Origin of the sequence: Paenibacillus sp. FSL P4-0184 (assembly GCF_038004625.1) — a bacterium.
Classification (GTDB): domain Bacteria; phylum Bacillota; class Bacilli; order Paenibacillales; family Paenibacillaceae; genus Paenibacillus_AQ.
Map to the genome: position 1 here is coordinate 346,029 of NZ_JBBORN010000001.1, position 115,343 is coordinate 461,371.

99 protein-coding genes, 1 pseudogene and 1 riboswitch (2 of these 101 cut by a window edge) are annotated in these 115,343 nt (G+C 44.7%); of the genes and pseudogenes, 32 read left to right on the forward strand and 68 right to left on the reverse strand.

What is annotated here, in order from left to right:
• Positions 1-769, reverse strand: partial view of an alanine--tRNA ligase gene (alaS, locus tag MKY52_RS01415; protein WP_341049405.1) — the start only. 1,865 nt of this gene lie to the left of the window's left edge; the window shows 769 of its 2,634 coding nt (coding positions 1-769); it begins with the start codon at positions 767-769; its stop codon lies beyond the left edge, outside the window.
• A gap of 566 nt (positions 770-1,335) precedes the next feature.
• Between alaS and MKY52_RS01420 the strand changes: the two genes are divergently transcribed.
• Positions 1,336-2,181 (forward strand): CPBP family intramembrane glutamic endopeptidase, encoded by an 846-nt coding sequence (locus MKY52_RS01420; protein ID WP_341049407.1) that lies wholly within the window; start codon positions 1,336-1,338, stop codon positions 2,179-2,181.
• Between the two features lie 210 nt (positions 2,182-2,391).
• On the opposite strand, the gene MKY52_RS01425 is transcribed toward MKY52_RS01420, so the two are convergent.
• The 6 genes from MKY52_RS01425 to MKY52_RS01450 form a co-directional block, all read right to left on the reverse strand.
• On the reverse strand, positions 2,392-3,777 hold the full coding sequence (locus MKY52_RS01425) for an MATE family efflux transporter (protein WP_076284273.1): 1,386 nt from the start codon (positions 3,775-3,777) through the stop codon (positions 2,392-2,394).
• Between the two features lie 1,441 nt (positions 3,778-5,218).
• Positions 5,219-6,136: a DUF5692 family protein gene (locus tag MKY52_RS01430; protein ID WP_042186069.1), complete on the reverse strand. Its 918-nt coding sequence runs from the start codon at positions 6,134-6,136 to the stop codon at positions 5,219-5,221.
• A 378-nt stretch (positions 6,137-6,514) separates the two neighbouring features.
• Entirely contained in the window at positions 6,515-7,777 is a 1,263-nt protein-coding gene (locus MKY52_RS01435) for an FAD-dependent oxidoreductase (RefSeq protein WP_341049409.1), read from the reverse strand.
• A gap of 3 nt (positions 7,778-7,780) precedes the next feature.
• Entirely contained in the window at positions 7,781-8,818 is a 1,038-nt protein-coding gene (locus tag MKY52_RS01440) for a helix-turn-helix domain-containing protein (RefSeq protein WP_341049410.1), read from the reverse strand.
• Between the two features lie 131 nt (positions 8,819-8,949).
• Positions 8,950-9,717: a metallophosphoesterase family protein gene (locus MKY52_RS01445; RefSeq protein ID WP_262495799.1), complete on the reverse strand. Its 768-nt coding sequence runs from the start codon at positions 9,715-9,717 to the stop codon at positions 8,950-8,952.
• A 149-nt stretch (positions 9,718-9,866) separates the two neighbouring features.
• Positions 9,867-10,388: a MarR family winged helix-turn-helix transcriptional regulator gene (locus tag MKY52_RS01450; protein ID WP_052404196.1), complete on the reverse strand. Its 522-nt coding sequence runs from the start codon at positions 10,386-10,388 to the stop codon at positions 9,867-9,869.
• A gap of 217 nt (positions 10,389-10,605) precedes the next feature.
• Here MKY52_RS01450 and MKY52_RS01455 point away from each other — a divergent pair, with 217 nt between their 5' ends.
• On the forward strand, positions 10,606-12,237 hold the full coding sequence (locus MKY52_RS01455; protein ID WP_445671005.1) for an MDR family MFS transporter: 1,632 nt from the start codon (positions 10,606-10,608) through the stop codon (positions 12,235-12,237).
• Positions 12,238-12,312: 75 nt separating this feature from the next.
• Here the strand turns inward: MKY52_RS01455 and MKY52_RS01460 are convergent, their stop codons facing one another.
• Positions 12,313-12,780 carry a MarR family winged helix-turn-helix transcriptional regulator gene (locus MKY52_RS01460; protein ID WP_042186061.1) on the reverse strand — a complete coding sequence of 156 codons (468 nt, stop codon included), beginning with the start codon at positions 12,778-12,780 and terminating at the stop codon, positions 12,313-12,315.
• A gap of 216 nt (positions 12,781-12,996) precedes the next feature.
• Here MKY52_RS01460 and MKY52_RS01465 point away from each other — a divergent pair, with 216 nt between their 5' ends.
• A complete protein-coding gene (locus MKY52_RS01465; RefSeq protein WP_042186059.1) occupies positions 12,997-14,493 on the forward strand; it encodes an amidase in 1,497 nt (498 codons plus the stop codon).
• A gap of 32 nt (positions 14,494-14,525) precedes the next feature.
• Here the strand turns inward: MKY52_RS01465 and MKY52_RS01470 are convergent, their stop codons facing one another.
• Positions 14,526-15,125 carry a TetR/AcrR family transcriptional regulator gene (locus MKY52_RS01470; RefSeq protein ID WP_341049415.1) on the reverse strand — a complete coding sequence of 200 codons (600 nt, stop codon included), beginning with the start codon at positions 15,123-15,125 and terminating at the stop codon, positions 14,526-14,528.
• Positions 15,126-15,291: 166 nt separating this feature from the next.
• Between MKY52_RS01470 and MKY52_RS01475 the strand changes: the two genes are divergently transcribed.
• A complete protein-coding gene (locus MKY52_RS01475; RefSeq protein ID WP_341049417.1) occupies positions 15,292-16,179 on the forward strand; it encodes an ABC transporter ATP-binding protein in 888 nt (295 codons plus the stop codon).
• Complete coding sequence (locus MKY52_RS01480; protein ID WP_341049420.1) at positions 16,176-16,988, forward strand: ABC transporter permease subunit; 813 nt, start codon at positions 16,176-16,178, stop codon at positions 16,986-16,988. The genes MKY52_RS01475 and MKY52_RS01480 overlap by 4 nt, the downstream gene beginning before the upstream one ends.
• Positions 16,989-17,083: 95 nt before the next feature.
• On the opposite strand, the gene MKY52_RS01485 is transcribed toward MKY52_RS01480, so the two are convergent.
• The 4 genes from MKY52_RS01485 to MKY52_RS01500 all read right to left on the reverse strand — a co-directional run bounded on the left by MKY52_RS01485 (position 17,084) and on the right by MKY52_RS01500 (position 21,318).
• Positions 17,084-18,046 carry a glycoside hydrolase family 43 protein gene (locus tag MKY52_RS01485; RefSeq protein ID WP_341049421.1) on the reverse strand — a complete coding sequence of 321 codons (963 nt, stop codon included), beginning with the start codon at positions 18,044-18,046 and terminating at the stop codon, positions 17,084-17,086.
• Between the two features lie 103 nt (positions 18,047-18,149).
• Positions 18,150-19,061, reverse strand: a complete 912-nt coding sequence (locus tag MKY52_RS01490; protein WP_042186041.1) for a carbohydrate ABC transporter permease — start codon at positions 19,059-19,061, stop codon at positions 18,150-18,152.
• Positions 19,062-19,115: 54 nt separating this feature from the next.
• On the reverse strand, positions 19,116-19,994 hold the full coding sequence (locus MKY52_RS01495; RefSeq protein WP_341049422.1) for a carbohydrate ABC transporter permease: 879 nt from the start codon (positions 19,992-19,994) through the stop codon (positions 19,116-19,118).
• Positions 19,995-20,073: 79 nt separating this feature from the next.
• Positions 20,074-21,318, reverse strand: a complete 1,245-nt coding sequence (locus MKY52_RS01500) for an extracellular solute-binding protein (protein ID WP_341049423.1) — start codon at positions 21,316-21,318, stop codon at positions 20,074-20,076.
• Positions 21,319-21,593: 275 nt separating this feature from the next.
• On the opposite strand from MKY52_RS01500, the gene MKY52_RS01505 reads away from it, so the two are divergent.
• The 3 genes from MKY52_RS01505 to MKY52_RS01515 all read left to right on the forward strand — a co-directional run bounded on the left by MKY52_RS01505 (position 21,594) and on the right by MKY52_RS01515 (position 28,797).
• Positions 21,594-22,499: an ArsR/SmtB family transcription factor gene (locus tag MKY52_RS01505; protein ID WP_042186035.1), complete on the forward strand. Its 906-nt coding sequence runs from the start codon at positions 21,594-21,596 to the stop codon at positions 22,497-22,499.
• Between the two features lie 462 nt (positions 22,500-22,961).
• The gene (locus MKY52_RS01510) at positions 22,962-27,710 is read left to right on the forward strand and encodes a LamG-like jellyroll fold domain-containing protein (RefSeq protein WP_341049425.1); all 4,749 of its coding nucleotides are present in this window, start codon (positions 22,962-22,964) and stop codon (positions 27,708-27,710) included.
• A gap of 172 nt (positions 27,711-27,882) precedes the next feature.
• Positions 27,883-28,797, forward strand: a complete 915-nt coding sequence (locus MKY52_RS01515; RefSeq protein WP_042186033.1) for an ArsR/SmtB family transcription factor — start codon at positions 27,883-27,885, stop codon at positions 28,795-28,797.
• 44 nt (positions 28,798-28,841) lie between these two features.
• Here the strand turns inward: MKY52_RS01515 and MKY52_RS01520 are convergent, their stop codons facing one another.
• From MKY52_RS01520 to MKY52_RS01595, 16 genes and pseudogenes are all read right to left on the reverse strand, one after another.
• Complete coding sequence (locus MKY52_RS01520) at positions 28,842-29,129, reverse strand: hypothetical protein (RefSeq protein WP_042186032.1); 288 nt, start codon at positions 29,127-29,129, stop codon at positions 28,842-28,844.
• A 12-nt stretch (positions 29,130-29,141) separates the two neighbouring features.
• Positions 29,142-30,638 carry an alpha-N-arabinofuranosidase gene (locus MKY52_RS01525; RefSeq protein WP_341049427.1) on the reverse strand — a complete coding sequence of 499 codons (1,497 nt, stop codon included), beginning with the start codon at positions 30,636-30,638 and terminating at the stop codon, positions 29,142-29,144.
• A gap of 245 nt (positions 30,639-30,883) precedes the next feature.
• Positions 30,884-31,453: pseudogene (locus MKY52_RS01530) on the reverse strand (DUF421 domain-containing protein); the annotation flags it as partial.
• Positions 31,454-31,977: 524 nt separating this feature from the next.
• A complete protein-coding gene (locus tag MKY52_RS01535; protein ID WP_341049430.1) occupies positions 31,978-33,495 on the reverse strand; it encodes a sensor histidine kinase in 1,518 nt (505 codons plus the stop codon).
• A complete protein-coding gene (locus tag MKY52_RS01540; protein ID WP_076284294.1) occupies positions 33,426-34,112 on the reverse strand; it encodes a response regulator transcription factor in 687 nt (228 codons plus the stop codon). Before MKY52_RS01540 ends, MKY52_RS01535 begins: the two co-directional genes overlap by 70 nt.
• Before the next feature lie 138 nt (positions 34,113-34,250).
• Entirely contained in the window at positions 34,251-35,606 is a 1,356-nt protein-coding gene (locus MKY52_RS01545) for an erythromycin esterase family protein (protein WP_076284295.1), read from the reverse strand.
• Positions 35,607-35,714: 108 nt separating this feature from the next.
• On the reverse strand, positions 35,715-36,158 hold the full coding sequence (lspA, locus tag MKY52_RS01550) for a signal peptidase II (protein WP_341049432.1): 444 nt from the start codon (positions 36,156-36,158) through the stop codon (positions 35,715-35,717).
• Between the two features lie 253 nt (positions 36,159-36,411).
• Positions 36,412-38,244 (reverse strand): glycoside hydrolase family 35 protein, encoded by a 1,833-nt coding sequence (locus MKY52_RS01555; RefSeq protein ID WP_341049434.1) that lies wholly within the window; start codon positions 38,242-38,244, stop codon positions 36,412-36,414.
• A 24-nt stretch (positions 38,245-38,268) separates the two neighbouring features.
• A complete protein-coding gene (locus MKY52_RS01560; RefSeq protein WP_341049436.1) occupies positions 38,269-39,546 on the reverse strand; it encodes an alpha-L-fucosidase in 1,278 nt (425 codons plus the stop codon).
• Between the two features lie 116 nt (positions 39,547-39,662).
• Positions 39,663-41,060 (reverse strand): ABC transporter substrate-binding protein, encoded by a 1,398-nt coding sequence (locus MKY52_RS01565; RefSeq protein WP_341049438.1) that lies wholly within the window; start codon positions 41,058-41,060, stop codon positions 39,663-39,665.
• A gap of 141 nt (positions 41,061-41,201) precedes the next feature.
• Positions 41,202-42,038 carry a carbohydrate ABC transporter permease gene (locus MKY52_RS01570; RefSeq protein ID WP_042186014.1) on the reverse strand — a complete coding sequence of 279 codons (837 nt, stop codon included), beginning with the start codon at positions 42,036-42,038 and terminating at the stop codon, positions 41,202-41,204.
• A gap of 15 nt (positions 42,039-42,053) precedes the next feature.
• On the reverse strand, positions 42,054-42,983 hold the full coding sequence (locus MKY52_RS01575) for a carbohydrate ABC transporter permease (RefSeq protein WP_042125419.1): 930 nt from the start codon (positions 42,981-42,983) through the stop codon (positions 42,054-42,056).
• A 169-nt stretch (positions 42,984-43,152) separates the two neighbouring features.
• Positions 43,153-44,736: a response regulator transcription factor gene (locus MKY52_RS01580; RefSeq protein ID WP_341049441.1), complete on the reverse strand. Its 1,584-nt coding sequence runs from the start codon at positions 44,734-44,736 to the stop codon at positions 43,153-43,155.
• Positions 44,736-46,457: a sensor histidine kinase gene (locus MKY52_RS01585; RefSeq protein WP_341049443.1), complete on the reverse strand. Its 1,722-nt coding sequence runs from the start codon at positions 46,455-46,457 to the stop codon at positions 44,736-44,738. The genes MKY52_RS01580 and MKY52_RS01585 overlap by 1 nt, the downstream gene beginning before the upstream one ends.
• Before the next feature lie 67 nt (positions 46,458-46,524).
• Positions 46,525-48,687: an alginate lyase family protein gene (locus MKY52_RS01590; RefSeq protein WP_341049446.1), complete on the reverse strand. Its 2,163-nt coding sequence runs from the start codon at positions 48,685-48,687 to the stop codon at positions 46,525-46,527.
• Positions 48,677-49,798: a glycoside hydrolase family 88 protein gene (locus MKY52_RS01595; RefSeq protein ID WP_341049448.1), complete on the reverse strand. Its 1,122-nt coding sequence runs from the start codon at positions 49,796-49,798 to the stop codon at positions 48,677-48,679. The genes MKY52_RS01590 and MKY52_RS01595 overlap by 11 nt, the downstream gene beginning before the upstream one ends.
• Positions 49,799-50,007: 209 nt before the next feature.
• Here MKY52_RS01595 and MKY52_RS01600 point away from each other — a divergent pair, with 209 nt between their 5' ends.
• Positions 50,008-51,270, forward strand: a complete 1,263-nt coding sequence (locus MKY52_RS01600) for a TraB/GumN family protein (protein WP_341049450.1) — start codon at positions 50,008-50,010, stop codon at positions 51,268-51,270.
• Between the two features lie 199 nt (positions 51,271-51,469).
• Here MKY52_RS01600 and MKY52_RS01605 read toward each other — a convergent pair whose 3' ends face one another.
• Positions 51,470-52,756 (reverse strand): Gfo/Idh/MocA family protein, encoded by a 1,287-nt coding sequence (locus MKY52_RS01605; protein WP_341049452.1) that lies wholly within the window; start codon positions 52,754-52,756, stop codon positions 51,470-51,472.
• A gap of 146 nt (positions 52,757-52,902) precedes the next feature.
• Here MKY52_RS01605 and MKY52_RS01610 point away from each other — a divergent pair, with 146 nt between their 5' ends.
• Positions 52,903-53,730: a helix-turn-helix transcriptional regulator gene (locus MKY52_RS01610; RefSeq protein ID WP_341049454.1), complete on the forward strand. Its 828-nt coding sequence runs from the start codon at positions 52,903-52,905 to the stop codon at positions 53,728-53,730.
• 3 nt (positions 53,731-53,733) lie between these two features.
• On the opposite strand, the gene fucU is transcribed toward MKY52_RS01610, so the two are convergent.
• Genes fucU through MKY52_RS01630 form a run of 4 tightly spaced genes read right to left on the reverse strand, consistent with a single transcriptional unit; the run spans position 53,734 to position 58,086 of the window.
• Positions 53,734-54,162, reverse strand: coding sequence for an L-fucose mutarotase (gene fucU, locus MKY52_RS01615; RefSeq protein WP_341049455.1), 429 nt, complete (start codon positions 54,160-54,162; stop codon positions 53,734-53,736).
• 12 nt (positions 54,163-54,174) lie between these two features.
• The gene (locus MKY52_RS01620) at positions 54,175-54,825 is read right to left on the reverse strand and encodes a class II aldolase/adducin family protein (protein ID WP_341049456.1); all 651 of its coding nucleotides are present in this window, start codon (positions 54,823-54,825) and stop codon (positions 54,175-54,177) included.
• Positions 54,826-54,843: 18 nt separating this feature from the next.
• On the reverse strand, positions 54,844-56,289 hold the full coding sequence (locus MKY52_RS01625; RefSeq protein ID WP_341049458.1) for a rhamnulokinase: 1,446 nt from the start codon (positions 56,287-56,289) through the stop codon (positions 54,844-54,846).
• Positions 56,290-56,319: 30 nt separating this feature from the next.
• A complete protein-coding gene (locus MKY52_RS01630; RefSeq protein ID WP_339801738.1) occupies positions 56,320-58,086 on the reverse strand; it encodes an L-fucose isomerase in 1,767 nt (588 codons plus the stop codon).
• A gap of 238 nt (positions 58,087-58,324) precedes the next feature.
• On the opposite strand from MKY52_RS01630, the gene MKY52_RS01635 reads away from it, so the two are divergent.
• Positions 58,325-59,095, forward strand: a complete 771-nt coding sequence (locus MKY52_RS01635; RefSeq protein ID WP_042193458.1) for a DeoR/GlpR family DNA-binding transcription regulator — start codon at positions 58,325-58,327, stop codon at positions 59,093-59,095.
• A gap of 43 nt (positions 59,096-59,138) precedes the next feature.
• Here the strand turns inward: MKY52_RS01635 and MKY52_RS01640 are convergent, their stop codons facing one another.
• The gene (locus MKY52_RS01640; protein WP_341049459.1) at positions 59,139-59,807 is read right to left on the reverse strand and encodes an SGNH/GDSL hydrolase family protein; all 669 of its coding nucleotides are present in this window, start codon (positions 59,805-59,807) and stop codon (positions 59,139-59,141) included.
• A gap of 109 nt (positions 59,808-59,916) precedes the next feature.
• Between MKY52_RS01640 and MKY52_RS01645 the strand changes: the two genes are divergently transcribed.
• Positions 59,917-60,891: an aldo/keto reductase family protein gene (locus MKY52_RS01645; RefSeq protein WP_341049461.1), complete on the forward strand. Its 975-nt coding sequence runs from the start codon at positions 59,917-59,919 to the stop codon at positions 60,889-60,891.
• Between the two features lie 59 nt (positions 60,892-60,950).
• Here the strand turns inward: MKY52_RS01645 and MKY52_RS01650 are convergent, their stop codons facing one another.
• Complete coding sequence (locus MKY52_RS01650; protein ID WP_341049464.1) at positions 60,951-63,626, reverse strand: YhgE/Pip domain-containing protein; 2,676 nt, start codon at positions 63,624-63,626, stop codon at positions 60,951-60,953.
• Positions 63,627-63,861: 235 nt separating this feature from the next.
• Between MKY52_RS01650 and MKY52_RS01655 the strand changes: the two genes are divergently transcribed.
• Positions 63,862-64,389: a hypothetical protein gene (locus MKY52_RS01655; protein WP_042185981.1), complete on the forward strand. Its 528-nt coding sequence runs from the start codon at positions 63,862-63,864 to the stop codon at positions 64,387-64,389.
• Positions 64,390-64,481: 92 nt separating this feature from the next.
• Here MKY52_RS01655 and MKY52_RS01660 read toward each other — a convergent pair whose 3' ends face one another.
• The gene (locus MKY52_RS01660) at positions 64,482-65,441 is read right to left on the reverse strand and encodes a glycoside hydrolase family 43 protein (protein WP_341049466.1); all 960 of its coding nucleotides are present in this window, start codon (positions 65,439-65,441) and stop codon (positions 64,482-64,484) included.
• A 12-nt stretch (positions 65,442-65,453) separates the two neighbouring features.
• On the reverse strand, positions 65,454-66,719 hold the full coding sequence (locus MKY52_RS01665) for a glycoside hydrolase family 27 protein (protein ID WP_445670973.1): 1,266 nt from the start codon (positions 66,717-66,719) through the stop codon (positions 65,454-65,456).
• Between the two features lie 326 nt (positions 66,720-67,045).
• On the opposite strand from MKY52_RS01665, the gene MKY52_RS01670 reads away from it, so the two are divergent.
• Positions 67,046-68,002 carry an ArsR/SmtB family transcription factor gene (locus MKY52_RS01670; RefSeq protein ID WP_341049470.1) on the forward strand — a complete coding sequence of 319 codons (957 nt, stop codon included), beginning with the start codon at positions 67,046-67,048 and terminating at the stop codon, positions 68,000-68,002.
• A 130-nt stretch (positions 68,003-68,132) separates the two neighbouring features.
• Positions 68,133-68,291, forward strand: coding sequence for a hypothetical protein (locus MKY52_RS01675; protein WP_036675694.1), 159 nt, complete (start codon positions 68,133-68,135; stop codon positions 68,289-68,291).
• 263 nt (positions 68,292-68,554) lie between these two features.
• Here MKY52_RS01675 and MKY52_RS01680 read toward each other — a convergent pair whose 3' ends face one another.
• The 15 genes from MKY52_RS01680 to spoVAC all read right to left on the reverse strand — a co-directional run bounded on the left by MKY52_RS01680 (position 68,555) and on the right by spoVAC (position 81,427).
• Positions 68,555-69,325 (reverse strand): class I SAM-dependent DNA methyltransferase, encoded by a 771-nt coding sequence (locus tag MKY52_RS01680; RefSeq protein WP_341049472.1) that lies wholly within the window; start codon positions 69,323-69,325, stop codon positions 68,555-68,557.
• Positions 69,326-69,479: 154 nt separating this feature from the next.
• Positions 69,480-70,400 (reverse strand): CvfB family protein, encoded by a 921-nt coding sequence (locus tag MKY52_RS01685; protein WP_341049474.1) that lies wholly within the window; start codon positions 70,398-70,400, stop codon positions 69,480-69,482.
• Positions 70,397-70,744, reverse strand: a complete 348-nt coding sequence (gene rsfS, locus MKY52_RS01690) for a ribosome silencing factor (protein WP_042185972.1) — start codon at positions 70,742-70,744, stop codon at positions 70,397-70,399. The genes MKY52_RS01685 and rsfS overlap by 4 nt, the downstream gene beginning before the upstream one ends.
• A complete protein-coding gene (gene yqeK, locus MKY52_RS01695) occupies positions 70,741-71,319 on the reverse strand; it encodes a bis(5'-nucleosyl)-tetraphosphatase (symmetrical) YqeK (RefSeq protein WP_042185970.1) in 579 nt (192 codons plus the stop codon). Before yqeK ends, rsfS begins: the two co-directional genes overlap by 4 nt.
• Complete coding sequence (locus MKY52_RS01700; RefSeq protein ID WP_341049475.1) at positions 71,291-71,893, reverse strand: nicotinate-nucleotide adenylyltransferase; 603 nt, start codon at positions 71,891-71,893, stop codon at positions 71,291-71,293. The genes yqeK and MKY52_RS01700 overlap by 29 nt, the downstream gene beginning before the upstream one ends.
• A 34-nt stretch (positions 71,894-71,927) precedes the next feature.
• On the reverse strand, positions 71,928-72,221 hold the full coding sequence (gene yhbY, locus MKY52_RS01705) for a ribosome assembly RNA-binding protein YhbY (RefSeq protein WP_076284314.1): 294 nt from the start codon (positions 72,219-72,221) through the stop codon (positions 71,928-71,930).
• A gap of 57 nt (positions 72,222-72,278) precedes the next feature.
• On the reverse strand, positions 72,279-73,154 hold the full coding sequence (gene aroE, locus MKY52_RS01710; RefSeq protein WP_341049476.1) for a shikimate dehydrogenase: 876 nt from the start codon (positions 73,152-73,154) through the stop codon (positions 72,279-72,281).
• 15 nt (positions 73,155-73,169) lie between these two features.
• The gene (yqeH, locus tag MKY52_RS01715; RefSeq protein ID WP_042185965.1) at positions 73,170-74,297 is read right to left on the reverse strand and encodes a ribosome biogenesis GTPase YqeH; all 1,128 of its coding nucleotides are present in this window, start codon (positions 74,295-74,297) and stop codon (positions 73,170-73,172) included.
• A 2-nt stretch (positions 74,298-74,299) separates the two neighbouring features.
• On the reverse strand, positions 74,300-74,821 hold the full coding sequence (locus MKY52_RS01720) for a YqeG family HAD IIIA-type phosphatase (protein WP_341053318.1): 522 nt from the start codon (positions 74,819-74,821) through the stop codon (positions 74,300-74,302).
• Positions 74,822-74,909: 88 nt separating this feature from the next.
• Complete coding sequence (locus MKY52_RS01725) at positions 74,910-77,147, reverse strand: DUF4129 domain-containing transglutaminase family protein (RefSeq protein ID WP_341049478.1); 2,238 nt, start codon at positions 77,145-77,147, stop codon at positions 74,910-74,912.
• A gap of 1 nt (position 77,148) precedes the next feature.
• Complete coding sequence (locus MKY52_RS01730) at positions 77,149-78,393, reverse strand: DUF58 domain-containing protein (protein ID WP_341049480.1); 1,245 nt, start codon at positions 78,391-78,393, stop codon at positions 77,149-77,151.
• 1 nt (position 78,394) lies between these two features.
• Complete coding sequence (locus MKY52_RS01735) at positions 78,395-79,351, reverse strand: AAA family ATPase (RefSeq protein WP_076284318.1); 957 nt, start codon at positions 79,349-79,351, stop codon at positions 78,395-78,397.
• Between the two features lie 191 nt (positions 79,352-79,542).
• Positions 79,543-79,893 carry a stage V sporulation protein AE gene (gene spoVAE, locus MKY52_RS01740; RefSeq protein ID WP_036675923.1) on the reverse strand — a complete coding sequence of 117 codons (351 nt, stop codon included), beginning with the start codon at positions 79,891-79,893 and terminating at the stop codon, positions 79,543-79,545.
• Positions 79,894-79,895: 2 nt separating this feature from the next.
• Positions 79,896-80,927: a stage V sporulation protein AD gene (spoVAD, locus tag MKY52_RS01745; protein WP_076284319.1), complete on the reverse strand. Its 1,032-nt coding sequence runs from the start codon at positions 80,925-80,927 to the stop codon at positions 79,896-79,898.
• Complete coding sequence (spoVAC, locus tag MKY52_RS01750) at positions 80,924-81,427, reverse strand: stage V sporulation protein AC (RefSeq protein WP_076284320.1); 504 nt, start codon at positions 81,425-81,427, stop codon at positions 80,924-80,926. The genes spoVAD and spoVAC overlap by 4 nt, the downstream gene beginning before the upstream one ends.
• A 548-nt stretch (positions 81,428-81,975) precedes the next feature.
• Between spoVAC and MKY52_RS01755 the strand changes: the two genes are divergently transcribed.
• Positions 81,976-83,049 (forward strand): M42 family metallopeptidase, encoded by a 1,074-nt coding sequence (locus MKY52_RS01755; RefSeq protein WP_042185952.1) that lies wholly within the window; start codon positions 81,976-81,978, stop codon positions 83,047-83,049.
• Positions 83,050-83,128: 79 nt separating this feature from the next.
• Here MKY52_RS01755 and MKY52_RS01760 read toward each other — a convergent pair whose 3' ends face one another.
• From MKY52_RS01760 to MKY52_RS01770, 3 genes are all read right to left on the reverse strand, one after another.
• Positions 83,129-84,028 carry an aldo/keto reductase gene (locus MKY52_RS01760; RefSeq protein ID WP_341049482.1) on the reverse strand — a complete coding sequence of 300 codons (900 nt, stop codon included), beginning with the start codon at positions 84,026-84,028 and terminating at the stop codon, positions 83,129-83,131.
• A 134-nt stretch (positions 84,029-84,162) separates the two neighbouring features.
• Positions 84,163-84,477: a DMT family transporter gene (locus MKY52_RS01765; RefSeq protein WP_042125359.1), complete on the reverse strand. Its 315-nt coding sequence runs from the start codon at positions 84,475-84,477 to the stop codon at positions 84,163-84,165.
• Positions 84,478-84,822 carry a DMT family transporter gene (locus tag MKY52_RS01770; protein ID WP_042125357.1) on the reverse strand — a complete coding sequence of 115 codons (345 nt, stop codon included), beginning with the start codon at positions 84,820-84,822 and terminating at the stop codon, positions 84,478-84,480.
• 86 nt (positions 84,823-84,908) lie between these two features.
• Positions 84,909-85,017, reverse strand: a riboswitch (guanidine-I (ykkC/yxkD leader).
• A 150-nt stretch (positions 85,018-85,167) separates the two neighbouring features.
• Between MKY52_RS01770 and MKY52_RS01775 the strand changes: the two genes are divergently transcribed.
• Both MKY52_RS01775 and MKY52_RS01780 read left to right on the forward strand, forming a co-directional pair.
• Complete coding sequence (locus MKY52_RS01775) at positions 85,168-86,106, forward strand: MBL fold metallo-hydrolase (RefSeq protein ID WP_341049484.1); 939 nt, start codon at positions 85,168-85,170, stop codon at positions 86,104-86,106.
• Between the two features lie 88 nt (positions 86,107-86,194).
• Positions 86,195-86,533 (forward strand): hypothetical protein, encoded by a 339-nt coding sequence (locus MKY52_RS01780; RefSeq protein ID WP_341049486.1) that lies wholly within the window; start codon positions 86,195-86,197, stop codon positions 86,531-86,533.
• 69 nt (positions 86,534-86,602) lie between these two features.
• On the opposite strand, the gene MKY52_RS01785 is transcribed toward MKY52_RS01780, so the two are convergent.
• The 6 genes from MKY52_RS01785 to MKY52_RS01810 form a co-directional block, all read right to left on the reverse strand.
• A complete protein-coding gene (locus tag MKY52_RS01785) occupies positions 86,603-87,016 on the reverse strand; it encodes an HIT family protein (protein ID WP_341049487.1) in 414 nt (137 codons plus the stop codon).
• Positions 87,017-87,053: 37 nt separating this feature from the next.
• Positions 87,054-89,885 carry a glycoside hydrolase family 3 protein gene (locus tag MKY52_RS01790; RefSeq protein WP_341053320.1) on the reverse strand — a complete coding sequence of 944 codons (2,832 nt, stop codon included), beginning with the start codon at positions 89,883-89,885 and terminating at the stop codon, positions 87,054-87,056.
• Between the two features lie 688 nt (positions 89,886-90,573).
• A complete protein-coding gene (locus MKY52_RS01795; RefSeq protein WP_341049488.1) occupies positions 90,574-90,879 on the reverse strand; it encodes a hypothetical protein in 306 nt (101 codons plus the stop codon).
• Between the two features lie 336 nt (positions 90,880-91,215).
• Positions 91,216-91,578, reverse strand: a complete 363-nt coding sequence (locus MKY52_RS01800) for a rhodanese-like domain-containing protein (RefSeq protein ID WP_341049490.1) — start codon at positions 91,576-91,578, stop codon at positions 91,216-91,218.
• Positions 91,578-91,997 (reverse strand): rhodanese-like domain-containing protein, encoded by a 420-nt coding sequence (locus MKY52_RS01805; RefSeq protein WP_341049491.1) that lies wholly within the window; start codon positions 91,995-91,997, stop codon positions 91,578-91,580. The genes MKY52_RS01800 and MKY52_RS01805 overlap by 1 nt, the downstream gene beginning before the upstream one ends.
• Before the next feature lie 4 nt (positions 91,998-92,001).
• Positions 92,002-92,322: a rhodanese-like domain-containing protein gene (locus tag MKY52_RS01810; RefSeq protein ID WP_341049494.1), complete on the reverse strand. Its 321-nt coding sequence runs from the start codon at positions 92,320-92,322 to the stop codon at positions 92,002-92,004.
• Positions 92,323-92,423: 101 nt separating this feature from the next.
• Here MKY52_RS01810 and MKY52_RS01815 point away from each other — a divergent pair, with 101 nt between their 5' ends.
• The 6 genes from MKY52_RS01815 (at position 92,424) to MKY52_RS01840 (ending at position 98,894) form a co-directional block, all read left to right on the forward strand.
• Positions 92,424-92,708, forward strand: coding sequence for an ArsR/SmtB family transcription factor (locus MKY52_RS01815; RefSeq protein WP_042185935.1), 285 nt, complete (start codon positions 92,424-92,426; stop codon positions 92,706-92,708).
• A gap of 6 nt (positions 92,709-92,714) precedes the next feature.
• On the forward strand, positions 92,715-95,285 hold the full coding sequence (locus MKY52_RS01820; RefSeq protein WP_341049497.1) for an FAD-dependent oxidoreductase: 2,571 nt from the start codon (positions 92,715-92,717) through the stop codon (positions 95,283-95,285).
• Positions 95,286-95,494: 209 nt separating this feature from the next.
• Entirely contained in the window at positions 95,495-96,187 is a 693-nt protein-coding gene (locus tag MKY52_RS01825) for a response regulator transcription factor (RefSeq protein WP_076284332.1), read from the forward strand.
• A gap of 82 nt (positions 96,188-96,269) precedes the next feature.
• Complete coding sequence (locus MKY52_RS01830; protein ID WP_234536587.1) at positions 96,270-97,193, forward strand: ABC transporter ATP-binding protein; 924 nt, start codon at positions 96,270-96,272, stop codon at positions 97,191-97,193.
• Entirely contained in the window at positions 97,186-97,947 is a 762-nt protein-coding gene (locus tag MKY52_RS01835; RefSeq protein WP_341049501.1) for an ABC transporter permease, read from the forward strand. Before MKY52_RS01830 ends, MKY52_RS01835 begins: the two co-directional genes overlap by 8 nt.
• 23 nt (positions 97,948-97,970) lie before the next feature.
• Positions 97,971-98,894, forward strand: a complete 924-nt coding sequence (locus MKY52_RS01840; protein WP_341049502.1) for a sensor histidine kinase — start codon at positions 97,971-97,973, stop codon at positions 98,892-98,894.
• A 158-nt stretch (positions 98,895-99,052) separates the two neighbouring features.
• On the opposite strand, the gene MKY52_RS01845 is transcribed toward MKY52_RS01840, so the two are convergent.
• Positions 99,053-99,511 carry an Lrp/AsnC family transcriptional regulator gene (locus MKY52_RS01845; protein ID WP_076298160.1) on the reverse strand — a complete coding sequence of 153 codons (459 nt, stop codon included), beginning with the start codon at positions 99,509-99,511 and terminating at the stop codon, positions 99,053-99,055.
• Positions 99,512-99,680: 169 nt separating this feature from the next.
• Between MKY52_RS01845 and MKY52_RS01850 the strand changes: the two genes are divergently transcribed.
• Both MKY52_RS01850 and MKY52_RS01855 read left to right on the forward strand, forming a co-directional pair.
• The gene (locus MKY52_RS01850; protein ID WP_341049503.1) at positions 99,681-100,859 is read left to right on the forward strand and encodes a serine hydrolase domain-containing protein; all 1,179 of its coding nucleotides are present in this window, start codon (positions 99,681-99,683) and stop codon (positions 100,857-100,859) included.
• Positions 100,860-100,979: 120 nt separating this feature from the next.
• The gene (locus MKY52_RS01855) at positions 100,980-102,188 is read left to right on the forward strand and encodes an MFS transporter (RefSeq protein WP_341049504.1); all 1,209 of its coding nucleotides are present in this window, start codon (positions 100,980-100,982) and stop codon (positions 102,186-102,188) included.
• A 181-nt stretch (positions 102,189-102,369) separates the two neighbouring features.
• Here MKY52_RS01855 and MKY52_RS01860 read toward each other — a convergent pair whose 3' ends face one another.
• A complete protein-coding gene (locus tag MKY52_RS01860; protein ID WP_341049505.1) occupies positions 102,370-104,634 on the reverse strand; it encodes a beta-glucosidase family protein in 2,265 nt (754 codons plus the stop codon).
• Between the two features lie 111 nt (positions 104,635-104,745).
• Here MKY52_RS01860 and MKY52_RS01865 point away from each other — a divergent pair, with 111 nt between their 5' ends.
• A complete protein-coding gene (locus MKY52_RS01865) occupies positions 104,746-106,023 on the forward strand; it encodes a helix-turn-helix domain-containing protein (protein WP_341049507.1) in 1,278 nt (425 codons plus the stop codon).
• A 35-nt stretch (positions 106,024-106,058) separates the two neighbouring features.
• On the opposite strand, the gene MKY52_RS01870 is transcribed toward MKY52_RS01865, so the two are convergent.
• Positions 106,059-107,219: a serine hydrolase domain-containing protein gene (locus MKY52_RS01870; protein WP_341049508.1), complete on the reverse strand. Its 1,161-nt coding sequence runs from the start codon at positions 107,217-107,219 to the stop codon at positions 106,059-106,061.
• A gap of 189 nt (positions 107,220-107,408) precedes the next feature.
• On the reverse strand, positions 107,409-108,242 hold the full coding sequence (locus MKY52_RS01875; RefSeq protein ID WP_341049509.1) for a metallophosphoesterase: 834 nt from the start codon (positions 108,240-108,242) through the stop codon (positions 107,409-107,411).
• A 228-nt stretch (positions 108,243-108,470) separates the two neighbouring features.
• On the opposite strand from MKY52_RS01875, the gene MKY52_RS01880 reads away from it, so the two are divergent.
• The 4 genes from MKY52_RS01880 to MKY52_RS01895 all read left to right on the forward strand — a co-directional run bounded on the left by MKY52_RS01880 (position 108,471) and on the right by MKY52_RS01895 (position 113,263).
• Positions 108,471-110,123, forward strand: a complete 1,653-nt coding sequence (locus tag MKY52_RS01880) for a helix-turn-helix domain-containing protein (protein WP_341049510.1) — start codon at positions 108,471-108,473, stop codon at positions 110,121-110,123.
• Between the two features lie 175 nt (positions 110,124-110,298).
• The gene (locus tag MKY52_RS01885) at positions 110,299-111,246 is read left to right on the forward strand and encodes an iron-hydroxamate ABC transporter substrate-binding protein (protein ID WP_341049511.1); all 948 of its coding nucleotides are present in this window, start codon (positions 110,299-110,301) and stop codon (positions 111,244-111,246) included.
• Between the two features lie 5 nt (positions 111,247-111,251).
• A complete protein-coding gene (locus MKY52_RS01890; protein ID WP_149647855.1) occupies positions 111,252-112,259 on the forward strand; it encodes a FecCD family ABC transporter permease in 1,008 nt (335 codons plus the stop codon).
• Positions 112,256-113,263 carry a FecCD family ABC transporter permease gene (locus MKY52_RS01895; protein ID WP_341049512.1) on the forward strand — a complete coding sequence of 336 codons (1,008 nt, stop codon included), beginning with the start codon at positions 112,256-112,258 and terminating at the stop codon, positions 113,261-113,263. Before MKY52_RS01890 ends, MKY52_RS01895 begins: the two co-directional genes overlap by 4 nt.
• 282 nt (positions 113,264-113,545) lie before the next feature.
• Here MKY52_RS01895 and MKY52_RS01900 read toward each other — a convergent pair whose 3' ends face one another.
• Positions 113,546-114,244, reverse strand: coding sequence for an SDR family oxidoreductase (locus MKY52_RS01900; protein WP_341049514.1), 699 nt, complete (start codon positions 114,242-114,244; stop codon positions 113,546-113,548).
• A gap of 2 nt (positions 114,245-114,246) precedes the next feature.
• Positions 114,247-114,714 carry a VOC family protein gene (locus MKY52_RS01905; RefSeq protein WP_341049515.1) on the reverse strand — a complete coding sequence of 156 codons (468 nt, stop codon included), beginning with the start codon at positions 114,712-114,714 and terminating at the stop codon, positions 114,247-114,249.
• Between the two features lie 173 nt (positions 114,715-114,887).
• Here MKY52_RS01905 and MKY52_RS01910 point away from each other — a divergent pair, with 173 nt between their 5' ends.
• On the forward strand, positions 114,888-115,343 hold the 5' portion of the coding sequence (locus tag MKY52_RS01910; RefSeq protein ID WP_149647851.1) for a carbohydrate ABC transporter permease. 426 nt of this gene lie beyond the right edge of the window; the window shows 456 of its 882 coding nt (coding positions 1-456); its start codon is at positions 114,888-114,890; its stop codon lies beyond the right edge, outside the window.

Consider the following 115,343-nt stretch of genomic DNA (forward strand, 5'->3'; position numbering starts at 1 on the left):
CAGCTGTTTTTTGAATAATCGGTTGGAACAAATCGGTATCGAAGTTGGAATCTACATCTTGAAGAATGGATGCAAAACGCTCCAGTCCAGCACCGGTATCAATGTTCTTGTTCGGAAGCGGCGTATAGCTGCCATCCTTGTTATGGTTGAATTGTGAGAACACAAGGTTCCATACTTCAAGCCAACGTTCGTTTTCTCCACCTGGATACATTTCTGGATCACTCATGTCGCTGCCGTAAGCTTCGCCGCGGTCATAAAAGATTTCCGAACAAGGACCACAAGGGCCTTCGCCGATATCCCAGAAGTTCTCATCACCCAGCTTAATGATGCGTTCTGCTGGCAAGCCCACTTTTTCATTCCACAGCTTGAATGCCTCTTCATCCTCAGCATACACAGTGACGGAGATACGTTCTGGATCGAAGCCGATCCACTCCTTGCCAGTCAAGAATTCCCAAGCCCATGTGATAGCTTCTTCTTTGAAATAATCGCCGATAGAGAAGTTACCTAACATTTCGAAGAATGTATGGTGACGGCGTGTCTTCCCTACATTCTCGATATCATTGGTACGAATACATTTCTGCGAGTTCGTCAGGCGCGGATTCTCAGGAATCTCACGGCCATCGAAGTATGCTTTCAGCGGTGCCATACCTGCGTTGATCCACAATAGCGAAGGATCGTTATGCGGTACGAGAGATGCACTAGGTTCAATCTTGTGACCTTTACTTTCAAAAAACTTAAGCCATTTGGAACGAATTTCACTTGCTTTCATTGTTTACAGCTCCCGTCTCATCTTTTTAATTCGGCTCATGCGCCAGATTGTACAAATTTTCTAAAAAATAAAAACAAAAAAACGCCCCTGAATAATTCAGGGACGATTAATATCGCGGTACCACCCTGGTTATCGCCTTGACCCAATTTACGGGAAAGTTAAAGGGCGATCGCCTTGTCGCGGCTGATAACGGGTGCCCCCGGTGAGTTTGTGATCTCACACTCCGAAATTAGCTTTCCACCGGCCTGTCTTCAAGGTTCTCACAGCCATTACGAAATGCTTTCGTAAAGGAACCTGTTCTCTGATCAAGCCATCCTCCGGCGTACTTCATTTTCATCAACGTTTTATCCGATTTACATTTTAACATTTCAAGTATAGCCAGTGCCCCTTCATCTGTCAATCTGAGGAGGATTTAAGGATAACGTGAGAATATATGATTTTTGTAATGGTGAACTCGGGCACTTAAAGAATATAGTAAATCTCAGATAGTATTTGGAAAATTATGTATTATAAATAATGCTCTAGAATACGCAATGCTCGGGTAAACCTAAGGAGGATTACAAATCATGCTGCGCAATAAAGTAACTGAGGAGCTATCGATTGTTAAAGTTAAGCCTACATCAATACGCTTTATCGTCAGTCTCATTTTTATTCATATTCTCTTCACTCTAACGGTTAACCTTGTCCTTTTTGCAAATGGAACTTTAAGCGTTATTGCCAAAAGCACAAACGGATGGATCAACGAAACGTTAGCTGCAAATCTGTTCGGTCTTATGTTAGAAGTGGTTATTTTCTTATGTATAATAGCTAAATTATCACCTAAGGATTTGGGGTTAACAAAAAATAAGTTATTAGCAGGACTTTTCGGTACTTTATTATTTTGGCTCGCTATAAACATTGTTGATTTAGGTATGACATTACTAACTCACACAAGTTTAACATTCAATAATGATATCTTTACGAATTCGAACGTCGTCTTTGGTGAATTCCTGGGTCAGATTTTCGGAAATGCTTTACTGGAAGAAGTTTTGTTTCGGGGCTTTCTGCTAGTTCAAATCTATCTCTTATTAAAAAAAGTCAATAACAATACTTCACGCATTGGTTATGCAATGCTTATCTCACAATCTATCTTTGCCGCTATACATATCCCAAATCGGATCTATTCAGGATTAGTCGGAATGGATTTTGTTTATGATTTTATCGTACTAGTAATTCTAGGGGTCATATTCTCATTACTCTATGTCTTAACCAAGAATCTATTTTTCGTGATTGGCGTCCATTCCTTAATGAATGTTCAGATTATGTTTTGGAATAGTAGTTTTACTCATACAGCAACGTTAATCTGTGTGTTATTACTGACTTGTCTTTTAATTTGTTTCAAAAGGAAGGAATTCCGAGCAGTGCCAAGCTGAATAAATGGGATCGGAGAATTCTCTAGAATCGCGACTGACCCAATTGTAAACATAATCAGCTAAAGCAAGCAGTCGATAACCAAAACGGAGGGCAGCAATTCTCTAGTAAATATGAGAACCGCTGCCCTGTGCTGTATTTTTACGTTTTTAATATAAAAGAGCAACGTTTCCGTCTGCTGGCTTAGGTAGTACGTATCCTTAACAACAATTCTAAATCAGCTTGTGTGCAAACCACTTTTCGCCCCTGAAGCGCCAAAGAAAAATGCCCCCGCGAACGGCCCACTCGCAGTTCATCGCCAGCCAGACACCCATGACGCCGTAGCCCAGTACGATCCCAAGGATGTATCCAAAAATCACCCGAAACAGCCACATCGTCAGCATTGAGGTAATTGAGGTGAAGCGGGAATCTCCCGCTGCCCGCAGTGCGGACGGCAAAATAAAGCTGACGGCCCATAGCGGAACTTGGGCAATGGAATTCACCAGCAGCACCACAAACAGATCATCAATGATCTCGGAAGGTGGGGAAAAGATCGATACCAGCGGGTGGAATAGCGGCATCAGAATCAAGGCGATCAACGCCAAAGAGCCGGACCCGATCCAGAGAAAGGACTTGATAAACTTTCTGGCTTCAGAGACATTCCCCCGCCCGATACATTGGCCAACCACCGTTACAATAGTTAGCGACAGCGCGCTGGCTGGAATTTGAAACACCAGAGCCAGCGAGCCGGCAATGGCATTGGTCGCAATGGCATAAGTGCCTAGGCTGACAATAAACACCTGAGTGAGCAGCTTCCCCCCGTTGAAGAACATCTGCTCTGCCGCGAACGGCACGCCGATGAACATGATTCTCCGCAGCATGGTCAGAGGGATTCGGAATAGGTCACGAAAACGCACCCGCAGGGCCGTATCCACCTTGAACAGATACACCAGGGCACAAACCATACCTGCATACCGCGCGATATTAATCGCAAGCGTCATCCCCAGCACACCCATGTGCAACAGGTTAATGAAGACCACGTTCAGGATAACATACAGCAGGTTCATGATGAGCGACAGCATCAAAGAAGCGCGTGTCTTGCCCACACCTCGCAGAGCTCCGCATACCGCCTGAACCACCGCGATGCCCAGATATGAAATACTGCTGCCGATCAGGTAGATGCGGGCATTGTCCAGCACTTCGGGTGAGGCGGTTCCGAACAAAAGGTTCAATATAGGGGTATGTAAGCCCATCAGGAGCAGACCGATTCCCAAAGCGATCAGCGATACCGAGGCGACCGAAGCCGCCGTAGCCTGGGACACCATCCGGTCGTTTCCGCTCCCTTTATACTGCGCGACTACCACTGTCCCCCCGGTTGCAACCGCCACGAACACATTGATCAGAAAAATATTCAGCGAATCCACCATATTCACTGCACTGACCGCCGCCATCCCGGACGAGCTGATCATTGCGGTATTTACCAGATTAAGTCCAATAATGAAGGCCTGGTCAATCAGAATTGGAATAAACAAAGCTATAATTTGCCGATAATCCATCCCCTCCCCAGAAAGATATTTCTCCAGCAATCTTTTCTTCTGAAGACTCGCGCGTAGCTGCATAACATATCACATTCTTTTCTGTAAAATGGAAAAAACTCTTCATCCGAAGAGCTTTTCAACAAATTATACCCATTATACCGTGGGCACTTTACATTCAGTTTACTATAGATACACTTTTAAGTCTTTAATCAGGAGTCAAAAAACAGCAACTGTCCTTCACATATTTGGAGAACATAAACTTCATCAGAATTATGCAGCTTCAGAACATAGAATCAATCGTTCATCAAAAGTATTGGTAAAAGTCTTTAAGCGGATTGCGTTATGCTTGATGATTATGATCGATCTTTGCATTTACGCAAGAAAAACGCCTGACGGCTTCCTTGGAAGTAGAGTAGAGTTACAAGCTGAGTACATCCGTAATTCCATAATCGTATCTATATACACCTTCGTAGTGAGTTTCCGAGAGACGGACCATATTGCACTTATTCCCTAATAATAAACCTATTCCCGGGTGACTTGGGGCGGATAACGGCGCTGGCTCGTTTACGTTACCATCAGCACATTGTATTCGGTTTTTCGCATACATTTGGCTCGCTTACGTTACCGTCGGCACATTGTATTCGGTTTTTCGCATACATTTGGCTCGCTTACGTTACCGTCGGCACATTGTATTCGGTTTTCCGCATACATTTGGCTCGCTTACGTTACCGTCGGCACATTGTATTCGGTTTTTCGCATACATTTGGCTCGCTTACGTTACCATCGGCACATTGTATTCGGTTTTCCGCATACATTTGGCTCGCTTATGTTACCGTCGGCACATTGTATTCGGTTTTTCACATACATTTGGCTCATTTACGTTACTGGCGGCACATTGTATTCGGTTTTTCGCATACATTTGGCTCGCTTACTTTACCATCAACACATTGTATTCGGTTTTTCGCATACATTTGGTTCGTTTACGTTACTGGCGGCACATTGTATTCGATTTTTCGCATACATTTGGCTCGCTTATGTTACCGTCTGCACATTGTAATCGTTTTTCCCATACATTTGGTTCGTTTACGTTACTGGCGGCACATTGTATTCGATTTTTCGCATACATTTGGCTCGCTTACGTTGCCGTCAGCACATTGTATTCGGTTTTTCACATACATTCGGCTCGCTTACGTTACCGTCGGCACATTGTATTTGGTTTTTCGCATACATTTGGCTCGCTTACGTTACCGTCGGCACATTGTGTTCAGTTTTTCGCATACATTTGTCCGTGAGCTCGACTAAAACATGCATTTCGAAGGATATAAGGTCCACTCGGTCCGTTATACATCCCAAAGAGGCGTGTGCTTAATTAAAAACAGGGCTCCCCATGGCCACCAGTTGAATATAGGCCATCCTATAAATTCGTTTCACATTTCTCAGCAATCTCGAAATTTTATAAATTCTATTCCATAAAAAAAACCGCGCTAGGCGCGGATTCTTAAAGAAACTATTAAGCCTTCTATTATTTTGCACTCTCGGCAATCGTCTTATAAGCCGCTAAATCTGTATACACTTCCACTTTAAGCGGATTGCGTTTATGTTTGGTAATTTTATAAAAGTGATAGACAAACACTGCAATATTAGCTGCTAAAGATAATGCACTCACAACCCAAAGTGCCGTTTCGCTGTGAGAAGATTGTACGGAGAACTTTGAATCCCCAACAAACGCCGGGAACGACATCGTAAACATCATCCAAATCGCCAAGGTTTGTGCACGATGCTGTAGCCATGCTCCTTTTTTGAAGAAGAATGCTGGAATTGTACAAGAGATCAGGAGAGCTGCACCTGCATAGAAGGAATGGTCAGAAACTGCGTTATATACATAGGCAAAGTTCCAAATGTCATAAGCAATGATCCAGAACCACAGCTGGTCCGGCCACAACATATCCTTACTCTTGTCTTTACTAATAACAATACCCATCCAACCAGAAATCGTAATAATGTTCAGAATACCTGCGATCCCGTTCATAATGTTCCAAGGACCACCTACCATCATTACGCCATCCACCATGCCTTGCAAGCTGTACACTTGGAAATCACGGATAACTGCTTCAAGAATGTTAACTGCAAGGATAATCGCCGGGAACATTAATATATATTTATTTTTGTCCCATCCTTTAACATAACGGATAGCCATAAACCCTATACATCCTGCCAAGGCAGAATATACTTTTACCCAGTGAAACCATGTTCCAGTACTGGAGCCTTCGCCTGCCGTATTCGGCCAGACCGCTATGGTAAGAACAATAGGGACAACGATAAACAGAATAATTGAGAACCACTTGCTTCTTCGAGCTATTTCGTTGAAAATCATTAATCCTGCAAGTACCACTAACCACATTAGAGCAGAGTACCAAGGAATCGATTCGAATAAAAACATAATGTATTCCTCCTTCATATTTTGTATATAAGCTATGTCTTGAGTCCAATATATCCCATCCTCCTTCGAACGATCAAACCGCTCAAAACGTTGATTTATCAAGGTTTTCATAGTCTCATTTCGAGTTGAGTTTACACATGAATAGGACTGGAATTCATCCAAGGTCCTACCCCAAGTAAGGGAATCTATTAGAAACTATGTCTACAGAACTACAGACTGTAAACCTAACTCGAACGTAAAATATCCCCCACAAAGTGGAGTTTTGCTTTAATGCTTACTCAGGTACTTTGCAGGAGGCCCAAAATATATACTTGATGCAATATAAAAAAACCTTGCCGACAAATTTCTTTGTGGACAAGGCTTACTACTCACGCATTTTTAAAAAAATCTTTCAACTAAGTATTTCGAATATACGATACAGTTCTCCAATGTAGGAAAATTCATGATTTCTCCAGCATAATAGATCTTATCTCTTCCCTGCATCTGATCAAGCCGTTCATAGAAGCCTTCACGGATCGCATTAGAATCCACATGAGGGAACTGCTTCCAGCGCTTCATCATATACAGACGGATATTCTCGCCACCAAGCTCGCGAAGTTTATTTTCTACCTTTTCCCTCATCTCGAGATCTGTCATCTCATCATTCTCCGCTACATAAACCGTAACTAGATCCGTTGTTCCTATATCTGCCCACCTGTAATACCATGCCATCATATGTCCCTTGCGTTCAGGATTCATATTGCAGGGGATATACCCAGAAAGCTCCGGCAACCCCTTCACTCTGTAGGCATATACCCGAAACCGTTCGTAGATTATACACTCAAATAATGCTCTGTCTACCGAAGATAAGTGAATCATATCGCCCAGATGCTCTAAGGAAGCAGTATAAATAACCTTGTCAAAATAAAAGATATCCTGGTTTGTTTCCACCCGAACTTGACCATTTTCCTCTTGCTCCATATGTAGCACTTCACAAGTCAGACGCAGATCCTCTACTTGATCGGCCATTCTTCTAATGAGTTCAGTGACTCCCTTAGGCCAGGTTATCATGTGAGTGATCTCAATAAAGGATAATAAATTATCATAAGTAAGAAATTTCAATACGTAGGCGGCCGGCACATCCTGAATACTCCCAAAACCAAAAGTATTGAAGTAATGCATATACACCTGCCCAATTACAGATAGCTCATTCTCCGTACACCAATCTGAAAAGGGCTGACATAGATCTGCCGGTAAGTGTAGAAAACCCGGTTCTTGTAGTGACTTATAACGTTTCAAAATTTCCGGCAACCGTTTGAATTCTTGGGTAAACATCTGAATTTGGTCCATAGGAATCTGAGTAGTTTTTCGCCCATTTGTATCAAAAAATCCCCGTTCCAAGAGTGGCCCCTTATCCATAAGATCAAACTCCCTCATGAGTTCAATCGTATGTTTATAAGTTGGCAAGCCGATTAGGGTTCCCATTTCATAGGTTTTCCCTTTATATTCAATCGAATGACACTTGCCACCTACTCGGTCTGACTTCTCAAGGAGAGTGATATGGTTATATCCTTTTTTCGCGAGCTGGTAAGCAGCTGTAACCCCAGAAATCCCTGCACCGATGATCCCTATTCTGTCTTCATACTTTATATTAGTCATCATCCGTTATCTCCTTGTAAATAACCATAATGGCAAGGTCTCACGCTGACCTGCATACTCAAGTGCGACATCCGATGGTATTTTACCTTGATTAGGTCCGTCTGTGATCACCCTGCTGAAGTTATAGATCCTCAAATATTCGTGTAAGCGCTTTTCTAAAGTCTCAAAGGAATCAATCGTATCATCCAACCAAGCCTGCTGATAGAACTCTTTCGTCAACACCGCTGCAAATTGCTGTAAGGGTTGAAATACTTCTGTCTGATCTGCAGTAATAGCCACTTGATTTATGTTGTTCTTATGTAAAAAATCGCTGTATTTATGTTTACCTCTATCCCAGTTCGTAGTAAATTCACGACTCTTGTTCGTAACCAGATTATTAATTTGGAATTCTAAGGTCTTCATTAATGGGATGACCTTCAAATCCATAAAATCGATAAAATGAATGGCGGACTTCCGATTATATAGCTTAACTAAGCCTAATCTGGAATAGGCATCGTAGACCACGTATTGATACACCTTTCCTACCCTTGGGAACACTCCCATATAGCTAATACTCTGTTGGCACATATACCCGGGATGAGCATTTTCCGGATTTTTCATCCTATAGTCCAGAGGTTTGGGTTTCACTTTACACCCTCTGCTGTTAGCCGCTTGCGCGCCGTCCCGCTTCTTTGCTTTAACTTCTTTGGCGTAAGCCTCCCGTTCTATTCTCTTACTAAGTCCATTTCGACGCAGCACATTATAAATACCTGACTCCCCTATGTTCACACCCTCATCCTGCAGTTCGTAAAAGATTCGCTTGGGTCCATCTTCAGGGAATTTGGCAACGTATTGTAAGATCAATCTTTCCGTTCGCTTATCCACTTTATTAGGCATTACCGGCTTTCGTTCCTTCTCTGCCAGTCCATCCATCCCCTGCTCTTGATAAGCTTTACACCACTGATAATAGATCGTCCGGGATATGCCAAACTCCTTGCAGGTTTCGCTCACATTGTTGCTGATAGTCCCTTGCATGAGGATATGATATTTGTTGTTTGCATTCATCTATTACACCCCCTATTCTCTTTATTTTATACATAGTTGGCGTTAAATACAGTGCTATTCTACATTTTCATGAACAAGCATAAACGCCTTCAGCGTTATACTTTCTAATATTTTAAAAAAAGAGAGACAGCTCAAGGCTTCTCCCCATTCCGAACAAAATGTGTGATGTATGCCCCTCCGGAAATCTCTAAGCAGTTCAGACGTTGACCATAGGCACATCCACCATCCACACCAATCTTATCGCCCAGCGGACTAAACCAGATGTCTTCCGAATCATGTAGATCCATCGTCGAGGTATGACCGAAAATAACCGTTTTGTCAGTGCTAACTACAGGATTCGTATAAAATGGCTCTCTGATCCAGATAAAATCATATGGATCCTGCTGCTTCCAATCCTCTATTAATGGATTAATGCCCGCGTGGACAAAGATATGGTCTTCCGTCTCATGATAAAGTGGCAATGAACTTAGAAAGTCCAAATGATGTTTGTATTTCTGTCTAATTTCTTCTTTCAGCAGCATATAATCATGCCAGCCAAAATCCGCTTTAAAAAAGTCAGAATCCGCCTCACAATAGCTCATCAATGTATACAAACCACCGTTGTTTAGCCAATGCGTATCCAGTTTATCATCCTCGCTGGTGAGCGCGTCATAGGCCATTTTATCATGATTGCCTTTTAGAACAGTAACGCCCCATTCCCGCTTTAAGGCCATAACTTGATCCACAATTCCTTTACTATTGAGACCTCTATCCACATAATCCCCCATCAGAATGAGCTTGTCCTCGGATGGCCGATAGTTTATTTTTTTTAATAATGCGTTGAATTCGGAATAGCTTCCGTGAATGTCGCTAATCGCTAATATTCTGATTGTAATTCCTCCTTGCTCTGGATGCTGCAAGCTAAAACGCCTTCGGCGTCCTTTAAAGGACGGTGAGCGTTTATGCGAGAATTATAAGGATAAAGTATATCGTGAAACTTATACTTTCTTATAATTAAAAAAAGACGTTCCGGGCAGAGGCACCGAAATATCTTTTTTTGTAATGGTCGCTATACGGAATCCATAACGAGCGGATCTTCATCGGATTGAGTAAAAAGCTGGCGGCTTCTGACTTCATGCACCGCTTCTTGAAAACGATCACACAGAAAAATCAACTGGTCGATTTCTTTCTTACCCACCTTTTCCGTAACTTCACTTAAAATACCTGAAAAAGTAGCCATCTGGGAATCATAAATCTGCTCCCCTTTATTCGTCAGACCAATATATACAACCCGCCGATCGGTATCGGACGTTGTTCGCACCACGTAACCCTTCTCCTCCAAACTGTTAACCATTTGTGTCGCAGTAGGCCTGCTAATTTGGAGCAAGTCGCTTAATCTAGAAATCATGACTCCCTGCTGCTCTTCGACTTCGTCTGAAAGCTTCTTTCGCTTCATCAAATTGTTTATGACATACATCATCATAAATTCTCTATACGAAATCACTTCCTTTGAGGACGGACGAGAGGTCAAACGTTTAATATTTTCAAAGGCTATAATTAGCTTTTGCTCTTGACTATTTTGAGTATCCATAGGGCACCTCCAATTTAACTCAATCTAATTAGATTACTTACCTATTTCCAAAAAATCAAGTCCAAATCACATTCTGTTTCCATAAAAATTAAATAATTAAACAGTTGTGCTAAATGATGAATTTGTGTATTATACATAAATGATAGTTTGGCTACCTAATTATTAAGACATGAATTCCCAAACTACAATATATAGAAGTTAAAGGAGAGGAACAGCTCTGGAGCATCTTACGCAAAAGAAAAAAGTTACAATTATGATTGCTTTAATGGCGGCTATGTTTTTCGCAGCAATCAACCAGACCATTGTGGGTACTGCAATGCCCCGAATTATTGCGATGTTAGGAGGCATTGAACATTATACTTGGGTAATTACCATCTATATGCTCACCTCTACAATCGCTACCGTACTTGTCGGCAAATTATCCGATATCTATGGAAGAAAACCATTCCTCTTAGCGGGGATCGTTATTTTTATTATAGGCGCTTTCCTGTCCGGATTGTCGACAAATATTTTCCAAATGATCACTTATCGCGGGATTCAAGGTCTTGGCGGCGGGATTCTAATGTCGGCTACCGTAACCGCTGTAGGTGATTTGTTCGCTCCTAGAGAGAGAGCCAAGTGGACTGGAATTATGATGGCCATATTTGGATTCTCTAGTGTAATTGGTCCTACCCTTGGGGGCTTCATGGTAGATCACATGGCTTGGAAATGGATCTTCTGGATCTTCTTGCCTTTCGGTATCGTGGCTTTCTTTATGATTTGGAAAATGTTCCCTAAAACTGCACGCTCCACTTCAGAATCCATTGACTACTTAGGCTCTATTTTCCTTTCCCTTACCATTGTTGCACTCTTGCTCGGCTTTTCATGGGCGGGTACAAAATATGAATGGGGTTCCCCAGAGATTCTCAGCTTGTTCGGGGCATCTATTCTCGGAGTTATTATTTTAATTCTGATTGAACGAAAAGCTAAAAGTCCAGTATTGCCATTATCCTTATTTAAGAATTCCATCGTAACCATCTCCATGGTTGTCGGCTTCCTGATGAATGCTGGTATGATGGGCGCAATGATCTATCTGCCATTTTTTGTCCAAGGTGTAGAAGGTGTCTCCCCGACCAACTCCGGATTCATTAATATGCCGATGTCATTAGCAATGATTGTACTTAGTACGCTAGTGGGAAGATGGATCTCCAAATCAGGTAAATACAAGCGTTATGCCCTGATGGGTATGCCATTTATGGTTGTAGCCATGATCATAATGGCCTTTATGAGCAACATTGCGATGGCCGTAGTCAGCATGATTGTCTTCGGGATTGGTTTAGGACTATCGATGCCTGTATTTACCTTAACCGTGCAAAATGCTGTAGCTCCCTCCATGCTAGGGGTTGCTACTGCTACAAATACTTTGTTCCGTAATTTAGGCGGAACCATTGGTATCGCTATTATGGGTACCATCATGAACACTACATTAACGAATAAACTAGAGGCAGCAGTGTCCTCTGGTAAGGGTCCAGATTTAACCAAACTTGACCCTGAATCCGCTAAACAGCTTTCCGCATTTATGAATCCGCAAATGCTGCTAGATCAGCCTAAGCTGAAGGAACTGCACACAACGCTGCCAGAGCAAATCCAGCCGCTCTTCAATCAATTGATTGAGATGCTGCGAAACGCACTAAGCGATTCCCTGACGGTTGTATTCTTAAGCGGCACGGCACTGTTAGTCATTGCAGCATTGCTTGTCCTGTTCCTTAAAGAGATTCCGTTACGAAGTGGTGAGAAAAAAACAGAGGTAACTGCAGAGGGAAAAAGCGAAGGCAAAAACCTTGAAAAGTCAGTACCTGCTGCACACTAATCACAAATAAATATACATTAGAGATGTCCGTAAACAGCTTTGGCTGTGCGGCATCTCTTTTTTATGTGAAGGAGATTAGGATTCGGTTGGTTGATCGTTCAATTCTTCGAAATAATCGTAGACTTCGTTTAACAGCTCCATTAACGAATCTGTCTTTTCTCTACCCATATAATCTATCATGCCTTTAAAGGTATTTCGGGATTTCGTCACGGCCATTTCGGCCAAATGCTCTCCTTTTTCCGTAAGCGTGATCTCACTGATTCGGCGATCCTGGGCATCGGCAGAACGCACTACATATCCCTGTGCAATCAGACTATTGACCATCTGTGTAACCGTAGGAGAAGTGACTTTAAGAAACTTGCTGATATCGGATACGGTCTGGCCCTTCTTCCCTTCCCGTTCCTTGCCGAGCTTTAAAGAAACCAACATCCGAACCTCACTTGGCTTCAAACCCCAGACTGTAGTTTTACGCCAATTCATCCTGGCAAATTGCTGGAAAGCTTCCATTAGTCCATCAACATTCTGATATTTATCTTCGTTCATCAGTACACCCCATAAGATCCATTTAACACTAAGTATAGCCTAATCGGGCTTAAAAAAGAATTGATAGATGTCAGATATCCATTTTCAAATCATTACTATCGAGATGTATAATGGGATCAGAAGAAAGGGCTTGGTCGTCCTTTACTGACGATAAATGATACATTGTTATATATAAAATACAGGCAATTCACGCCTATTCGAAAGAGGTTATCTATCATGTCCTTTTCTTATTCTACATATGACGCTCTAGGGCTTGCTTCGCTTGTCAAAGCACGTGAAGTCTCCCCTCGTGAGCTTGTCGAAGCCGCTTTCGCTCGGCTCGATGAAGTTAATCCAGTTCTTAATGCGGTCGTACGTACTCGTAGAGAAGCTGCTCTTAAGGAAGCTGACGATATGCCTGTTCATGATAGCACTCGCCCGTTTGCTGGCGTTCCTTTTCTGCTCAAGGATATCTCCCAAGCTATCGCTGGAGAACCTCTTACTTCGGGTGCCTTGCTTATGAAAGACAATATTGCCAGACGTGACTCGAACTACGTAGCACGAATCAGAAACGGAGGATTCATTCCGCTTGGACATACGAATACACCAGAATTCGGTCTCAAAAACATTACCGAGAACGTCCTTCATGGCCCGGCACGTAATCCGTGGAATCCTGAATATTCCCCCGGCGGTTCAAGTGGTGGTGCAGCTGCGGCGGTAGCTTCTGGTATTGTTCCGGCAGCGGGTGCTAGTGATGGTGGCGGCTCGATCCGTATCCCTGCCTCGTTCACCGGCTTGTTCGGACTGAAGCCCACCCGTGGACGTACTCCAGTAGGACCAGGTGTCGGTCGTCAATGGCAAGGCGCTTCTATTGACTTTGCATTGACAAGGTCCGTACGCGATAGTGCTGCCATGCTGGATCTACTACAGGTTGTGCAGCCAGAGGCTGCTTTTCAAACACCTCTATATCCGGGCGTCTACTTAGACGATCTATTCAAACCAGCACAGCGAAAACTACGCATAGCGTTCACAACAGCTTCTCCAGTAGGCACTCCTGTAACGAATGAAGCAGTCATTGCTGTGCTCAAAACTGTGAAATGGCTCGAAGCTGAGGGGTATGAAGTTGAAGAAAAGCTAAGTCCAGTAAATGGTGTTAGGCTGATGGAGAATTACTATACGATGAATACTGGCGAAGTGGCAGCGATGTTCGTATCGCTGGAAAAAATGATGGGACGTTCCATTACTTCCAGTGAAGTCGATATCGTTACTTGGGTCCTTGGGGAAGCCGGAAGAAAAGTCTCTGCGGCAGAATTTGTGCATAGTCTGGATGAATGGGATATTGCAGCCGCTCAAATGGCAGGTCTGCTTAACCGCTACGATCTGTATATCACACCAACAAATGCGGATTCAGCTCCTAAGATTGGCGAGTTAACGCATAGCTCTGCTGAAATCGAAAAACTGCTGCATGTACATGAGTTGCCGAAAGAGGAACAAGAGCGAATGATTTACGCTATGTTTAAACCAAGCCTAACCTACACACCGTTCACCCAGCTCGCCAATTTGACGGGTCAGCCAGCTATGAGCGTTCCCGTCCATATGTCGCAAGAGGGTCTACCGTTGGGGGTACAGGTAATGGCTGCTAAAGGCCGGGAAGATTTACTGCTTCAGCTTGCAGCCCATCTTGAACAATCCGAGCTGTGGGTAGGGATGACAGGGAATCCGCTCTTTCCATGATGAATTAGAGGGAACAGGCTGCAAAGCTCACGCTACTCCTGTTCCCGCCCGCAAATCCCATAAAAGAAGAGATGGATGGCTTCCTCCAGGAAGGCATCTATGTCTTCTTGTTTGCTGGCTTCATCTAGCATTTCCCCCGAACTTCGCATGTACATTCCCATAAATGAAAGAATCCCTTTGGTGGATACTTTATTTGAAATTTCTCCTCGTGCTTTGCCATCCTCCACCATCTTAACCATCAATGGTAAAACGTCGTTTGTATACCGTTCTTCAAGATAATGAAACATGTCCTGATCCTCAATCATAAGCTCCTTCACAGTCGTGGGAGATAATGAACTGTAGGTTTCTCTCTCCATCGTCATAATGTATTCAATAATCTCTTTTAGAGAATGCTCTCCATGAATGTAATCTTCAAATTCGCGAATGGCCTTCTCAATAAAATCCTTAAAGGCCTCACCAAGCAGTGCTTCCTTGCTGCCAAAATAATTATATATCGTCACCTGTGAGACACCTGCATCTTTCGCAATGTCTGCGATCCGGAGACGTTTGGGCTCGCAGTTCTTGAGCATCTCCATCGTAGTCTTCATAATTTTGAGTTTTATTTGAGCGGCTCTTTTCTCAAATCCATTCATGCTATCCACCCTTAACTTCATTATATAGTGCGCTTATTTAAATTTAATGAAATATTTATTATAAATTATTTCATAATTCAATTAACTTCACTATTCACTAGGAATAATATAACATATGAAATATCCAATTAGTAATAGTTCATTATTTTGCAGCGGGGGTGGCGACATGCTTGTAGTTGAAGGCTTAACCAAACGATTTTCGAATGACAAGGGAATCGAAGATGTTACGTTTACCGTAAATAAAGGTGAGGTATTTGGGTTTCTGGGGCCTAATGGCGCGGGTAAATCTACGACCATAAGACATATCATGGGATTTATGAAGCCGGACAAAGGTTATGCGAGCATCCATGGACTTGATGTATGGAAAGCACAAGGTACGGTCCAGAAGCATATCGGCTATCTACCCGGTGAAATCAACTTTTTTGACGGGATGACAGGCATTTCTTTCCTTAAGTTCATGTCTGGCATGCAAGGGATGAAGAACACTACCAAACGTGACCACCTGATTGATCGACTGCAATTTGATGCCGCAACACCGATCCGCAAAATGTCAAAGGGAATGAAGCAAAAAGTCGGTATTGTCGCAGCTTTCATGCACAATCCTGAAGTTATTATTCTGGATGAACCAACCTCGGGACTCGACCCGCTTATGCAAAAGGTATTTATAGATCTCGTATTGGAGGAAAAATCAGCCGGAACCACATTTCTAATGTCCTCTCACAGCTTTCAAGAAATTGAGCGCACCTGTGACCGAGCTGCAATCATTAAAGACGGACGTATCATCACTGTAAAAAATATCCACGAATTACAATCGATGCAGCGGAAGCTGTTTGAGGTTGTTTTCGCGAGTCGCGAAGATGCAGAACAATTCGCCGCCTCCGGCCTGCAAGTCGAGGCTCGTGAAGGGAATATGGTCCGCATTGCCGTTCAGGGTAATTACGATCGATTCATTCAGGAGACCGGGAAATATAATATCCGCAGTATGGATGTGTTCACGCAGAATCTAGAGGACATTTTCATGGACTATTATGACCGTGAGGGGGCCATGCAATGAATCTTCCACTCTATAAAGAAATGATGAGGGTGAACCTCAAAGGCATTATGAATTACGCCTTCGGTTCTGCCTTCTATATTCTGTTTATGATCTGGCTATATCCAGGGATCGCCGGAAGCACACAAGCCATTGACGACCTCATTAAAGCTATGCCCGAAGGTGTAGGTAAAGCCTTTGGGTTAAACAGCGGATTCACCAGTGCTGAGGCTTTTATCTCAGGAGAATATTATGGACTTATTCTGGTACTGATTTTATCCATTGTGTGTGTACAAATGTCGACACAGCTCATGGCTCGACTTGTGGATCGTGGCTCTATGGCTTATCTTCTGATAGCACCAACTACGCGGAGAAAAGTAGCTACCACGCAGGCGCTTGTACTCACAACAGCGTTGCTCCTGATTATGGGTGTAACCACACTCGCCGGCTTATTAGGTAAAGCATGGTTCCTCGGCAGTGAATATGAATTTAATAGCGGCCGATTCGCTCAGCTGAATAGCGTAGCGTTTTTATTGTTTTTTGCCGTGGGGGGACTTGCTTTTCTCGTATCCTCGGTTTGTAATGATGAGAAAAAAGCGCTTGGAATTTCCGGCGCTATCACCTTCGGATTCTTCACTCTGGATCTGCTAGGCAAAATAAGCGATAAACTGGAGGGGTTACGTTACCTGACCTTGTTCTCCTTCTATCAGCCTGGTAAAATCGTTCAAGGAAACGTGGAGATTATTCAGGTTTCTAGTTGGTTACTGTTGATCGGTGTTCTCGCTTTTGCCATAGGGATCGAACTGTTCAGACGACGGGATCTTCCATTATAAGATTAAGGGACGCTCCAATAGCATGTGGCTACTGGAGCGTCCCTCTTTCATATAGAAGAATATAATAAGCTTCTTCACACTAGAGAAGCATTATTTTAAGATTTCGTATCCGGTCTAGGGACACCAAAGTTTGGCGTTCCATCTTCATTCCACTGGATCACTTGCACACGCGCGTGCCGATTAGGATCATATAACGGGTCTCCCACAATTTCCTTATAGCTTCTAGCATGGAACACTAGGATATCCTGTGTGCCATCTTCTGAGACTGTAAAGCTATTATGTCCCGGTCCATATTGACCGTTTTCTTCAGAAGTTGTAAACACAGGTTCTGGTGTTTTGACCCATGATTTCGGATCCATTAAATCACTATTCTCATCAGCGGTTAACAACCCCATACAGTAGTTATGATCTGTTGCACTTGCCGAGAAAGTCATGAAAATACGTCCATTTCGCTTAAGAACTGCCGCACCCTCATTCACCAGGAAGCCGATTTTTTCCCAATCATATTCAGGCGTGGTGATGCACACCTGCTCTCCTTTTAACGTCCAAGGGTTTTCCATTTCAGAGATATACATATTAGAATTACCAGGGATATCGGGATCCTTTTGTGCCCATACGTAGTATCTAACCCCTTTGTGTTCAAAGGTGGTTGCATCCAGGGCAAAGGATTCCCATTTCGTTTTGATTTGACCCTTTTCCACCCACTCACCTTCTAATGGATTTACGGATGAATTTTCTATGGCAAACATGCGATGATCAAATAAGCCATCTTTCGTATCGGAAGTATGTGCTGCTGCAAAATACACGTACCATTTTCCATCAATATAATGAATCTCGGGCGCCCAAATATTGGCACTCATTAAGCCTGTTTCATTCTTAACCCAAATGGTCTTACCCTCAGCCTCAGCTAATCCCTGAATGGATTCAGAACGACGAAGCTCGATTCTATCAAACTCCGGAACCGAAGCTATGAAATAATAATAACCATCAGTATGTTTATAGATCCATGGATCTGCCCTTTGCTCAATAAGCGGATTTTTCGCATTGAATTCTCTCATGATGACAACTCCTATATCTCTCTTTATTTTTAATTTTATGGGTCACCAAAACACACCCTTCCTTATAAGAAGGCAAGGTGTATTTAAGCTATGTTCATTTGATCTACCCTTTAATACCTGAATTCAAGTTAATAGATTGAACGAAGTATTTTTGAGCAAATATAAATAACAGTAGGGTTGGTACGATCGCCAAGATTGCCGACCCCATTAATTGCCCGATCATACGATAGTTTCCGTAGATATCTTGTAGCAAGAGCAACCCAGCTGTGACTGGCATTTTGTCTACATCTGTGTACACGATAACCGGCCAGAGGAAGTCATTCCAAGATCCCGTAAAGGAGAACAACCCGCAAACAATCAGAATCGGCTTAACTAACGGCAATATAATTTGCGCGAAAATTCTAAAGTCACTAGCACCATCAACTTTTGCAGACTCATCTAATTCTTTTGGGATACCGTTCATAAACTGTCTGACCAAGAAGATATTCCCCATACCCGCAAGACCGGGAATGATCATTGCCCAAGAAGTGTTTACCCAGCCCAAGGAATCGATAATTTTATAAGAAGGAATTAAGTTAACTACACCCGGGAAAAAGGAGATCCCTAGCAAAGTAAAGAACAGTGTGTCTCTTCCTTTAAAGTTAATACGGGTATAACCAAAGCCTGTAATCGAAATCACAATAACCACCAGGATTGTGTGGGTTGTAGCAATAAACAATGAATTGCCTAGCCAACGTAGAATTGGGGCTGTAGAAGTATTGTTCAGAATCGTAACATAGTTCTCAAAGACCCATGTTTCAGGAAATAGTCTAAAGCCTGAAGAAACCACTTCCGTTTGTGATCTAAAAGACGTGGAAATCCCGAATATTACTGGAATAATCCAAATCACACAAAGGATAAGCAAAAAAGCATATGATACATATTTTGAAATACTGACATTGGATGATCCTTTTACTTTGCCTGTTCTATTTACAACTGGACGATTATCTAGGCCATTTACCGCCTGATTTGACATTATAGTACACCTACCTTTTCCATTTCCTTGTTAATCAGTTAGTTCCCGAGAACCTTATGTAGCATTTCGGTTCATTACATAATATTGCAGCGCTGAGATCACCAAGATTACTAATCCCAATAACACTGCCATCGCCGATGCCATCCCTGCAATGGATTCACCGTTACCGAAAGCTAATTGACGAATATACATCATGAGTACGTGTGTACTTTGTCGAGGCCCGCCATCAGTCATCATTAACGGTTGGCCGAATACATTGAAGGCTCCGGCAGTTGTCATAACAAAGGTATAGATTAATGGAAAACGAATAGATGGCAAGGTGATACTTGTGAATCTTTTAATTGAACCCGCACCATCGAGCTCGGCTGATTCATATAATTCTTGCGCAACGCCACTTAAGGAAGCACGATAAATAATCATGTTGCCCCCAATACCGCCCCATAGTGTGATTACAATGATGATAATCCACGCATACGGCTGATTTGCAGGCCAAGCAATTTGTGATCCGAATAGATTACCAGTAATCCCTAATTGCTTATTAAAGATCAAAAGCCAGATTAGTGCAGCTGCAGAAATCGAAATCAAGCCTGGAATATAGAGAATAGATTGAATTAAGCTCTTCATTTTAACTTTTTTATGTTCTAGTGCAACAGCAACCATTAATGGGATAACTATTAATAATGGAACAGAGAGACCCACAAAGATCAATGTATTTTTCAGACCTCTGAAAAATTGAGTATGAAACGTTGATTTGCCATCAAAAAGAATGGCCTTATAGTTATCAAAGCCTACCCATACCGGGTCACTCATTAAATTCCACTTTGTAAATGAAGCATAAATCCCATAAATCGTTGGCAATAAAATGAAGATAGCAAACAAAATGACGTGCGGACCTACAAAGAAGGCAGGTGCCCAGTTTATTTTCTTTTTCATAGGATTTCATTTCTCCTTTTGCACAAAGTAATGCACCACAGTACGGCACATTACTTCGTACAATCTATTCTATTTCGCTTTATTTCGCTGCACTGCTGCTTTCTGCGATCTTATCTTCTACAAACTTCTGCATGGTTGCCAAGGTCTCATCTAGATCAACGTTACCGCGAACGATATCTGCGCAATAAGTATCTACTGCTTCTGCAATGTATGGGTAGTACTCATATGTGTAAATGTAAAGGGATTCAATTTCCTTTTCATTAGAAGTAAAGAAGGATTGCATGTAGTTTTGGTATTCCGGGCTTTGGTTAACTACGTTACTTGCGACGTTTTGACCAGCTTTTGCCCATTCCATTGAGTTTGTACGCACATATTCTAAGAAGTTAGCAATCCCTACTTCTTTTTCATCTGTTCTCTTATCGTTCTTAAGCATAGCGAACAAGTGAGAAGAAGATCTATTCGTGAATTTATCAGCGGTTGGAGAATAAATGTTAGTCACACCAAAGTTCAAGCCTTCAACTCCAGCATGTGCGGTAGAACTCCAAGTTCCGTCTGTGGAGAAGAGTACGTTTTGGGATTGGAACATCAAGTAACCGTCTTCACCAAATGGAGTCATCAAACCAGCATCAGCAATTTTCTTAACGTCTTCAAAGGCTTGTTTAAATACTGGGGAGTTAACAGCAGGTTTGCCATCCACCTGAATATCTCCGCCCAAGTTTTGAATTTGAGCCAGGATAACCCATCCGAGCAAAGCATCATTAACTACATAGTCGCCTTCATCCAATTTACCTTGTAAGGAAAGCATTTCATCAATCGTAACAACGTTATCATCCAAGAAAGATTCAGCATTATATTTCTTGAGCAAATCTTTATTGTAATACATTACGTTACTGTGGATATCAAGAGGTACTGTGTATTGCGTTCCGTCGATGTTACCAGTGTTCCAAGCTTGTGGTAAGTAATTCTCAGCTTTTAGTTCAGGTTGTGCTGGCAATACAGTATCTTGCATGGATTCTAAGACACCTTGCTTAACAAACCCAGGTACACGGTCAGCGTGGATAATTGCTAAATCAGGGACACCTTTGCTGGAAGCCAAAACGGTAGAAATTTTTGTGTACATATCAGCTGTAATAACGTGCTTCACTTTAACTTCTGGATTCGTTGCATTGTAGTCTTTAACGATTTGATCCATATAAGCACCATCATCACCAGTCAGCGGTGTCCAGAACGTAATCGTCTTACTATCATCTTTACCACCACATCCTGCTAACACTGTCGTTAACATTAGAACCGTTGCTAATACTACTCCAAATCTCTTTTTCATTACTCTCTCCCCCTGCAGCTGTAATGTTAAGATAATCATTCACATTAACTTTGTTGGAAACGATTAACTTAAACTTAGTATACAGTTGCTTTGAAAGCGTAGTCAATAACTTTTAAATAAACTTAATAGATTTTTTTAAAACTTAGTTAACCTTTTAGTTCATTAAGACGAGATGAAAGCGATATATTATTTACTTCAGTTACCTTTCGTGTTACTTTATATAGAGATTAATAAACTTTACAGTATATGAAATTACTTTGAAAGAAGTGGATAAAATGCAATTGGAAATAGACAAGTCCTCTCTCGTTGTTTATGAAGCCTTGGCAAGTGAAGTACGAATAAAAATCATTCAGTTACTCTCCAAAAATAAGATGAACATCAAAGATTTGGCAGAAGAACTTAAAATAAGCAGTCCCATCGTAACAAAACACATTAAAAAGTTAGAAGATGCAGGAATCATAAAAACAGAAAAAGTTCCTGGTAAATCCGGAATGCAAAAAATCTCAATTCTTAGAGTCGACCATATTGAGATTAACTTCCCTAAAAAAATCTTTCATTCCTTTGCCTCCTATGAGACATCGGTACCGATTGGTCATTATACGGATTATGATCTGAAGCCTACATGCGGACTTGCCACAGAGAAAGAGTTTATCGGCAGAGTAGACGAACCTAAGTATTTCATGGATTCTAAAAGAGTCGATGCAGAGATTCTATGGTTTACCCAAGGTTATGTTCAATACAACATTGCCAATTTTCTGAAAAAAGATGAAACCTTGCAGCAATTTGAAATTAGCCTAGAGCTTTCTTCCGAATTTCCATTTGCCAATGACGTATGGCCTTCAGACATCACCTTTTCATTGAACGGCTTGGAATTAGGTACTTGGACAAGCCCTGGGGATTTTGCTGATGCAAGAGGTAAATTCACACCTGAGTGGTGGCCGCACAATATTAACCAGTATGGATTACTAAAAACGATTAGAATTACTAATCACAATGGAACATACATTGACGGTGACCCCATGTCTTCCGTTTCGATTGAGGATTTAGATACGACCTGTGACCGATGGACTTTCCGGATCGAAGTGAAGGAAGATGCAAAACACGTCGGAGGCGCGACAATTTTCGGAAAAAAATTCGGAAATCATGATCAAGATATCATGTTCAAAATGTATTACCTTTAAACTCTTCTAGTACGCACATGTATCAAGGTTGGTTCTTTCATGGGGGCGAACAACTAATTAGTATTTATTCTTCCTTAGCCCCCCCTATCTGTACTGTGATATGAACCAGCTATCACTTTCCCCTATCCATCTCTTTATCGCCCACTTCTCCCACCTTCTTTCACTTTCCACAACTCCAGTAGTAATCTGCAGTACTTTTCATACGCTATCCAAACCCAACTACCCTTTTATCAATAAAAATATAAATAGATTCATCGTTTCATAAATTTCTATTTGACTATATGCTAATATCATGCTTAAAATGGGATCAATATAAAACGTTTTCCACGATATGGTTTGTATAAACATAAAACAAATCCATTTTGATTTGTGAAAAACGTTTTTTTAGTAGTTCTATTGTAAGCGTTTTACATTTTTCGTACCGCCGCAATCTCTAATCAATAGAATCGGAGGATCATGAATTTGAGGAAAACAACTCGTAAGCTAACCGCTTCACTTCTTGCACTCACGCTGCTAGTACCTGCACCATTCATTTCAGCAGCTTCTGCAAGCGATTCCAAAACAATCGCACCATCCACGCAACAACAGGCTGTCGATTATTCGGGCCACTGGGCACAGAAAGATTTTCAATCCTGGGTGGATAAGGGCTTGATTTCAGGCTATGGAAATGGAATTTACAAACCGAATCAAGAGATCACCCGCGCGGAATGGGTCACATTGATCAATCGGGTCTTTAATTTGCAGGAAAAATCAGAAATTGCCTTCACGGATGTACTAGTGTCAGGTGCTTATTACAGCGATATCCAGAAAGCTTCGGCTGCAGGATATGTATCAGGATATAGCGATGGCACCTTCCGACCAACACAGGTAGTAAGTCGTCAAGAAGCCGCGGTTATGCTGCACAGACTATTCCAGCTCAATTCTTCTGCAAATACCTCTGCACCAAAAGATGTTGAAGATTTACCCTCATGGAGCCAAGAAGCTGTATTATCTTTATTTGGTGAAGGTTATTTGAATGGTTATAGTGACGGCAGCTTTAAAGGCGCAAAAGCCGTAACAAGAGCGGAAGCACTGCGTATGATTGAGAAGTTGGCCGGGGAAATCACTTCTAAGAGCGGCAGTTATACGGGGATTACCACTCAGAATATGGTAATTAGTAGCCCGGGTGTTGAGTTGAACAACTCCACCATCTCCGGAAACCTGTACCTTACCGAAGGTATTGCAGAAGGCGATATCACGCTGAATAACGTCACTGTTAAAGGAACAATATTCGTATCCGGCGGCGGCGAAAATAGTATCGTACTTAGTAACTCTAACGCAGGTGACATGGTTGTAGATAAGCGTAATGGGAAACTCCGCGTCGTTACTAAAGGAACGAGTGCCGTACCAAGTGTACGTGTACATACCGGTGTAATGCTTGAGGAAGATACTACTTTGACGGGTGCAGGCTTCGGCCGGGTCGTTATAGAGAATACGCTCCCGAACGATTCAATCATCAGGCTGAGAGGAAACTTTGATTCTGCTGAGGTACGAGCGTTAGGAGTGCCTACACTACATCTAGCTGCAGGCAATATTACTGAAGTTACATTGAACCAATTAGCCAAGCTACGTGTAGATGCTGGTGCAGCAATCAAGAATCTTATCCTTGGTATAAACGATATGATTACTATCCAAGGCACCGGGAAGGTTGGCTTTGACAGTAAATACAATAACCTAATCAAATTTGAAACACCTACTCCGACAGCTACGGCAACGTCTGGTTCTGGTAGTTCAGGTTCTGGTGGATCGGACGGCGGCGCTGTTGCTACACCTACTACTACTCCGGTTCCAACAGCTACAGTGACTCCTACTGCTACGCCGGGTCCGTCAGCAACGGCACCAGCACTCACCAATGTTTCTGTACATGATCCTTCGGTGGCTTTAGACAAAGGAACGTATTATGTGTTCGGGTCTCATATCGATGCGGCCAAATCGGATGATCTGCTGAACTGGACTCGTTTCACAAATGGTTATACAACACCAGGCAACGTACTCTTTGGTGATCTTTCCGCGAATCTGGCAGAATCCTTTAAATGGGCTGGAGAGAACGATTCTGACAGTAAAGGCGGATTCTCCATATGGGCTCCAGACGTTTTCTGGAATGAGAATTATAAGAATGCGGACGGGACCACTGGCGCTTATATGATGTATTATAGTGCTTCTTCCACTTACATCCGCTCAGCGATTGGCTTTGCCACTTCGCAAAATATTGAAGGTCCTTATACCTATGGAAATACCGTAATTTATTCCGGCTTCACCAAGGAAGAAGATTACGATACTAACAGCAAAATTAATAAAAAATGGACAAACACAAATATTCAAAAGCTTATTGATAACGGAACATTAGAAGATGCCAACCCAGATTGGTTTGACGCAGGCGGTTCATATAAGAACAAAACGTATACAAACGCAATTGACCCGACGTTATTCTACGATAAAGACGGCAAGCTGTGGATGACTTATGGATCATGGTCAGGCGGTATATTTATTCTAGAAATCGATCCAGCTACCGGCGAGCCTAAATATCCGGGTAAAGACGGAACGACCGCTGATGGACGTCTAATCGACCGGTATTTCGGTACCCATATTTCTGGCGGTATGACCAAATCGGGCGAAGGTCCGTATATCGTTTACGACAAGAATACAGATTACTACTTCTTATATGTAACTTATGGAGGACTTGCGTCCGACGGTGGATACAATATGCGTCAGTTCCGTTCAACGAATCCGGATGGTCCTTATTTGGATGCTGCCGGACAAAGTGCAGTGCTGGCAACGAGCAATGACCATTCGGCCATTGGCAACAAAGTTCTTGGTAACTTCATGTTCACGAACGTGAATAGTGACCCAGACTTCCAAACTTACGGCTATGCTGCATCAGGCCATAATTCAGTGAATTATGATGAAGAGACGGGTAAAATATTCAACTTCTTCCACACTCGTTTCCCGCAGCGTGGTGAAACACATGAGCTTCGTGTGCATCAAATGTTCACCAACGAAGATGGATGGCCGCTCACTTCTCCTCATCGTTACACTGGTGAAACTATCGCAGCTGTTATGCAGGAGGATGTTATTGGAGCTTATCAGTTCGTGAATCACGGGAAAGATACTTCTGCTAAAATTAAATCCACAACAGCTATCGAACTGCGAGGTGATGGAACCATTACAGGGTCCGTAACCGGTTCTTGGGAGCTAAAAGGAGAGTATTACGCCGACCTGCTCATCAATGAAATAGAAGACGGAGCTACTGTACAAAATCTCTACAAAGGTGTATTCGTAAAACAATGGGATTCCACTCGTCAGAGCAATGTTATGACTTTCACAGCCATGTCCAATAAGGGTGTTACCGTCTGGGGCAGCCAAATTGAACTGCTGAGCACAGATCAAATTGTATCCAATGTTAAAGATAGTTTAAGCTTGGGCAACACAAGTAAAGTATACAAAGATCTTACGCTCCCAACTGAGGCCGTAAGAGGAACAGTCATTACGTGGTCGTCTTCCAATGAAGCCGTAGTAGGAAACGATGGTTCAGTTGTTCGTCCTGAAAAAGGACTCGGAAACGCAACGATTGAACTTACTGCTACGATTGCGCTGGGTGAGTCTACTGCAACTAAGACCTTTACTATCATTGTAATGGAACTGACTGGAAATATACTGGAAGACGGTTTGGTGGCAGCGTATGATTTTGAAGGAGATCTTTCAGAGAACGGAGATCGTACTGATAAGGGTACAATTTCCGGCAATCGGATTAACAATACTGGCGGGAACATCACCTATGAGACAGGTGAAGTTGGTCTTGCAGCTAAATTCGACGGTAGCTCCGGTATTCGCCTACCCAATGGTTTGATTAAAGGCAACACCTACACAGTAGGCATGTGGCTTAACCCACAAGAACTGACTCAATTCACTACAGCCTTCTTTGGTGCTACAACAGATACGAATTGGATTAGTCTCTTGCCTTATGGAAACGGTGGAGCTACTACCCGGATGTGGTTTGGTAGCCAAACCTTCCACGATGCAGAAGCAGGCATGCAGATTCCAGTTAACCAATGGTCGCATATAGCTTTCACTTACGATGCTGGTGCTGTGAAGCTGTATGTGAACGGAGTATTGAAGTACACTGGAAAAGGATTTACGGATGTATTTGACAGCGCAGATGCAGTATTCGCACTGGGTGTAAACTACTGGGATATCCCTTACAAAGGTTTGATTGATAACCTGCGTATCTACGAAAGTGCACTTTCCGCTGAAGCTGTAGACTTGCTGGTAAACGGTGAGCCTGACAGTAATGTAAAAGTAAGTACGATAACCATCCATGATGCTGAAATGGATGTGGCTGTGGGTAATACCTTTACCCCTCAAGTAAAAGTACTGCCTACCAATGCAGGAAATAAGAAACTTACTTGGAGTTCTAGTGATCCTAGCGCCATTTCAGTTGATGCTACAACCGGAACTGTAACAGCGCTAACGGTAGGTGGCGAAGCAGTGATTACAGCCACTGCGGCTGATGGTAGTGGTGTCTCAGCAGACTATAAGGTAAACGTTACGGATGGAAAAGTAGCCTATTATGCTTTTGATGGAAACCTTGATGACTCCCTCCAATTGGTCGGTACTGGACAGGTTACGGGAATAAAAATCGAGGCTCCAACTGTAGGTAACATCACTTACGGTAACGGTATCACTATTCAAGCAGCAGTATTTGACGGTGTTTCCGGAATCCGGTTACCTAATGGATTAATAGACAGCAATACCTATACCGTATCTATGTGGTTAAACCCTGAGCAGCTTACTGATGCAACAACAACCTTCTTCGGTGCTGCTTCGATAAACAGCTGGATTAGCTTCGTTCCACAGAACGGCGGAGGTAAAACACTGCTATGGTCTGGCGAGGCATGGTATGATGCTGTTTCCGCTATGAAGATTCCAGAGAATAAATGGACGCATGTAGCATTTACGGTTAACAACGGTACCGTGAAGGTATACCTCGACGGAGTTGAGCAATTCTCCGGTGAGGGCTTCCCGAATGTGTTTAAGAACAAGAATGGTGTGTTCGCTCTTGGCGTAAACTATTGGGACGTACCTTATAAGGGAATGATTGATGAACTGAAGATTTACAGCAGAGCACTCAAATCAGACGAAATACTGACCGAATATAACTCAAATGTAAATTAAGAGAATCATCATTTGGAAAGAGAGCGGAGCCTCAGGCTCCGTTCTTTTTATCTTAAGTCACGCGATCAAAGTGAATGAGCGTCTAGGAAATTTCTCACCTTCGTATTGTAAAACAAGCATTTAAATAATATAATCATTAACTATACGTCTTGAACTAAATTGGAGGCCATCTATGAAACTTGACCTGTCGGAAGAATCTCTTCCCGTCTACGAAGCTTTAGCCAGTTCAGTTCGTCTGCACCTGCTGCGCTTGCTTGCCGAGAACCCAATGAATGTCAAGGAATTGGCCGCAGCGGTAAATTTGAGCAGCGCCATTATGACAATGCATGTGCGTAAGCTAGAAGCTGCAGGACTTATCCAGACACATATGGCACCTGGACGAAGTGGTCTGCAAAAGATCTGTACGCTGGCTGCTGAAAGTGCCGAGATCACCTTTCCAGGCAGACAAATTAATGAGCGCAAAAGCTACCGCAAGGAGATTCCTGTTGGACATTATTCCGACTTCATGATCGAGCCTACCTGCGGTCTTGCCACTACAGAGCAAGTGATTGGCAGCTTTGATGATCCCCGTTATTTCTGGGATCTCGAGCGTATGAATGCTGGTATTCTCTGGTTCGGCAAAGGATATATCGAATATAAAATTCCTAACTTCCTTCTCTCCAGTCAACAGCCCGAGGAGCTAATCATTACGATGGAGATTGCCTCCGAAGCGCCTTCCATTAATAATAATTGGCCCTCCGACATCACTTTCACACTGAACGGAGTACAGCTTGGATTCTGGACAAGTCCGGGTGACTACGGAGATAGACGTGGTAAATACACGCCAGCTTGGTGGCCAGCACTCACGAATCAATACGGCCTTCTTAAGCAGCTGCGCATTACATCTAAAGGCACGTTTATGGACGGCCTGAAACTGTCCGACGTTACGCTGGATCAAGTGAACATTCGCAACAAGCAATGGACTTTCAAGCTTTCCGTCGATGAAGAGGCCGAGCATATTGGCGGCATTACCCTTTTTGGCAAAGGCTTTGGCAACTATAATGATGATCTAATCGTTGAGCTATTCTACACAGATACCCATGAATAAAGCCGCATTCATCTCCCGTTGGAGAGTCGAATGCGGCTCTTATTTTACCTTATTTCATGTTCAATGAAGGGTCCCCATAATCCGCCACCAGGCAGTGGACAGCCACGTTCCTTAAGCTTAGCTACAACAGGAATAATGCATCCACAAGCTACGCAAGTCACACTCTCATGCAGCTTAGGACAAGTCCCGCAAAGAGAAATCCGTTCAGCATAAACCTCATCTGGAACACAAAGCTCTGTCTTAAACATGGATGATGACAGGATTCGCTCTATCTGTGCATCGGTAACCTTATAATCGTCGCGGCACCCCTTGCATGCAGATGTTGTTGACATGATAACACCACCTTATGCCTTCGGCGTAATCTCCAGCACAGTTACTGACATTGGAGCCAGCTCTACATTAAGAAGATCACCTTCAAGTGTAAAGGCTGTAAAAGCTTGCGGTACGACAGCATCTGGCTGACTAAATGTATTATGAGCATCTATCTTGTTACCTGTGAGCGTAGTGCCTGTCACTTCAACCTTCTGCCCGGAAAGGCCACGTAGCTCGAGGGGTACAGTAGCTGATGCAGCGTGATTCAAGTTGCATAGACTGACATGAATGATCCCTGCGTCTGTTACGGAAGCTGAAGCAGATACTTCAGGAATCTCGCTGCCCTCAAAGCTGTAAGTCCCACTATCGATTGTTAAATCCAACAACTCAGCATCCTGATGGACTTTAAACATATTGAATACATGATAGGTAGGCGTTAGCAGCATTTTTTCTCCTTCGGTTAAAATCACTGCTTGAAGTACGTTAATGGTCTGCGCAATATTTGCCATCCGTACCCGGTCACTGTGTTTATGGAAAATATTCAGGGTTACGCCAGCTACAAGGGCATCCCGAATTGTATTTTGTTGATATAGGAATCCTGGATTCGTACCCGGCTCAACATCATACCAAGTTCCCCATTCGTCAACGATAAGGCCTACTCTTTTATCTGGGTCATATTTGTCCATAATAACACCATGTTTAGTAATCAGCTCATCCATGCGAAGGGCCTTCTCTAAAGTACTAAACCATTCACTAGTTTCAAAGCCTGTTGCTGCCCCTTTATTCTCCCATGCTGGACCAGGAATCGTATAATAATGAAGGGTAATCGAGTCCATAAAGCGTGTAGCTTCACGCATCAGAACTTCCATCCAGTGATAATCATCCACGTTAGGACCACAAGCGATCCGGTGAATACGATTGTCCCCGTAATTACGTACATACGTCTGATATTGGCGATAAAGATCTGCATAATATTCTGGACGCATATTCCCGCCGCAGCCCCAATTCTCATTACCAACGCCAAAATAAGTGACAGCCCAAGGCTCTTGATGACCGTTCTGCTGGCGAAGCTCAGACATCGGTGAGACACCGCCAAAGGTTAAATACTCTACCCATTCGGACATCTCTTGAACCGTACCACTTCCCACATTACCATTGATATAAGGTTCACATTCCAGCATCTCACATAATTCCATAAATTCATGTGTACCAAAATGGTTGTTCTCAACCGTGCCGCCCCAATGCGTATTGATCATACGTTTACGAGCTTCGCGATCACCAATACCATCTTTCCAATGATATTCATCTGCAAAACATCCACCCGGCCAGCGAAGTACTGGAATTTGTATTTCTTTAAGCGCTTTCACAACATCATTACGAATACCGTTAGTGTTAGGAATCGGTGAATCTTCTCCGACCCAAATGCCTTCATAAATACAACGTCCCAGATGCTCAGAGAAGTGTCCATAAATATTTTTGTTTATCGTACCTTTGCGAATGTCTGTGTTAAGGATTGCGCGATCCGCCATGAATAAATTCCGCCCTTCAACATTTATATTTTTATTAACTAATTAATAATTATACAAACATTATAGAGCGGTCCTCAGCGATCCGTCAATCTCCAATATGAATGAATCTATTCTTTATCAATCGGTTTGTTTATCCCGTCTTCATAATAATCAAAAACGAGCTGCCGCTGCGTTCCTCTTACCCCGTAAAATACATCGGAGATTCGTTTTCCCTTACGTCTTAATTCATTCTCCAGCCATTCTTTGGTCAGTCCATTATTCTCAAGATTCTCTTCAATGAGGACGCCATCCATAATTAACTCAACGGGAAAGCTCTGAGGAACCGAAAGAAGCTTCAAATCTTTTCGAGTAACATATTGATACTCTTGTTTCTTTAAGACGGATACCATTCCGTTATCTTCTAATACGGCATACTCTACTGCCTCTAGATTAAAAATTTCTTTTTCCCTCAGTGCCTGATCCAAGGAGTCTAGTGAATACCTTACCTTTTTCATATTCCCTTCAAGAATTTTCCCGTTTTCGATAAGTACCGTAGGTGAACCAGAGATCCAGCTTCTCATTTTACGACTCTTTATAGCTATGATAGATAGTAGAAAAGACGTAGCAGTTATAACAATGAGCGCCACGATCATATATGACGACTTCAGGTCTTTATTAAAAGCCAAATTTGCCGCAAGCGATCCCAATATAATGCCTGTCACAAAATCATGAAACGTCAAATTAGAAATCGTTTGTTTCCCCAATATCTTAGCTATCACTAGCAGCATGATCATAGCGACCACAGTACGAAGAACAATATCCATATGCGCCTGCATCTCTAATGCTCCTTTCTATTCAATCCCCTATTATTCACAAACCAAGGTGAAATGAAACGTCATTACAATCGGTTTAATTTTAAGAGGTCATCCGGAGACTTCTGTAAACGTCAAAAGGGCTCTGGAATGGTTCTACTGAACCGTCCCAAAGCCCTAGCTACGAATGCTTATTTTTCAGTCTTGATTGCAAGCAGATTGTGCAGAATCATTGCGCTTTCAGCTCGAGTTGCTGAGCCTCCCGGATCGAATTGCCGCTCACTTCGACCCTCGATAAGTCCAAGGGCTTAGGATTGACCGAACTATAATTGACTGCAGCTTTCGATTCTCCATTGACATACGCATCTTCAGAAACATACAGCTTCGTCTGATTCCGAATCGGAAGGCTCGGTGCAGTACCATCCCGATCATTACCGCCATGTGACCGTACAGTTCATCTATCGACGGGATCATTTCAAGACAAGCGCGTTCCATAAATTTATCGAATTATTGCAGCAAAAGCCTGAAGACTCGTATGATGAGTTTCTTCAGGCTTTTTTACATGGCACCGTTATGATCACCTGTGCGCCGCCTTCGACACGGTTTCCTGCTTCGATATGCCCTCCGTGCTTTGTAATGAGCAACTGTGCTGTATACAATCCAAGCCCGGAATGACCTTTGTCTAGAGATCTAGACGGATCCCCCATGTAGAATTTATCGAACATTCGCCGCAAATCAAGAGCGCTGAACCCCTTCCCCGTATCCTTCATGTCAAAGGTAATCTGCGTCTCCTCTACGATGACCGTCCACTCGATCCTTCCCTCCACTGGCGTAAATCGCAAGCTATTGGTAATCACGTTATCGAATACTTGCTCCAACCGTGATGTATCCACAAGAAACTGCTGTTCTTGGTCGCATCGCCTATTCACATAAGAGAAGTCAAAAGCAATCCACTTCTCACGGCATAACAATGCGTATTCATCTTTTTTCCGCTCACAGAAGGCGAGTAAATCCGCTCTCGTATACTGGAGGACAAAATCAGGCGTGTCGATTTTATTCATGAACAGCAATTCCGTCAGCATTTTGTCCGCACGCTGCGTACTGTTCTGAATGGTTAACAAGTACTTCTCCAGCCGTTCGGGACGGCGTGCACCGCTCTCGATTAAATTGTCTACATGACCTTGAATGATCGTCAGCGGCGTCCGCAAATCATGGGCAATCGCAGAGATCATGTCGCGTCTCTCCTGCTCCAGCTTCCACTCCCACTTCAAGGATTGCTCCAGCGCGATCCGCATCTCTTCGAAGGCATCGGAGAGCTCGATCAGCTCCTTCGACCCACCTGCTCCTGCGACGGAGAAATTCAGGTCATTCTGCTGGATTCGTCTAGCTCCCCCGATGATCCGTGCGATCGACGGTTCGAGCCGTTTACCCAATTTTCTCGCGAAAATAAAAGAGAACAAGACGATGAAGAAGAACGGTGCGATCAAACTGCACAAAATAAGCATAACGAGCAGCCCGTTTCCAGGGTTGTTGGAGGATACACTTAAACTGTATCGTAGCACCAGCATCCCCTTTAATTTTTTCTGCGAATCAAGGATCGGGTGGTAATTGATATATTTCCCGCCCTGTTTCTCGCTACGGTTCAGCTTGCTTAGCACTTCCTCCGGGCTGTTGACGAAAGTCTGCCCCTTCCAGCCGTAGACGATTTGCCCCTTCAGATTCACGATTTGATACTGCATGCCTTTCGTCAGAATAACATGTTCCAACGCATTCTGCTTTGAAGGAGATAATAAGGCGTCTTTTTGCTGATCTACATAACCTAGAATCTGGGGAATTTGCTGCTCATAATAATTGGCTGGTAGAATGCTCTTGTCCGTTTGATTAATCAAAACATAAAGAGTACTGCCCCAAACCAGCATCGAGCCGATGAAGCTATAGAAAAGAACGAGTGTAAATGCGCCCATAAACTGTCTGCGCAGCGGTTTCCGACTTGCCTTTACTTCCTTTCGAATCTGTATCCTACCCCCCATACCGTTGTAACAAAGGTCTTCTCCGGTGCTGCGCACGCCAGCTTCGCCCGGATATTTTTGATATGTTCGGTAATTGTGGCTGCTTCACCCTCCGCATCGAATCCCCAGATCTTCTCATAGATTTGTTCCCGCGAGAATACTTGATTCGGATGCATGAAGAGAAGCCGGAACAATTCGAACTCCCGGCTGGTCAGCGGAATCGGAAGGTTCTGGTAGAATACCTGATGGCTGTCCAGATCCATCGTGAGATCGCCATGGTGCAGCAGCTTCGGTTGATGATCAAGATGGCTCCGCTGCTCCCGACGAAGATGCGCTCTTATTCTTGCCTTCAATTCTTGCATGCTAAAAGGCTTCACGATATAGTCATCGCCACCGACGGCGAGTCCTTGGATCCGATCCGCTTCATTGGAGCGCGCGCTTAAGAACAGAATCGGACACGAGACCCGGTCACGTATCGCTTGGCATACTTCGAGCCCATCGAGATGCGGCATCATAATATCCAGGATGATTAAGTCAGGCGTCTCTCCCAGTCGATCGAACACTTCCTTGCCGTCATAAGCCACTGATACCTCATACCCATCATCCTGAAGCGCATCGCGCATAAATCCGACGATTTCTCGCTCATCATCGGCGATTAATATCTTTTCTCTCATCTCTTGAATTTCCTTTCGCGTCTATCAATCTAGCAGCTTTATCCCCTCATTGTACCTTCTTGTGCGCCAAAAATCCCCTGTAGCGGCACACACGGTGTTCACGACAGGGGAACAATTAAATGTTCAGGTATAACCGAGTTAGAGCTTCGTTGTCGGTTCTTTGACTTTATCGAAGACGATGATCCCGTCATATTGCTCTTTTGGAATGAATCGCATCGACATCGGCATAATGATCTCGGACGTCATGCCATCCTCGGCTGCATAGATCGGTTTGAACATCCAAGCATTATTTTTGTTCGGAGACTTGTGCTTGGATAGATCCGCAAACGCAATCTTATAACCGCTCTGCATCATCAGTTGTTCCAGACTCCCCTTCGGCATCGGCTGAATATCGAAGATCTTCTGTGTCGTAATCGTGCTCGCCTTACCGCTGTTCATGTACAGACCCAACACGTAGACCTTATCCTTTAGCTTCTTATGTAGCAATTCTCCCATACTTGTAAAGCTGTTAATCCATTTCCCTTGTTCTTTCGTTTCGATTTTGGACGTATTCTTCGCCAGATGATCGTTATGCGCCCATAAAATTACTTTTTTGCCGGGATACATCACCTTCATTAACCACTCCACGTTGTCAGCCATGATTCGATCACGGAATTCATAGCTTTCCTTCGTATCGTACATCCCCATCTCGATGAATTTGACCCGATCCTCCAACGTCTTGACAGCGATATCCACCATCCGCGGGTTCGCAGGGTAGGCGGCTGCAAGTTGTTCTTTGTTCTCTTGGATGAATTGGATCAACGCCTTGTATTTCGGTTCGTACGTATTCTTCACCTTCTTGATTTCTGCTTTCGCCTCCGGATGACTATCGTCCATGCCATATTGGTTGAGCACCTTATAGAAATCCGTCATCGCTTGCATTTCGAAGTTGAAATAATTCTCGCCCTGATCCTTGTCTACCTTGGCAATCCAACCGGCAATAAATTGCGTTAAGTACCCTGATGTGAACTGCATGTCATAACCTGCTAGATATAAGGGATCGTTCGTCCCTTGCTTCTTCTTGATGTAATCGAATAAATTCAGAGTCTCCTTGGAATGCCAGATGGGAAAAATTGAACGTTCCATCATTTGTTGCGATGTCCATGTTCCTGCATTATCATACGTCATGAAGGAATCCCCAAGGCCCGACTCAAATGCAATCACGTCAAAATCCAGCTCTTCGTGTAAATATTTGATCAACCTTGTCTTCATGCTGCTGTATTCTGCGACACGGTGAAAGTTCTCGCCAAGGCTAATGACCGTCTTATCTTTCAAGATCGGCTTCAGAAACGCTAAATCTTTATAGTCCGATGACGTCAAAGATTTAATCTCTTGAATATTCTCCTTCGACCCCGTAATTTTCTGCGCGGTCGCCGAGGCGCTCACTGGCGATAGTAATAGTGAAAATGCTAGGCCCAGGGAAATGATACCTGTTAATCGTTTCGTTGCTTGCATGTTGAATGTTCTCCTCCTTCGAAATCTGTTATTACGTCGTTCTCTTACCATGCAGAGACATCGTAACAGGAACTTCTAAGGAATCTATAAAGATAAAAGAATAAATCCTCAATGCGCGTGCCAGACCCGCTTCTTCACGAATCTCACTGCCATATTTAAGACGAGCATGATCATCCCGATGTTGATCGCATAATCCGCTAAATTGAGAATGCCTCTCCCCGATCGAGACATGATAAAATCCGTGACCTGCCCGAACACCAGTCGATCAATCCCGTTGCCAACCGCACCGCCGACCAAGAAACCAGCGATCATATCCGCCAATCGGCCTTTCCAGGCACCCATGCTGCGATAATAGAACACACCGATGACGAACAAGATGGCGATCACCCCGAATAACCACGCATAACCTTGGAATAAACTGAAAGCCATCCCGCTATTCTCATAATGTGTAATCTCCCATCGTCCGAAGAACAAGCTATCTCCGATATCCAGGTTCATCCGAATCCAAATTTTCGAGACCTGATCGATCAAGATCACGACCATCGCGATCATACAAAACCACATAGCGACACCCACTTTCTTCTCAGCCTATGAACAACCATGTAGCTGCCTTGTGCTCATCATACTACAAAACCATGTGGCATCGAAAAATAAAGGCACGCCCGAAGGAGTGCCTTTCAGGTATTCTTATATTGACTGCTCTTCTTCATTTTTTTGTAAAATAATGAAAGAAAACGCAGGTTTCTTGTGTCTAATGGCTGAGAGGATAGGGGAATGATTTCTATGACGGCAACGCTAATAATGTCTACAAGCTATCTTCCTGCACAAAATTCAGCACGGCATCGTCGACGGCCGAAGTTCTTCCCAGATCAGGGCAATTCACAAGCTCAATTTCGCAAGTCTCCGCACAGCCGTGCAGTTCAAAAAGAACCAGTTCATTACGACCTTTGCGCAGCAATGGACCGGGGATATATAGGGCCCTTTGCGGTCCTGCATTCCAGTAGCGGCCCAGATTAAATCCGTTGATCCAGGCAACCCCTTTATTCCATCCATCGAACCGTAGAAAAGTATCGCCAATTTCCTCCGCCTCAAAGCAGCCCCGGTAGAATCCGGGCAAACCCGAAAGTGCCGCAGCTTCTTGCTTCTCCACCGTCTGCTCCTTGTACTCAAGTGAAGCCATCGTTCCCGGTTCTAACGGAAGTGTACGGATCGTCCAGTTATATTGCAGCTGGTTATCGATTCGAACCCCGTCCAGAATTCCTTTCGGATCACGAATGAGCGGTCCATAATTAATCCGACCCATATTCTCGACGAGAATATCCAGCTGCGCTCCACCGGCAGGAATGGAAAGTTCAAGTGGCTGCGGATTCCAGCGTTCAATGACCCCAAGTACCTGTCCATCCAGGAAAACCTGCGCACGATCACGCACACCCTCGATGTAAAGCTTCTGCCTGGACCGTGGTCCCTGCACATAAGTGCTGTACATTATAAAACCATAGGATTGTCCGAGCTTTTCCATCGGCTGCACACACACACTGTTCACCGGCTCGGATAACTTCTCCAGATTGGAAGCTGTGAATAGTTCCGCTCTTTCCATCAAGGCAACTTTCCCATAGGAGATCTTCGGAATCGGCTCAGGGAGCGGACAAGTCGGTGCAAATCCATGTTTGCCCAGTACCGACCGAACAGCTTCAAATTTCGCTGTCGTATCTCCCCATTCCGTGAGCGGGGCATCATAATCATAGCTTGTAGTCGTCGGCTCGTAGGCGACGATATGATTCGCCCCATTATAGAAGCCAAAATTGGTCCCGCCGTGGAACATGTACATATTGAGTGAGGAGCCGTGCGTCAGGATATCATCCAGAACGCCAGCTACATCTTCGGCATCGCGCACATGATGATCCTCCATCCAATGATCGAACCAGCCGTTCCAATATTCCATCACCATCAGCGGCTCTTCAGATCGGTACTCCCGGTATTTGCGGAAGGATTCCTCTGCACAGGAGCCAAAATTAACTGTAGCATGCACATCTTCCAGTGTTCCGCCGAGCAACATTTCATCGGTTGGTCCGTCGGAGGTAAAGAGCAATACATCGACCCCTCTGCTGAGGAGTCCATTACGCATATATCTCAGGTAACTACTGTCATTGCCATAGCTGCCATATTCATTCTCTACCTGGACGGCCAGAATCGGCCCGCCATGTGTGGAGAGCAGCGGAACCAGCCGAGGAATCAGCTCATCGTAATACCGGTCCACCTTGCTTAAATAAAGAGGATCACAGCAGCGAAGCTGAAGTTCACTGTAAGCCAGCAGCCAGGCCGGCAGACCACCGAATTCCCATTCCGCACAGATGAATGGACTCGGTCTGACAATAACATGAAGCCCAAGCTCTCCGGCCAATTCAATAAAAGAGACCACATCGGCCATGCCATCAAATACGAATTCTCCTTCCTTGGGTTCATGCATATTCCAGGCGATATAGGTCTCCACGGTATTGAATCCGCAGGCTTTCAATTTCAGCAGCCGGTCTTTCCAGTATTCAGGCACAACCCGAAAATAATGAATGGCTCCAGAGACGATCCGGTAAGGCTGTCCGTCCAGCAAATAGTGTCCGTCGTTCCAAGTGAGTAGGCTCATTATCGACGACCTCCTTTTTAGCATTTATTCTAACGATTCCCCACAGTGGTAGACGGCAAGCCGTCTGATCTTGGGGCTTGCGGCAGCTACTGGCACACGTAGTCGTATCTTCTCTGCGCATACCGGAGGGAAGGCGTCGATTTTCTTATGGCCAATCGCGCTGCCACGTTTCAACTCCAGCCACGCTCCGTCACTGAATGCTTCCAGCACATATTCGCTCACTCTCTCGCCATAAGCGATGTCTTCCATTATCTCAGCGTGGTCAATCACAGTAGCTGCAGCAGGCAATTCCAGCTCAATAAGATCTCCAGTGCCTGCCGTTACGGCTAGTGCCTTGCCGAATCTACGCCCTATTTCCTTACCAAATTCCAGCAGTCGCTGCACATCGGCCTCCGGAAGCAGCCCGCGGTTGTCAGGGGCCACATTGAGCAGCAAAGTCGCCCCATGTCCGACCGAACGATAATAAATATCCATTAGCTGCTCCAGAGACAGCAGCAGATGCTCTTCCTGAGGATGCCAGAACCAGCGGTCTTTACGGATGGGCACATCGCATTCCGCAGGCACCCAGCTCGGTGTTCCGGGAAGCCAGTTCAATGAAGCTTCACTGAACATGCTACCCCGAGCGGAATCCGCAGTGTTCCAGCATGGATAAGGAGCAAGGCCATCCTCATTGCCAACCCAGCGAATCGTTGGTGCCCCCATATTAAACACCATAGCACTTGGCTGATATTGTTTGATCAGATCCATAATTCGCCGCCAATCGTAATTACGGCCCTCAGATCCTGCACCGTCGAACCAAATCTCCGTAAGTGGGCCATAGCCCGTAAGTAGCTCCTGCAATTGCAGACAATAGAAATCATCATACGCTTGCGGATCCGCATAACATGGCTCATGTCTGTCCCATGGAGACAAATAAATGCCGAAGCCTAGCCCAAGTTCACGGCAAGCCTCCGCGCACTCCCTGACAACATCGCCTCGCCCTTCTTTCCATGGGCTGTAGGCAACAGAATAAGTGCTTGTTGCAGTCGGCCACAGGCAGAAGCCGTCATGATGCTTAGCGGTCAGTATAAAATAACGGAATCCAGCTTCTTTAGCTGCACTAACCCATTGGCGGGCATCCAGATGAAGCGGGTTGAAAAGCGTAGGTGAATCGCTGCCTTCTCCCCACTCCTGATCGCAAAACGTGTTCATTCCAAAATGGCAGAACATCCCCAGCTCCAGATCCTGCCACTCCATCTGTTCCCTAGAAGGCAACGCTGCTTGCTCTTCGGACTTGTTCTTTGAAGAAATGCTTTCCATCATTTTTATACTCTCCCGTATATTTGTGTAAGCCCAATGTATAAATAAGGCTTTGGAAAGCCGGTTGATGACCTTCCAAAGCCCCGTCCCCAACTTGGGATACCTCGCTTATTGCCTATTTACTTGATGACACCTTTTTCGTTGATAATTTTCGTTGCTTCACCAACCATCCATTGCTGCACCTTATCAATCGATTCATTTCCAAGCATGAATCTGCTGAAGCCGTCATCGATAATTTTGGTCAATTCGGACGTTGCCGTCGTCATCACCTGCGCACCGTCAAGGAATTGAATTTCGTTATCGAAAAGTGTGTATTTGAGTGAATCCATATCATACATATCTTCTTTGCCAGCGACCAATTTAGTCAGCAAGGTCTCATTGTCAGCTTTTTTATATCCGGAGAATTCCAGTCTGTTATCACTAACAGCCGTAGACATAAATCTCATCAATTTGAAGGAAGCCTCTTTGTTCTTTGAAGTTGCGCCCATCGCCAGCATGTTGCCGCTGGTGAAGTATTTGCCTTCATAGTCTTTCGGTTCCGATCCTGCAGGAGGCACCGGTACCGGAGCAAAGGCTGTCTTGAATTCATGCGGATACTGCTCGGTGTTACCTGGATCAGCAATCGTCCAGTTGCCAGCCAAGATCATAGCGGCTTCTTCATTGAAGAATTCGGTACGATAGTTAAGCTTAGCGGCAAGAGCGTCTGCATAAGATTTCGCAGATTTATCAGCAGACTCCATATCTTTACGCAGCTGGAAGAAATACTTATATGTCGGATCCGCGAAGATTGTCGTCCCGTCATCATATACGAACGGGTCTTTCATCATCGTTTGAGCTGGAGCGTTCATGTACAATTCCCAGGTGTGGAAATAAGTGCCGTAACGTTTGTCCACGCCTTCGCCTTTGGTCAGTTTTTTGGCATAGTCGCGGTAGTCATCCCATGTCCAGCCAAAAGTAGGTACAGGCAGACCCGCTTCATCCAGTGCATCTTTGTTCAGCATCACGTAGTTGCTGCTCTTCGTATATTGCAACCCATAATAGTTGTTGTCGACCTTAGCATTCACATAATATTCATCCTCAGGAACGAGGTTATCTTTCTCATAGAATTCATTCAGCGGGGCAAGTGCTCCCCGAGTCGCCCGTTCAAGCACGCCTCCCAAGCTTGGCACCTGAACAACATCAATCGCTTCGCCGGAAGAAATCAGGAAGTCAAGTTTCTTCAGCATCTCCACAGAATCACCGGGAACGAGTGTCACATGCTCTACCTTGATGCCTGGGTTCTGATCCATAAATTCCTGCAGCATAGCATCGGTACCAGCCGACTGGGCTTCATTATCCCAGTTGTAATACTTGATGGCGACTTGCTTGTCCACCTTGGTGTTCCCGGCATTCGTACCAGCTTCAGCATTCCCATTCTTTTCCGAATTTCCGGAATTTCCACAGGCGCTTAGCGTTAAGGAAACCGCCAGCATGGAGCCCAGTACAACGGATAATCTTTTTTTGCTCTTTGTTTTCATTTTACTTCCCCCCGCACTGAATTTTAAGTATAGTGCCTTGTTCATTTCTTATTATAGGCATCCGCTTTACTGGCCAAGTGCACAATTTTGCTGTTGTAGGATCACATTTTTGACTTTTACTAGCTATCGTACACCCGCAGGTCAGCCCTTTACGCCACCAAGGGAGATTCCGTTAATGACTTGCTTTTGCAGGGCGATGAACACGATGACGAGCGGGATGATCGCCGAAACAGCTGCCGTCATCATAATCGCATAGTTGTTCGAATAATCGTCCCGGAACAGTGTCATACCGAGTGGAATAGTGTACAAATTCTTATTTAGTAAGAAGATCAGCGGATTCTGGTAATCATTCCAGGTCCAGATAAATTTGATGATCGCCACCGTAGCGAGCACCGGCTTGCAGAGCGGAATAATGATAGACCAGAATATCCGTAAATGGCCTGCACCGTCAATTCGCGCCGCTTCAATATATTCGTCGCTGACACCAATCATAAATTGCCGCAGCAGGAACGTGAAGTAGATGGAGAACATACTCATTAATATGATTGCAGCATGAGTATCATAAAGACCGAACCAGCGAATCAGCAGAAAGCGCGGAATCAGTGTGGCCTGGTCAGGTATAATCATGAACGATAGCAGCGCCAGAAACACCATATTTCGTCCTTTGAACTTGATTTTGGTCAAGGCGTACGCCGACATAGATGAAATGATAAGTGTAATTAAGGTTGTAATAATCGCAACTTTAAAGGAATTTAAATAGAAATGAGAAAAAGGTACTCGTCCCATCCAAACCATCTTGAAATTATACGCTACATTGATCTTCTCGGGAATCCATTGGATCGGGAAGCGCATAACATCTTTCTCATATTTAAAGGCTGCGGAAATCATCCAGATCAGAGGAATAAGAAATACAATGGACAAAGCCCCCATGATGCAGGTAGTGATCACTCTGGACATATTTTTTCTAATCAGTTGCATGTTAATCTCCCCCCTTTATTCTTCATTTCTCATTTTCCAAGTAGCTGCGGTGATCAAGCCTATGACGGCGAATAGCAGCCAGGAAATCGCAGAAGCATAGCCCATGTTGTAGTATTTGAACCCTTCCTCATAGATCCTGAACACAAGCACGGTAGAAGAATTGTTCGGGCCACCTTCGGTCAAAAACGCGATGATGTCGAACACCTTAAACGAGCCAATCAGCATGGTTATAAGCAAGAAGAACGTAGTTGGACGCAGCATCGGAACCGTGATGGCAAAGAATTTCTTCAGTGCGCTGGCTCCATCTATTTCGGCGGCTTCGTAGATTTCATCGGAAATATTCGTCAAGCCGGCCATATAGATAATAATGGTGTAACCCAGACTCGCCCAAGAACTGATAATGGCAATCGATAACAGCGAGGTCTTTGGATCCACCAGCCATTTTGGAGGGCTGGAAATTCCAAGCTCCATCAAGAACTGATTGATCGGTCCAAGGGATGGATGGAACAATGCGCTCCATACAGCGGCAATTGCAATAATCGAAGAAATATAAGGGATAAAGAAGGCAACTTTGAAATAATTTTTAAGAAATACACTATTTTGAATCAATGCCGCCAGCACCAAAGCAATCGCAATCGGTATCGGCACGGTCATAATCATATAAATAGCATTGTTCTTCAAAGCTTGAATGATGCTCGGATCATGGAACATTTTGATATAGTTATCCAATCCGATAAACTCGATCCCTTGAACCCCCGACAATAGATCCCATTTCGAGAAGCTTAAATAAAGTGAGAATCCAAGTGCAAATACATTAAGAAAAAGCATTCCGACAATTTCCGGAGCTAGAAACAGCCACCCGGTCAAAGCCTCTTTCCGCTGCGGAGTCCAGAACTTCCGCTTCTCCTGCAGAATTTTTGGCACAGGTTGTTTTGCAGCCTCCATGTTGTATCACCTCGACAATTTGATTTGTCATTATAGTAATATATCCGCCTTCCGTATGAAGGAGTGATTATGACCCGAGATGTGCAAGATTTTGACCTTTGTCTTTCGACAACAAAAAAACCGCCCAAGAGGGCGGCGGGTCTATTCGGTAGGTTGAGAATTGCGCTTCTCAGCGTACCGAGTGTTTGGATTTATATTCGCTCGGTGTTGTTCCCACGTATTTTTTAAACACTTTTGAAAAATAGGTTCTGTCCGAATATCCCAGACCAACGGCCAGCGATTCCAGGTTTTGGCTGGAGATTTTCAGCATTTTGGTCGCAACCTTCATCTTGTGCTGATGTACATAGTCCGTAAAAGTCAGACCTGTCATGCGTTTGAAATAACGCGAGAAATAGCTCGGGTCCAGAAAGAGATAACGTGCCATATCGATTGAAGTGATGTTATCGCCAAGATGCTGATCAATAAATTGCTGGATAAGCTGCAGCTTGGGCTCCTGCGGGGGAGTTCCCGCCACCTGCTGTTTGTTGCCTGTAATCTGCACAAGCTTTCTTTCCACCAGTTCCATCGTATCCTCCAGTGTGCGGGTTTGCACGAGATAGACGAACAGATCCTCATCGAATGTTAGGCTAGTGAACATCAGCTCGATACCGCGGAGCATAAAGGATAAATCCCGGACGAAATCGCCGGGATGGATAGCCATAACTTTTGCAGTCCTAGCGATTTCCTGAAGAGTGCCACGTATGGCTTCAAGATCATTTTTAATCACGGCCCGTTCCATCTGCGGGATATAACTATCCAGAAATCCTTGAGGAGCAGGCTGGAAGCGAGGGGTAGCGATTTGCAGAGTATCCAGAACTGTGTATTCCGCACTCGCATAGAACTCGCACTTGTCCTGGACAATTTGCCGATGAATCTGTCCAATCGCCTGCAGCTCTATTTTCTCAGTGACTGCGATGATGCCCGGTTGAATCTTAAGGAGATGGGAGCACTCGGAACACAATCGCTGTAAATAATCATGAAAATAAAGACTGGCATTCTGCGCCAGATTTACACGGTAATTATACAGAAGCACAATATTCTTCTGTTCCAAAAAAGGCGTAATCCCCTCACACGCTTCGGACAGCTCTAGGGCTATATTGTAGATGGCATATAAAATAAGTGGATACTCGCTCTGCTTGTACCTCTTCTCGAAACTGGAAAAGTGAATGCTGACCGTGCCCAGCATGAACCACGGGTACGTCCAGGATATGCCGATTTGCGCCGCATAGGCTAGCGTGGTTTCGGGCGGGGCGCCGCCAATCACCCTTTGCAGCAGATTCTGCCGGAATAACTGGCTGTTGTAGCCCGTCCCCCCATGCTTGATTAACCCGATCTTCGATTTAAGCAAGCGTACAGACTTGGCAAGGCTTTTCTCCAGTTGCTCGTCCGTAAGCTGGTCCTTGATTAAATAGTCATCCACCTTCAGCTTTACCGCTTGCTGAGCATAATGGAAATCCTCATGACAGGTCAGGAAAATAATTCTGACCTCCGGCTTCATCCGGGTAAAGTAATCGGCCAGCTCAATCCCGTTCTTTTGCGGCAAGCCAATATCCGTAATCACGATGTCGGGCTGCACTTCCTCAAACATTAATAACGCCTTGGCACTGGAATAGGTGCTGCCGACAATTTGCAAGCTATGTGCTTCCCAGTCAATCATCTGCTGAAGCACCTTGAGCATAGGAACATCATCATCTATGAGCATCACTTTATACATCAATATCCCTCTCTCTCCGACAGATTAACCTGATGATTGCCTTGCGGCAAATACAGAGAAACGGACACCCCACCTTGCGGCAAATTATGCAGCGACAAGCGGGTATCCTGACCATAGGTCAGCCTCAGCCTTTGAACCACGTTGATTAAACCGACCCTTTGATAAGTTCCATCCTGTTCATCGTCCTTGTAGAGCAATCTGCGGTTCAGTCCTGCCAGAATTTCTGCCCCTGCTCCGCAGCCATTGTCTTCGACTTCAATCATAATCCCATCAGGGATCGTTCGCGCACGGACGACAATACGCGGTGCCGGGTGGTCTACTAGACCGTGAACGATAGCATTCTCTACGAGAGGCTGCAGAATAAGTTTAGGAACGATGAGCTTCTCTGTATCCGCTTCCAGATCGACCTCGAGTTCAAGAGGGATTTCGTTGCGGATCTTCATGATGTCGATATAATGACCAAGCAGTCTGCATTCTTCCCGTAAGGTAGCCGGTTCATTGACCTTCAGATAGGCACGGAGAAGACTCATTAGCGAATCAATGATCCCGCTGTGCAGCTTATCTTTAGCCAAAATAAGGCTACATTTGATCGAATTCAACGTGTTGATCAAAAAGTGGGGACGAATCTGCATAAACAGCGCCTCAAGTTCCATCACTCGCTTCTGTTCTTGCTCCAGCTCGATGTCGTGAATCAATCCTTGCAGTTGATCCAGCATAGTATTCAATGTCTGCCCTAGCTCAGCGATTTCATCCTTGCCCTTGACCTCCAGCCTGACATCAAGATTCCCCATCCCGAACTGGCGCACAACACGCTGCAGCTTCATGATCGGACTATGCAATCTTTTGGCAATCAGCATGGAAGTGGCCGAAAAGACAATAAACAAGAGAAGCACTAAACCAATACCACTATAAAAAGTTCGCGAAATCTGGCCCGACCATTCTTTCTCTGAAGCTTCATAGACCAGCTCCCAATTGGATTTGTCGATGGCTCTGGCCGTACGCACGCTTCCTCTAGCTTCCTTGCCATCTGGGGCTAGCTCTGAGTTCCCGGCGATCAGACCTCCTCTGGAATCAAACAACGCCAGCTTGCCAAACTCGACCGGACCGAGCAATTTGTTGAAATAGGCATCGGGAATTGAGATGAGAAGCACGGACACCTGCTGTTTCTCCCGGCTATCATAGATTACTCTGGCAATATAGTAGCTACTGCTTTTACCGGAACCGCTGTCAGCCATCCCAAGCCATTGCAAGGTCTCCGGTTCGTGAATATTGACACGTCCCATCAGCTTGTCCATGTTGGCATTAATCACGGATAAATTCTCAGTCCCAGAGGAGATCACAAAGTGTTTCCGGTTAACCAAATACATGCGAATGTTATTATTTAGCGGCTTAGAGTTGATGAGCGAAAACACATCCTGAATTTGCGTAAAATGTACGTAATCCTGATAGGTGTTCAATCGCTCGGTATCTGCAAAGACCTTCAGATTGGCGCGAAAATTGGTATCGTTTACAATAAAATGCGATGCAAATGTCACATCATCAATGGTCTTGTTTAGTTCGTCAATCATAACGTTCAGAAAGTTATCGTTGCTGAGCTGCAACTTCTCTACCATCGTATCCCGAATAAGCACAAAGGAGATGATCGATACTGCAATCAGCGGAATAAAAATCAGCAAAAGAAATGAAACCTGGATACGTCTATAGTAAGTGAATTTGAACATGTTTTCTCCGCGCCTCTCTCATGCTCTTTTCTTTTATTCTATCAGCCCGTTATCCAGTATACATGCATTATCTGATTACCGTGACTTTCTTTTGACCGTTTGCGAAAACTATAAGCACCACTTCACCAAATATTTGTATACCTTCCACTACATAGGAATCCAAGTGGCTGGATGGAACCTCATGGCTGATCACGATAATATGCTCCTCATTCCTTTCAGGGAAGCTGATGCGGCATGCCTCCGCCTGCACGGCATCCACAGGTTCACCCGTATGGCGGTAAATCGGCACCTGTTCAACCAGTGGACAGAACGGCTCACCGGAAGGCTGCGGGTACAGCATCTGCATCATCGATACCGTTCCTTTTCCCGTTCGGGCGTAAACGGCATGCTGATTAGGTTCCAGCAGATTGTATTCACGGGAAATTACCCCGTCATCAATCTTGCCCTGAAGTCCTTTAACATTAACGGGAATGATGCAAAGATTGGCTTCCTGCTCATTTTTTGTACGGCAAATGAATGTCTCGTCTTCCATCTGAACCGCTCCGGGTGCAAAATGAAAATGCTGGGAAAACGTATGCTCCTGACGGCAGCTAAAGCTGTCGACCAGAAGCCAGTAATAAGGCTTGATGAATATGATCCTCCTTAGCAGGTGTACCGGATCATCCAAATGACGGTAGCCATCATGGCTGCCCTCAACATAATCAAAGTCCGGATTGCTGATCCATTTGCTGCCTGTCGGCTTCGCAATTTGGGAGAAGGACCATGTATCCGTGATTTCAGTGAATCCAATTCCGTCAACAGTAGTCGTATTATGGGCAGCGCTTTCTTTTAACGCTTTTCTGAGTGGTGTGTGATCACTATAGTTGTATCTGCCCAGATCGGTAAGCATATCCCGCCCAAAAGCATACAGATCGAAATGTAGCAAATCCGCGTGACCATGTCCACCACCAAGCGGTCCGCAGTGGAAATATAGGTACAAGTCCTGCTCGTCCCAACCCGTTCGCATCATATAATGACCGGAATGTGTGAAAGAGCGCGACAAGTAAGGCGGTTCCTCCGCAATCAGCTGCTCGTAGCCTTCAACTCCATTCATTCCGAACAACCAGGCATTGTCATAATCCATATGATCATATCCGCTAAAGCGGAGCACAGAATCCTGGAACAACCAACCTGCATAAGTCAAAATCGAACGGACATCGCTGTCATCGCTATCCCCGAGCATCGGCTGCCGATGATTCGGTTTGGCCCAATACAAGGAAGCGACGGCCATTTGATGAACTTTTTGCTGAAGTTCATCCTGTAGCTCCAGTCCATTCATGCGAGCCAAGCGGATGCAGTCGAGAAAACATACCAGAACCTCATGGTGATAGGTGGGCGATTGCTCCCAATGGATACCATCCGCCATGACCTGGATTCTAGCCGTCTCCCCTAATCTCTCCTCACCGAGCCGTCGCCAAATCTTAGCCCTAGTGAACTCAGGGAAGTAGAGCGCGGTTTGGAATAAGCCACAAGTCTCCAGAACGCCCCAATTGCTGATATTCTTCCAGCCCGTAAACGATAAAGCTAAATATTCGCTGTGTTCATGAAGGGATATCATCACTTTCGCCAGAAGCGTCGGTGTGAGCAGCGGACTATCCTGTATATAGGATAGCGCTTTGATCCAGTTCGCACAGCGAAGACCCGCTTCAATTGTGCGCCAAGTCAACGTATCATTCGTAGGCATGTCTGGAACAGGATTACGGTCCATCCAATCTTCAAGCTGACAGCAAAATGTTCTCGCATACTCCTCATTACCTGTTATCGCATACGCTTGTCCTAATGCCACCCAGTAGCGGTGGCGATTCAGCATATAAGCCCATTCTACATCCTTATCCGGAATATAACGCCAGTCAATTTCTTCCTCAAAGGAAACCGGAATGCGGCTGCGCTCCATATCCCAGGGAAACCGAAAAAGAAACGTCTGCTCCATAACTTCATCCGCCGTCTTCATTACGACTTCCAGCTCATCTGCGCAATATTGCTGTATATAATCGATATGCTGCTGTTTCCGGCTGTCCTCTGCCCGCCAGCCCGGCGTGCTCCGACTAGTCAAATACCGATGCAATTCAGTCAGCGCATCGTCCTGCCGCACTTGACTGAGCGCATCCTTCACGGAAGCTAGAGCGGGTAACTCAAGGTCGAGTAGCGTAAAGACAGCATAGGGAGAGGTTGATCGGCAATCAGCGTTCATACCAGTACCCCCTAGTGCCTTTTTGCAGCCGCAGCAACGCTTCGAGGTAGAAATAATCTCCCCAGATCATGAAATCATCCGGAGACAGACCGCCGCGTACATGGTAAGAGCCGTGCTTCAGCAGCCCCTCCTCGTCTTCACCGATCGTGGAATAGTTCTGCACAAGTGAAGTCATCGACTGTATTAACCCCTGCTGAAAATAAGCCCGTTCGGGATCTTCCTCCTCCATTAGCTCCAGCAGTTCCTGTAGTCCAGCCGCAACAATTGCAGAGGCCGAGCTATCCCGGTACGTATCCGCAGACACTGGAGCATTAAAGTCCCAGTAAGCGACATGATCCTGTGGCAAATGCTCCAGAAAATAGCGGGCCATCCGCTTGGATGTTTCCAAATACAACGGATCCTTAGTATAGCGGTAAGATAATGCAAAACCGTAGACGCCCCAGGCTTGCCCGCGTGTCCAAGTCGATCCGTTAGTATAACCTTGGTGTGTAGCACCGCCAATCGGCTCTCCGGTCTTCTGGTCGAAGAAAAACGTATGGTAGGAGCTGTCATCTCCCCGCACCAGATAACGTTTCGTTTTATCCGCCTGCATGACCGCCACCTGCCGATATAGGGAATCACCGGTCTGTTGTTCCGCCCAATACAGAAGAGGGAGATTCAACAGACAATCAATAATGATGCGCCCACCTTCCTGGGCATCTCCCACAGGTCCCCAAGCCTGAATATAACCGCCGCCTGTGCGCCAGCGCTTCAGTAATAAGTCTGCCGCCTGCAGTGTCAACTGACGCGCGGATTCGTCTTTATCTATAATCCACTGGGCCTTGGAGGATAACGAATACAAAAATCCGATGTCGTGATGATCAAGCACCGTCTTTGCCGCGAAACGGCGGCGGAAATCCTCTACGGTATGAGATGCCGCGATACGAAAGCTGTCATCCTGCGTATATTCATAGCACAACCACAACATGCCGCTCCAGAATCCATTGGTCCAGTCGTCATTGTTATTGAGCTGGTAAGTTCCATTCATGCTCACATGAGGGAATCTGCCCCCGAATCGGTCTATATTCTTACGTACCTTCTCAATCGCATCTTCAATCGCATTGCTCCACATAAGTTCCTTACTCCCTTCGGGCTCTTCGTTTCTTATGTTTCATGATAAGGAGAGTGAACAGGATCTAATAGGGGCGATTTTTACTTTGATGTGCATTATTTTGACTTTTGTACGAAGTAACAAAACGTATAACTATTTATGGAAAAATACGTTAAAATCAGAAAGTGACTTACAACTTTCATTCTTTTTAGAAACGGAGTGTCCTATTAATGAAAAAGCTAGGTGCATTATTTTTATCCATTTTCATGGTTATGTCTGTCTTTACCACTGCCCATGCGGCTGAAAAGCCTGTCGGTGTGTGGATTGATGGAACAGAAGTAAAGTTAGGCAATTCTAACCCTGTTGTAGAAAAAGGAACTACCTTGGTTCCTATGCGTCCACTCCTAGAGAAGCTTAATGTAAATATGAATTGGAATAAAAAGACCCAAACCGTAACGGGGACCAAAAATGGACTAGCCCTCTCACTGACTATCGGCAGCACCACAGCAACGGTAAACGGGGAGAAGAAAAAACTAGAGGTGGCTCCTAAAACCATCAACAATGTCACCTATGTTCCTGTCCGCTTTATCGGTGAAACGATCGGCTATAAGGTAGAATGGAATGCGGCGCAGCGCACCATCACCTTTGTAGCTAATAACGAGGCTGCAGGCAGCACCGGATTCTTATGGAAAGTGGAGAACAACGGAAATACCGTCTATCTACTTGGCTCTATCCATGTGGCTAATGACAAAATGTACCCGCTACGCCCGGAAATCGAAGCTGCTTTTGAAGCATCTCAATATCTCGGGGTCGAAGTTGACTTAACAAAGGTTGATCAAACGGAGATGCAAAAGTTCCTTACGGAGAAAGGTTCTTATACAGATGGGACCAAGCTCAAGGATCACGTATCCGCTGATACCTATAACAAAGTTGTTGCGCTTCTGAAAGCGAATGGTCTTGCAGGAAATGCATTCGATTCCTATAAGCCATGGGTCGTTACTCAAGGTATCTCAAGCCTACAAATGCAAACAACAGATTATACACCGGATACAGGTATCGACCTATATTTCACACAGAAGGCAGGCAAATTGAATAAACCTATCATTGAATTGGAAAATATGCAATTGCAGCTGAACATGTTCAATCAATTCTCAGATGGATTGCAAGAAAAGCTTCTCCTTGATACACTCGATAGCCTCAAGCAAACGGACAAAGCTGCAGCAACGGCTTCGCTGGATGGATTATCCCAAATGTGGATGCAGGGGGATGAACAAACCCTCGTAGCTATGACACAAGCGGTCGCTAAGGAGCCGGAATACTATAAGGGCCTCGTTTCGGATCGGAATGCCAACATGGTGAAGCATGTAAAAGAGTATTTGAATAGTGATAAAAAAGCGACTTATCTTGTCGTTGTTGGTGCACTACACATGCTGGGTGATGATGGGATTGTGACTCAATTGCAAAAAGACGGCTTTAACGTCGTCAAACAATAAATACTAGTGTCAAAATAAATAAGGTTGTCTCTTAGTCATCTACAATGACTTTGGAGGCAGCCTTATTATTTCTACTTCTCTTTTGGGCTCAATTCTAAAAATAGTAGTAAATTGACGTGAAGACAGAGCGGAGGGGTGGAGGGATTCTGGAGAAACGCCAGTGTTCGCCTTTAAAGACCAATTTCAACTGCTAATCCTTCTACCATTTGATTAACTGATCCACCTTCACCGGAAGTCCAGTAGCGATCGAACGATTAGCTGCAATCCCGGTCATAATAGACAACGCCCCATCCACATGGGAAGCCGCCCGATTAAATCGATCCTCCACAGGTCGTTCAAAAATATCACGCAGCATGACCGGATCTCCGCCACCATGACCCCCTACGCCTTCTTCAATTTCAACTTCATAAGGCGGCGCAAAATGAGGGAATACAGTGATTTGCTTGTCCTTTAGTGCCCCTTCATCTTCTTTCTTCCCCCCGGCGTTTACATAGGACTGTTCAACAACCTTAACTTCCATCCGCCCCTTCGTCCCATTAAATACTACAATGAAGCCTTCCCAAGGCAAATAAGCATTAAGTGAATAGTTCATAATCGTCTTGTTTTTGTATTTGACCATGACTGCCATCGTATCCTCAATGCTGATATTATCACCGAATACACTTTGATCTCGCAGGTACCCATCTTCATGCTCGGCATCCAGATACATTTGCTTAAGCTGCTCGTTGTCTTTTAGATGAAGCGCAAAGGGATCATTTTCCGCTGCTCTACTACCATGGGCACGCTGATAAAACTCTGTCACCCCGCGCTTCTCCGCATTCTCTCTGCCATAGAACCTTAAATCTCCCATGGCATAGATCGTATCCGGACGAGAGCCCAACCAGAAATTCATCAAATCGAAATGATGTGTTGATTTATGAACCAACAGCCCTCCGCTGTTCCGTTTATCCCGATGCCATCTGCGGAAGTAATCCGCTCCATGCTGTGTATTTAGCAGCCACTCAAAATTGACGGATAACACTTCTCCAATCGCCCCATCCATGATCAATTCACGGATTTTGGTATTGTGCGGGGCATAGCGGTAATTGAACGTAACACGCAGCTTTTTCCCCGTCCGCTCAATCGCTTCAAGAATTTCCTGACATTTCTCTTCATCTACCGTCATTGGTTTCTCCGAAATCACATCACAGCCAAGCTCCATCGCCCGGATAATATAATGGTGATGTGTGCGGTCAATACTCGTAACGATAACTACATCCGGCTTAGTCTCTTCAATCATACGATCGAACTCATGAGCTTTATAAGTAGGAACCGCATGATACTGATATTTCCCTTTCAGTAATCGATTCGCATAATCCATTCTTGCCCCATTCACATCGCAAAAGCCTACAATTTCTGAAGTTTCACGATAATTCGTAGTTATCTCACCATAGAAGAACTCCGCTCGGCCACCGGTACCTACGAATACATATTTCTTCTTCGACACAAGGATCACTCCATCGCTATTGATTTAGATGCCGTTTCTTCTTATAGTTTATAGTATAAAATACATTCAAATCTAAGCGATTATTAGCAAAAATAGCGAAAACTTTGCATATATTAGCTTCATTATCTGAAAGGGGCAAATCTACAATGGAACAGGAGCTAGAGCCTCCATTTATCATTGAACAAATCAAAAGAGCCGGCCCATTCAGCATGGATTCCGACCATTATCACGATACATATGAAATTTATTATTTACTCGCAGGTGAGCGCAGCTATTATATCAACAATCTGATTTATACCTTACGCAAAGGTGATTTGATATTTATTAACAAAAATGAACTCCATCGCACCACTTCTAAGGGCTCAGCACGCCATGAGCGAATATTGATTAACTTTGAGGAGGACTTTCTGCAAAAAACATTGGCGAACTACGACCTAAGTATTCCTTTTTTAACTACACAAAGCTTACTTCTGCGTCCAGGAGTACATGAACAAGGAGCCATCGAATCTATCCTTTTCTCTATGCTAAAAGAACAAGAAGAACATCGATCACAGCAAATCCCCTATCTTCAGACACTGCTCATCCAGTTATTTATTGAAATGAACAGAGTACAAGAAATAAGCCGCGAGCCCATCGCTCCTGAGAGCAGTGAGAAGCAGCTTAAAGTCTACGAAATGATCGATTATTTACAGGTACATTATGTTGAAAAGCTTACATTAGAGCGGCTATCCGAAACTTTTTTCATCAGCAGTACTTATCTTTGTCGTTTATTCAAACAGACCACTGGCTTCACCATTGTTGAATATCTAAACTACATTCGGATCAAGGAAGCCCAACGACTCTTGCAGAGCACTAACACTAAAGTCACTGCCATTGCAGAGAATACAGGCTTTGACAGCATCGCCCACTTTGGGCGGGTGTTTAAGCAAATCGCGAAATGCTCACCGCTGCAATACCGCAAGCAGAATCGCTGATCATCAAGCCTTGATTACACCTTTTTTGATAATAATATTTCCATAAAGTGCTTCTTCACCTGTTACTACAACAGCATAACTTTGCTTAGAACGATTGTAGAAATCAAACCGCTCCTCATATTTAATCATCGCTTCAGCGTCATGTTTGGCGATTATCGACTCGTACGTGGACCAGATCACCGGCACCGTAGGATCTCCCTCAACCACAGCCATAAACGCTACCTGATGTTCCACATAATGATCAAGGGGCAGCAGTTCCAATATTGCATCCAAAAGATCAGGTATCCCAATACCATCATATCTTAGTACTTTTGAGTTTAAGGAGTGTCCTGGATAATTAGCATCTGCCAGTACAAGCTCATCACCATGACCCATTTCCATCATCACACGTACCAGTTCCGGAGATAGTAGCTTAGGAATTTTTTTCAACATCCAAGCACCTCATTACTTCCCATAAAAAGATCTCAAAGCAACCAGCTCATCAATCCGATGCTGTGGTAGCTCTCTCTCTCCGTCAATCATACGTGTAATAAAGGTAATCTTGGCTGTATATTCGAGTCTCTCCATATTCAGATAAGCCTCCATAACATCTGTTCCCCAAGTAAGTGCTCCGTGATTTTCGAGCAGGACTGCTGTTTTTTTGCCAAGGAAAGGCATCAGTGAGTCCGGGATTTCTTCAGTTGAAGGTGTTCCGTATTCCGCCAAAGGAATATCACCGATCATGATAACCGACTCTGGCATCATCATTTTATCGAGCGCCTCACCTTTAATGGCAAAAGCGGTAGCATACGGGGGATGTGCATGAACCACACCATTCATCTCAGGTAGCTCATTATAAATTCTCAAATGCATTTTGGTTTCCGTTGAAGGTCTGTATCCTTCCGCCGCTTCAAGAACTTCACCTTGCAAGTTTACTTTTACAAGCATATGTGGCTCTAAATATCCCTTGCTTACCGCTCTGGGGGTAGTGAGAATTTCATTCTCTGATAACCGTGCTGAAATATTCCCATCATTGGCGGCAATGAAATCTTTATTAAACAAATTTCTGCCAATATCACAAATCTGCGAACGTAGTTTTTGTTCCAAGTTATCCATAAGTTCTCTCCTCGTATCCTATTTTTTAGAGTTTTTCACCAAAGTAGGCTGGTATGTCTTAAAGGTAAAAGATCGTGCCACGAACTCTTTCGCCTTAGAAACTTCCAATTTCCCCAGGGCAGCCAGCTGGACAATGATATTGCCAATTCCACTGGCCTCCACTGGCCCTGCAACGACTTCTCTACCCGTAGCATCAGCGGTGAGCTGGCATAATAGCTCATTTTGAATCCCACCGCCAACCATATGAATGATAGTGATTGTCTTGCCAGTGATCTCTTCCATTTCTTCAATCGTTCTACAGTATGATTGCGCAAGGCTCTCAAGGATAACGCGTATAAACTCAGCTTTCGTATTAGGCGGCTGTTGCCCCGTTCGCTCACAATATTCCCTAATCCGCTGCATCATCACACCAGGTGTGCTGAAAAGCTGGTCATTCGGGTCAATGATCGCTGGCGCCCCATTAATCGTTTGGGCTAATTCCACCATTTCACTTTGACTAAAATTCTCTCCTGCTTTCGCCCAATTCCTCTGGAGCTCCTGTAGAATCCATAGTCCCGTTGTGTTTTTTAGCAAACGATTAGAATTACCGTAGCAACGTTCATTTGTGAAACCATATTCATAGCTTTTCTCTGAAATGACCGGCTCAGGCGTCTCCATACCAACCAACGACCACGTACCACAGCTTAAAAATGCTGCTTCATCCTTACGAGTATAAGGGATCGAAGCTACTGCTGAAGCTGTGTCATGTGAAGCGCCGGCTATCACTTTCATCGGGCCTATATTAAGCTCCTCTTGAATAATCGGCAGGATAGATCCAATAACCGTTCCCGCATGAACCTGTTGTGGAACTAGACTACTCGGAATCCCAAGTCTGTTAAATAATTCAGAGGAGAGCTCTCCCGTGGCAGCATCCACTAAGCCGCTTGTACTCCAGATCGTGCTTTCTGCTGCTTTTATACCAGAAAACAGGTAATGAAATAGATCTGGCATCATTAAAATCGTATCCGCGGTCTCCTTAAGAGAATCATTATCCTGAAAATCAGAGAACAGCTGATAAAGCGTATTAATGACACTTGGCTGAAGACCGGTCATACGGAATTGCTCTGCCGGTGACAGTAGCGCTTCCAATTTGAGACGGTGAACCTCCATCCTCCGATCCCTGTAATGATGGGGGGAATAGAGCATCATTCCTTTTTTATCAATAAACCCGTAGTCGACTCCCCATGTATCCACACTTAAGGACGTCAGTTCTCCATGTTGCCTAAAGGCTTTTTGAACCCCTTGCTTCATTTCATGGAAGAGCCTTAGAGTATCCCAATATAAATGCCCGTTGACCTGTACCGGCGTATTCTCAAACCGATGAATTTCTTCCATTTGCAGCTTATCGCCATCATATATCCCCAGCATAACTCTTCCGGAACTGGCGCCGAGATCTATGGCTAGAAGCTTAATCGTATCATCCATTGTTCACCACCCCTGCTTCACAGGAAGATTTTAATAGAGGGGTCCAAAGTTCTGACATGCTCTGTAATCTGCTCCTTCCAGATCTTCGGTACCAAATAACGACCATACCCGAGGTCTAAAAATACGTGATTCCTCAACGTTATGCATGCTGACCGGAATGCGTAGAATAGACGCCAGCGTAATCAAATCCGCTCCAATATGCCCATAACTGATCGCTCCATGATTTGCGCCCCAATTATTCATAACATCATACACTGATTGGAAAGAACCACTATTGGTTAACTTAGGCGCAAACCAGGTTGTTGGCCAAGTCGGATCTGTTCTTTGATCCAGTGTATGGTGAACATCTTCAGGTAGCTCAACCGTATGACCCTCTACAAGCTGAAGAACAGGTCCAAGCCCTTTAACCAAGTTCATCCGTGCCATAGTAACTGGCATCCCGCCTTTAGTTAAATAATCCGTAGAGAAGCCGCCCCCACGGAAATATTCTTGAGAAGCCGGGCGGAATTGGGTATGGCTCAAACATGCTTCTACCTCATCCTCCGAAATTTCCCAAAAAGGTTTAATCGCAGGTTTACCGTCTATCGTCTGCTCACCCGTGCCATCAAGAGCAGCCGAACCCGAGTTGATCAAGTGAAGTATTCCGTGTGCCGCCTCACCTTCCAATTGATGACCCGTTACTCGCTTAACTGCATCTGGACTCCAAAAGGTTCGGACATCCGCAAAAATTTGTGCAGTATTCGTAAGCAAATAATTGAACAGCATCGTTACTCCGTTCAGGCTATCATTCTCTGTCGCTACGATATAAGGTGTACGTTTGCCATTCCAGTCAAAAGAGGAGTTCAGTATCGTTTCCATGAAATCCCCATTAGGAAAATGATCTGTCCATTGGCGCTGACCTTGGAAGCCACCCACAATCGCATTATGACCGTTGGCCTCTTCCTCAAAGCCCAGCTCAGCGAGAACAGGATTGCCGATCATCAGATCACGGGCGATCAATGTCATTTTCACACAAGTCTCCCACTGCTTCTCTTTCTCATCATCACTTATTTGCAGATGCTTCGGATTATTATCGGCACCAACTTGGCAGTTTTCTTTGGTCCACGCGAGTGCTCGCTTATATTCCTCTTTATCATAAATCTCCTCTTCAAAGCGGCGTACATATTCTGACATATCTATATATTCATTACGCATTCCCAGATACTCTTGGAAGAACTGTTCATTCACAATCGATCCAGCAATCCCCATCGAAACAGAACCCATCGATAAGTAGGATTTCCCTCTCATTTGAGCGACAGCCAACCCAGCTTTGGCGAACTGCAGCAATTTAGTCTGCACATCCGCTGGAATCTCCTCACTGCTAGACTCCTGAACATCCTCACCATAGATACCAAACGCCGGAATTCCTTTTTGTGCATAAGCAGAGAGAACAGCAGCTAGATATACCGCACCTGGGCGTTCCGTTCCGTTAAATCCCCAAACCGCATGTGGGATCGAGGCATCCATATCCATCGTTTCAGAACCATAACACCAGCAAGGGGTCACAGTAATCGATACGCCAACATTAGCCCCAGCAAATTTCTGAGCCGCAGCAGCAGCTTCTTTAACACCACCAATCGTAGAATCGGCAATGATGCACTCTACGGGGCGGCCATCCGGATAAAATAAGTTCTCTTCAATAAACTTAGCTACCCGCTGAGCCATACCCATGGTTTGAGCTTCTAACGATTCGCGAACCCCTCTTCTTCTGCCATCAATGGTCGGGCGGATGCCAATTTTCGGATAGTTTTCTATCACTGCTGTTCCTCCTCAAGATCATCTTAGTATCATCGGTAATGAACCTATTTCTCCTTCATCATAAAATATGGAAACGCTTTAGTCAACATAAAACAACATATTTATAGATAAATTATGTGGTTTTATGTGGTATTAATATTATTTTACTGTGGTATTATGTGAATATGAGGTTATTTCTTTGATTTATACAACAATGTAGTAAACTAGGAAGTAGATGATGATAGAGGTGAGTGAACGGATGAAAGCATTTGAACGGCGGGATCTAATCATTAATGAGCTGTATAGACAAAAGAAAGTCCATGTCGCTCAGCTGGCGCAAAAATTCAATGTCTCGGAAGAGACCATTCGGCGGGATCTGGATAAACTGGACAAGGAAGGACTTGCCAAGAAAAATTATGGCGGTGCAATTCTTAATGCCCACACGAATGAGGACCCTCCCTATGTGAGTAGACATCAGGTAAATATAGAGGCCAAACGTACGATAGCTGATCATGTTCTCCAATTAATTAATGATGGGGACAGTTTGGTGACGGATACGAGTTCAACCGTTTTTGAGGCTTTACGGAGAATTATAGAGGAGAAAAACAATCTGACGATTATTACGAATTCTTTGGTTGTATTATCCGAATTTCAACATTCTGGGCAAAAGCTAATTTCTACTGGTGGAATACTAGGCCCCGAGACTAGCTCCTTCGTTGGACATACTGCCTCACAGACTATTCAAAAATATAATGTGGACGTAGCCATATTCAGCTGTAAAGCGTTGTCTATGACTGGCGGGCTCAGCGATTCGAACGAAGAAGAAAGTGAATTGAAGATTCTTATGCAACAGCAGGCCAATAAAGTAGTTCTGCTCGCAGATCACTCTAAGTTCGACAGGACTGCGTTCATTAAATTATTTAGTTTCGATAGAGTGGATTATATCGTTACAGACGAGAAGCCTTCTGAGGAATGGATCGAGTTTCTGAATAACTATCATATATCTCTTATCTATGCACCCGCTGAGTAATCAGTAGGTGCATAAATAAAGATAAGGGGGAAACTTTATTTCACTAGTCGTTTAAAAGAACGCTTTTCTCTACGATCTTCAGCCACTCCCCAGCAATCAGATCATGCCCAGCCGCTGTCGGGTGAACGCCGTCCCACAGCCAGTAGGCTGCATCGGTTCTACGAGTAGCTGTATCGAATGCTTCCTGTAAAGGAACAAACACAGCATTAAATTCCTCCGCAAGTTGCTTAACAACACCCTGATAATGAGTAATCCGCTCTTTCCATTCATCCCAGTGTTCTGCCGGTGCTCCGGTATTTAGAATAAAAGGCTCACACAAGACCAGCTTCGTTTGCGGAAGTACTTCCCCGGTTTCTTCAAGCACATGACGGTACGCACGTTCAAAACGGTCCGTTATACCACTTGGTTCCCCTTTCATTGTTCTCCAAAGATCATTAACACCAATTAAAATACTGATGATATTCGGCTGAAGGTAAATCGCATCCTCATTCCAGCGTGCATATAAATCGGAGATCCGATCCCCACTAATTCCACGGTTATAGAACACGAGATTCTGCTCAGCCCGTTCGTTGCCTAGCTTGCCGCCAATGATATATGCATAGCTATGTCCTAGAATATGATTGGGATCTTCATCACGACCACGATTTCCATCCGTAATAGAATCACCCTGAAACAAAATCACTTTTTTAGCTTTAGAAGTTGGAATAGTCATTACTACGATTCATCTCCTTGATCTCGTTTTTTACATGAAACATTCAAGTTGAATGTTTCATAGGATACAAGTAAAGTTAACATATACAACTCAAGGAGGGAAGAAAATAATGAAATACAGAAGACTAGGCAATTCAGGACTAAAAGTCAGTGAAATCGGCTTAGGCAGCTGGCTTACATATGGAACAGCAGCAGAGCAAAAAGCAGCAGACGCCTGCATCAGCAAAGCTTTTGAATGCGGTATCAATTTCTTTGATACTGCTAATGCTTATAACCGTGGTGAAGGCGAAAAAGCAATGGGCGCTGCTCTTCGCGCCTATGAAAGATCATCTTATGTGCTGAGTACAAAGGTATTCTTCCCCATGGGGGATGATGTGAATAATCGCGGCTTGTCACGCAAGCACATCATGGAGCAATGCGAAGCTAGCCTTCGCCGTTTAGGAACCGATTATATTGATGTTTATTTTTGTCATCGCTTTGACAGAGAGACGCCTGTGGAGGAAACTTTACGCGCGCTGGACGACCTAACTGCACAAGGTAAAATTCTGTATTCAGCAGTGAGCGAATGGAGCGCAGCTCAAATTTCTGACGCCACCGGCATTTCACGCAGACTAAATCTGCGTCCGCTTATTTCCAATCAGCCTATCTATAACATGTTCGAACGTTACATTGAAGATGAGGTACTTGAGGTATCTCAGCGTGAGGGCCTCGGTCAAGTGGTCTTTTCCCCACTCGCCCAAGGTATTCTGACAGGTAAATACAAACCTGGACAACAGCCTCCGGCAGGAACCCGCGCAGCTGATGATTCGGTAAATGGCGTCATTCGCAGCTACTTCCGCGATGATGTACTGACTGTTGTCGGACAGCTGGATGAACTAGCTAACAGTCTTGATTTGAAGCTGTCGCAACTAGCGTTAGCTTGGACCCTACGGCAACCTGGTGTAAGTTCTGCAATTATTGGGGCCAGTAAGCCAGCACAGGTGGAAGAGAACGCCAAAGCTGTTGATGCCGTTCTATCTCTAGATACTTTGGAGAGAATTGAAGAGATTCTAAAGCCAGTAGCCGATTTCGCTCCAGCGAGATAATCTAAAAGAGGTTGTACCGAAAGCCACAGCAATTGGCTTAGGTACAACCTCTTTTTTTCTTAAGAAATCAATTTGGATTTTTCGGCTTGTTCAGCCGCCTTTTCGATATAACGCTCCAGCGGCTTCTTGAGCGTTAGCGCCAGTAAGAGTGCTATTACACCGAATAGGATCAAATAAAGACAATCGCGAATCGCCACTTCCGGCAGAATCCCCCCTACCGCCTCACGCATCAAACTAATCGCATAAGTAAATGGCATAAACGGATTCAACATTTGAAAAAAATGACCTGTTGTACTGATTGGAAACGTACCGCCAGAGCTTGAGAATTGAAGCACCATGAATACGATTGCTATCCCCTTCCCAACGTTGCCGAATACGGAGACAAGCGTAAATACAATCGTCACGAATACGATACTAATCAATACTGCAAAAAGGACAAACCACACCTTGTCCACCACATAACATTTCAGAATAAAGATATTACCAAGTACAGCCACCAACGCTTGCAGAATCCCAACCGTAAGAAACGTCAGCAAACGTCCAAAATACAATTGATACCGCTTGTACACAATTCCCTCAGTATCCACTCCCGTTCGGAGAAGTGAGATTAGGAGTGTGCCACCTACCCATAAGGAAAGTACAACATAAAAAGGAGTCATAGCCGAACCATAATTCGGAATAGGATATAACTTATTCTCTTTTAATACTACCGGATTGGCTAAAAAATCACTTTTGCTCTTAATATCCCCTCCGAGCAGCTCAGCAATCTCTCCCAGATCCACCTCATCTTTGATCTGACGGATGGTAGCTGCCGCTTTACGAATCGAATCTTCCAGTATCGGAAGATCATTTCGCACCATATCCGCTGCGACCGCTACTCCCTTATCCGCACGGGGGAGACCTGTACGTATCAGATCAGAAATCTGGTGCACCCGTTCCTCGACAGCCGGCAGATCCTGACGGACGAAATTTGCAGCTTGTTGTATTTTTTCTCCTGCAGCAGGCAAGCTGCTCTGAATTAGCGGAAGTGTATCACGAACAAAAGTACCAAAGCTCTGTGTCTTATCTGCGACACCGCTAGCTGCTGTATGTACCGCCTCACGAATAGCTGGTAAGTCCTGCTGTAGACTAGCCAAGCTTGATTGTCCGAACTCAATCGCTGCCATTGTCTCCTCAAGAAGGGTACCAAGCGCCGACAGACGATCCGGAACTTGATCCAGGGCAGTGGCTGTAGTCTCAGCAGCAGTGGATATTTGCTCTAATGTATTTTTTATAGCAGGGATAGTTGCCGCTTCATATTCGGAAATAAGCTTCAAAATGGCTACGTTCCCTTCGCCAGATTTAAGACCCAATTGCTTAACATTACTCGGATCAGGCTGACCCTCATTTTTTAGATCCGTCGCCAGTGAGTTTACCAAAGAAGTCTGTCTGCTCAAGGCATTGTTTACAGCCTTCAAGGTGCCAATCTCAGCATTAGTTACTGTTCCTGGTGAGAATGTATTCAGTGCCGATAACAAAGAAAGCGTATGATCCATCACGTTACTTCCCGACACCAGCTGAGAGGAAACTGACTCAAGTTGCTCGCGTACCGCTTGCGGGTCAATATCTTCTCCCTGCAGCAGTTCAGCAAGCTGAACTACTGCGTTCTCCGTTTTTTGCAGCAGGTATATATTTTGTTTGAGGGCGGCAGGTACCGCTTCAAATGCAGCATTGCTCTTCTCTAAGAACTGTTGAAGCTCTAGAACAAAATCATTTCCAGCAGTTACAATTTTGTCGGCCTTAGGTAGCGCAGTTAGAGCAGTGTTAACAACTTTATTTGCTTCCGCAAGACCTTCCGACGCCTTGTCCATGATTTGTTCAACTTCACCAAAATGATTATCAAGTTGAACGATTAGCTGTGCTGCTTGTTCAATTTTGGGTAGCTTATCCTGCAGCTCCCCTAAATGATCTGCAACGTTGGCAATTTGAGGCCAATGATCAGCTATTTTTTCTAAAGCCAATCCTGCCTTTTCCACATCAGGCAGCTTATCCTCCAGCTTAGAGATGCGCATTGCCGATGCATGAATTTGCGGCCATTGCTCCTCAATTTTCAATACATGTTGGCCTGCCGTTTCAATCTCGGGGATACTTGCCTCTAACTTAAACAACCCTTTTTCAACCTTGCGTATAATAGGCAATTCAGATTGGAACTTTGAATCAATTTGCTTTAAAGCCGTAAATACGGTTTCGCTAATGGTTTCCGTAAAATTCTCACTGATCTGTGTTGTAATTGAAGAGGCACCTTTATCTGTGATTTTAGGGGCAATCGCATTTATCTTCTCATTGACGGTATATTCAATCTCTGGTTTCACGATCCTGCCTTCGAGGATTCCTGTCATTCTTTTGGAGAAATCAGCAGGGATAATAATACTCGCATAATAATCTCCACGCTTCACACCATTGTGCGCAGCTTCTGCATCTACGAAGGTCCAGCCTAAGCTTTTATTATTCCGAAGACTTTCCATGACATCATTGCCGATATTGAAGCTCTTATCCTTCACAGTGGTCCCTTCATCCAAACTGGTTACAGCAATCTTAATGCCAGAGGTATTACTGTAGGGATCCCACACCGCCGCAACATTAAACCAATCATACACAGAAGGTAACACCACCAAAGCAGCGATCAGGAACACGGCCACAGGAACCTTAAATACGTTGCGCCAGTCGTTCCTATAAATCCGTAGTATTCCACCCATTCGTTGCTCCCCCTAATCTGTATGTTTTGACATTTTAATATGCCCGAGGAGACAAACTTTTACTATCATTTTTAGCGGATTCATGACCGGCATCGTTTTTCAGAAATATTTTTAAAAAATTGCAACAAAACCTGCTCGTTTAACGTAATAGAAGTATATAGCCCGTTTAGGAAAAAACGTAGCGGGTAATAAGATATATACAACCTTTTTACATATCTCAAGGGGGAGATTTCTAATGTTTAAGAAAAAGTCAGCGTATGTGTTACCGGTTGTTGTTCTATTGTTTCTTTCCCTAATTACTACTGCTAGTACCGTTGGAACACGAGTAGATGCGCAAGATAGTGGCAAGACTCAGCAACAGACGGTATATATCCATACTATTCAATCCGAGAATGGCAAGCTTTCCATTACAGCCGATGAAATAAACTGGTATCAGGGTGCTGATGCTGACCGAATCTTTGCTGAGAGAGACCCAGAAGGTGCAGCAGAAATTGGCGGAGCTCCAGACGGATATTATGTTGTTAATGATGTTGATACACTGACAACCTATCCGATCGCGGATAACGCAAAAGTCACCATGCAGATCTTTGATCACACTGGTAACATTGAGGACTTAGACATTCAGTGGAACGAAGCTATTACCTTACAGCAATTTATCGATCAATTTAATAAAACGGATATTTTCGATCTAAGCCAGTTCCCTTATCACCTTACGATTCAGGACGGCGTAATCACTTCCATCGTGCAACAATATATACCTTAAGCAGCAACACGTAACATATGAAAAAGAGGGTTACCCAGCGGCCATTTACGTGGCTTAGGGGTAATCCTCTTTTTTTGCAAAATGGATTATTTTTATTGCGCATCCCTAACAGGAACTCCAAAATTCGGCGTGCCATCTTCATTCCAATGGAAGATCTGAGCACGAGTATGACGGTTTGGATCATAAAGAGGATCGCCAGTAATTTCTTTATAATTGCGGCAGTGGTAGATGAGCACATCTTCCCCATTTTCATTGACCGTGAAGCTATTATGGCCTGGACCGAATTGTCCATTTTCTTCATTCGTTTGGAATACTGGATTTGGTAGTTTAGTCCATGAAGCTGCCTCCAGAAGTTCGCTGTCTTCATCCGCTACTAATAGTCCCATGCAATAATTGAAGTCTGTAGCACTCGCCGAGAAGCTGATAAAGATACGACCATTTCGTTTCAGTACTGCTGCGCCTTCGTTTACTTTGTACCCTATAATTTCCCAGTCATACTCTGGAGTAGCAATCATAGTCTGAGGACCTGTAAGTGTCCACGGATTGCTCATTTCAGAAATATACAGATTAGAATTACCCTCAATATTCAGGTCCTTCTGAGCCCATACATAGTACAGTTTTCCTTTATGCTGAAACGTTGTCGCATCCAAAGCGAACGATTCCCAAGCGGTCTTCACTTGACCTTTTTCTACCCATGTTCCTTCTAAGGGATTAGCAGATGCATTCTCGAGCGCAAACATACGGTGATCGAACAAACCATCCGTCGTCTCCGTAGTCCGTGCTGCGGCAAAGTAAATGTACCATTTTCCGTCTATGTAATGAATTTCCGGCGCCCAAATGTTAGCACTAAGCGGCCCCGTCTCATACTTGCGCCATGCTACAACTGGTTCTGCAGTAGTTAATCCTTCGATGGTTGTCGATCTTCTTACTTCGATCCGGTCGTATTCTGGAACAGAAGCTGTGAAATAGTAATATCCATCCGTATGTTTATATACCCATGGATCAGCACGTTGCTCCACCAATGGGTTGTTGTACGCTCTACTCGTATCCATATTCTCTCTCCTCTATAAAAGCTTTAACAATGCAGAACCATGCGGTGGAAGAAACTGCGTAACCCCTTCATTAGTAACTTCCAGGTCATGGTTTTGCCACAGATTACGTATCGTTTTTGGAACTGAAACATTTAGCTTTTGGTAAGATACCTGAAGTGTCGACTCTTTGTCACTGAGATTAAACAACGCTACATAGTGGTTACCTTGTTCATCCTCAGAAGTCCAGATTGCATACTCTTCGTTCCGCTCTACTTGTCTACCACCCTTACCAAAATGATGCAGATGAAGCACTTCCTTATTAGTTAACAAAGATAATGTCCACTCATCATTGTCTCTAAGCTCTCCCCCGAACATTAAAGGCGAACGGAAAATAGTCCAAAGCGTCATCATGGTAACCTGTTCGTCAGGAGTAAACCTTGTAAATCGGTCTCCCCCGCCATCAACGGAACGAATCCCAAGATGACCTAGCGGCAGCATATCACAGTCTGGCCAATGGCCTGGCTGAACGTAAGGAGCCCATTTTTCGCAGCGCTCGAACATTCCACGCAGCAAATGCCAATGATCCCAATAATCGTCGGTCATTCTCCACAGGTTAGCATGTTCAGCTAAGTGTTCAGCTTCTTCTACCGGAGCAGGTCCAGGTGAAAGACTAAGCACCATTTCACGACCACAGCGGTCGATAGCCTTACGGATCATGGCAACTTCGTCTTTGTGGTATCCATAAATACGTGAAGCGGCAATATCATCCACCTTCACATAATCTACACCCCAACTGGCATACAGCTGGAAGAGAGAATCATAGTAAGCCTGACTGCCTTCTTTAGAAGCATCTACTCCATACATATCTGTATTCCACGGACATATAGAATTGGGATGTGCGATATCACGTGCGGTTTGCTCAGATCCTAGAATGGAACTTGCCGCATGAACGGCCTGTCGAGGGATTCCACGCATAATATGGATGCCGAATTTCAACCCTAATCCATGCACATATTCAGCGAGTGGGGCAAAACCTTTGCCTCCCTTTGCGGAAGGAAAACGATTTTCTGCCGGTTGAAGTCTGGAATACTCGTCCATGACCAGCGGTACAAAGTTACGATATTGCGAAGAGTTCGCTTCAGGCTCATACCACTGAATATCCACAACAACATATTCCCAGCCAAATTCCTTCAAATGAGCAGCCATATATTCGGCGTTGCCTCTTACCTCTTCTTCATTAACACTAGCTCCGTAACAGTCCCAGCTATTCCAGCCCATTGGGGGCGTTGCAGCTAACATAATGATTTTCACGTCCTTTTCTAAGACTTTCAGTTTAAAAATAGCATAGAGAAAAAGACTTGTAAATATATTTATTTAAACCTTTTAATACTTTTATAAAATAAATAGTAAAAATAACATGATTTCGTTGTAAAACCATCTTATCTTGTGAATTAGTTTCATTAATTTTTAAATTAAATTAGATTAAATGCAAAAACAGGAAAAAATCTCCCTTATTTTTATTATTCTACAAAATAAGGAAGGTTACTTTATTTATATGCTATATTAGTTTATAATTTTATAAAACAGTATTCATTTATGACCATTTGGAAGAAGGTATTGATACAATGATCTATATTAAAGATTTAATGAGTGGTCTTGAAATATTCAAGGCGCTTAGTTCTGAAATCAGAATCCTCATACTCGAACTTTTAGCTACCAATCAAGCACTGAATCTGAATGAAATTGCCAAGAAGCTGAACCTCAGCAATGGCGCAATCACGATGCATATTAAAAAGTTAGAAGAAAGCGGTCTCATCGAGATAAACACATCCGTGGGTAAACACGGTATTCAGAAGGTCTGTTATTTAAATAAGGATAAGCTTATTGTTGATCTTCGCAGCAAGGATGTTGATAATCTCTATGAAGTAGAAATCCAAGTAGGACATTATAGCAACTATCAGGCTGTTCCGACCTGCGGACTTGCTACCAAAGACAGCATTATCGGTGACTTCGACGAACCGCGCTATTTCGCAGATCCTCAGCGGATTGAATCTGAGATCATTTGGATGGCTGAAGGCTTTCTCGAATATAGAATTCCGAACTATCTTAAAGCTAATCAAACATTCCGCGAAATCCAATTCTCGATGGAGATTGGCTCTGAGGCCCCTGGATCTAACGATAACTATCCCTCCGATCTTTATTTCTACTTAAATGGAATTGAAATCGGCTACTGGACTAGTCCTGGAGATTTCGGAGACACGCGTGGAACGTTTAATCCAGACTGGTGGCCTCCACATTTAAACCAATATGGTATGCTCAAACTGATCCGTATTAATAATGAAGGTAGCTTTATTGACGGTTGCCGGATTTCTGACGTGACCCTGGATGATATTCAGCTTGATTACAAGAGCGAGCTTACTTTCCGGATAGCCGTAACGGACAAGCCTGTAAACAAACGCGGGCTCACCATTTACGGCAAACATTTCGGCAACTATAGCCAGGACTTACTGGCGCGTGTACTATATGATGTTCATGAAGTAGAAATTGGCGCTTCTCGTACTGCCATTACCTTATCAGAGTAAAACATTCCCTAAACAAAAAGACCTTAGAACCAGCAATAACTGGTCTAAGGTCTTCTTTTGCTTTGTATATTTTTTTGAGTTTGACTCATAATAACCTTGTCTCCCAAACCACCGAGAAGGAGTGTTTCGAATGCGTGAAGGTCTAATTCCCGCTGTTCTTGGAACCGTCGTAACCGCTTCTAGCGCCGCTTTTCTTGGAAGCAAGTATAAGATGGCAGCAACAGGCGTACTTGGATTTGGTCTGGCTCATGTCGTATTGGGTGCCATTGATCTGTTTGAGCATCGGTAAGGATTGGAAGATGCCGGGTGGCTTAAACACTGCCCGGTTTTTTTGATATACATATTGGCGCAATTACAGCTACTTCTTCATACACGAATCATGAATCATGAATCCAACATTCCATGAAGCATACGGACTCAGATGACGTTATTTGCTTATTTTTAGCCTCTCGTTTTCAATAGCAGGAACCACACCAAACTCATAAAAAGAAGGGCTGTCTCACCAGCTATTTTCATAGCTTTTGGGACAGCCCTTCTTTTTATGTTGAATATTTATTTTATAGCAATATAAAATAAACGTTCCGCATCATCATCCGCCTCTATCCACTCGAAATCGGCGTAAGTCTTCACATCACTAAAGCCAGCCTTAAGCAGTTCATCCTTCATCCACTGGGGATCGTAGGCACGTTGAATATGTGTCTCTTCGAAACGGCGATATACATCACTCCGTCCCTCTTCGCGAGCGAAAATGGACAGATGATGTTCTATTTCGCGGCGAGGAACATCCATCTCACAAGTCCAAATATAAGACACCGATGGTTCGTCCAGAATAAAGGGCTGCTCTTCTTCATAACGGATCAGTGTGTTTGGATGATGTACATCGAACAGAAAGGTGCCGCCTTGCTTTAGTCCTGCAAAGGTACTAGCAAAGACAGCTCTGATATCGTCTTCTTCCAGCACATAATTCAGACAATCACAGAAAGAAATCACAGAATCCACAAGCTCTGGAAGCTCCCATTCCTTCATGTTTTGTCTAATCCAACGAACACTACCTTCGCGCAAGAAACGCCGTCCCTGGGGATGCTCTTCCATTTTGCGCTGTGCCACTGAGAGCATATCTGAAGATAGATCGATTCCGGTCATATGATACCCTGAACCCGCCAAAGGAATAGTGATACTCCCGGTGCCGCAGCCAAGCTCAGCCACGGTTACAGGCTTACCGTATTTGCACCATGCGGTTTCAGCAAAGGAGATCCAATCAGGATACGGCATATCTGCCATGAGCTCATCGTATACATAAGCAAATTTCCCATAGGAAGACACTAGTACACCGCTTTCTATTACAACATTTAATATGATTCTATTATTGACCCATCAAGCATAAACGCTCTAGCCGTCCCCACAAGGACGGTGAGCGTTTATACGAAAAATATAAGGAAAAGTATAGTGTGAAACTTATACTTTCTTATATTTTTAATTATTCGGTTGTTTCTTCATTTCCCTCGGTTGAACCTTCCTCTTCCTTAGGAGCAAGATACGTCCAATTCTCTTTTTGGGTAACATGGCCTTCCTTCATCAGCTTTCCAAGCGCACGCTTAAAGGCTGATTTGCTAATTCCGAAACGCTGCTTGATAATATCCGGTGGTGTAGCATCCGAATAAGGCATCGCTCCACCCGGACGGGCATGCAAGAATTCCAAAATCGTGGCAGAGTCTACATCCATGCCTACTTCTTTACGGAGACCCATAGAAAGGTTAACACGACCATCCTCGCGAATATGGGAGACACGTGCTTCGAACTGCTCTCCAAGACGTAGTAGACGACTCCGTTCAGAGGAATGGACCATACCAATAATACCAAAGCCTAAAACCCCAGCATCTACAAGAACAAAAGTCCCCATCTGCAGCGGTTTGTACACCCGGGCTGTCACAGTCTGTCCCATCCAGGATTCAGGCGCAGGAAGAGCTAGCGGAGCTAGTTCCTGTTCTCCAGCTAATTTAGCACGAAGACGCCCCTGTTTATCATGCTCCATAATCGCATACACATAGTCGCCGATCTGAGGGCGCAACTCTGGAAGCTCTGGAAGCTCACGAATGGGCAGCAGCAGCTGCCGTCCGAGACCCATTTCCAAGAAGCAACCTAGACGCGGATGGATATCAGCCACTTCCAATAAGGCCATTTCGCCCAATGTCAGAAACGGTTTCTTCATCGTTGCTGCTAGACGATCCTCGGTATCGAAGAAGATAAAGACTTCAACTTTATCGCCTGTCTTAACCTTCTCGGTAAGCTCAGTATAATGCAGCATAACATCCTGATCTCCTGCATTCAGGAAAAACCCGTATGGGGATACCTCTCTTACTACATTAAGTGTAACTGTAGTTCCTGCAATCAGGCTCATACAGTCTCCACTACCTTCGCATCCGACCATAGACGCTCAATATTGTAGTATTCACGTTCATCGCGGTGGAAAATATGAACAATAACATCTCCAAGATCCATCAGCACCCAGCGTGCTGAATCCATTCCTTCGATCCCCTTAATTACGCCGCCTGCTTCATGGACCACTTTGCGGACTTCGGTAGCGATGGACTGAACTTGGGTATCCGAATTACCGTGACATACAACAAAGTAATCACTAATCGGTGAAACAGTACGCAGATCTAATGCCACTACGTTCATTGCTTTTTTATCTTCCACAGCCTTAAGGGCCAGTTCTAACAGCTTGCTTGGTTGTACACTCATATTTTATCCTCCAATATTCTAACTAAATCATTACGCGCCAGTACCGTTAACGGAAAGATCACTCGGCGTTTTTCCAGTAGCAAACTAATCGTAGAATCAAATCCAGCGACTAGTCCTTCTTCCAAACTTACTTTAGCCAGCTTACGTATCTTATCAACCCCTGGAAAATCTCGGCCAGGCTCGATATAGTCGGCGAGACAGACAATTTTCTCAAGTAAACTCATGTCTTCACGACCTGAGGTGTGAAAACGGATCGCATTAAGAATATCCGGATCTGTGATCCCATAATCTTGCTCTGCTACAAAGGCACCTACTTCCGAATGCCACAGCTGCTTGTCATGCTTCAGAAGATTCAAGTTCAGATGATTCTGCTCGATAATCTCCTTCATTCTCTCCACAGGCCAATACTTGGCCACATCATGCAGAATTGCCGCTGTCTCCGCACGCTCAGGATCAGCGCCATATTGCTCCGCTAGTTGAATGGATGACTCCATGACGCCCAGTGTATGCTTCCAGCGCTTAGCAGGCATTTGTGTCGAGACCGCCTCAATCAGAGCTTCGCGGCTGTATGCCATACAATCCACTCCTTTGAACATAATTGAACACTGCCTCAGGTACCATATAACGAATGGATTTTCCAGTTGCAGCCCGTTCTCTTAACATCGTTGACGAAATATCAACCAGAGGCATATCTGCTAGCAGTACCTTTTCTGCTATATAAGTTGGCAATGCGTCTAGATCAAGAGGTGTTCCCGGACGACCTACGCCGATAAATGTAAGCCGCTGCACAAGTTCTTCAATCTCGTTCCATTTCGGTAAATACTGGACCATATCCGCTCCGATGATGAAATAAAGATCGAAATGCGGATACGCCTCTTGCAGCCGTCTTATGGTCTCATACGTATAGGAAACGCCACCTCTGACAACTTCCCAATCTAATGTGCGAAAAGCTTCATGATTGTGTATCGCTTCCTGCACCATTGCCAGCCGATCTGCTCCAGATACCCCTGCCTCATGTTTATGAGGCGGAATATGTGAAGGCATAAACCATACTTCTTGAAGTCCATAAGTTTCTCTAGCTGCTTCCGCTGCCATCATATGACCAATATGAAGAGGATCAAAGGTACCTCCCATAATTCCAACTTTCAAGAGGACGACCTCCTCGGTAGTATGCTTTCAGGTATTAGCGGGGCAGCTCAATGGTTTTGTTATCACGCGATTCTTTGTACAAGACAATGGTCTTTCCGATCACTTGTACAAGCTCAGAACCCGATTGTTCGGCAAGTTGCGCACCGATTTCCTTGGGATTCTCAATATTGTTGCTCAGTATACTAATCTTCATAAGTTCACGCTTCTCAATAGCTTCTTCAATGTGGCGTACGAGGTGATCGTTTACTCCACCTTTGCCCACTTGAAAAATAGGATCGAGGTGATGCGCCAATGAACGAAGATACCGTGTTTGTTTACCAGTTAACATAAATGAATAACTCCTTAATTAACATATATTATTACCCTAAATTGATGAATCCATTTCTTACTCTTTTCCACCCAGACAATGGAGTATGGTCTGTCGCATGATTTCCGTAGGAGCAGGCTGCCCTGTCCAATACTCCAATGCATAAGCCCCCTGATAGACAAACATCCCGAGGCCTCCATGAATCGTACAGCCTCGTTCAAGTCCTTCTAACAATAGACGCGTGCGCAGTGGATTATAAATCAGATCACTTACGACCATCCCTGCACGAAGCAGTTCAGGATCTATAGGTGTCTCATCCATATAAGGATACATTCCTACGGAGGTTGTATTGATCAGTACATCAACACCATCTAGCATTTCCGCTACCTCATTCATGCTAATCCCGATCACATTCCCTTTGCTCTGGCACTCTGCAGCCAAGTCCTGTGCCTTATCAACACTGCGATTAGCGATAAGGATAGCAGAAGGCTTCTCCTGAAGCAGTGCGGCAACAATTCCTCTTGCTGCTCCACCGGCTCCAATCACCATAATCTTCGTACCTGACAAATCAGAAATGGCTTCCGCTTTAAGCGAACGTACATAACCGATTCCATCCGTATTATATCCGGTGAGTATCCCGTTATTATTAACAATCGTATTGACTGCACCAACGGCTACCGCACTTTCATCTAATAGATCCACATAAGCCATCACCGCAACCTTATGCGGAATCGTCACATTTACGCCACGGAATCCAAGCGTGCGAATCGCTTGCACTGCATCCTCCAGATTCTCTGGAAGGATATGAAGCGGCACGTAAGCACCCGGAATTCCCAGTGCTTGCAGTGCTGCTTCATGCATAATAGGAGATTTGGATTGTATAATAGGATCTCCCATTACGCCCAGTAAAATATTCCCGGTATTGTAGCCCTCGGTTGCAGTTATCAAAGACACTGTAATAGCCTCCCGTTAGATCATCGAAGGGCGGGTAAGCACCTTCACACCACGCGGAACGTGGATAGCCACTACTGCGCCTTCTGTCCCGTTGACCTTAATCCAGCCCAAACCTGAAATATATAGATCGCTCCGACTGCCTTTATTAATTCGGAACTCATGACGTTGCCATGGTGGCAGCTTGTCCATCCGGTCACTTCCTGGAGGAGACAACATTTCACCACGATGGTCCGCATAAAGGGAATCTGCACGTTCCAGTTTGGTGCGATGGATTTTTAAAGTACCACTAATAAAGCATGTGAACGATTGATGCGGACCTTGCACGAAATCAAAACGTCCCAGTCCACCGAAGAATAGCGTCTGTCCTTCATTCAACTGATAGACAGCAGGCTTCAACGGATTGGCCGGCATAACTGCATCCAGATCCTGACGCTCAACTAGTTCACTATAACGCCATGGATACACGATCCCTGGCGTATCTATAATATAGTGGCCATCATCTAGTGGAATTTTGACCGTATCGAGTGTTGTACCAGGGTAACGCGAGGTGGTTAACTCCTGCTCCAAATCACTATAGTCCGAAATCAAACGGTTTATAAGCGTGGATTTCCCTACATTCGTAGCACCGACTACATAAACATCACGCCCACCACGCAGTTCTGTTACGGCTTCCAGTAAACGGTCAAAGCCTTGATTACGTTTCGCACTACAAAGTACGATTTCAGCTGTCCGCAATCCTTCTTCTTTACAGCGTTGTTGCATCCAGTTACGCAGTTTATTCCAGTTCGTAACCTTAGGCAGCAGATCACATTTATTCACTGCAAGAATAACTGGGTTATTACCGACAAACCGCTGAAGGCCGGAAATCAAACTGCCTTCAAAATCGAAAATGTCAACAATATGAATAACAAGTGCATTCTTCTCCCCTACTCCACTCAGCAAGCGAAGAAATTCATCCTGGTTCACAGAAACAGATGAAGCCTCGTTATAATTCTTAATCCGGAAACAGCGTTGGCAAATCACAGGGTCCCGATCTAGTGCGACTTCCGGAAGGTATCCTGGTTGATCCTTATGCTCCGTCTGAAGCTTGATACCACAACCGCTACACTTCTCAGTACGCTGTGTTTCACTTTGTTCGTTCATTACTATTTTTCCTCCTCGTGCCACAATCCTTTTTTACGAAGCCGTGTCAGAGCAACTCGCTCAACCCGACGATTAAATCTTGTGCCGAACCCTTCATCCTTAACGGAGATTGGCAGCACCAATACGGTATACAGGCCAAGCCGATTGCCGCCGTATACATCTGTAAGCATTTGGTCTCCCACCACAATCGTCTGCTCCGGTGGCAACTCCATCTGCTTCATCGCTTTGAGAAAAGGAGCATTACTCGGTTTACGAGCCTGATGCACAAATTCAATATTAAGCGGTGTAGCAAAGCGTGACACCCGTTCCATGTTGTTATTGGATACGATGATGAGCTTAAAGCCCACTTCCTTCACCTTCTCAAACCATAACAACAGCTCCGGAGTAGCCACAGGTGCTTTGGCACCGACCAGTGTGTTATCCAGATCCGTAATGATTCCACGGTATCCCTGCCGATACAGCTCTTCTAGAGAAATATCGAATACCGTATTCACCCAGAGTTTGGGAACTAACATTTCAAACAATACGTTCACCTCGATTTCATACAAAAAACTATAACATACTCCATGCGCTACGCAAATAAATCTATAGCAATGATTTACTGCATAAACGCTATTTCTTGGATCTTATCGTTCTCCGCAGCCGCAAAGCTTCAGTATACACGCTCTGCCAGTCTTTGTCTTCAATAACATCAGGGCTATACTTCGCTTGTTCAAACATCGTTAGCAGTGAAGAAAGATGATTGGCCACAGCAGGTCGTTCCTGACTCCAGCGGACTACGGCTTCACGCAATGTTTCATGCTCTTCCTTCATCATTCCCTTACGATGCAAATACCTTACCCAACGCTCAGTTTCAGCCACAACTTTCTGATCAGGCGTTAAAGGTCGGCCCATTCGCATCTGTTGAACGAAGAAGCGAAGCTTAAAGCGAATATGCCAAACTTTAAAAATAGTCCAGGATAATAATACAACCACTGCCGCCAAAATTACCCATAAACCCACATGGAAGCCTTGATCTGCTTGTGCATTAGTCACAGGTGCAGGTGTTGGTTCTGCCATTTCATCTTGATCTTCCGGGTCTGTCTCAGGTATTTGCTCATTCTTAGTCAGGAGAGGAGCATTAAACCCCGGTGTAGCTTCAACAGGAATCCAACCATACTCACCAAAATAGACCTCAGCCCAGGAATGGGCATCTGCATTGGTAATCGTGTAATTATTATTTGCCGCACCCAACTGCTGCGCCAGATTCATAGGCATTTCTGGCTGTTCTCCAGGTGCATAACCCTTAACCCATCTTGCAGGGATGTTTAGGGAACGTGCCATAGTGACTAGTGCCGTAGAATAATAATCACAGTAACCTTCCTTCAGCTCGAACAAAAATCCATCTACAAAATCCTCACTTGAAACACGTGTTATATCCGGCTTGTTGGTATATGGAAAGGTTTGTTGTAAGTATTGTTGCAAAAGTGCTGTTTTTTCATACGGTGTTCTTCCTTGGGCTGTAATTTCCTCGGCCAGATCTTTAACCCGTTGAGGGAAGTCATCAGGCAGCTGAAGGAAGCTTTCCTCCAGATCATTACCTTTGTATAGCTCCTCATAGGTCTTTGCTGTCAATTCCTGAACAGGAATGACGGGAACTTCAGAAGTCAGCTCGAAGGTCGAAGGATAGTCTAGTTTCTTCTTATCCATATCCCATAGAAGCTCACTATCACGGTCTCTCCAGAAAAGACCTTTCCCGGCTGCCTCCCCATTTAATGAATCCACCGAAGTTACAGAATAAGCACCGAATAATACCGGAAATTCATTATTGTTAAGCACTTTAACCGTCTGTTTCAGTGTGCGGGTAGTGACCTTAGAAGCCACACTTTGCTCCAAGGATTTCCCCGTCTCCACCTCTTCTATAGGTCCTCGCTTCAATCGATCCTTATCCGACCATCCACTTCCAGAATAGATTCTGCGTGTTTCTCCTCGCATATAAACACGCAAATCTGAAACCACTGTCATCACTGGGGTATAATCGAAGTTAAAGCCCCCGCCCAGGTTGTCATCATTGAGACTATAGCCAGACGAAGTATTGTTAACAGAGGAACCTGAGCCCGTATTGGAATTCGTTGTTCCACTTGTGCTCTTACCAGAAGATTTCCCAATTCCATTCCACTCTTGCCACGCTGTATAAGGATCCGTCAAAGTAGGCCTTACATCCGGCATATTCACACCGATTAAAATAACCAGAGAGAAGACGATTGCGATATTCATGACTATTTTCGAGGGATATTCCAGCAAATGTACCCATCCACGCGGATAATGTAGCTGAAAACTTCTCAGGTGCTGGCTGACAAGCCAACCCATACCCGCAAATACTGTCCAAGCCACTTCCTGCCACAATACAATAGATGTAAAGGAATCAAGCGCAGCCAGCGCTACAATGTTCATTCCTATAAACCATAAGATACGCTTCTTCGAGGATACCCACCAAGACGACAGCAACAGCAAGGCAGAGGCACCAAGAGCAAACCAGATATACGGCACCATATACACACTAATATCTTGGAGCTTATCAAGAAGGGTTGTGGCCCATGGATCAGGAACATAAATTCCATAACTAGTAATATTGCGATAAACGATATAGATAATAGCTACTGCTTCTATAATCAGTCTGAATTGAACTTTAACAGGGATAAAAATCTCAATGACAGTGATCGTTAATAGGGCAGCCCATACAGTAGCAGTGGTTTGATTTAGCCAGATGGGTTCCGTATAAGAAATCCACTGCTGTGCAATAATCAACAGCCATAATAGGCCGACGGAACGGTGCCAGGAGAATTTTATCTGATTCCACCAGGTTCTCATATCAACCTTCCCCTCCTAACACTGAGGGAAGCTCTTGAAGCGAGCTAATACCATAACCAGTTATGCCACGAGATCTAAGGACGTCTATCCAATCGTTACCTCTATTTACCTCTGCCGAATTTCGCACATGAATGTGAGAAGCAGTCATTCCTCTGCTGTCAGCCCAACGTAGTGCATCAAGTACAGGCTGTCCACGCTGTGGACTAATTAACACGAAGTAAGAGCCTTTAGGAAACATACGGTATCCTTTTTCCAATCGGGAGATAAGCGGACCGCGTCCCTCAGCGTTTAGATCGATTAAATATTGAATCATCTTCTGACGCTCAGCAGCACCTTCAACTGGTGCGAACACCTTCGTCGTCTTATCCAAACAACACAGTCCAATTCCAATTCTCTCCCGAATGCCGAAGCCGAGTAGTGATGCCGTCACCGAAACTGCTAGTTCGAATTGATTCGTATTCATATAAGCTGATGTGCTTCCATCAAGGACTAGAATGGTTTTGGGAATCGACTCATGCTCAAACTCTTTGGATTTCCAAGAGCCTGTCTTAGCAGTAGCGTTCCAGTGAATTCGCGTCAAGCGATCACCATATACATAGTCACGGACGCCATTAATCTGTGTGGTTTCACGCCGAGATTGAACAACGGATGTCTGCGGTCCAGATAGCCGAGATTTTCTCTCATATAACTGCCAGCGCGGAACGTAGATCGCACGAGGCAAAACCTGAAATTGTCCTTCCGATAAAAATGTTCCCTTATGCTCGACAAGCCCAAATATATCTTGGCTGATAATATCCGTATTAGCGAATGTGTATGTTCCACGCTCTAAGGCTGGTGTCTGAAACTTTAGTTCCCCAATGCCTCTGAGGCTTGGGATCACACTTTCTTCAAATACCCACGATTCTCCATTATGCCGCTTAAGAACTTCCCTTACAACAACGTAAGGCAAGGGCAAAATCCCGGGGATTGTAATCTTTAGTTTTACACGAAGATGCCCTCCGGCAGAGAGCAAATCTCCCTTGTCTTGTTCAGAATAAAGACTGCGAGTGCCCTTAGCTCGCCGAACGCCTCCTAAACCTCCAGCAATCAAATATGCAATAAGTACAGAGACCATGATAAACAACATAAATGCTGTTTTCCCGCCCTGAAAAAGTACATATAAGAGTGTAATATTCCAAATTACAAGGATGCTTGCAAGCTTAGAGGGCTGAATGATGGCTGCAACCGACGACAAATAACGTCTCATATCATTGCCTCATCGTAACAGGCACATGAATGCTCTGCAGAAGCTTTTGAAGCAAAGATTCTACGCTAATATTATCTAGGCGCGACTCTGGACGCAGCAATATTCGATGACCCAAGGCAAATGGAGTAAGGATCTTCACGTCATCAGGCAGAACGTAATCTCGTCCTTGCAAAAAGGCATAAGCTTTACAAGCCATCATAAAGGATAGTGAGGCACGTGGACTTGCACCCAGCATTACAAGTGGATGTTCTCTTGTCTGCCGCACAATATCTAACAAGTAATTCAGCACAGGATCACTCATGAAGATGTCGCGAATTTCTTCCTGAATCCCTGCAATTTGTTCCATGCTTGTTACTGGCGAAAGCCTGTCCACCGGTTGGCCTTCCTGATGGCTCAGCAATAAATTTTTCTCCGTCGCTGCATCAGGATATCCAAGGCTGATTCTCAGCATGAATCGATCTAATTGGGCTTCAGGCAGTGTATAGGTTCCCTCAAAGTCTATCGGATTCTGGGTAGCGCATAACATGAAAGGATGAGGAAGTGGATACGTCTCTCCATCTACGGTAACGTTTCGTTCCTCCATCACTTCCAGAAGTGCGGATTGTGTCTTCGTAGTAGCACGGTTAATTTCATCGGCTAGCAAAATATTCGTCATCACCGGACCAGGCCGGAAATGAAACATCTCATCCCTAGGATGATAGACAGATACACCTGTAATATCACTCGGAAGTATATCTGGATTACACTGAATCCGGCGATATTCACCGGACATTGATCTTGAAAGTGCGCGTATTAGCTGGGTTTTTCCTGTTCCCGGTACATCCTCGATCAATACATGACCACCAGCAAGCAGAGCGGTTAACAATAATTGTATTTCAAATGATTTTCCAAGTATGCAGGATTCCAAATTAGTGCGTACAGCATTCATAGTGTGCATCGATTCTTGACGTACGGGCATATATGATCCTCCTAGCCAGAATAAGCAGTATTATTTATATTTTACATGATTAGGGGACCCAAAGTACATTGTTGAAGATCACGAAGTGAGGATACAAAAAAAACCATAAGATGAAACATCCTACAATTTTAAAATAACAAAAAAAGGATGCCGTCTTTTTCTGACGACAACCTTTTCATGTAGCATCAACTTTACCCCTTCGGCCGTACAACTAAAGCTGCCAAAAAGGAGAACACAATAGCTGACGAGATGCCCGCACTTGTAATATCAAAAATACCCGTAACTACACCGATCCAGCCATCCCGCTCCAGCTCCGTTAATGCCCCATGAACCAAGGAGTTCCCAAAGCTTGTGATCGGAATGGTTGCCCCAGCACCCGCAAATTTCACAAGTGGGTCGTAGATACCAAAAGCATCCGCAATCGCTCCGGCTACAACTAAGGTACTCATCGTATGTGCAGGCGTCAGCTTCAATACATCGAACATCAGCTGTCCTATAACGCAAATGGCTCCTCCAATCAGAAAAGCCCATAAGTAAATCATCATTATGCTTCACCTCCGCTCTCTATGGCTACGGCATGAGCAACACATGGAATACTCTCTCCCTGCTGATAAGACAAAGGTGATAAAAGTGCGCCCGTTGCCACTATAAGCACCCGTTTAAGTTCACCTTTTTTTAACCGCTTAAGGATATGACCATAGGTTACAACCGCTGAGCACCCGCAGCCGCTTCCTCCAGCGATCACATATTTCTGTTTCTCCAAGTCGTAGATAAGCAAACCACAATCGTCAAAGGTTGTTTGCTCCATAGGAATTCCTTCTTTAGCCAATAGGGTCTTGGCTATAGGTAACCCTACGGATGCCAGGTCGCCGGTAACAATTAAATCATAGTGCCCGGGCGATAGACCTGTATCCCGAAAATGCGCAGTAATGGTATCCGCCGCCGCAGGTGCCATAGCCGTCCCCATATTAAAAGGATCTGTCAAACCAAGATCCATAATACGTCCAAGCGTGGCCGAAACCACGACTGGATAGTTACCCGAACCGTCATTCTGACCCACTACAGCACAACCCGAACCTGTAACTGTATATTGCGCCGTTGGGGGTTTCTGCGAACCATATTCCGTTGGATAACGAAACTGCTTCTCCACCGTACAGTTATGACTTGATGTTCCCGCTAGCGCATACTTACCGCCTCCAGAATCAACGATCATTGAGGCAATCGCAAGGCTCTCCATAGAAGTAGAGCAAGCACCAAAGACTCCGAGATAAGGCACACCTAATTTTCTTGCCGCGAAGGAGCTGCTGATAATCTGGTTCATCAAATCTCCGCCGACAAAAAACTCCAGCTTTTCTTTATCGATATTTGCATTAATCAGAGCCAGCAGGGAGGCTTTCTCGAAAAGAGCACGCTCAGCCTTCTCCCATGTCTTCTCGTCCATTTCCAGCGAATCAAATATAAAATCAAAGTCTGAAGCTAAAGGACCTTCTCCCTCTTCTGGCCCTACTACAGCGGAAGAACCCAAAATAACGGGACGGTTCGTGAACTCCCAGGTCTGACTACCAAGCTGTTTCATGTATGTGCACCCCCGTCTACGCCCAAAAAGAGATAGACGATACCAATAATGAAAGCAGCTACGGCACCAAATACGATAACCGAACCTGCAAGCTTAAACATATTGCCGCCTACACCAAGTACAAGGCCCTCAGCGCGGTGCTCTAGAGCTGCAGAGCACATACTGTTTGCGAACCCGGTCACTGGGACTGCAGTTCCTGCACCAGCCCATTGAGCCATTTTGTCGTACACGCCAAAGCTGGTCAGAATTACAGAGAGTAGGATCATCACCGCGACTGTCGGACTGGCGGCTTCCTTGGAGCTCATATCGAAAATTGCCATAAAAGCCTCCTGAACACCTTGTCCAATAACACAGATTATGCCGCCAGCAATAAACGCTCGTATGCAGTTTTTGAATACGGGCCTGGCAGGAACAAAGGGCTTGGACAATTTCTCGTAATCTTGTGGAGTCAGGGTGTCAAGCTTCAGCTTGACACCCGATTTCTTAGTTTTCGCCGGCATTGAGGCACCTCCTGAAAGTTAGGCGAAGGGGGCTGACAAGCATCATAGTACTCACTTTTAAGCCCCTTAAGTTGTTCTTCGCTTAGAAGTTTTCCTTATTGTTTGCCATCCTCCGCTTCGTTATGTCCCTCCAGTTCAGGAAAAATACAGTAACACAACAATCAGCAATAAAAAGAGCACAAAAATAAGTACTGCTTCTCTTTCCCTTGGATTGTGGCGCCAGTATCGTCTGCGCGTTCCGTTTCCTTGTAGGCTCCTACTTGATAATCCTCCCTGCACCCTTCTTGGGGGTACGCTGCCCGCTACCCTCATTCATCTTCGCATCCCTTCTAAGGCTCCTGCCACCAAAGCCTCTAATGCATAGTATTCATAGAGCTCGTGCCCGGTGTTCATTGTCTCTTGTCATGGACAAGTGAGCCCAGAATGTTCATACTAGGTTGCAGGAAGAAATAACGATGTGGTCCATTATGGATAACATCCGTTTCTCGTAGAAATATAAGAATGATGTATAAATGAGTTCTTATATTTTAATAAAGGAGTGAATTCTTATGAATCAAGAAACATTGGACATGTTCAAAACACTTACCGAATTTCCCTCAGCCCCAGGATTTGAGCGCGAACTCCGCGCTTACGTCAAGGATGCTATGACTCCTTATACTGAAGAGTTCGTACAGGATCGTCTCGGTAGTTTGTTCGGCGTACTGCGCGGCGAAGAGAACGGGCCAAAGATTATGGTCGCTGGGCATTTTGACGAAGTAGGTTTCATGGTAACTGGAATTACTAACACCGGTATGATCCGTTTTCAACCACTTGGCGGCTGGCTTGCCTCTGCTGTTGCATCCCAGCGCCTACATATCATTACACCTAAAGGAACGCTGACCGGAGTTGTTGGCAGTACGCCTATCCATTTGCTAAGCAACGAAGAACGTGGTAAGACTGGCGAAATTAGCAAAATGTATATTGATATCGGCGCAGACAGCCGTGAAGAAGCAGAAAGCTTTGGCGTTAGACCAGGCCAACAAGTTCTGCCGATTTGTCCTTTTACTCCCCTTGCTAATCCCAAAAAAATCTTGGCGAAAGCTTGGGACAACCGTTACGGCGTAGGTCTCGCCATTGAACTAGTTAAAGCATTGCACGGTAAAAAGCTGCCGAATACCGTTTTCGCTGGTGCCACTGTACAAGAGGAAGTAGGTCTTCGGGGTGCGCGTACTGCGGCTAATCTCCTGTCACCAGACATCTTCTTCGGTCTGGACGCGAGCGCTGCTGCCGATATGACTGGTGACAGTCAAGCGTTTGGCCATCTGGGCAAAGGAGCTCTCTTACGTATTTTTGATCCTACGATGGTTACACATCGCGGTCTGATTGAATATGTACAAGATACAGCGGATACCCACCGGATCAAATATCAGTATTTTGTATCCCAAGGCGGAACAGATGCAGGTCAGGTTCATGTTAGTGGAATTGGCGTTCCTTCCGCAGTAATCGGAATATGCTCCCGCTACATACACACAGCTTCATCAGTGATTCACAGTGATGACTACGATGCTGCTAAAGAGCTTCTGATCAAGCTGGTAGAAGGCCTTGACCGGACTACACTACAGACAATTATTGAGAACAGCTAATCGCACAAGAAATGACAGAAGAAGCCCTCAAACACTTTTACAGTGATTGAGGGCTTCTCTTTATGTGAATAGAACGGATTTAAATCATATCTAGCGGTACTTTCCAAGAAGGTATTGGGAAAGCTTCGTCCAGCTTCCAAATTTCATCGTTACTTAGCGTAATCAAGCCTGCAGCAGCATTCTCAATGACGTGCTTACGAGAAGAAGCTTTTGGGATAGAAATAACATCCTCTTCACGCAACGTCCAAGCTAACATAATCTGAAGCGGAGTTGCCTGATGTGCACTGGCGATTTCCTGAACGACTTCACTCTCGATGACTCCTTTTCGGAGTGAACCAGCTTGAGCAAGCGGTGAGTAAGCCATTACCGGGATCTTGTGACTTCTCTGCCATGGCAGCAGTTCAGTTTCAATTCCTCTGGACCCTAAATGATATAGAATCTGATTGGTTGCACAATGAGTTCCCCCAGCAATACCAAGCAGTTCTTTCATATCGTCGACATCGAAATTGGATACACCCCATCTTGCTATTTTTCCTTGAGAGACTAGTTTCTCCATACCTACAACAGTCTCTTCTAGTGGAATATCTCCCCGCCAATGCAGCAAATAAAGATCCAGATGATCCGTATTCAAGCGTTTCAAGCTTTCTTCACAGCTGCGGATAAGGTGCTCATTCCCGGCATTATGTGGATAGACTTTTGACACCAAGAAAACTTGATCCCGAATACCTTGAATAGCCTCACCTACTAAAAGCTCCGAGCGTCCGTCCCCATACATCTCAGCCGTATCTATTAAATCCATGCCTAGCTCCACGCCTAATCGCAGGGCAGAAATCTCTTCCTCCCTACGGGAATTGTCGTCACCCATATTCCAAGTTCCCTGCCCAATTCTGGGAAGTGACGTTCCATCTGGAAGCAGCATGCGGTTAGATTGGTTCATTCTTGCGATTTCAGCCAAATGTTCGATTGAATCCTTAGTCATATTAAAAATCCCCTTATTGAAGTATTGTATACTTACTTTATACGACCTATAAGAACCTTTCTAAACATCTGAATCGTGTCCAATTTATAACTAATCTCTCTTTTGAAGAGAAAAAGTAAAGAATGAATACCTAACTAAGCTATCAGCTTTAGTCCCACAGCGGCCCCCAGAATCATAATAATACAGACGATCCGGCGCCAGTCTTTGGCCTCTCCATACAATATCATCCCCAGAATCGCTCCGCCGGATGCGCCTATCCCCGTCCATACAGCATAAGCTGTTCCCATCGGCAGACTCTTCATAGCTAAAGACAGGAACAGAAAGCTTGCTCCAAAACCAAGAAAGAGCAGCGCGAACGACAGGAAATTCCGGTGTTTATTCAACCTATTAATCATAGCTACTCCAAACATTTCAAATAAACCAGCAACGACCAGAAATACCCATGCCATTTAAGACTCCCCCTTTACTTCGGCTTCTTTGGTCACCATTTTCAATCCTATAACGCCTGCCAGCAAAATAACCACTAGAACCAGCTTCATCAACTTGAACGGTTCTCCGAATAAAACCATGTCCGCAACTACTGTCCCTGCAGTTCCTAGACCAACAAACACGGAATATACCGTGCCGACCGGCAATTTGGTACTGGCTGAAATCATCACATAGAAGCTTATTATTATAGCTACCACAGTTATCAGCCACTCCCACATCGTGGAGGCATGTTTTAAGCCGATGACCCACATGACCTCGAAAACAGCTGCACCAACTACCTTTAACCACTCTGAATTGTTCTTCATTCCAAGCCCTCCTTCAATTCACTAACTTTATAATTGCCCACGAAACAAACAAATAAGCCCGGAAGGTCATCGTCATTTATAACGATACCTCCCGGGCTTTTATCCCTCCGTGTAGACACGAACGATGCTGTTCGTGCGTTTTCCCTCGGACCAGACCACCTGTGCACCAGCTGCGGAACCCTAGAAAACAATAACTATTAAGTTACATCGTATGGTAGCAAATCGGGGTGATAAAATCAACCTTTTTAAATAAAAAAAATGAGCAATTTCATAGCTATCAATTCCATAAAATTGTAAAATCACAAAAAAGTTGATGCTTGATTCCCTAAGAAAAGAGGATGATTTATGTTTCATTCCAGACATTTTAACTGCGAACCGGTAGCTGAAGGAATTTATGTCCTTGAAGCCAAGGAGCAAGGCGGAGCCATGAGTAATGCAGGATTAATAGATATGGGCGACCACACCTTAATCTTCGACACGTTCAATACACCACAAGCAGGTAAAGATCTTAGAGAGGCGGCTTTATATTTTTTTAATCAGCCCATAAAATACATCATCAACAGTCATTGGCATGGAGACCATGTTAGAGGAAACCAACACTTCATGGAAGAAATAATAGTATCAACTAGTACTACTAGAGAGCTCATGATGAAGACTCAACCTGATTGGCTCAATCGTATGAAGAACCTTCTCCCTAACCTTAATGAAGATATCTTTAAGCTTAACACTTCCCTTGATCACGAACATAATGAGTCGAAACAACAAGAACTGACTTCTGAACTCTGTTATTTACTAGAAATCAAAGAGTCTATTCTAACGCTTAAAGTAACGCTTCCTCAGCTAACCTTTGATCGAAAAATGACCCTCCATGGATCGAAGAGAAGCGTGGAACTCTTAACAGTGGGTGCAGCACATACGGTTTGTGATACAATTCTTTATTCACCTTCGGATTCTATCGCTTTCGTTGGAGATATTGTCGCCGTTGATAATCATCCACTCTTAATAGATGGTGACCCCTTATCCTGGTTGGAGACACTTACTTATATGGAGAGTTTAAAAGTAGACCTGATAGTCCCTGGACATGGGCCTACTACTTCTAGTCATTATATCCAACAAATCAAACAATATATAAATGACTTAATTGGCATTAGTAAACAGATGATTCTCGATAATGATGTTATGGATGTGAGTCATATTGAAATTCCTGAGCCGTACCTTCACTGGAAATTTGATAGTATCTTTTATCGAAATCTTGAGTTTCTGACCAAAGCAGCTAACCGCTAATTCCATTTCTTCAAATTCATTAATACAATATTATGGTACAATTTAAAAAAATACAGCTTATTATGAACAACTGGGAGGGCGATCGATAATGGTCTTTGGGATACTGTTTATTGGAGTCGTTGTATTTATAATCATACAGTCCGTAGTTCGTAATGGTTCAAGCTCGAACAGTAACAGATTTGAGAGAAATAGACGAGATGACGCCGCCAGCATGTCTTTTATGGCAGCTAGCCATCCAGATCTGCTGGATCCAAATAACCCGAATCATTCTAATCACCAACATCACCATCAACACCATCACGGGAGCGACTCCCATCACCATTCTGGACATGACAGCGGTCATAGCTGGGGCGGGGATAGCGGGCACAGCAGCGGGGGAGATTTCGGTGGCGGAGATGCTGGTGGCGGTGGCGGCGGATGTGATTAGAGCGTTACTCTATAACAAAAGGAAAAGGGCATCCCTGATATTGCTTCAGGAATGCCCTTTTTATGATTGTTACTTTTTTAAAACACCAATAATCTTTGCTTGCGTGTGATTTAAAAAATTCTCAGCACCGTGCGGGTGTATTGGTTCACTCCAAGCGAATCCATCGCCTTCGTATCTTGGGATGAGGTGCATATGGTAATGGGTCAGGTCGTTAAACTTCCCGCCATTTTGGCATATGCTTATGCCATCCGGTTTGAATAGATCCTTCAAGACGATTGACAGCTTCTTTGATGCGTCCATTATCGCATAGGAAGTCTCTGAGTCGATGTCTTCGAGATCCCAATAATGCTTTTTAGGAAGGATCAGGAGATGTCCTTCGTTAAACGGAGCGATATCTAGCACACAAGTAATAAATTCATTCTCATATACTATTTTTACGTTAGGCTCAATTCCGTTAGCAATCCGACACCCCAAACACTCCATATAGCACACTCCATCCCATAATCAAAGGTCATCTCTATTATTGATTAAATTGAAACCGGCTGAGAAGCACCTCACCGTTAAAAACTACATAAACATCGCTAGTACCCGTCTCCACGGATACTTCGCCTTTCAATGTGCTCCATTGTTGCAGAACTCCACCAGAAGGGATGTTCACGGTTCCAACCAGTTTCCCAGCTGCGCTTCCGGTTCTGATCTCAATACTGCCACCTTTTGCAGAGGAGACCAGAGCTTCAATTGCTACTGCTCCATGATCGAACAATACGTCATTAAAAGCGATCCAAGCGCCCTCTTTTACCGGATGTACCGAAGCCCCGCCTGCTTTGCATTCGTCCAGATATACGCCTTCGTAGTCATCATAGTTCTCTGCTTTGGTGTTGTTATATAAATTACGGGAAGGAATGATGTCCCCTTTCACCGTTACTACTGAAGATAATTTAATATCAGCAGAAGAACGGCCGATCAGAATTGCGTATTCTCCATTTTCGACGCAATATTGTTCGCGTGTAACATCCCAGAATACTAACTCTGTAACTGGTAATGCAAACTCTATAGTATTCGATTGACCTGCGGCGATGCTCACTTTTTCAAAACCCTTCAACTGTTTAATCGGACGTTTGACCCGGGAATTCAAAGCTTGCACATATAACTGAACAACCTCGTCCCCATCGACTGCTCCAGTATTATCCACTTGAACGGAAATGTTAAGCGTATCGTCTTGCTGCAGTTCCTTTGTGCTCAAATTTAGATTCTTGTAATTCACTTCAGCATAACTTAGGCCGTGACCAAAAGGATACAATGGCTTACCGTCAAAGTACATATAGGTTCTTTTACCTTTGATAATATCATAATCCATCAGCTCAGGCAGCTGCTCCACAGAACGGAACCAAGTCATATTCAGCTTGCCAGAAGGACTGTAATCTCCGAACAACACTTCTGCAACCGCATTGCCAAGCTCTTGTCCACTGTGGGATGTATACAAAACTGCCGGGATATTCTCGTCAATCCAAGTGGAAGAAATCGGATAACTGCCGACAATAACTACCACTGTATTCGGATTCGCTTCATAGACTGCTTTGACCAAACGTTCCTGCTCTTCGGGAAGTACAATATCAGGTCTGTCGATTTCTTCTTTTCCGTTAAGAAGTGGATGATTACCGACAAAAACCACTGCTACCTCAGCTGCTTTGGCAGCTTCTACCGCAGCGTCCAGTCCGTTTGTAACGATGTTCTTTTTGAAAAGACGAGCGTCCGCACTTGCGTCTTGATCTGCAACCTGCAGCGTGCCATCCTCCGGATTGACGGAGATCAATTTGTCATTCCAGGTCCGCAAAGATACCGTATCCTTGGTTTCAGGTACGATGTTAATGGATTCTTTTACAAACCACCCGTAAATTTCGTCCGCAGAAGCTGTGAGTGTCTCCGCTTCGCTTAAAGTTACATATTGACCGCGACTGGTCGCCTTCAGAGTATTGCTGGTCCAGCCCCACGCTGTATGTTGGAACAATTCTCCGTGCTCTGCTATGTCATGCTGTACAGCCAGTCTTCCGTCCTCACCCGTGATTCCGATGGCTTGGCCGTTTGATGCTGAAGTAAGAATGATCTGATCTGCACCGCTCTCAAAAGTAACGTGTTTACCAGGCAGTTTCTTACTAACACCCTGCAGCGGGGTCACTCCATAAGGTAATGTGCCGGAATACCAGTCTCTGAAAGCTTCATCGCCAAGTGGACCAATAATCGCCACTTTGTTTAATTCAGTCTTGCTCAGTGGCAATGTTGCCTGATCATTCTTCAGCAGCACAATGGATTGTTTGGCAGCTTCCAAGGAAAGTGCGGCATGTTTTTTGCTAAGAATTACGGAATCGTCGATGGCTGCGTATGGATTACCTTCAGCGGGGTCAAACTCTCCCAGACGGAAACGAACTCTAAATGTATTAGTTAGTGCACGATCTAGGTCTTCCTCTGCCAATAAGCCTTGATCCAGTGCTTGATGAAGAACCTTGATCGTCTCTTCGGTTTCTTCTGTAACGCTGTCTATTCCGTTTTTGATGGATTCCGCCATCGACTGTGCAAAAGATTCATAATACTTATGATCCTTCACAATTCCGAATAAATCACCAGCATCACTGACGATAAAGCCATCCATATCCCATTCGCCTTTGACCACCTCCATCACTGCCGGATGAAGAATAACAGGTACACCATTCACCGAGTTATAGGCGGTCATCATAGACTGCGCGCCACCTTCTTGAAAAGCAGGCTTGAATGCTTCCAGATAATACTCACGCATATTTCTTGGATCGATGCTGGCGGAACAATTTCCGCGTTCGATCTCGTTGTTGTTCCCTAGGAAGTGTTTAAGCGTTGCGACCGCTTTCAAATACACCGGGTGATCGCCTTGGATTCCTTGCACAAGTGATGTGCTGAGTTGTCCAGTTAACTTTGGATCTTCACCGTAAGCTTCTTCCGTTCTACCCCAACGTGGGTCACGCTCCATATCCACAGTTGGTGCCCATAACGTCAGCCCGTTCACCGTTGGATTTTTTTTGTAAAATGCTCTTGCTTCATCTCCAATGGCCGAGCCGATTTCCTTCATTAGCTCTGGGTTCCAAGTACAAGCCAGTCCGCTTGGCTGAGGAAAAGAGGTCGCTTTTCCAAGCCAGGAGATTCCGTGCGCCGCTTCTGTACCGTGTTTATAGGCTCCAACGCCTAAACGCTCTATGGCCGCTTGATACTGGGGAATCAGGCTTACTTTTTCATCAAGCGTTAATCTGGAGATCAAATCCTGCACTCGGTCATTTAAGGGTAAATCAATCTGTTGAAATGGATATTTAGATGTCACTGTTTCCATCATAATCGCTCCTTCGATTCAAGTTGATAGCGGTTTCATATGTTCTCGAGGTAGTTGTCTGTGTCTAACACAAATCTGGTCTATCAACTTAATCATAGAAGATTAGCTTGATAAGTAACACCTAAACAATCTAAGTGAAAATCAGGTCAAAATTAGAGATTTATCGGGTGTTTCGCTCACCCGTCTCCCTTGGTGAAGTGAGATGTGGATGATAACGGGGCGTTCTCGGCCCTCTTTCGCTCAATTCCAGCCTTTTGGGTCGCATCTGGGGTATTTTTACCCCTCTTTTGCTCACTTCCAGCCTTTTGGGTCGGATCTGGGGTATTTCTCCCCCTCTTTTGCTTATTTCCAGCCTTTTGGGTCCGATCTGGGGTATTTTTACCCCTCTTTTGCTCATTTCCAGCCTTTTGGGTCGGATCTGGGGTATTTTTACCCCTCTTTTGCTCAATTCCAGCCTTTTGGGTCGGATCTGGGGTATTTTTACCCCTCTTTTGCTCAATTCTAGCCTTTTGGGTCGGATCTGGGGTATTTTAATTGCCTTACCATAACTGAATATCCTTTAAGGAATGGATATATTCATATTTGCAGACTCTACCGCTCTCCTGAGAAACTATGGGGAAAAACTTTCCTTTTTCGCTGAGAGCACTCAGTCCTTTTCGAGCCGTACGCTTATCAATCCCAAGCTCCCTCACCAAATCAACCGGACGAATGCACCCATTCGTGCGACCCGATAACCCGCGATTTGCAGATAGGTCTCTCGATTCAGCTCCTGCCTGTAGCGCGTTCGGTCTGTATTTTGCACATGTGGGCCGTAGCCTTTAACTTCAAACGCAAACTTAACCTGGCCAGGCTTCCACACAAAATCAACAAAGTAGGGCTTGCTACGCCAATCCAACACTTCATATTCAGGATGAATATTATTGAAATGCCCCATCATAGGCCACCATACCTTCTCCAAAAACATCCGCTCACCATGGCCATGTCCACGCTCCAATCTCCCCCGCCGTTCTCACGTTCTTCTACTAATATGATCCTCTACCCACTTAAGATGCTCCTCCGTAAATCCCATACGTCACCCTCCTTCTTGGCATAAAAAAATCCCGCACCCAATATGGGTACGGGACGTGCTTCGTCCTATTACTCAAAAGTATAGTGTTCGCTTTTTGATGCTGTCAATAAACACTCTACATTCAATGCTAGATCCTGCTAAATATAACTAATCCATCAAAAATGCTAGTTGGTTTAAGTACGTTGCGTTAAAGCAAAGCCAGCTTTAGTAAGCTCATTTGGAGTTAGCTATATTAGAGTTTGTTCAGAGGAATTAGTTTAGTTACCGTCGACTCAACTTCCCATTCCAGCTACTTACCCCGCCCTGCAAATGTGCAAGCCGAGTATACCCCTGCTTACTCAGAATCCGCGCTGCACTTTTGCTTCGCATACCGCTGCGGCAATAGAGCAACACATCCCGATCCTTAGGGATCTCACCGAGCCGCTTTTCCAACTGAGACAACGGGATGTTTTTCGCCCCCGGAATAAATCCACTCTTGTATTCATCCGGTTCGCGGACATCGATCAGCAGCCTATTTTTGGATTGCTCCATTTCGCTCCGAAACTCTGACACCTTTAGCGTTCTTACACTTACACTTGCGCTTTTACCAATTCCGAGACGGGACATTAATGAGCTTATATCCATTATCCTTCACAACAACCTTTCACCGAAATGTCGGAGAGTGTTCTTTTACTTCCTAAAAAATCACCATTTACCGCATATAACTTTCGAAAGCCCTGCTTATACAGAATTCTCGCAGCTTTGTTTCTTTTATAGTAACTATCAGCAAGGATTAGAACCGAATCGTCAGGAGATAGACAGTGTTGCCAGACATAGGCTAACCGCCCGATCGATATATTTATCGAGCCACGGATATTATCCTTCTCATAATCTACGGCATCTCTAACATCGAGCATTTTCATGTCCAGTGTTTGATCTGCTAATTCGCGAACGTCACGGGCTTCTACATAGGCGAGTGAACGGACTGGCCAAGCGGAACGTAAGAACCTTACAATACTAAAGACAATTAATATACTCAGTAGGATCCTAAACATCATGTTCATGCTGTTACCCCCGTACCAAAAAATCATCCGTCCAAGCGCTTAATCCGCCCATCATATTCACAACGTTATATCCCTTTTCGCTCAGCAACTCACACGCCAGTCCACTTCGACCACCACTTAGGCACATCACAATCGTCTCTCCATTAGGATCTAGTTCATCTATACGCATTAACAGCTGCCCAAGCGGAATATGCTTCGCACCGATCACATGTCCCTCCACCCATTCGGCGGGTTCGCGTACATCTAGCAGCGTAGGAGCCTCTCCATTCTTCAGACGTTCCGCCACTTGCTGAGGGGTAATTTCCTTTGGAATTTTAAAAGACATCGAGCATCTCTCCTTCTCTTTTTTAAAAATAACTTGATTTTAATATCACTATATCATAATATTACGATATAAGGATATTGTAAAGCGAGGAGTTCATAACCATGGACAAAAATTTCAAAGCCTATAACCAAACCGCCGAGACCTTAAAGGCTATCGCTCATCCCGTTCGCTTGTGCATCATTAAAGGTCTGCTTGAAAAAGGCAGCTGCAACGTTAGCTTCATGCAGGACTGTCTCGACCTTCCACAATCTACGGTATCCCAGCATTTGCAGAAGCTTAGAGCTCTAGGCATTGTCGAAACCGAACGTAATGGACTGGAAATTAACTATTCTGTTAAAGACGAGAAAATCAAACATCTAATTCAGCTATTTTTAGGGGAGGAATAAATCATCATGAGTAAAAAAGTACTGATTGTCGGAGGAGTTGCAGGAGGCGCATCAGCGGCCGCCAGACTTCGGAGATTAGATGAAGAGGCTCATATCATCATGTTTGAGCGTGATCCGTACATTTCTTTTGCCAATTGCGGACTACCTTATTATATCGGAGGTTCCATTCAGGATCGCTCCAAGCTGCTGGTTCAGACACCAGAGGCGATGTATAAACGTTTTAATATCGATGTTCGGATTCAAAGCGAAGTGGTATCTATCGACCCTGTGAATAAGAAAGTAAGAGTAGAAAGTATAGAAAAAGGCTCCTATGAAGAGAGCTATGATGCGCTTATTTTATCACCCGGCGCTAAACCGATTCGTCCGAATCTACCTGGTATCGAGAGTTCCAAAATACACATGCTGCGCAACATTCCCGACACCGATAAAATCAAAACCAAAGTCGCAGCCGAAGGCACTCGTTCCGCCGTTGTGATCGGTGGTGGGTTTATCGGTGTTGAGATGGCTGAGAACCTCAGAGAAGCAGGTCTAGAAGTAAGCTTGATCGAGGCGGGTCCACAAATCTTAGCTCCGTTCGATACTGAAATGTCTTCTATTTTGGCAAAAGAGCTCGACGAGCATGACGTTAATCTTATTTTTTCCGATATGGTCCAGGGGTTTGCAGAAGTTGGTGAACAAATAGAGGTTCAGTTGGCAAGTGGTACGGTGCTTCAAAGTGATATGGTTCTACTGGCTATAGGCGTTTCGCCGGATACCTCTTTCCTGAAGGATAGTGGTTTAGAGTTCGGTCCACGCGGCCATATCTTAGTCAACGAGCGCATGGAAACAAATTTGGATCAGGTCTACGCAGTTGGTGACGCGGTCGAGGTGGTTGATTTCGTAAACGGAACTAAAACCGCCATTCCATTAGCAGGCCCTGCCAATAAGCAAGGACGGATTGCTGCGGACAACGTCAGCGGTCTAGGCACTACTTACAAAGGATCACAAGGGACTTCTATTATTAAGGTTTTTGGAGTCACGGGTGCTTCTACCGGCAATAACGAAAAAACATTACAGCGTTTGGGCTTACCGTATCACGTGATTTATGTTCATCCAAGCTCTCATGCAACTTATTATCCGGGGGCAACTCCAATATCAATGAAGCTGATCTTTGATCCAAAAGGTACAGTACTCGGCGCACAAGCTGTGGGTTACAGTGGAGTAGATAAACGTATCGACGATATCGCTACAGTGATTCGCTTTAGAGGTACGGTCACTGATTTGACGGAGTTGGAGCTATCTTATGCCCCTCCTTATTCTTCCGCTAAAGATCCAGTGAATATGGCTGGCTTTGCTGCTGAAAATATTTTAAAAGGCATGACTACAGTATTCGTTCCTAAGGATTTAGAAGGTCGTGACAACAACAATACGATTTTAGTTGACGTACGTTCGGAAATCGAGCATGCCAACGGCCATATTGAAGGCTCCATTAACATCCCTGTGGATGATCTGCGTGGTCGGCTAAGCGAGCTTGACCCTAGTAAAGAAATTTGGGTGTATTGCCAAGTAGGACTTAGAGGCTACACAGCTTCTCGGATTTTGCAGCAAAAAGGTTTCCGTGTGAAGAATCTGACCGGAGGCTATAAGACTTATCAACTGAGTAAATATTCGCCTAAAAAAAAAGATAGTCTGACGCCAAACGCAGGTATTTCAGCAGCAGCCCGTAAAGAAATCGCAGCAACGGGAGCACCGGCGGGAACTGGCACTGCGAAAGCTGCAGCCAATACCAATGCTACAGCTTTCGCAGCCAACTCCAGCGCATCTGTATCCACCCCTGCCAAACAAGAATCCGATCTAACACCTGATTCCGTTCTTGATGCTTGCGGACTATGCTGCCCTGGGCCGCTGATCCAAGTCAAGATGAGCATGGACCCGCTCTTGGACGGCCAAGTCTTGAAGGTAACGGCTTCCGATCCGGGATTCTATGAAGATATTAAGGCATGGGCTCGCATGTCTAAGCACACGCTTTTGCAATTAACGAAGCTGCCTACTGGTATGATTGAAGCTTATCTGCGCAAAGGCATTACCGCGGATTCCGTACTAGCAGGAGCACAGCCTGTCCAAACTAGTAATGCAAGTACGATGGTGGTATTCAGCGGTGATCTGGATAAAGCGATCGCTTCCTTCATCATTGCCAACGGAGCAGCCTCCAGCGGCAAAAAAGTGACGATGTTCTTTACCTTCTGGGGTCTCAATATTATCCGCAAGGATGAGAAAGTGCCTGTGAACAAGAATATTATCGGTAAAATGTTCGGAGCGATGATGCCCCGCGGCAGTCGGAAGCTAACGCTTTCGAATATGAACATGATGGGCATGGGCTCCAAAATGATCCGCTCTGTAATGAAGAACAATAATGTCTCTTCTTTGGAAGAATTGATTCAAATGGCTGTCGACCAAGGCGTCGAGATCGTTGCCTGCCAAATGTCCATGGATCTTATGGGCATCACCCGTGAAGAACTGATCGACGGCGTGGGGATCGGCGGCGTAGGTTATTACCTCGGTCAAGCCGATCAATCTAGTCATAATCTATTTATCTAAATACCTTAACACCGCAAAGAGACTCCTCTATTTATATAGAAGAGTCTCTTTGTTATATAAAAATGAACTCACCAGAATCGGTGATATAGATTTGAATAACCAAAATGCAGAAATTGGCTGGATCTGGATACAGAATCTAAAACCTGCTATCCTATTTAATAGGCATTCATCCGAATAATGACCTATTTTAGGTGGAATAAGGAGATTAAATGAATAACCCGATACATATTCTCGTTGCTGAGGACGACAGCGACATCAACCGATTGCTGTGCAACATTATTAAGAAAAGCGGCTACATCCCCCAACCTGCTTACTCGGGAACGGAGGCACTTCTCTATCTGGAGCAACGTCAATGGAGCATGTTGCTACTGGATCTGATGCTGCCTGGCATGTCGGGAGAGGAACTACTTGAGAAGATTGCCGGGCGGGACGATATGTCGGTAATTATCATTTCAGCCAAGGGTGAGCCCCAGACCAAGGTATCTGCCCTGCGGGCGGGGGCGGATGATTTCATTACGAAACCTTTCGACGTTGAGGAAGTCTCTGCACGGATCGATTCTCATCTACGTTTGTATTCGCGGATTGCGCAATCGGCTTTGCCTAACGTGCTCCAGCATCAGGGTCTTGTACTTCATCGAGATGCGATGTCGGTTACGGCAAATGGAGCGGAACTGACGCTCACAGCTCTAGAGTTTGAGATTCTCTCGTTGCTTTTGTCGGCCCCTAAGAAGGTGTTCACGAAAGCGAATTTGTACGAAAGGGTCTGGCACGAGCCATATTACGGGGATGACAATACGGTCAATGTCCATATGAGCAATCTGCGCAGCAAGCTAACCAAGGCCGCACCAGGAAGCGAATTTATCGAGACAGTATGGGGCATAGGTTATCGGCTCAAGCCTTAAGACATTCTTAAGATTTGGCTTTAGCTCTTCTTATGTTTTCAATTCTATACTTGGTCTATCACGAAAAGGAGGCCAAGACGAGATGTACGAGTATGTATTAAAAACAAATCAACTATCCAAAAAGTTCAAGGGCCATACAGCGCTAGACAAAGTCAATTTGTCAATCCGTAAAGGCTCTATTTATGGTTTTATTGGGCAAAACGGAGCCGGAAAATCAACATTAATCCGTATGGTAACCGGACTTGCTTTTCCGACACAGGGGACGATCGAGCTGTTCGGAGCCAGTGAAGAGCAGGCCTTGATCCAGGCTCGTAAGCGAATCGGCTCGATTATCGAGAGTCCCGCTTTGTTCCCCCATATGACTGCGAGCGAAAATTTAGAAGCAAACCGGATTCTACGTGGTATTCCCGGCAAAGATTGCGTTCCTAGAATGCTAGAGCAAGTTGGACTGCAGGGCGCCGGCAAGAAGAAAGCCAAAAATTTCTCACTTGGAATGAAGCAGCGGTTAGGTCTTGCCATCGCCTTGCTGGGAGATCCAGAATTTCTGATTCTGGACGAGCCGACCAATGGGTTAGATCCGATGGGTGTCGTCGAAATGCGCGAACTGCTCAAGCGACTAAACCGTGAGCTTGGCATTACGATAATGATCTCAAGTCATATTCTAAGTGAGTTGCATTTAATGGCAAGTCATTATGGCATTATTCATCGCGGTCAGTTGCTTGAACAACTCACTGCGGAGGAATTAAACGAGAAATGTCAGCAGTATTTATTTATCAAAGTGGATGATCCGGGCAAAGCAACAGCCGTCATTCAGAATGAGCTGGGTACGGCCGATTTTGAAGTGATGCAGGATGGAACCATCAAGTTGTATAGCCGTATTGAGCAGCCAGGCAAAGTATCAACAGCGTTATTCTCTGCCGGCCTCGAGATCGAGAAGTTTATGCCTATGGGTGAAGACTTGGAAAGTTATTTTACGAAGCGAATTGGGGGGAATCCAAATGTATAATCTGATCAGAGTGGAGTTTTTCAAGCTCCGTAAGAATAGATCATTTTGGACTTTTCTATTGGCACTTTCCGTACTCTCGCTTGCTTACCCATTGCTATATTATTTTGATCATCAGTCCAATGGGGAACCTCAGATCACCGGCGCTGAATTTCTGACTACCTTTATTTCAAGCAATGCCTACATTATTAAATTCGGCGTAGCCATTCTGGCTGGATTCTTTATCTCTAACGAATATTCCACAGGGGTCATGAAGACGATCGCATCTTCGGGCAACACCAGAGGCCGGCTGTTCGCAGCAAAACTAATCGTATTCGCAGTTGGAGCCATGGCGATTTCGCTCGTCTTTCCTATTGTCAGCACAGTCGAAGTCACGCTGCTTTCGGGCTTCGGTCATCTGCCGGAAGGAAGCACTACACTTTTCATACCGCGAGCCCTCGGGCTAACGTTATTGTACACGGCTGGTTACGCAGCCATCGGGGCGCTGTTCACCGTAATCCTAACCGACAGCGGCAAAACTATCGGCTTCTCCATGATTTTCTTCCTTATGATCGATACGGTTTTGGCTGGTATAGGTTCGAAGATCTCTTTCTTTAGTAATTTGTACGATTATTCCATCTTCAAACGGGTGAGCGATATCGGTAAGCCCAGGATCGACAGCGGAGATTGGCCAGCGCTTTTACTCGTGCCGTTGTTGACAATAGCCGTTTCCGGGGTACTCGGTATTCTCGTATTCCACAGAAAAGAAATTAAATAATAAATAGGAGGTGCAGGAGAGTCTTGCTTATTCTGACAATCATATTGTTTGCGGCAGGAGCTCTCCTGCTTTTCCGTTTGTTGATGTTAAGGCGAGAGCTAGGGCGGATAACAGAGCAATTGCATACCTACAACGAGCGAGCAACCGGCAAAAAAATAGATGTGGCTCTATTCGACCAGAAGCTTGAGGCGCTTGCGGGACAAATCAATCGTCAATCTGATTTAATCGTCGAAGCGGAAGCCCAGCGAAAACGTGTCGAACAAGAATTCCGTCAGGCTGTAGCGAATATTTCACATGATATCCGTACACCCCTCACCTCCATCTTCGGTTATATTCAACTGTTGGAGGATGAGTCAATTACCCCTGATGAAAAACTTGAATATGTTGCCATCGTTAAAAATCGGACGAAACGGCTGCAGGCACTGCTGAATGATTTTTTTGAGCTTTCCTTAATCGAATCGCTAGATTATCCTCTACATACAGAAAAGCTTGGGATGACGACCCTACTCTCGGAAATTCTGGTCGGATTTTACGATTCCTTCAACTATCGCAATATTACACCGGATATACGGCTACCTGAGGAAAATGTATCCGTATACGCCGATGAATCCGCTGTGCGGAGAGTTGTCGAGAATTTACTTGTCAATACGGTCAAACATGCGACCGGGTATGTGGAAATCCGTTTCGAACGACAGCAGGAAACAGCTGATTTAACGATAGTAAACGATGCGAAGGAACTAGCCGGAAGCGATGTTAACCTCTTATTCGACCGATTCTATACCGCAGACCGTACCCGATCTTCTCAAGCCTCCGGGCTGGGTCTCTCCATCGCCAAAAGTCTGATGAATAAAATGGGTGGCACGCTAACAGCCGAACTGGAGGGTGAGAAGCTGATAATGACTTGCCGTTGGAAACTAGGCGATACTGGCATTAGCTTGACTACTTAATTCACTTTATATTTGGTCTAGACTAACCATTGTTCTAACCCGTTTATGGAATGTAGCCCATCCTCGATAGCCAATGGCCTGCAGGTTCCAAAAAGACTCTTCTATTCATATAGAAGAGTCTTTTTGGTCGTTAAGAGCTAGCAGAGTAATGTTCAATTCTAACTCAGCAAGTTGATGCTTGCTTCTTCAAGCGATGGTATAAGAAATTTATGATCGATTGGGGATGACATCACGATTAGAATCGTATAGGTACCGTATTTGTCACATTGATTTCCGAAATCCTCGAGGGCTCGTGTAGAGTCGGTTACTACTTTCAATAAGTAGTTGTGTTCCCCACTTATACGGTAACATTCGACGACATCAGGACTGGAGCGGCAGAAATCAAGAAATGCGTTACAATCCCTAGAATGAAATAACATGTAGGCAGCAGCATGTTTTCCAATCTTTTCAGGGGAAATGATGGTGCGATACTCGCTGATGATGCCTTTCTCCTCCATACGCCTAACTCTTTCCGTAACTGCAGGTTGCGATAAACCGACACATTTTCCCAGCTCTGTCATAGAAATTCTCGCTTGATTTTGAAGATGAAAAAGAATTTGCTTATCAATATGGTCCATCAAAATCACATCCTTTAAATTTAAGGTTCCCCCTATAAACTAGCTTGTAATTAACCGTTATAAGGCTAATTTAACTTAGTTGCCTTATGTAATCAAGATAACTTGTTATATATAATAACCCTACAATAGTAAAGTGTTCCTGGCTTTAACTATTCCGAAGGGATGAAGAATGTTGAGTATATTGGATTCAAACAAAATAAATACAGAATGGTTATCAGGTCGCATCGATGAAGTAATTGATCGAACCCTTGCTGACAAGCGCCTGGTCGGTGCTGTCATTAAAGTGGCGATAGATGGGGAACTGGTTTATAGCCGCGCTGCCGGTCTTGCCGACCGCGAGATGAACCGACTTATGCGAGAAGACGCCTTATTCAGGCTCGCCTCGGTTAGCAAACCTATCGTTTCAACGGCAGCCCTAGTATTAATTGCTCAAGGTCGCCTACAGCTCGACGACCGCGTTGATCGTTGGCTTCCAGAGTTTCAGCCGTGTTTGCAGAATGGCGAGTTTGCGATCTTGACGATTCGTCATTTGATGACGCACACCGCAGGCCTGTCTTACCGATTTTTTCAAGAAGAGAAGGGTTCTTATCAGTCAGCAGGAGTATCAGATGGTATGGATCAGTCCGGCATCACATTGGAAGAGAACCTGCGTCGTCTTGCCTCTGTCCCCCTGCTTTATACGCCAGGTACCGAGTGGAAATATTCCATCGCGACAGATGTGCTAGGAGCAGTAATTGCAAAGGTCACAGAAACACCGCTCAGTGAGGCTGTACATTCACTCGTGACAAAGCCGCTTGGCATGAGCGACACGGATTTTATTGCAGTCGATCGAGAACGGCTAGCCACTTCCTATACCAATGATACTCCAGAGCCACGGCCCTTACTTGATCCCGACAGTATTGCCTTTGTGGAGGGAACGGCCGGGTTCCTGCTTGCCCCTGGCCGAGCACTTGACACTACTGCCTATCCTTCTGGAGGAGCTGGCATGGTCGGCAGCGCCGGAGATTTTTTGCAACTGCTGGAAACATTACGTAAGGGCGGTGCACCGCTGCTACCAGAGTCTCTGGTTCACGATATGACGACCAACCAGATCGGTGATCTGCCAATGGCCTTCTGGCCAGGACGAGGCTTTGGCCTAGGCATTACGGTACTAAAGGATCCAGTCGCCGCAGACACTCCGGAATCCCCGGGTACTTGGCGCATGGGTGGTACTTATGGTCATTCGTGGTTCGTAGATCCCAAGCAACGCCTCAGTGTCGTGGCTTTCACTAATACCGCATTGGAAGGCATGTCGGGTCAGTTTACTGTAGACCTTTGTGATGCCATTTATGATAGACGTAATAAATAGAGCATGAACACAAGGAGCCTTGGTCCGGAATGAACTGGCCTAGGCTCTCTGTCTAGTAAACCCTATTCGAGTGTATATCATTAAGTTTTCTACAATTATATAAAGAGAGGTGCTTCTCCAATGACCCAAAACACAACTTCTGCCACACAAAGTGCCTCCAGTACTCCCTCTTCTGAACATCTACCATGGGCAGGATTACTCGCCCTTGCTATGACGGGGTTTATCTGTATTCTTACCGAAACCATTCCGGCCGGCTTGTTGCTCCAAATAGGTGATGGGCTTGGTGTCTCCGAGGCCCTTGCGGGTCAACTTGTCACTTTGTACGCCCTGGGTTCACTGTTGGCCGCGATTCCCTTAACTACCGTGACGCGTGGATGGCGGCGGCGACCACTGCTACTAATGTGCATCCTTGGTTTTCTCGTATTCAACACCGTCACCACTTTTTCTTCCAATTATTTACTTACGCTGACAGCTCGGTTCTTCGCAGGCGTATCCGCTGGAGTCTTATGGGGCATGATAGCAGGTTATGCCCGGCGTATGGTGCCGGAGTCACTCAAGGGACGAGCAATGGCGGTAGCGATGGTTGGCACACCTCTCGCTCTGGCACTCGGTGTCCCTGCTGGAACACTTCTTGGCACTCTTGTGGGCTGGCGCTCCATCTTCGGGATCATGTCGCTGCTGGCTCTGATGCTAGTCGGCTGGGTACTTTGGAAGCTACCGGACTATCCAGGGGAGGCTCCTGATAAGCAGCTCCCTCTCTACAAGGTTTTTGTTATTCCGGGGGTACGGCCGATACTGTTTGTCGTTTTGGCATGGGTGCTAGCACATAACATCCTGTATACCTACATTGCACCCTATCTTACTCAGGCTGGGCTTACCCAGCGCGTTGACTTGGTACTGCTTATTTTCGGCATTACTGCGCTTATTGGCATCTGGTTCATCGGTATTTTGATCGACCGTAAACTACGTCCATTGCTTCTAATCAGCCTCGCTGCTTTCGCCTTGTCATCCATTGCACTAGGCATTAGTAGCAGCCAACCCGTAGTGATCTATCTAGTGGTTGCTGTGTGGGGGTTGACGTTCGGAGGAGCGGCTACCTTGCTACAAACAGCAGTTGCTGAAGCAGCTGGCGAAAGTGCAGATGTGGCCCAGTCGATGTTAGTGACGGCATGGAACCTAGCTATCGGCGGTGGCGGCGTGATGGGTGGGATTCTTATTGAAACAGTTGGTGTCCGCTCCTTCCCGTGGGTACTGTTTATTCTATTGATTCTTGCGCTACTAGTAGCGTGGCGCGCTAAAGAATACGGATTTCCTTCAAGGAAGCGTTGAGGCACACCTATGAAATCATGCGACAATCATCAAGTTTACGAATCACGGTAGCCGAACAAGAAATTTTTTCAAAAAAAACCAGTGGTGCATATTATATTTGACTAATATGTACCACTAGCTTACTTATATTAAATTCCCATAAATTATAGTTCTCGGACCAGACTTGGCCTTTTCTGATCTCCTACTCTACAGCCAAAGCATTAAATTCTTGCAGATCCTTGGCTAAATCTTCTTCTGTGTATTTCCCTTGACCGAACCCAACCAGCGCCCGTAGCGGCATATATTTCATCATCGCCATGAACATTTCTGGATTATCGTCCATCGCACCTTCCATGCCAAAAATACTGCTGAACTTCTTCACTTTATCTGCCGTGCGTGGATTGTCCAGCAAATCACCAACGGTACTGTTGCGATGATAACGTAACGCAAGCGGAACTGTCGATTCTACTTCAATCGAAGCAGTCAGACGAATATCTCGTGAAGATGAACCGATAGCAATCTCAAAGACTCCACTTTCCACATGCCAATCGCCAATGTTGACGTTGTAATAAGCAAAGGAGCGTTTATCCAGTTCAAAAGAAACCTCTTGCTCTTCACCAGGCTGCAGCGCTAGCTTCTGGAAGCCCTTAAGCTCCTTAAGTGGACGGATCACGCTGCTCTTCACATCGCTAACATAGAGCTGAACGATTTCTTTTCCTGCGTGAGTACCCGTGTTTTTGACGGTAGCCGTAACTTGAACGGTCTCGGTATCTTTTATACTGCTCTTGGAAATTGTTAAATTGCTGTATTGAAACGCTGTGTAGCTTAGTCCGAAGCCGAAAGGAAACAGCGGTTCAAGCTCTTTTTTATCATAATAACGATAGCCTACAAACAAGCCTTCTTTGTACTCTACCGTATCCCCTTCACCCGGGAAATTAAGAAAGGATGGATTATCGCTCAGCTTCATCGGGAAGGTCTCTGCCAGTTTGCCACTTGGACTAACCTCTCCAAACAGTAAATCTGCCACTGCACCGCCAAAAGCCTGACCGCCTAGATAACCTTCAAGAATACCCTTCGTTTTATGAATCCAAGGCATTTCTATAGGTGAACCATTGCTGAGTACGACAACGATATTGCTTTGCACCTCAGACACTGCTTCGATCAGCGCTTTATGGCTCTCTGGAAGCGACAAATGACTGCGATCATAACCTTCTGATTCATAGTTATCCGGAAGTCCAAGGAACAATACGGCTACATCCCCTTTTGCCGCTGTATCCCGTGCTTCTTGTAGCAAAGCTTCATTAATCCCGTCATGATTCAGTTCATATCCTTGCGCATATAGCAGTTCGGCAGAACCTGCAAGGGTCTTCATCTCTTCAAAAGCATCGTCCAATTTCGTCGGATTCACATGTGAGCTGCCCCCGCCCTGATAACGCGGATTTTTAGCAAACTCGCCAATGACCGCAATCGTTCCTTGCTTTGACAGCGGCAGAATGCCTTCCTCATTTCTAAGGAGAACCATGCTCTCCCGCGCCACTTCACGAGCCAGACGGTGATGCTCATCAGCATTAAATGAGGCATTATCTTTACGGTTCTCCACCGCCTTAAAAACAAAGGTGAGTAACCGTTCCACTGCAAGATCTAACGTTTCTTCAGACAGCTCGCCACTTTGTACTGCTGCGACAATCTTGGCATCGCCAATGCCTCCGGTTGACGGCATTTCCAGCTCCAGTCCTGCTTGTAGAGCCTTCACCCGTTCATTAACCGCACCCCAGTCGGACACGACGAATCCTTCGTAGCCCCATTCTTCTCTAAGAATCTTAGTCAGAAGAAATTCACTTTCGGAAGCATACTCACCGTTCACTCGATTATAAGAACACATCACGCTCCATGGTTGACTCTTCTTAACTGCGCCTTCAAAGCTAGCCAAATAAATTTCTCGTAGCGTCCGCTCATCAATCACAGCATCTACAGACATTCTCCGGTGTTCCTGATTATTAGCAGCAAAATGCTTAAGCGAGGTGCCTACCCCTTCACTTTGCACACCTTTGATATGATTCCCACCCATCTCCGAGGAAAGATAAGGGTCTTCCGAAAAATACTCAAAGTTACGGCCGTTCAGTGGAGAGCGCTTAATATTCGTTCCCGGTCCGAGCAGAACAGCAACGTTCTCTGCTTGACACTCTTTCCCGAGTGCTTTACCTACACGACCGAGTAACTCCCGATCCCAGGAAGAAGCCATCCCTGCTGCCGAAGGAAAACAAGTCGCGGGTACACTGTTATGGAGTCCGAGGTGATCGGCGCTCTCTTTTTGCTTGCGTAAACCATGGGGTCCGTCCGTTACCATTAAAGAGGGGATTCCGAGTCGTTCAATGCCCTTTGTATTCCAGAAATCAAGCCCTGAGCAGAGTCCTGCTTTCTCCTCAAGGGTCATTTGTGATATGAGTTCATGAATGTTGGTTTTCATAAAAATACCTCCTCTGAATGTATACTATCCCCATTTTAATCTACTTCATGTTAGATTTATGGCATTATCATTGTATTTTTGGTATTCTGGTTGGGCGAGGAGGTTGAAAGAATGTTGAATCATTTGGACGGTCATGAAGGAGCTCAATATATTTGTAAAGTGTTGTATGAATCGCTGCAAATTCCTGTGTTTCTGCTAGATACCAATCGGAGAATCGAGCTAGCGCTGCCTTCCTCTTCAGAGAGCGCACCGTGGGTTCATAACCTCAATGAGCTCCTTTCAGAAATTGCAGACTCTACTAAAAGCGAGAACAACTCTAACCTTGATAGCTCAAATGCCTCTATACCCATCATTCGCACCACTAACTTCCTAGAGAACTACATCCTTCTCCATCTGCCCTCAGGCAGCAGTAACGGGGGAAGCATTGTGATCGGTCCTACACTTTATACTCACCTTTCAGAAGACAATATGACAAGTCTGATGCGTGACCATGAAGTTCCATTAAAGCTTCAAGAGCAATGGATGAAATACTACCGCAGCTTGACCGTGCTAAATAAAATGAGACTCTACCATACCGCTATGCTGATGTACTCGCTCGTCACCGGAAAGACGTTATCTCTTAGCGAACTGCTACTCGACACCCGAACTCTTGACCATAAACAGCCTCCCGCAGGCAGTCTGGACTTGGATGTTTCCTATCGACGTGAGAATACATGGCTGCACCACGAACCCATGCTGGAAAAAGCTCTATTTCACCATATCAAAAATGGAAATAAAGCAGAGCTACTTCGTGTACAAGCAACCTTCTCTGAAGACAATTATGGAGTTCTCTCCAAGAAGAGCCATTTACGCAACAAAAAAAATCTGGCGATCTCCTGTATTACGCTCGCTACTCGTGCAGCTATAGATGGAGGACTGTATTGGGAGATTTCTTATACCCTCAGCGACTTTCATATCCAGCATATCGAAGAACTAAAGGATGTTCCGGCTGTAGATCATGCTATTCTTAATGCGCTTTGCGATTTCGCCGACCATGTCAAAGAGAGCCGGATGGCGAAACTTTCGCGCACCGTGGCCCTCTGTCAGAACTATATTTTTAATCACTTATATGAGGAACTCTCCTTTGATAAGCTGGCTGAAGTCGCTGGATTGAACAGAAGCTATCTCTCCCTATTATTTAAGAAGGAAACAGGATTCACGATCAGTGATTTTATTCAATTCGAGCGGATTGCAGAAGCCAAACGATTAATCGAATTACCGGGCATTAGCTTATCTGATATCGCTACGAGGCTACATTTCAATGACCAGAGCTATTTTACCAAAGTGTTTAAGAAATATACTGGCACCACCCCTAAACAATTCAGAAGAAACTGGGAAAGCACGCTTTAAGTATAGATGACACGACAAAAAAACTAAAAAGAGGATTAAAGATCAGTGATGGCTGCCAGAACAGTATTATTGAAGTAATCCACATACATATTTTTAAATGGCTTCTGGTGATCTAGCTCTACGGATAAATGCACCGTAACTGTCTGATAAATCGGATCAACGCAGAGGAAAGGACCTGCCGCGCCCCAGTGTGAATAGGCTTCTGGAGAGAACAAATCTCCACCGTCACGCTTCGAGCCGTTAATCGCCCATCCGTACCCCCAATACGCTTCTGGAAAAACCTCGTCTCTATATTGTGAGGATACGCCTGGAATTTGGTTGCGGGTCATTTCTTTTACGGTTACCGGACTAAGAAATCGTACTCCGTTATATATCCCGCCGTTAAGAAACATCTGGCCAAAGACAGCCAAATCCATAGCCGTGGAGTAAGCGCCGCCCCCCGCAGATACGGAATTCAAATTATACTCGCTGTCCACCCATTCCGCGCACGCTGCTTCTGGTGCACGTCTTACTACTTTGTCCCGCACGTCCATGGGTACACGATAATATGTATTTTCCATGCCAAGCGGTTGAAAAATAGTTTCCTTTACGAATATATCATAAGCTTGTCCGCTAACGCGCCGGATGATTTCACCCAACAGCTCATAGCCATACCCGCAATAAGACATGACCGTACCAGGTTCGTTACTAAGCGGTGTATCATAACCGCCATATAAGTACTTATGCTGATCTGGATCTTGATTAGGTTCATGTGGAGGGTACTCTCCTTGTTCCTTTTTCAACTGTCCGTTCTGCCAAATTAGCTCACCCTCCAGGCCAGAGGTATGTGTCAATAAGTGATGTACGCATACCTTAGTTTTGCCTTCACCTGTAAATTCGGGGATGTAATCGGAAACAGGTCTGTTTAGACCAATCTTCCCTTGTTCCATTAACATCATTATAGCGGTTGCCGTAAACAGTTTTGTTATGGAACACAGTGGATAAATAGCATCTACAGTTAATTCCGCTGCGCCTAGCTCCGGACCGAATTTCCCGTTCGCTTGATGGACCAGTAGCGTCCCCTTTCTCGCAGCAACAATAACTTGTGCCGGTGTGATGTTGTCTTCAACCATTTGTGCAGCTGCTATACGTATGCGCTCTACACCGTAAGCCGACACACCCGCCTGTTCTAAAGAATGAAATAATAGTTCTTTCATGGGTAGCCCTCCTAAATAAATTTATTCAATACATATATAAACTATTATACAAATATGTTAAATAATCCTGCTTACTTACTATTTACCTGTGACTCCATGGTTAATGGGCAACTCTTAATAAAAGAAAAACGCTAATCTCGGTTATCTCCCGAAAATTAGCGTTTTATTTTAACCGCATCCACTTCTTCACTAAGTGACCGCTACCTTAAAAGCATCGACATTTAATGCCGTCCCATTGATGGTTAATGTGGCGTTGTAATAACCGCGATCACCACTCGGCTTACATTTATAATCACCCGAACATCCGCACACAAAGAACTTTGTATTTGTATAACCTGGATATATATTAGTAAGCTTTCGATAAAACAAATGTCCATGATGTGTGAAAATAGCTAGCACTTTATCCCTCACTTTCGTAGGAATAGCTGCAAAAAACTTAGCAGTCTCCGCCGCGCTTAATACATGGCTAGGATCGACCGTGATCCCGCTCACTTTTAAAGGCCAATGAAAATCAATAATATAAAAATGCTGATCATCTAAATTTTTCAATATATTTATACTTCCCGGAGTGAACAGACCCAGAGCACAATAAAGCCACACGTACTTCACCTTACCCTGTGTCCCAGGGAAATTCATTTGCCCTTCTACTGCACCTAAATATTGCGTGAATAAGGACTGGGTACTTGCCTCCCAATTTCCTATCGATGCTTTATAGGGGATACTTCCGAGCGCGCTAGTTACTGTATCCTTGAAGTCCTTGTAATAGGCATTTGCATTATTTCCATGATTCGCTCCCGCTTGCGTGTTATCTCCTCCAAAAATAACAAACCTCTTATTCCCGCTCCCTACAGCCTTTGGCAAAAGATTTCTAAAAATGCTTGCGCTGTTCCCATATCCCACATGGCTATCCCCGATAACCGCGAAGTTAATAGTCTGGGCTGCTGCTTTAGGATTCAGATTACTTTTGGGCTTAGGTATGGAGAGAAGCTCTCGCTTCTTAGTGGAGGTTATCTGCTTTTTCATCTTAATCACCTCTTTATAATGGATAAAGAATACCTGGTAGTATGTATATTCGATCCAATATGCGTTCTCTTGGACAGACGAATCTTTTAAAAAGAATATATAGGGCAAATAATTAACAGGCTTATCTAAAAAGGGAAGATGTTATAATTAGTTCCGCAGACGTCAATAATACAGTTCAATCCATAGCATTATAGTTTGAAAATATATTCAAGTAACGGAGGCCTTATTTTGATTAACGTTATCCCGGAATGGGCCGAATCTCATTTTCCTTTATATAGCGCTGGCAGCATTCAATCAATGTATGGGACCTCAAATCTACCAAGAGTTCAGATTCATGAAAATCTAACCGTATTACTGGCCGTTGCCGCTGGTAAAGGGAGCCTTGAGGTTAATAATCTGACTTATGAGCTTACGGAAGGAAGCGTAATCCTTCTCCCCGCTAATACTCATGCCTCTTTAATTACAAATCTCCAGCAGCCGCTTCATGCCTATAAGCTCACCATCTGGATTCAAGAGCAGACTCAGGCTATACCTGGCGGTGCGATGATACGAAAAAGCGAAATGGCTTCGAGTTCAAATATACTGTTGTTTCCTTATGAGCCTACCATTGTATCCAGTGTCAAGGAATTGTATCTTCACCGACTGCCAGATCGAGAAACACGCCATGTACAGAATCAAATGCTCTTTCATCAGATTATTCTACAATTGCTAGAACAGCAGGAAGCCAGATATACCGTCCATGAGCAGCCATCGATGGAACGGAGCATTTCTTACCTGGAGAATCACTTTAGCGAAAAAATAACACGTGAGCACTTGGCCGCCATTGCGGGTGTAAGCAGCTCGCATTATTCAACGCTGTTCAAGCAGGTGACAGGCTTCAGCCAGAGCGAATATTTGTCGCGGTTACGGGTCCATAGTGCCAAGGAACTCTTGCTTAACGGATCAGGCACGCTTAGGGAAATTGCGCTAAAGGTAGGCTACAAGGACGAATTTTATCTCAGTCGTCGCTTTAAACTGCAGACAGGCGCATCTCCTTCTGGTTACAGCCGAAGCTCTTTCCAGCGAGTTGCCGTAATGCTCACCCCTTATGCTAGCCATTTATTACTACTTGGCTTAGAACCTACGGTTACCATCTCTGAAAGTAGTGAATATTTGAATCTTTCGGATCAGGAGCCACCACAAGCGATGAAGTTTATCAATACCAATAGCTCTGCAGAACAGATCAGATCGCTATTACTCGATGCCAACATTGAACTGATTATTGCGGCCAAAGAACATCTGGTAGAATACGGATTTAGTGCTGCGCAGCTGCGGGCTGTAGCACCTATTATGGAAATCTCTTGGAACGAAATCGGCTGGAAAGATCAGCTACGCCTTATCGGCCGAGCCATTCAGCGGAGTGAACGGGCGGAGCAGTGGCTGAAGGATTTTGAACAAGAAGAGCTAGAAGCCCGAGAAATAGTACAGCACAGCACAGTAGCTAACGATATCATCACCATTCTGGTAATCAAGCCTGAGGAGCTACTCGTTTACGGAGCAAGGAATGTAGGTTATGTGATGTACCAATCCCTTGGACTTAGAGCACCGACCTTGATTGACAACGAGATAAAAAGATTGGGAGATCAGTTCCATTCGATTTCAATCGGGGTTTCAGATCTTGCAGATTATGCAGGAGACCGAATTTTAGTCATTGTATTTCCCGATGCCAAAGGCTCTACTGCGCATACTGAAGCGATCTTTCAATCCCCTTATTGGAGCCAGCTTCCCGCAGTGCAGCAGAAGAAAGTCCATTTACTTGATCTGGATGATTGGGTGCCTTATAACCCGGCTTCGATTCGCTTACAACTAGGACGAGCGGTAGCTTTATTCGGAGGCAAATAATAGTCCAAGTCTTTTTTCCAACAAAAAGGCATGGTTAGGCACATAAGTGATCCCTATAATGATTACAAATGCGAATGATTCTCATAATCACTCTAAGGCATAGGCTGAAGATTGATTTACACTGATTGAATTGTTCAAAGTAACACTGTCATACAAAAAAGGGGAGAATTATTTAATGAGAAAGATATTTATTCCGTTTGTACTTATTATGGGGATTGCACTTAGTGCTTGTGGGGGAAATCAGGCGAAGAATGATGCTAGTCCTACAAACAGCCCATCTTCTACTCCTGCTGCGGAGTCAGAAAGTGCGACTTTTACTTATCAATCCGAAGATGGACCTGTTGAGGTTCCAACACATCCTCAGCGTGTTGTTGTACTCACCCGTTTTTTAACAGGTAATGTCATGGCACTGGGTGTACCTGTTGTGGGCGTAGATGAAATGTCCAAAACTAACCCACGCTTTGAAGAGCAACTAAAAGACGTAGAAGCGGTTAGCGATGAAAGTCTGGAGAAAATCATTGAACTGCAGCCGGATCTGATCATCGGGCTCTCCGATATTAAGAATATCGATAAATTCAAGCAAATCGCACCAACCGTTACTTATACTTATAATAAAGTGGATTACTTAACCCAACAGCTGGAAGTCGGCAAATTGGTGAATAAAGAAAAAGAAGCTCAAGCTTGGGTCGATGATTTTAGTGCCCGCACCAAAAAAGCGGGTGAAGAAATCAGAGCGAAGATCGGTGATAATGCAACTGTCTCTGTTATTGAGACCTTTAATAAGCAATTGTATGTATACGGGTATAACTTTGGCCGCGGAACTGAGCTCCTCTATGGAGACTTCAAGCTTGGCATGCCAGAAACAGTAAAAGAAAGCACCAAAACGGATGGATTCTTTGCTGTCTCGACAGAAGTGCTGAAGGATTATCTGGGCGATTACGTTATTTTCAGTAAAAATGCGGATGAAGATAATTCCTTCCAGAATACAGAAATCTACAAGAGCATCCCTGCCGTCAAAAACAATCGTATTTTCGAGGCTGATGCAAAAGCATTCTATTTTAACGATCCGCTTAGCCTTGAGTACCAGTTGGAATTCTTTGAACAACAATTTCTTGGAAAATAAAGATAATGACTACGAAGCAAACTTCCATTCCATTTTTATATAAGCTGCTTGGTAGCGTGCTGGTAATGGTTATATGCCTCGTGATTGCTATGCTATTCGGGGCTAAAGAAACCACTTTCAATGATCTGTGGCTTGCCATCACCTCAAATTCAAAGGCAGACAATGTCCTTATTCTGCGTGAGATCCGGCTGCCTCGCGAACTCGCCGCCATGCTGATCGGTGCAGCCTTTGCCGTATCCGGTGCTATCATGCAGGGGGTTACACGCAATCCATTAGCCGACCCAGGCCTGCTCGGTCTGACCTCGGGCGCGAATATGGCGCTGGCTCTTACGTTTGTATTTCTGCCGGGACTGAATTATTTTGGTACCATGATCGCTTGTTTTTTTGGCGCTGCCCTAGGAGCCGTGCTAGTGCTTGTTCTCGGTTCTGTGCGCCAAGGTGGGTTCTCTCCGATTCGAATCGTACTCGCCGGTGCAGCGGTATCTGCCTTTCTGTATGCTATCGCAAGTGGTGTAAGCATTGCCTTCAAAATATCCAAGGATGTATCCATGTGGACAGCGGGTGGATTGATCGGCACAACCTGGGGCCAGCTTCAGGCTATCGCACCCGTTATTCTCATCGGCATTGTGGTGGCATTAATATTTTCAAACCAGTTAACCATTCTTAGCTTAAGTGACGAGGTAGCCATCGGATTAGGACAAAATCTTGCTGTGGTTAAAGGGATTCTATTCACTCTTATTATTCTGCTGACTGGAGCATCGGTCGCTCTAATTGGGGATATGGCTTTTGTAGGGCTGATGATTCCGCATATTGTCCGTAAGATTGTCGGTACCGATTACCGGTATATTTTGCCGATATCGATCTTTACGGGTGCATCGTTCATGCTTCTCGCGGATACAATTGGACGGACAATCCATGCACCTTATGAGACGCCAGTGGTCGCCGTCGTAGCTATGCTTGGGCTACCTTTCTTCTTGTTTGTTGTTCGGAAAGGAGGTAAAACACTCTCATGATTTCCTCTGCACCCGTGCGAAAGCAACGTATTATCCTATGTCTATGCACCGGTTTGATTCTGCTAACAGCAATCGTCAGCATGGGAATCGGATACTCTTCCCTATCTTTTGACAGACTGCTTCCGGTTCTGTTCGGGCATGGAACCTTTAAAGAGGACTTTGTATTATTCTCTGTAAGATTGCCGAGGATTCTGATTACACTGCTGGCAGGCATGGCCTTGGCGTTATCCGGTTCCATTCTGCAAAGCGTTACACGAAACGATCTAGCCGACCCCGGTATTATTGGTATCAACTCTGGGGCGGGTGTGGCTGTCGCTGTTTTCTTTCTTTTTTTCCCGGTTAGCTCTGGATCATTCATTTATGCGCTGCCGCTGCTTGCTTTTATAGGGGCATTACTTACGGCAGCGTTAATCTATCTATTTTCATATAGTCGGACTAAGAGGCTTGATCCTGTTCGGTTGGTGCTCGTTGGGGTAGGGTTCTCCCTAGCGTTGTCTGGCGTTATGATCGTGATCATTTCGTCCGCGGATCGTGCCAAGGTGGATTTTATTGCAAAATGGATCGCAGGGAATATATGGGGTACAGATTGGCCATTCATTTGGGCTTTACTGCCTTGGTTGATCTTACTAGTTCCCTTTACCCTGTACAAATCACAGCGACTCAACCTGCTCAGCCTAAGTGAAGTCTCTGCCATTGGTGTCGGGCTGAATCTCGAACGTGAACGTATCGTTCTGATTCTCACGGCAGTTGCAGCTTCCGCCTCCGCGGTTTCTGTCACAGGCGGGATCGCCTTCATCGGACTGATGGCTCCACATATTGCGAAATCGCTAGTCGGCCCGCGTAATCAGATGTTTATTCCCGTCGCTGTATTGCTGGGCGGCTGGCTACTTCTGATCGCGGACACCGTTGGCCGCAATCTCGTCGATCCTGACGGCATTCCGGCAGGGATCATGGTGTCGCTAATCGGCGTACCTTATTTCGCTTATTTATTGCTTAAGAAATAAGCAGTTTTTTAGACAAAAAAACCTCGGCACAATTACCGAGGTTCTTTCTACTGCCACTCCTATTTATATAGGCTGAATAAAAGATTATAACGAATAGCGAGAAGGATCGGAGGGGAATATTGGAACTGCAGGAGCGCTAGCGACCGTCTTTGTCCCCAGATTTCCACCGCAACGAGCGGTTCAATCAAGAAATCTGGGGACAACAACGGCGGGAAGTCCAATGATTCACCGCAGTGACTACTGAGCTTTTTGTTCGCAACTTTAGTTCAGCCTATATATCACCTAAATCTTCATATCCTTACCCGTATAATCTACAAACATGAAATGACCTTCTGGTGTAGTACGCTTCTCGATCAGGTCAAGGATCCCCTCGGCACTTTGATTTGGATTTGTCGGTGCCTCTGCCCCGCCCATATCGGTTTGCATCCACCCCGGATGCACGCTGAGCACTTGAATCCCACGTTCTTTTACATAGACATGCAGCTGCTGTGTGAACATATTGAGCGCCGCTTTGGAAATGCCATAAGGATAGTCGTTCGGATAAGCATTGGTGATACTTCCTGCTTCCGATGATATATTGATGATCGAGCATTCGGGTTCCGTAAGTAGCGGCAGGAAATGCTTAACCACTCGTATCGGTCCATACAGATTAATATCCATCGTTGTAAGCATATCTTGGAAATCCAACGCTTCAATCGATGTATCCCGAGCGTTGAGCACCGCCGCATTATTAATAATGGCACCGAGGGTCCGACCTTGTTCTTGTAGACTCGCAGCCATTGCCGCGATTCCTGCCTCGTCCGTCACGTCCAGCGCAGCGATGGTTAGCTTCTCTCCATAGATTTCAGCAAGCTTCGATAGCGCTGTTTGTTCCTGATCGGGACGGCGAACCCCAGCAATAACTCCATAGCCCCGCTTCAGCGCTTCGGCCGCCAGTTCATAACCCAGTCCACGTCCAGCACCTGTAATGATAATATTCATAGTTATTCCTCCCCGTTATCCTTATCGTTCTCTAGCAGCTCCACAATTACTTTTAACTCCTTGAAAGTGTCCATATAAGCATAACGCCCCCCGGTATACTCACCCTTTTGCTGGAGTGGGAAGCCTTTGCCTTCTAGCAGCATTATCTTTTCTTTCATTCCTTCAACTACAAAAGCAATATGATGAGGTCCCTCACCATGTTCATTCAAGTAATCCCGCCACGTACTCGGCTCATGATCCGGTTCAATCAATTCCAGCTGCAAAGAGCCCATATCAAAAAAAGCTAGCTTAGCCCGCGCCTGCGTAGCCACGCCATTATGCCGTGTCTGTGCAACATCTTCTGTATCTGTAACGATAATTTCCGGCTTTTCGAGTCCAAAAAACTCCGCATATGCCGTACTTACCTTCTCCACATCATTCACCAATATTCCAATCTGCGTAACAAAATGATTGCCTAGCAATCCTGACATGCGCATCAACCTCCTATTGTCTGACAAGTCCACCATACCGATTCTTTGAAAGGGCTGTCAAGCCTGTAATGAAATCATTCTGAGCAGCGATAATTCAATTATGTTTGTTTCGCTTAATCACCAATCCGGTTATAGAATGAAAAGTTTACATTAACCAAAAGGGGTGAGGAACGATGGACCATAGAAAAAGATCACGCCTGATGCAGCAGTTTGTTTTTGTCGGGCCGACTTCCTTGTTTTTCTTTATGATTGTGCTGATTCCTTTCTTTTTAGGACTCTATTATTCTTTTACAAGTTGGAACGGAATCTCGCGTCATGTGGAGTGGACCGGGCTCCGGAACTACCTACATATCTTCACAAAGGACCCTTCCTTTCTTCATTCATTCTGGTTCACAGCGAAGTTCACTTTATTTGGCCTGGTACTGACCAATCTGCTCGGCTTCGCACTCGCTTATGTGCTGACCCGTAAGCTGTTCACGCGCAATGTTCTGAGAACGGTATTTTTTGTCCCTCATGTCATTGGTGGGCTATTGCTCGGGTTCATCTGGCAGTTTATTTTTGTCAGAGGATTCTCCTCGATTGGACAGGCTACGGGCTGGTCCTTCTTTAATCTTCCGTGGCTGGGCACC

What these genes read in the sequence shown, in the direction of transcription:
- MKY52_RS01420 (WP_341049407.1), top strand. Translation starts at nt 1,336, where the DNA reads ATGCTGCGCAATAAAGTAACTGAGGAGCTATCGATTGTTAAAGTTAAG.
- MKY52_RS01425 (WP_076284273.1), bottom strand. Translation starts at nt 3,777, where the DNA reads ATGCAGCTACGCGCGAGTCTTCAGAAGAAAAGATTGCTGGAGAAATAT.
- MKY52_RS01430 (WP_042186069.1), bottom strand. Translation starts at nt 6,136, where the DNA reads ATGTTTTTATTCGAATCGATTCCTTGGTACTCTGCTCTAATGTGGTTA.
- MKY52_RS01435 (WP_341049409.1), bottom strand. Translation starts at nt 7,777, where the DNA reads ATGATGACTAATATAAAGTATGAAGACAGAATAGGGATCATCGGTGCA.
- MKY52_RS01440 (WP_341049410.1), bottom strand. Translation starts at nt 8,818, where the DNA reads ATGAATGCAAACAACAAATATCATATCCTCATGCAAGGGACTATCAGC.
- MKY52_RS01450 (WP_052404196.1), bottom strand. Translation starts at nt 10,388, where the DNA reads ATGGATACTCAAAATAGTCAAGAGCAAAAGCTAATTATAGCCTTTGAA.
- MKY52_RS01460 (WP_042186061.1), bottom strand. Translation starts at nt 12,780, where the DNA reads ATGAACGAAGATAAATATCAGAATGTTGATGGACTAATGGAAGCTTTC.
- MKY52_RS01465 (WP_042186059.1), top strand. Translation starts at nt 12,997, where the DNA reads ATGTCCTTTTCTTATTCTACATATGACGCTCTAGGGCTTGCTTCGCTT.
- MKY52_RS01470 (WP_341049415.1), bottom strand. Translation starts at nt 15,125, where the DNA reads ATGAATGGATTTGAGAAAAGAGCCGCTCAAATAAAACTCAAAATTATG.
- MKY52_RS01475 (WP_341049417.1), top strand. Translation starts at nt 15,292, where the DNA reads ATGCTTGTAGTTGAAGGCTTAACCAAACGATTTTCGAATGACAAGGGA.
- MKY52_RS01480 (WP_341049420.1), top strand. Translation starts at nt 16,176, where the DNA reads ATGAATCTTCCACTCTATAAAGAAATGATGAGGGTGAACCTCAAAGGC.
- MKY52_RS01485 (WP_341049421.1), bottom strand. Translation starts at nt 18,046, where the DNA reads ATGAGAGAATTCAATGCGAAAAATCCGCTTATTGAGCAAAGGGCAGAT.
- MKY52_RS01490 (WP_042186041.1), bottom strand. Translation starts at nt 19,061, where the DNA reads ATGTCAAATCAGGCGGTAAATGGCCTAGATAATCGTCCAGTTGTAAAT.
- MKY52_RS01495 (WP_341049422.1), bottom strand. Translation starts at nt 19,994, where the DNA reads ATGAAAAAGAAAATAAACTGGGCACCTGCCTTCTTTGTAGGTCCGCAC.
- MKY52_RS01500 (WP_341049423.1), bottom strand. Translation starts at nt 21,318, where the DNA reads ATGAAAAAGAGATTTGGAGTAGTATTAGCAACGGTTCTAATGTTAACG.
- MKY52_RS01505 (WP_042186035.1), top strand. Translation starts at nt 21,594, where the DNA reads ATGCAATTGGAAATAGACAAGTCCTCTCTCGTTGTTTATGAAGCCTTG.
- MKY52_RS01515 (WP_042186033.1), top strand. Translation starts at nt 27,883, where the DNA reads ATGAAACTTGACCTGTCGGAAGAATCTCTTCCCGTCTACGAAGCTTTA.
- MKY52_RS01520 (WP_042186032.1), bottom strand. Translation starts at nt 29,129, where the DNA reads ATGTCAACAACATCTGCATGCAAGGGGTGCCGCGACGATTATAAGGTT.
- MKY52_RS01525 (WP_341049427.1), bottom strand. Translation starts at nt 30,638, where the DNA reads ATGGCGGATCGCGCAATCCTTAACACAGACATTCGCAAAGGTACGATA.
- MKY52_RS01540 (WP_076284294.1), bottom strand. Translation starts at nt 34,112, where the DNA reads ATGAGAGAAAAGATATTAATCGCCGATGATGAGCGAGAAATCGTCGGA.
- MKY52_RS01545 (WP_076284295.1), bottom strand. Translation starts at nt 35,606, where the DNA reads ATGCAAGCAACGAAACGATTAACAGGTATCATTTCCCTGGGCCTAGCA.
- lspA (WP_341049432.1), bottom strand. Translation starts at nt 36,158, where the DNA reads ATGATCGCGATGGTCGTGATCTTGATCGATCAGGTCTCGAAAATTTGG.
- MKY52_RS01555 (WP_341049434.1), bottom strand. Translation starts at nt 38,244, where the DNA reads ATGAGCCTACTCACTTGGAACGACGGACACTATTTGCTGGACGGACAG.
- MKY52_RS01560 (WP_341049436.1), bottom strand. Translation starts at nt 39,546, where the DNA reads ATGATGGAAAGCATTTCTTCAAAGAACAAGTCCGAAGAGCAAGCAGCG.
- MKY52_RS01565 (WP_341049438.1), bottom strand. Translation starts at nt 41,060, where the DNA reads ATGAAAACAAAGAGCAAAAAAAGATTATCCGTTGTACTGGGCTCCATG.
- MKY52_RS01570 (WP_042186014.1), bottom strand. Translation starts at nt 42,038, where the DNA reads ATGCAACTGATTAGAAAAAATATGTCCAGAGTGATCACTACCTGCATC.
- MKY52_RS01575 (WP_042125419.1), bottom strand. Translation starts at nt 42,983, where the DNA reads ATGGAGGCTGCAAAACAACCTGTGCCAAAAATTCTGCAGGAGAAGCGG.
- MKY52_RS01580 (WP_341049441.1), bottom strand. Translation starts at nt 44,736, where the DNA reads ATGTATAAAGTGATGCTCATAGATGATGATGTTCCTATGCTCAAGGTG.
- MKY52_RS01585 (WP_341049443.1), bottom strand. Translation starts at nt 46,457, where the DNA reads ATGTTCAAATTCACTTACTATAGACGTATCCAGGTTTCATTTCTTTTG.
- MKY52_RS01590 (WP_341049446.1), bottom strand. Translation starts at nt 48,687, where the DNA reads ATGAACGCTGATTGCCGATCAACCTCTCCCTATGCTGTCTTTACGCTA.
- MKY52_RS01595 (WP_341049448.1), bottom strand. Translation starts at nt 49,798, where the DNA reads ATGTGGAGCAATGCGATTGAAGATGCGATTGAGAAGGTACGTAAGAAT.
- MKY52_RS01600 (WP_341049450.1), top strand. Translation starts at nt 50,008, where the DNA reads ATGAAAAAGCTAGGTGCATTATTTTTATCCATTTTCATGGTTATGTCT.
- MKY52_RS01610 (WP_341049454.1), top strand. Translation starts at nt 52,903, where the DNA reads ATGGAACAGGAGCTAGAGCCTCCATTTATCATTGAACAAATCAAAAGA.
- fucU (WP_341049455.1), bottom strand. Translation starts at nt 54,162, where the DNA reads ATGTTGAAAAAAATTCCTAAGCTACTATCTCCGGAACTGGTACGTGTG.
- MKY52_RS01620 (WP_341049456.1), bottom strand. Translation starts at nt 54,825, where the DNA reads ATGGATAACTTGGAACAAAAACTACGTTCGCAGATTTGTGATATTGGC.
- MKY52_RS01625 (WP_341049458.1), bottom strand. Translation starts at nt 56,289, where the DNA reads ATGGATGATACGATTAAGCTTCTAGCCATAGATCTCGGCGCCAGTTCC.
- MKY52_RS01635 (WP_042193458.1), top strand. Translation starts at nt 58,325, where the DNA reads ATGAAAGCATTTGAACGGCGGGATCTAATCATTAATGAGCTGTATAGA.
- MKY52_RS01640 (WP_341049459.1), bottom strand. Translation starts at nt 59,807, where the DNA reads ATGACTATTCCAACTTCTAAAGCTAAAAAAGTGATTTTGTTTCAGGGT.
- MKY52_RS01645 (WP_341049461.1), top strand. Translation starts at nt 59,917, where the DNA reads ATGAAATACAGAAGACTAGGCAATTCAGGACTAAAAGTCAGTGAAATC.
- MKY52_RS01650 (WP_341049464.1), bottom strand. Translation starts at nt 63,626, where the DNA reads ATGGGTGGAATACTACGGATTTATAGGAACGACTGGCGCAACGTATTT.
- MKY52_RS01655 (WP_042185981.1), top strand. Translation starts at nt 63,862, where the DNA reads ATGTTTAAGAAAAAGTCAGCGTATGTGTTACCGGTTGTTGTTCTATTG.
- MKY52_RS01660 (WP_341049466.1), bottom strand. Translation starts at nt 65,441, where the DNA reads ATGGATACGAGTAGAGCGTACAACAACCCATTGGTGGAGCAACGTGCT.
- MKY52_RS01665 (WP_445670973.1), bottom strand. Translation starts at nt 66,719, where the DNA reads ATGTTAGCTGCAACGCCCCCAATGGGCTGGAATAGCTGGGACTGTTAC.
- MKY52_RS01670 (WP_341049470.1), top strand. Translation starts at nt 67,046, where the DNA reads ATGATCTATATTAAAGATTTAATGAGTGGTCTTGAAATATTCAAGGCG.
- MKY52_RS01675 (WP_036675694.1), top strand. Translation starts at nt 68,133, where the DNA reads ATGCGTGAAGGTCTAATTCCCGCTGTTCTTGGAACCGTCGTAACCGCT.
- MKY52_RS01685 (WP_341049474.1), bottom strand. Translation starts at nt 70,400, where the DNA reads ATGAGCCTGATTGCAGGAACTACAGTTACACTTAATGTAGTAAGAGAG.
- rsfS (WP_042185972.1), bottom strand. Translation starts at nt 70,744, where the DNA reads ATGAGTGTACAACCAAGCAAGCTGTTAGAACTGGCCCTTAAGGCTGTG.
- yqeK (WP_042185970.1), bottom strand. Translation starts at nt 71,319, where the DNA reads ATGGCATACAGCCGCGAAGCTCTGATTGAGGCGGTCTCGACACAAATG.
- yhbY (WP_076284314.1), bottom strand. Translation starts at nt 72,221, where the DNA reads ATGTTAACTGGTAAACAAACACGGTATCTTCGTTCATTGGCGCATCAC.
- yqeH (WP_042185965.1), bottom strand. Translation starts at nt 74,297, where the DNA reads ATGAACGAACAAAGTGAAACACAGCGTACTGAGAAGTGTAGCGGTTGT.
- MKY52_RS01725 (WP_341049478.1), bottom strand. Translation starts at nt 77,147, where the DNA reads ATGAGAACCTGGTGGAATCAGATAAAATTCTCCTGGCACCGTTCCGTC.
- MKY52_RS01730 (WP_341049480.1), bottom strand. Translation starts at nt 78,393, where the DNA reads ATGAGACGTTATTTGTCGTCGGTTGCAGCCATCATTCAGCCCTCTAAG.
- MKY52_RS01735 (WP_076284318.1), bottom strand. Translation starts at nt 79,351, where the DNA reads ATGCCCGTACGTCAAGAATCGATGCACACTATGAATGCTGTACGCACT.
- spoVAE (WP_036675923.1), bottom strand. Translation starts at nt 79,893, where the DNA reads ATGATTTACTTATGGGCTTTTCTGATTGGAGGAGCCATTTGCGTTATA.
- spoVAD (WP_076284319.1), bottom strand. Translation starts at nt 80,927, where the DNA reads ATGAAACAGCTTGGTAGTCAGACCTGGGAGTTCACGAACCGTCCCGTT.
- spoVAC (WP_076284320.1), bottom strand. Translation starts at nt 81,427, where the DNA reads ATGCCGGCGAAAACTAAGAAATCGGGTGTCAAGCTGAAGCTTGACACC.
- MKY52_RS01755 (WP_042185952.1), top strand. Translation starts at nt 81,976, where the DNA reads ATGAATCAAGAAACATTGGACATGTTCAAAACACTTACCGAATTTCCC.
- MKY52_RS01760 (WP_341049482.1), bottom strand. Translation starts at nt 84,028, where the DNA reads ATGACTAAGGATTCAATCGAACATTTGGCTGAAATCGCAAGAATGAAC.
- MKY52_RS01765 (WP_042125359.1), bottom strand. Translation starts at nt 84,477, where the DNA reads ATGGCATGGGTATTTCTGGTCGTTGCTGGTTTATTTGAAATGTTTGGA.
- MKY52_RS01770 (WP_042125357.1), bottom strand. Translation starts at nt 84,822, where the DNA reads ATGAAGAACAATTCAGAGTGGTTAAAGGTAGTTGGTGCAGCTGTTTTC.
- MKY52_RS01775 (WP_341049484.1), top strand. Translation starts at nt 85,168, where the DNA reads ATGTTTCATTCCAGACATTTTAACTGCGAACCGGTAGCTGAAGGAATT.
- MKY52_RS01780 (WP_341049486.1), top strand. Translation starts at nt 86,195, where the DNA reads ATGGTCTTTGGGATACTGTTTATTGGAGTCGTTGTATTTATAATCATA.
- MKY52_RS01785 (WP_341049487.1), bottom strand. Translation starts at nt 87,016, where the DNA reads ATGGAGTGTTTGGGGTGTCGGATTGCTAACGGAATTGAGCCTAACGTA.
- MKY52_RS01790 (WP_341053320.1), bottom strand. Translation starts at nt 89,885, where the DNA reads ATGGAAACAGTGACATCTAAATATCCATTTCAACAGATTGATTTACCC.
- MKY52_RS01800 (WP_341049490.1), bottom strand. Translation starts at nt 91,578, where the DNA reads ATGGATATAAGCTCATTAATGTCCCGTCTCGGAATTGGTAAAAGCGCA.
- MKY52_RS01805 (WP_341049491.1), bottom strand. Translation starts at nt 91,997, where the DNA reads ATGAACATGATGTTTAGGATCCTACTGAGTATATTAATTGTCTTTAGT.
- MKY52_RS01810 (WP_341049494.1), bottom strand. Translation starts at nt 92,322, where the DNA reads ATGTCTTTTAAAATTCCAAAGGAAATTACCCCTCAGCAAGTGGCGGAA.
- MKY52_RS01815 (WP_042185935.1), top strand. Translation starts at nt 92,424, where the DNA reads ATGGACAAAAATTTCAAAGCCTATAACCAAACCGCCGAGACCTTAAAG.
- MKY52_RS01820 (WP_341049497.1), top strand. Translation starts at nt 92,715, where the DNA reads ATGAGTAAAAAAGTACTGATTGTCGGAGGAGTTGCAGGAGGCGCATCA.
- MKY52_RS01825 (WP_076284332.1), top strand. Translation starts at nt 95,495, where the DNA reads ATGAATAACCCGATACATATTCTCGTTGCTGAGGACGACAGCGACATC.
- MKY52_RS01830 (WP_234536587.1), top strand. Translation starts at nt 96,270, where the DNA reads ATGTACGAGTATGTATTAAAAACAAATCAACTATCCAAAAAGTTCAAG.
- MKY52_RS01835 (WP_341049501.1), top strand. Translation starts at nt 97,186, where the DNA reads ATGTATAATCTGATCAGAGTGGAGTTTTTCAAGCTCCGTAAGAATAGA.
- MKY52_RS01845 (WP_076298160.1), bottom strand. Translation starts at nt 99,511, where the DNA reads ATGGACCATATTGATAAGCAAATTCTTTTTCATCTTCAAAATCAAGCG.
- MKY52_RS01850 (WP_341049503.1), top strand. Translation starts at nt 99,681, where the DNA reads ATGTTGAGTATATTGGATTCAAACAAAATAAATACAGAATGGTTATCA.
- MKY52_RS01855 (WP_341049504.1), top strand. Translation starts at nt 100,980, where the DNA reads ATGACCCAAAACACAACTTCTGCCACACAAAGTGCCTCCAGTACTCCC.
- MKY52_RS01860 (WP_341049505.1), bottom strand. Translation starts at nt 104,634, where the DNA reads ATGAAAACCAACATTCATGAACTCATATCACAAATGACCCTTGAGGAG.
- MKY52_RS01865 (WP_341049507.1), top strand. Translation starts at nt 104,746, where the DNA reads ATGTTGAATCATTTGGACGGTCATGAAGGAGCTCAATATATTTGTAAA.
- MKY52_RS01870 (WP_341049508.1), bottom strand. Translation starts at nt 107,219, where the DNA reads ATGAAAGAACTATTATTTCATTCTTTAGAACAGGCGGGTGTGTCGGCT.
- MKY52_RS01875 (WP_341049509.1), bottom strand. Translation starts at nt 108,242, where the DNA reads ATGAAAAAGCAGATAACCTCCACTAAGAAGCGAGAGCTTCTCTCCATA.
- MKY52_RS01885 (WP_341049511.1), top strand. Translation starts at nt 110,299, where the DNA reads ATGAGAAAGATATTTATTCCGTTTGTACTTATTATGGGGATTGCACTT.
- MKY52_RS01890 (WP_149647855.1), top strand. Translation starts at nt 111,252, where the DNA reads ATGACTACGAAGCAAACTTCCATTCCATTTTTATATAAGCTGCTTGGT.
- MKY52_RS01895 (WP_341049512.1), top strand. Translation starts at nt 112,256, where the DNA reads ATGATTTCCTCTGCACCCGTGCGAAAGCAACGTATTATCCTATGTCTA.
- MKY52_RS01900 (WP_341049514.1), bottom strand. Translation starts at nt 114,244, where the DNA reads ATGAATATTATCATTACAGGTGCTGGACGTGGACTGGGTTATGAACTG.
- MKY52_RS01905 (WP_341049515.1), bottom strand. Translation starts at nt 114,714, where the DNA reads ATGTCAGGATTGCTAGGCAATCATTTTGTTACGCAGATTGGAATATTG.